This is a genomic window from Streptomyces europaeiscabiei (assembly GCF_036346855.1).
GTDB classification, from domain to species: Bacteria; Actinomycetota; Actinomycetes; order Streptomycetales; family Streptomycetaceae; genus Streptomyces; species Streptomyces europaeiscabiei.
The window spans coordinates 1,484,876-1,600,218 of record NZ_CP107841.1; the positions used below are offsets into that span (position 1 = coordinate 1,484,876).

Annotated in this window: 90 protein-coding genes and 4 pseudogenes (2 of these 94 running past the window's edge); 46 read left to right on the forward strand and 48 right to left on the reverse strand. The window is 71.3% G+C overall.

The genetic code is table 11. The features are described 5' to 3' along the window. Positions 1-378, reverse strand: partial view of a SpoIIE family protein phosphatase gene (locus OG858_RS06205; protein WP_086748959.1) — the 5' end (the start) only. Its footprint begins 2,628 nt before the window's first position; 378 of the gene's 3,006 nt are visible here — the first part of the coding sequence; the start codon lies at positions 376-378; its stop codon lies off the left edge, out of view. A gap of 100 nt (positions 379-478) precedes the next feature. After that, on the reverse strand, positions 479-652 hold the full coding sequence (locus OG858_RS06210) for a hypothetical protein (protein WP_179201046.1): 174 nt from the start codon (positions 650-652) through the stop codon (positions 479-481). A 496-nt stretch (positions 653-1,148) separates the two neighbouring features. Here OG858_RS06210 and OG858_RS06215 point away from each other — a divergent pair, with 496 nt between their 5' ends. Further along, complete coding sequence (locus OG858_RS06215) at positions 1,149-1,922, forward strand: DUF4142 domain-containing protein (RefSeq protein WP_327749233.1); 774 nt, start codon at positions 1,149-1,151, stop codon at positions 1,920-1,922. A 42-nt stretch (positions 1,923-1,964) separates the two neighbouring features. Here the strand turns inward: OG858_RS06215 and OG858_RS06220 are convergent, their stop codons facing one another. Then, on the reverse strand, positions 1,965-2,498 hold the full coding sequence (locus OG858_RS06220) for a MarR family winged helix-turn-helix transcriptional regulator (RefSeq protein WP_086750099.1): 534 nt from the start codon (positions 2,496-2,498) through the stop codon (positions 1,965-1,967). A 354-nt stretch (positions 2,499-2,852) separates the two neighbouring features. Here OG858_RS06220 and OG858_RS06225 point away from each other — a divergent pair, with 354 nt between their 5' ends. Then, the gene (locus OG858_RS06225; RefSeq protein ID WP_319317879.1) at positions 2,853-5,711 is read left to right on the forward strand and encodes a carbohydrate binding domain-containing protein; all 2,859 of its coding nucleotides are present in this window, start codon (positions 2,853-2,855) and stop codon (positions 5,709-5,711) included. 57 nt (positions 5,712-5,768) lie between these two features. Here OG858_RS06225 and OG858_RS06230 read toward each other — a convergent pair whose 3' ends face one another. From OG858_RS06230 to OG858_RS06240, 4 genes are all read right to left on the reverse strand, one after another. Further along, positions 5,769-6,296: a hypothetical protein gene (locus tag OG858_RS06230; protein WP_319265720.1), complete on the reverse strand. Its 528-nt coding sequence runs from the start codon at positions 6,294-6,296 to the stop codon at positions 5,769-5,771. Positions 6,297-6,538: 242 nt separating this feature from the next. Next, positions 6,539-6,715, reverse strand: a complete 177-nt coding sequence (locus OG858_RS48085; protein WP_107482389.1) for a peptidoglycan-binding domain-containing protein — start codon at positions 6,713-6,715, stop codon at positions 6,539-6,541. Then, on the reverse strand, positions 6,709-6,918 hold the full coding sequence (locus tag OG858_RS06235) for a TerD family protein (protein ID WP_256960643.1): 210 nt from the start codon (positions 6,916-6,918) through the stop codon (positions 6,709-6,711). Before OG858_RS06235 ends, OG858_RS48085 begins: the two co-directional genes overlap by 7 nt. A 180-nt stretch (positions 6,919-7,098) precedes the next feature. Then, the gene (locus OG858_RS06240; protein WP_086750102.1) at positions 7,099-7,569 is read right to left on the reverse strand and encodes an Lrp/AsnC family transcriptional regulator; all 471 of its coding nucleotides are present in this window, start codon (positions 7,567-7,569) and stop codon (positions 7,099-7,101) included. Between the two features lie 131 nt (positions 7,570-7,700). On the opposite strand from OG858_RS06240, the gene OG858_RS06245 reads away from it, so the two are divergent. Next, on the forward strand, positions 7,701-9,062 hold the full coding sequence (locus OG858_RS06245) for a pyridoxal phosphate-dependent decarboxylase family protein (protein ID WP_256960644.1): 1,362 nt from the start codon (positions 7,701-7,703) through the stop codon (positions 9,060-9,062). Between the two features lie 684 nt (positions 9,063-9,746). On the opposite strand, the gene OG858_RS06250 is transcribed toward OG858_RS06245, so the two are convergent. From OG858_RS06250 to OG858_RS06265, 5 genes are all read right to left on the reverse strand, one after another. Beyond that, positions 9,747-11,054, reverse strand: coding sequence for an MFS transporter (locus OG858_RS06250; RefSeq protein WP_086750104.1), 1,308 nt, complete (start codon positions 11,052-11,054; stop codon positions 9,747-9,749). Then, a complete protein-coding gene (locus tag OG858_RS06255) occupies positions 11,051-11,656 on the reverse strand; it encodes an ArsR/SmtB family transcription factor (protein ID WP_086750105.1) in 606 nt (201 codons plus the stop codon). The genes OG858_RS06250 and OG858_RS06255 overlap by 4 nt, the downstream gene beginning before the upstream one ends. Positions 11,657-12,213: 557 nt before the next feature. Continuing rightward, positions 12,214-12,354, reverse strand: a complete 141-nt coding sequence (locus OG858_RS48090; protein ID WP_373420849.1) for an RICIN domain-containing protein — start codon at positions 12,352-12,354, stop codon at positions 12,214-12,216. A 115-nt stretch (positions 12,355-12,469) separates the two neighbouring features. Next, a complete protein-coding gene (locus OG858_RS06260) occupies positions 12,470-12,631 on the reverse strand; it encodes an RICIN domain-containing protein (RefSeq protein ID WP_319068463.1) in 162 nt (53 codons plus the stop codon). A 277-nt stretch (positions 12,632-12,908) separates the two neighbouring features. After that, positions 12,909-14,177 carry a DUF418 domain-containing protein gene (locus tag OG858_RS06265; protein WP_256960415.1) on the reverse strand — a complete coding sequence of 423 codons (1,269 nt, stop codon included), beginning with the start codon at positions 14,175-14,177 and terminating at the stop codon, positions 12,909-12,911. Positions 14,178-14,391: 214 nt separating this feature from the next. Here OG858_RS06265 and OG858_RS06270 point away from each other — a divergent pair, with 214 nt between their 5' ends. The 3 genes from OG858_RS06270 (at position 14,392) to OG858_RS06280 (ending at position 17,219) form a co-directional block, all read left to right on the forward strand. Beyond that, a complete protein-coding gene (locus OG858_RS06270; RefSeq protein ID WP_086748442.1) occupies positions 14,392-14,607 on the forward strand; it encodes a hypothetical protein in 216 nt (71 codons plus the stop codon). Between the two features lie 76 nt (positions 14,608-14,683). Then, positions 14,684-16,471 carry an ABC transporter ATP-binding protein gene (locus OG858_RS06275; protein ID WP_328545066.1) on the forward strand — a complete coding sequence of 596 codons (1,788 nt, stop codon included), beginning with the start codon at positions 14,684-14,686 and terminating at the stop codon, positions 16,469-16,471. A gap of 304 nt (positions 16,472-16,775) precedes the next feature. After that, positions 16,776-17,219, forward strand: coding sequence for an RNA polymerase sigma factor (locus OG858_RS06280; RefSeq protein ID WP_319317891.1), 444 nt, complete (start codon positions 16,776-16,778; stop codon positions 17,217-17,219). Positions 17,220-17,247: 28 nt separating this feature from the next. Here OG858_RS06280 and OG858_RS06285 read toward each other — a convergent pair. After that, positions 17,248-17,517, reverse strand: a pseudogene (locus OG858_RS06285) (transposase); the annotation flags it as partial. Positions 17,518-17,630: 113 nt separating this feature from the next. Between OG858_RS06285 and OG858_RS06290 the strand changes: the two are divergent. The 3 genes from OG858_RS06290 (at position 17,631) to OG858_RS06300 (ending at position 21,892) form a co-directional block, all read left to right on the forward strand. Next, the gene (locus OG858_RS06290) at positions 17,631-18,170 is read left to right on the forward strand and encodes a GNAT family N-acetyltransferase (protein WP_319317894.1); all 540 of its coding nucleotides are present in this window, start codon (positions 17,631-17,633) and stop codon (positions 18,168-18,170) included. A gap of 166 nt (positions 18,171-18,336) precedes the next feature. Further along, positions 18,337-18,567, forward strand: coding sequence for a hypothetical protein (locus OG858_RS06295; RefSeq protein WP_319317897.1), 231 nt, complete (start codon positions 18,337-18,339; stop codon positions 18,565-18,567). A 139-nt stretch (positions 18,568-18,706) separates the two neighbouring features. Then, on the forward strand, positions 18,707-21,892 hold the full coding sequence (locus tag OG858_RS06300) for a beta-N-acetylglucosaminidase domain-containing protein (RefSeq protein WP_328545065.1): 3,186 nt from the start codon (positions 18,707-18,709) through the stop codon (positions 21,890-21,892). A gap of 14 nt (positions 21,893-21,906) precedes the next feature. Here OG858_RS06300 and OG858_RS06305 read toward each other — a convergent pair. After that, positions 21,907-22,694: pseudogene (locus OG858_RS06305) on the reverse strand (sugar isomerase domain-containing protein). Positions 22,695-22,863: 169 nt separating this feature from the next. Between OG858_RS06305 and OG858_RS06310 the strand changes: the two are divergent. After that, on the forward strand, positions 22,864-23,748 hold the full coding sequence (locus OG858_RS06310; RefSeq protein ID WP_319265730.1) for a MurR/RpiR family transcriptional regulator: 885 nt from the start codon (positions 22,864-22,866) through the stop codon (positions 23,746-23,748). 206 nt (positions 23,749-23,954) lie between these two features. Continuing rightward, positions 23,955-24,404 (forward strand): annotated as a pseudogene (locus tag OG858_RS06315) (glycosyl hydrolase); the annotation flags it as partial. A gap of 224 nt (positions 24,405-24,628) precedes the next feature. On the opposite strand, the gene OG858_RS06320 reads toward OG858_RS06315, so the two are convergent. From OG858_RS06320 to OG858_RS06330, 3 genes are all read right to left on the reverse strand, one after another. Continuing rightward, the gene (locus OG858_RS06320) at positions 24,629-26,122 is read right to left on the reverse strand and encodes a glycoside hydrolase family 3 N-terminal domain-containing protein (RefSeq protein ID WP_328545064.1); all 1,494 of its coding nucleotides are present in this window, start codon (positions 26,120-26,122) and stop codon (positions 24,629-24,631) included. Between the two features lie 178 nt (positions 26,123-26,300). Next, entirely contained in the window at positions 26,301-26,972 is a 672-nt protein-coding gene (locus OG858_RS06325) for a DUF6629 family protein (RefSeq protein WP_328545063.1), read from the reverse strand. A 212-nt stretch (positions 26,973-27,184) separates the two neighbouring features. Next, the gene (locus tag OG858_RS06330; RefSeq protein WP_328545062.1) at positions 27,185-27,820 is read right to left on the reverse strand and encodes a maleylpyruvate isomerase family mycothiol-dependent enzyme; all 636 of its coding nucleotides are present in this window, start codon (positions 27,818-27,820) and stop codon (positions 27,185-27,187) included. A gap of 433 nt (positions 27,821-28,253) precedes the next feature. On the opposite strand from OG858_RS06330, the gene OG858_RS06335 reads away from it, so the two are divergent. The 4 genes from OG858_RS06335 to OG858_RS06350 all read left to right on the forward strand — a co-directional run bounded on the left by OG858_RS06335 (position 28,254) and on the right by OG858_RS06350 (position 34,968). Further along, entirely contained in the window at positions 28,254-29,432 is a 1,179-nt protein-coding gene (locus tag OG858_RS06335; protein ID WP_319265737.1) for a phytanoyl-CoA dioxygenase family protein, read from the forward strand. Between the two features lie 170 nt (positions 29,433-29,602). Then, positions 29,603-33,310, forward strand: coding sequence for a DUF4132 domain-containing protein (locus tag OG858_RS06340; protein ID WP_328545061.1), 3,708 nt, complete (start codon positions 29,603-29,605; stop codon positions 33,308-33,310). Beyond that, a complete protein-coding gene (locus OG858_RS06345) occupies positions 33,307-33,615 on the forward strand; it encodes a hypothetical protein (protein ID WP_319265741.1) in 309 nt (102 codons plus the stop codon). The genes OG858_RS06340 and OG858_RS06345 overlap by 4 nt, the downstream gene beginning before the upstream one ends. Before the next feature lie 234 nt (positions 33,616-33,849). Continuing rightward, the gene (locus OG858_RS06350; RefSeq protein ID WP_319068482.1) at positions 33,850-34,968 is read left to right on the forward strand and encodes an SGNH/GDSL hydrolase family protein; all 1,119 of its coding nucleotides are present in this window, start codon (positions 33,850-33,852) and stop codon (positions 34,966-34,968) included. Between the two features lie 28 nt (positions 34,969-34,996). Here the strand turns inward: OG858_RS06350 and OG858_RS06355 are convergent, their stop codons facing one another. Then, positions 34,997-35,518, reverse strand: a complete 522-nt coding sequence (locus OG858_RS06355) for a hypothetical protein (protein ID WP_328545060.1) — start codon at positions 35,516-35,518, stop codon at positions 34,997-34,999. Between the two features lie 197 nt (positions 35,519-35,715). On the opposite strand from OG858_RS06355, the gene OG858_RS06360 reads away from it, so the two are divergent. After that, on the forward strand, positions 35,716-36,555 hold the full coding sequence (locus OG858_RS06360) for an SDR family oxidoreductase (RefSeq protein ID WP_319265745.1): 840 nt from the start codon (positions 35,716-35,718) through the stop codon (positions 36,553-36,555). Positions 36,556-36,578: 23 nt separating this feature from the next. Here OG858_RS06360 and OG858_RS06365 read toward each other — a convergent pair whose 3' ends face one another. After that, the gene (locus OG858_RS06365; protein ID WP_179201493.1) at positions 36,579-37,760 is read right to left on the reverse strand and encodes an aminotransferase class V-fold PLP-dependent enzyme; all 1,182 of its coding nucleotides are present in this window, start codon (positions 37,758-37,760) and stop codon (positions 36,579-36,581) included. A gap of 20 nt (positions 37,761-37,780) precedes the next feature. Continuing rightward, positions 37,781-38,005, reverse strand: coding sequence for a hypothetical protein (locus tag OG858_RS06370; RefSeq protein WP_408059379.1), 225 nt, complete (start codon positions 38,003-38,005; stop codon positions 37,781-37,783). 720 nt (positions 38,006-38,725) lie between these two features. Here OG858_RS06370 and OG858_RS06375 point away from each other — a divergent pair. The 6 genes from OG858_RS06375 (at position 38,726) to OG858_RS06400 (ending at position 49,886) form a co-directional block, all read left to right on the forward strand. Continuing rightward, entirely contained in the window at positions 38,726-40,276 is a 1,551-nt protein-coding gene (locus OG858_RS06375) for an acyl-CoA carboxylase subunit beta (protein ID WP_086748188.1), read from the forward strand. A gap of 73 nt (positions 40,277-40,349) precedes the next feature. Beyond that, complete coding sequence (locus tag OG858_RS06380; RefSeq protein WP_319265749.1) at positions 40,350-42,098, forward strand: fatty acyl-AMP ligase; 1,749 nt, start codon at positions 40,350-40,352, stop codon at positions 42,096-42,098. Next, positions 42,095-46,591, forward strand: coding sequence for an acyltransferase domain-containing protein (locus OG858_RS06385; protein ID WP_328545059.1), 4,497 nt, complete (start codon positions 42,095-42,097; stop codon positions 46,589-46,591). Before OG858_RS06380 ends, OG858_RS06385 begins: the two co-directional genes overlap by 4 nt. Before the next feature lie 127 nt (positions 46,592-46,718). Further along, positions 46,719-47,738, forward strand: coding sequence for an alpha/beta hydrolase (locus OG858_RS06390; RefSeq protein ID WP_328545354.1), 1,020 nt, complete (start codon positions 46,719-46,721; stop codon positions 47,736-47,738). 122 nt (positions 47,739-47,860) lie between these two features. Next, positions 47,861-49,093, forward strand: coding sequence for a helix-turn-helix domain-containing protein (locus OG858_RS06395; RefSeq protein ID WP_086748335.1), 1,233 nt, complete (start codon positions 47,861-47,863; stop codon positions 49,091-49,093). A 151-nt stretch (positions 49,094-49,244) separates the two neighbouring features. After that, positions 49,245-49,886, forward strand: a complete 642-nt coding sequence (locus tag OG858_RS06400) for a cutinase family protein (protein WP_319068492.1) — start codon at positions 49,245-49,247, stop codon at positions 49,884-49,886. A 68-nt stretch (positions 49,887-49,954) separates the two neighbouring features. On the opposite strand, the gene OG858_RS06405 is transcribed toward OG858_RS06400, so the two are convergent. The 3 genes from OG858_RS06405 to OG858_RS06415 all read right to left on the reverse strand — a co-directional run bounded on the left by OG858_RS06405 (position 49,955) and on the right by OG858_RS06415 (position 53,449). Continuing rightward, positions 49,955-51,685, reverse strand: a complete 1,731-nt coding sequence (locus tag OG858_RS06405) for a hypothetical protein (RefSeq protein WP_086748337.1) — start codon at positions 51,683-51,685, stop codon at positions 49,955-49,957. Positions 51,686-51,795: 110 nt separating this feature from the next. Next, positions 51,796-52,398 (reverse strand): hypothetical protein, encoded by a 603-nt coding sequence (locus tag OG858_RS06410; protein ID WP_086748338.1) that lies wholly within the window; start codon positions 52,396-52,398, stop codon positions 51,796-51,798. Positions 52,399-52,456: 58 nt separating this feature from the next. Continuing rightward, complete coding sequence (locus OG858_RS06415; protein ID WP_086748339.1) at positions 52,457-53,449, reverse strand: pectate lyase family protein; 993 nt, start codon at positions 53,447-53,449, stop codon at positions 52,457-52,459. A 219-nt stretch (positions 53,450-53,668) separates the two neighbouring features. Here OG858_RS06415 and OG858_RS06420 point away from each other — a divergent pair, with 219 nt between their 5' ends. Further along, positions 53,669-56,830 carry a glycoside hydrolase gene (locus OG858_RS06420; protein ID WP_328545353.1) on the forward strand — a complete coding sequence of 1,054 codons (3,162 nt, stop codon included), beginning with the start codon at positions 53,669-53,671 and terminating at the stop codon, positions 56,828-56,830. A gap of 52 nt (positions 56,831-56,882) precedes the next feature. Here OG858_RS06420 and OG858_RS06425 read toward each other — a convergent pair whose 3' ends face one another. The 7 genes from OG858_RS06425 to OG858_RS06455 all read right to left on the reverse strand — a co-directional run bounded on the left by OG858_RS06425 (position 56,883) and on the right by OG858_RS06455 (position 70,789). Continuing rightward, positions 56,883-58,556: a cellulase family glycosylhydrolase gene (locus OG858_RS06425; RefSeq protein ID WP_328545058.1), complete on the reverse strand. Its 1,674-nt coding sequence runs from the start codon at positions 58,554-58,556 to the stop codon at positions 56,883-56,885. A gap of 136 nt (positions 58,557-58,692) precedes the next feature. Continuing rightward, positions 58,693-60,858, reverse strand: coding sequence for a glycoside hydrolase family 127 protein (locus tag OG858_RS06430; RefSeq protein WP_319068497.1), 2,166 nt, complete (start codon positions 60,856-60,858; stop codon positions 58,693-58,695). 168 nt (positions 60,859-61,026) lie between these two features. Continuing rightward, the gene (locus OG858_RS06435; protein WP_328545057.1) at positions 61,027-65,445 is read right to left on the reverse strand and encodes an Ig-like domain-containing protein; all 4,419 of its coding nucleotides are present in this window, start codon (positions 65,443-65,445) and stop codon (positions 61,027-61,029) included. Positions 65,446-65,447: 2 nt separating this feature from the next. After that, positions 65,448-67,448, reverse strand: coding sequence for a glycoside hydrolase family 127 protein (locus OG858_RS06440; RefSeq protein WP_328545056.1), 2,001 nt, complete (start codon positions 67,446-67,448; stop codon positions 65,448-65,450). Positions 67,449-67,559: 111 nt separating this feature from the next. Beyond that, positions 67,560-68,381 (reverse strand): carbohydrate ABC transporter permease, encoded by an 822-nt coding sequence (locus OG858_RS06445; RefSeq protein WP_086746548.1) that lies wholly within the window; start codon positions 68,379-68,381, stop codon positions 67,560-67,562. Between the two features lie 14 nt (positions 68,382-68,395). Next, positions 68,396-69,358 carry a carbohydrate ABC transporter permease gene (locus OG858_RS06450; protein ID WP_328545055.1) on the reverse strand — a complete coding sequence of 321 codons (963 nt, stop codon included), beginning with the start codon at positions 69,356-69,358 and terminating at the stop codon, positions 68,396-68,398. A gap of 114 nt (positions 69,359-69,472) precedes the next feature. Beyond that, the gene (locus OG858_RS06455; protein ID WP_319265767.1) at positions 69,473-70,789 is read right to left on the reverse strand and encodes an ABC transporter substrate-binding protein; all 1,317 of its coding nucleotides are present in this window, start codon (positions 70,787-70,789) and stop codon (positions 69,473-69,475) included. A 338-nt stretch (positions 70,790-71,127) separates the two neighbouring features. On the opposite strand from OG858_RS06455, the gene OG858_RS06460 reads away from it, so the two are divergent. The 4 genes from OG858_RS06460 to OG858_RS06475 all read left to right on the forward strand — a co-directional run bounded on the left by OG858_RS06460 (position 71,128) and on the right by OG858_RS06475 (position 76,728). After that, entirely contained in the window at positions 71,128-72,156 is a 1,029-nt protein-coding gene (locus OG858_RS06460; RefSeq protein ID WP_319068506.1) for a LacI family DNA-binding transcriptional regulator, read from the forward strand. A 495-nt stretch (positions 72,157-72,651) separates the two neighbouring features. Next, positions 72,652-73,767, forward strand: coding sequence for a LacI family DNA-binding transcriptional regulator (locus OG858_RS06465; protein WP_328545054.1), 1,116 nt, complete (start codon positions 72,652-72,654; stop codon positions 73,765-73,767). Positions 73,768-74,033: 266 nt separating this feature from the next. Beyond that, the gene (locus tag OG858_RS06470) at positions 74,034-76,094 is read left to right on the forward strand and encodes a galactose-binding domain-containing protein (RefSeq protein WP_319068509.1); all 2,061 of its coding nucleotides are present in this window, start codon (positions 74,034-74,036) and stop codon (positions 76,092-76,094) included. A 28-nt stretch (positions 76,095-76,122) separates the two neighbouring features. After that, a complete protein-coding gene (locus tag OG858_RS06475) occupies positions 76,123-76,728 on the forward strand; it encodes a TetR/AcrR family transcriptional regulator (RefSeq protein ID WP_086747789.1) in 606 nt (201 codons plus the stop codon). A gap of 188 nt (positions 76,729-76,916) precedes the next feature. On the opposite strand, the gene OG858_RS06480 is transcribed toward OG858_RS06475, so the two are convergent. The 5 genes from OG858_RS06480 to OG858_RS06500 form a co-directional block, all read right to left on the reverse strand. Continuing rightward, positions 76,917-77,498, reverse strand: a complete 582-nt coding sequence (locus OG858_RS06480; protein ID WP_037704980.1) for a GTP-binding protein — start codon at positions 77,496-77,498, stop codon at positions 76,917-76,919. Continuing rightward, complete coding sequence (locus OG858_RS06485; RefSeq protein WP_086747790.1) at positions 77,485-77,841, reverse strand: DUF742 domain-containing protein; 357 nt, start codon at positions 77,839-77,841, stop codon at positions 77,485-77,487. The genes OG858_RS06480 and OG858_RS06485 overlap by 14 nt, the downstream gene beginning before the upstream one ends. Position 77,842: 1 nt before the next feature. Then, the gene (locus tag OG858_RS06490) at positions 77,843-78,274 is read right to left on the reverse strand and encodes a roadblock/LC7 domain-containing protein (RefSeq protein WP_086747791.1); all 432 of its coding nucleotides are present in this window, start codon (positions 78,272-78,274) and stop codon (positions 77,843-77,845) included. Positions 78,275-78,320: 46 nt separating this feature from the next. Next, positions 78,321-80,732 (reverse strand): sensor histidine kinase, encoded by a 2,412-nt coding sequence (locus OG858_RS06495; RefSeq protein ID WP_086747792.1) that lies wholly within the window; start codon positions 80,730-80,732, stop codon positions 78,321-78,323. A gap of 300 nt (positions 80,733-81,032) precedes the next feature. Further along, entirely contained in the window at positions 81,033-82,043 is a 1,011-nt protein-coding gene (locus tag OG858_RS06500; RefSeq protein ID WP_086747793.1) for a substrate-binding domain-containing protein, read from the reverse strand. 393 nt (positions 82,044-82,436) lie between these two features. Between OG858_RS06500 and OG858_RS06505 the strand changes: the two genes are divergently transcribed. The 4 genes from OG858_RS06505 to OG858_RS06520 all read left to right on the forward strand — a co-directional run bounded on the left by OG858_RS06505 (position 82,437) and on the right by OG858_RS06520 (position 87,872). Then, a complete protein-coding gene (locus OG858_RS06505) occupies positions 82,437-84,494 on the forward strand; it encodes a pectinesterase family protein (protein ID WP_327723469.1) in 2,058 nt (685 codons plus the stop codon). Between the two features lie 148 nt (positions 84,495-84,642). Then, a complete protein-coding gene (locus OG858_RS06510; protein ID WP_319317564.1) occupies positions 84,643-86,133 on the forward strand; it encodes an alginate lyase family protein in 1,491 nt (496 codons plus the stop codon). Positions 86,134-86,214: 81 nt separating this feature from the next. Next, positions 86,215-86,589, forward strand: coding sequence for a DUF779 domain-containing protein (locus tag OG858_RS06515; protein WP_086747796.1), 375 nt, complete (start codon positions 86,215-86,217; stop codon positions 86,587-86,589). A 113-nt stretch (positions 86,590-86,702) separates the two neighbouring features. After that, entirely contained in the window at positions 86,703-87,872 is a 1,170-nt protein-coding gene (locus OG858_RS06520) for a phosphodiester glycosidase family protein (protein WP_086747797.1), read from the forward strand. Between the two features lie 3 nt (positions 87,873-87,875). On the opposite strand, the gene OG858_RS06525 is transcribed toward OG858_RS06520, so the two are convergent. The 6 genes and pseudogenes from OG858_RS06525 to OG858_RS06550 all read right to left on the reverse strand — a co-directional run bounded on the left by OG858_RS06525 (position 87,876) and on the right by OG858_RS06550 (position 93,198). Further along, positions 87,876-88,070, reverse strand: coding sequence for a hypothetical protein (locus OG858_RS06525; RefSeq protein ID WP_086747798.1), 195 nt, complete (start codon positions 88,068-88,070; stop codon positions 87,876-87,878). A 117-nt stretch (positions 88,071-88,187) separates the two neighbouring features. Beyond that, positions 88,188-89,056 (reverse strand): annotated as a pseudogene (locus OG858_RS06530) (phosphatidylinositol-specific phospholipase C/glycerophosphodiester phosphodiesterase family protein). Positions 89,057-89,259: 203 nt separating this feature from the next. Further along, positions 89,260-90,336 carry an acyl-CoA dehydrogenase family protein gene (locus OG858_RS06535; protein ID WP_086747800.1) on the reverse strand — a complete coding sequence of 359 codons (1,077 nt, stop codon included), beginning with the start codon at positions 90,334-90,336 and terminating at the stop codon, positions 89,260-89,262. Beyond that, entirely contained in the window at positions 90,333-91,514 is a 1,182-nt protein-coding gene (locus tag OG858_RS06540) for an acyl-CoA dehydrogenase family protein (RefSeq protein ID WP_319068520.1), read from the reverse strand. Before OG858_RS06540 ends, OG858_RS06535 begins: the two co-directional genes overlap by 4 nt. Continuing rightward, entirely contained in the window at positions 91,511-92,488 is a 978-nt protein-coding gene (locus OG858_RS06545; RefSeq protein WP_319068521.1) for an NADPH:quinone oxidoreductase family protein, read from the reverse strand. The genes OG858_RS06540 and OG858_RS06545 overlap by 4 nt, the downstream gene beginning before the upstream one ends. Before the next feature lie 113 nt (positions 92,489-92,601). After that, complete coding sequence (locus OG858_RS06550) at positions 92,602-93,198, reverse strand: helix-turn-helix domain-containing protein (protein WP_086747569.1); 597 nt, start codon at positions 93,196-93,198, stop codon at positions 92,602-92,604. Between the two features lie 77 nt (positions 93,199-93,275). Here OG858_RS06550 and OG858_RS06555 point away from each other — a divergent pair, with 77 nt between their 5' ends. The 5 genes from OG858_RS06555 to OG858_RS06575 all read left to right on the forward strand — a co-directional run bounded on the left by OG858_RS06555 (position 93,276) and on the right by OG858_RS06575 (position 98,052). Then, positions 93,276-94,205, forward strand: coding sequence for an NAD(P)/FAD-dependent oxidoreductase (locus OG858_RS06555; protein WP_086747574.1), 930 nt, complete (start codon positions 93,276-93,278; stop codon positions 94,203-94,205). 131 nt (positions 94,206-94,336) lie between these two features. After that, a complete protein-coding gene (locus tag OG858_RS06560) occupies positions 94,337-95,875 on the forward strand; it encodes an ATP-dependent DNA ligase (RefSeq protein WP_319265786.1) in 1,539 nt (512 codons plus the stop codon). Then, complete coding sequence (locus OG858_RS06565) at positions 95,872-96,339, forward strand: NUDIX domain-containing protein (protein ID WP_086747571.1); 468 nt, start codon at positions 95,872-95,874, stop codon at positions 96,337-96,339. Before OG858_RS06560 ends, OG858_RS06565 begins: the two co-directional genes overlap by 4 nt. 65 nt (positions 96,340-96,404) lie before the next feature. Continuing rightward, on the forward strand, positions 96,405-97,790 hold the full coding sequence (locus OG858_RS06570) for an NADP-dependent succinic semialdehyde dehydrogenase (RefSeq protein ID WP_086747572.1): 1,386 nt from the start codon (positions 96,405-96,407) through the stop codon (positions 97,788-97,790). A 25-nt stretch (positions 97,791-97,815) separates the two neighbouring features. After that, positions 97,816-98,052, forward strand: coding sequence for a DUF6213 family protein (locus OG858_RS06575; RefSeq protein ID WP_037704958.1), 237 nt, complete (start codon positions 97,816-97,818; stop codon positions 98,050-98,052). Positions 98,053-98,150: 98 nt separating this feature from the next. On the opposite strand, the gene OG858_RS06580 is transcribed toward OG858_RS06575, so the two are convergent. After that, positions 98,151-98,813 (reverse strand): thiaminase II/PqqC family protein, encoded by a 663-nt coding sequence (locus OG858_RS06580; RefSeq protein WP_328545053.1) that lies wholly within the window; start codon positions 98,811-98,813, stop codon positions 98,151-98,153. Positions 98,814-98,934: 121 nt separating this feature from the next. Beyond that, positions 98,935-100,161, reverse strand: a complete 1,227-nt coding sequence (locus OG858_RS06585) for an acyl-CoA dehydrogenase family protein (RefSeq protein ID WP_327723471.1) — start codon at positions 100,159-100,161, stop codon at positions 98,935-98,937. A gap of 173 nt (positions 100,162-100,334) precedes the next feature. Here OG858_RS06585 and OG858_RS06590 point away from each other — a divergent pair, with 173 nt between their 5' ends. Further along, on the forward strand, positions 100,335-100,991 hold the full coding sequence (locus tag OG858_RS06590) for a TetR family transcriptional regulator (protein ID WP_037704955.1): 657 nt from the start codon (positions 100,335-100,337) through the stop codon (positions 100,989-100,991). A 91-nt stretch (positions 100,992-101,082) separates the two neighbouring features. On the opposite strand, the gene def is transcribed toward OG858_RS06590, so the two are convergent. Continuing rightward, positions 101,083-101,622 carry a peptide deformylase gene (gene def / locus OG858_RS06595; protein WP_173531538.1) on the reverse strand — a complete coding sequence of 180 codons (540 nt, stop codon included), beginning with the start codon at positions 101,620-101,622 and terminating at the stop codon, positions 101,083-101,085. 164 nt (positions 101,623-101,786) lie between these two features. Between def and OG858_RS06600 the strand changes: the two genes are divergently transcribed. The 7 genes from OG858_RS06600 to OG858_RS06630 all read left to right on the forward strand — a co-directional run bounded on the left by OG858_RS06600 (position 101,787) and on the right by OG858_RS06630 (position 110,188). Continuing rightward, on the forward strand, positions 101,787-103,025 hold the full coding sequence (locus OG858_RS06600) for a Mur ligase family protein (RefSeq protein ID WP_037704953.1): 1,239 nt from the start codon (positions 101,787-101,789) through the stop codon (positions 103,023-103,025). Between the two features lie 48 nt (positions 103,026-103,073). Next, complete coding sequence (locus OG858_RS06605; protein WP_037704952.1) at positions 103,074-103,802, forward strand: type 1 glutamine amidotransferase; 729 nt, start codon at positions 103,074-103,076, stop codon at positions 103,800-103,802. A gap of 246 nt (positions 103,803-104,048) precedes the next feature. Further along, a complete protein-coding gene (locus OG858_RS06610) occupies positions 104,049-105,074 on the forward strand; it encodes a 6-phosphofructokinase (RefSeq protein WP_086750825.1) in 1,026 nt (341 codons plus the stop codon). A 155-nt stretch (positions 105,075-105,229) separates the two neighbouring features. Continuing rightward, positions 105,230-106,174: a cytochrome c oxidase assembly protein gene (locus tag OG858_RS06615; protein ID WP_086750826.1), complete on the forward strand. Its 945-nt coding sequence runs from the start codon at positions 105,230-105,232 to the stop codon at positions 106,172-106,174. A gap of 236 nt (positions 106,175-106,410) precedes the next feature. After that, positions 106,411-108,027 (forward strand): DUF6777 domain-containing protein, encoded by a 1,617-nt coding sequence (locus OG858_RS06620; protein WP_328545052.1) that lies wholly within the window; start codon positions 106,411-106,413, stop codon positions 108,025-108,027. A 17-nt stretch (positions 108,028-108,044) separates the two neighbouring features. Beyond that, positions 108,045-110,018, forward strand: a complete 1,974-nt coding sequence (locus tag OG858_RS06625; protein WP_327723474.1) for a serine/threonine-protein kinase — start codon at positions 108,045-108,047, stop codon at positions 110,016-110,018. Positions 110,019-110,032: 14 nt separating this feature from the next. Beyond that, on the forward strand, positions 110,033-110,188 hold the full coding sequence (locus OG858_RS06630; protein ID WP_037704943.1) for a hypothetical protein: 156 nt from the start codon (positions 110,033-110,035) through the stop codon (positions 110,186-110,188). Positions 110,189-110,207: 19 nt separating this feature from the next. Here the strand turns inward: OG858_RS06630 and OG858_RS06635 are convergent, their stop codons facing one another. From OG858_RS06635 to OG858_RS06650, 4 genes are all read right to left on the reverse strand, one after another. After that, a complete protein-coding gene (locus tag OG858_RS06635; protein ID WP_086751961.1) occupies positions 110,208-111,416 on the reverse strand; it encodes a sensor histidine kinase in 1,209 nt (402 codons plus the stop codon). A 147-nt stretch (positions 111,417-111,563) separates the two neighbouring features. Continuing rightward, positions 111,564-113,309, reverse strand: a complete 1,746-nt coding sequence (locus OG858_RS06640; protein ID WP_037704942.1) for a sodium/solute symporter — start codon at positions 113,307-113,309, stop codon at positions 111,564-111,566. 46 nt (positions 113,310-113,355) lie between these two features. Further along, entirely contained in the window at positions 113,356-113,715 is a 360-nt protein-coding gene (locus OG858_RS06645) for a hypothetical protein (RefSeq protein ID WP_037704941.1), read from the reverse strand. A 9-nt stretch (positions 113,716-113,724) separates the two neighbouring features. Continuing rightward, on the reverse strand, positions 113,725-114,492 hold the full coding sequence (locus tag OG858_RS06650; RefSeq protein WP_086751955.1) for a LytR/AlgR family response regulator transcription factor: 768 nt from the start codon (positions 114,490-114,492) through the stop codon (positions 113,725-113,727). 101 nt (positions 114,493-114,593) lie between these two features. Here OG858_RS06650 and OG858_RS06655 point away from each other — a divergent pair, with 101 nt between their 5' ends. Further along, a complete protein-coding gene (locus tag OG858_RS06655; RefSeq protein ID WP_037704939.1) occupies positions 114,594-115,085 on the forward strand; it encodes an Lrp/AsnC family transcriptional regulator in 492 nt (163 codons plus the stop codon). A gap of 121 nt (positions 115,086-115,206) precedes the next feature. After that, on the forward strand, positions 115,207-115,343 hold the 5' end (the start) of the coding sequence (gene ddaH / locus OG858_RS06660) for a dimethylargininase (RefSeq protein WP_086751957.1). It continues 694 nt past the right edge of the window; 137 of the gene's 831 nt are visible here — the first part of the coding sequence; its start codon is at positions 115,207-115,209; its stop codon lies beyond the right edge, outside the window.

Genomic DNA, 115,343 nt, shown 5'->3' on the forward strand with positions numbered 1-115,343 from the left:
CGGCAGCCCCCTGGCCAGCGACGCCTCCCCGAAGCGGCGCAGGAGAACGGTGCCGTTCGCGTCGGCGACGGAGATGTTCATGGCGCTGCCGGCGAACCTGGACTCCAGCCGGTCGAGCACGGGCACGGCCGCGCGGGCCATCCGGTCGTCCCGGTCGAAGTCGTCCCGGAAAGGGAGGTCGGAGCGGTCCGGCGACAGCCCCAGGGACCGGCACCGCCGCCAGGAGCTGAGGATGGACGTACGTACGCCCGCCTCCAGCGGCTCACCCTGCAGAAACCGCTCGCGGAAACGAGTGGGGCCCCTGTCACGGAAAAGGGTGGGGCTCGTGCCGTCTGTCGCACGTCCCGTGAGTATCGACTCGCCGTCGGACCGCACCACGCTGGCCTCACTCGCGCCCTGGACAATCCGCTTATCGGAAATATCTGGCATTGACGAGGATACGGGCATCGGCAACATGAGTCACGGTTCGCCGGATTCCTCACGCGCGGTAACCGGTCGGGCGGCGTCGAGCGGCGCAGCGCAGCGGGGAGACATCGACGTGGACCGGGCGACCGTCGCAGAGCAGCCCCCGGTAGACGACGTGGCTCAGGGCGTCTGGACGCGTGACGCCTCCGCCGTGATGGTCCGCGGCGATGAGATCCGTGCGGGTCACGGCCTCCGGGCTCTCCATGTCACCGAGGACCGGTCATGATGCGGGGCGGGCTTCCCGTTGTTGCCAGGACTCGGCGATGGTGCCCCACGGCAGCACCATCGGACAGCAACGCCGGGACAGCAACGCCGTCGGGACGACCGCCCCGGTCCACCCGCCCACGCCCCACCGCACATGATCCGCCGCGATCCGCGGCCACACGGCTCCAGGCGCCACGATCGGCCGGACCCCGGCACCCCACACATGCGAACCACCCGAAGGGCGCGTCGAACTCCCGCCGGGAGACGGCGGGGCCAAGGGCTCCGGCGACGCGGGCCGCCCGGGATCCCGCGCGACACCCTTGCTGACTACGCCGCAAACCACCCTCTAGCCGCCCGAATCCCCTCCCCGACACCCACCCATTCGAGCACACTGCAAATTTTACCTAGAGCAATGATTCATTCGCCGACTCCGCCCGTACCTCCTGGCGACCCACTCCCCTGCCAGGAGGTGCCCTTCCATGCGTCGCACATGGAGCATCGGAACGATCTTCGTGAGCGGCGGTCTGCTGATGACCGTCGCCGCGCTCGCCTACCCCGCATTGGTGGGAGTCGAGAAATCGGTCGCCACCCCGGACCGGATCATCGCGAACACCCAGTACGGCCCCCTCACCGAGGCGGACCGGGACTTCGTCATCAAGGTGCGTGCCGCCGGACTGTGGGAGTACCCGCTCGGCGAGATGGCCATGGAGCGCGGTACGACGCCGGAGATGAAGGAGGCCGGCAAGCATCTGGTCGTCGGGCACGCGGGCCTCGACGAGTTGTGCCGCAAGATCGCGCCCGAGCTGGGCATCAACCTCAACAACCAGGCCAGCCCGCAACAGCAGCAGTTCGTGGCGACCGCCGACGCGGCCACCGGCAAGGAGTTCGACTCCACTGCGGTCACCATCATGCGCGTCACACACGGCCAGATCTTCCCGACCATCGCCAAGATCCGCGCCAGCACGAGGAACACCATGGTGCGACAGCTGGCCGACCTGGCCAACGACACCGTGCTCGACCACATCACCGTGCTGGAGAAGACCGGACTGGTCAACCACGACCAGGTCAACTACCAGCAGACCAACCCGCCGAAGCTGCCCTCGGAACAGGTCACCCCGCCCGTACCCCAGCCGGGGGCCCCGATGGTCGTCCTGACGCCCCGCCCGGACCTGAACGTGCGGACGACCGCCCCGACCCCCTCCCCCACGGACGGATCGGCGGTGAACACCGCGGACGGATCCGCGGCGGAGTGACGACGCTGCCGTGAGGGGTGCGACAGGGGCCGGGCGGAGGCCTCAGGCGCCTCGGCCCACCCAGGTGTCGACCCAGCCGAGCGGATACGTCTCCGTGTCGTCCGTCGCCGGGGCGGCGGGTTCCCCGCCCGCCGTGTTGAACGCGGTCAACGCGTCGATGAGCGCCGTCCGCTGGTCCGGGGCGAGGCGCTCGACGACCGTGGCGAGTTCGGTGCGCCGCCGGGCCATGACGTCCTCGACGGCGCGCCGGCCCTCGTCGGTGAGCTGCAGCAGGGTCTCGCGACGGTTGCCGGGGTTGGTCTGCCGGTCGGCGAGCCCGGCCGCGATCAGCCGGTCGACCATGCGCATCGCGGTGGACGGGGCGACCTGGAGCTGGTCGGCGAGTACGACGAGCTTCGTGGCGCCACGCATGGACAGCACCACCAGCATCCGGAACTGCGGCAGTGTCACCCGCTCCTCGACGGCGGCGAGTGACCGTGCGGAGATCGCGACCAACAGCCGCGACGCGGTGAGCACCGCGCGCGTCACCTCATCGACGTCGTCCACGTCACTTGCCAGACCATCGCGTTCAGTCATGGTCCCTTTCTATCCCGCCGCGTCGTCCCGGCAGTCAGCGGATCCGTCCAGATTTTCCCTCCCCATGACCGAACGGGCCTCCGTCGCCGCCGCGCCCGAATCACTGGCGGCTCGACGGGAGGCGTGCGGTGGTGTTCACGGGCCCTCCATTGCACCGCGAAACGTCGACCCGGAGAGTAAACGATTACTGACTTACCTCGGGATGCGCTCTCCACAGGAACAAGGAGGAAGCAAGGGCAGGCTTCCTCAAGCATCCCACGCCTCCAGGTTCAGCCGCTCACGACCATTGACCACCCGCGAGCGCCCTCACTAGCGTGGAATACGTTTACTCCCCTCAGAGAGGAACGTCCCGCCGTGGCCGAAGCCCTTCAGCGCAGATCCCTTCTCAAGATGGCCGCCGGCACCGCGGCGGCGGGTTGGCTGTGGCAGGGCGGCACCGCCCTGGCGGCCGACACCACGACTGCCGCGACCGCCACCGGGGGGACCGCCTCCCGCGCCCTCGACACGCTCGTGCTCGGGGACACCGTGTCGGAGAGCGCGCACGGCCTGACCGCCACCCTCTCCGATGTCGTGGCAGGGGGTCTCGATCAGACAGCCCGGGTGCTGACCGCCCCGCGGACCGCGGGCTTCTGGGGCGGCGTTCTCTCGGCCCGGATGGCCTGCAGGCCCAGGGGCGCCACCTACGTCACGGTCAAGCTGTGGGGCTCGGAGAGCGGCGCCGAACTCGGCCGGCTCCAGCTGTTCGCCGAGGGCAAGCAGGTCGGCCACTACCACCTGGGCGCCGTCGACCCCTTGGACATCGCGAGCGAGGACCCACGCTCCCCGGAGCGGTTCTTCTTCCACACGCTTCCGCTGCCCCTCGGCCTCACCGAGGGCAAGAAGTCGATCTCGTTGGAGATCCGGTCCATGGGCCGGATCTCGGGGTACGGGGCGACGGCCGACGCCTACTACAAGGCGATGGAGGGACCGAGCCGCACGATCTACCGCCTCTACACGCACGACGTGCCCTACTTCGATCCCGCCCACGACGACATCACCGGCACCGTGCCGGCCGCGGCCACCCGCACCTCCCCCGGCACCGCGATCATCGGCACGATCAACGACCGCATCCTCGCGAGGGCCGCGTCCGAAGCGTCCCGTACCAGCGCCCAACTCGACCTGTGGTACCTGGAGTTCCTGGCCCGCGCGTACGGCATGCCGGCGACGGCCGCGTACCGGAACATCGCCGTGCCGCCACAGATCGCCCGGAGTCTGGACGGCGTCTACTGGAAGTACCTCGCCGACCCCACCGTGATGACCGGCTCCAGCCAGCAGTGGATGGGCCTGGGCCGGGCCGGCCTGGTCGTGCTGGCGCTGGCGGACGACCTGGAACCGCTGCTCGACGAGCCGGTCCTCGGTTCGCCGTACGGACTGACCAACCCGGGCTTCGAGTTCGGTACGACCGGCTGGACGCCCTCCACCTGGTCCGGCAGGGGCACCGCCTCCCGCGACACCACCGTGCACCGCACCGGCCACGCCTCCGCGAAGGTGACGATCCCCGGCACGGGCACCATCGGCTACAGCACCTCGGCGAAGATCCCCGTCGACCGGGGGACGTACACGTACGGCGCCTGGATCAGGACCGACGGCGTCGGCACCGACAGCGCCTACCTGGACATCCTGTTCCACGACGCGAACGGCGCCCTGGTCGGCACGGACAACAAGGTCCACGCCTCGGCCGGCACCCACGACTGGGAGCAGGTGACGGCCTCACTCACCACACCCGCCACGGCCACCCAGGTGACGATCGGCGTCCGGCTGTCGGGCACGGGCACCGCCTGGTTCGACGACCTGACCATGACCGGGCCCGACGGCTCGTCGTACACGCCCGTCGTACGCCGGGACGCCTGGGCGAAGATGCTCCTCGACAGCCGTGAGTACTGGCGGCAGCACATCCCGCAGTACACCAACCAGGCCATCATCTGCGCCATCGGTCTCTACCTCGCCGACCGGGGGCTGAGCCTGCTCGGCTCCGGCAAGGCCTGGGGCGAGGAGAAGGCCCGCGACCACATCTACCAGTCGGTCGGCCTGGTCCCCTGGCTCGGCCCGGAGGACGAGGACGGCACCCCGACCAGGCCGCTGGGCGGCTCGTACCACCAGGTCACCAGGAAGGGCATCTCCAAGGAGCTGGGCTACGCGGGCAGTTACGGTGAGCTGCAGGAGTGGCTGTCGCTGGTGTACGACGCGGTGACGGGCATCGGCGGCGTCGAGGACGGCACGCTCCGCGACCACCTGGTCAAGATGGCCAAGGCCCGCATGGTCTTCCGCCACCCGTCCCTGGACCGCGACGGCTACCGGGCGATGCGTCTGGAGACCATGATCGGCTGGCGTGACACCGAGTACCCGGGCAAGGTCGCCTACGACGAGGACACCAAGTGGGACGGCCACGCCCTGAAGATGGCCGCGCTGATCAAGGACCCGGACCTCACGTCGTACGCGCGGCAGTCCCTCGCCGACGGCCAGGCGTTCCAGTCCCTCGCCGACTCCCACGCGATGACGGTCTCCGCCCGCACCAACCTCAACCTGGTGACCGCGGCCGACGACTACGCGTACGTCAGCGCAGCCACCGGCAGCGGTGCGAAGCTCCCCATGACGCCGGGAGCGCCGGACTTCGTCTTCTCCGACGAGGAGAACGGCCTGCTCGCGGTCAAGCACGGCGACGAGATCCTCTACGCGTCCCTGTACTGGCGGGCCCGCTGGGGCGTCAACCGGCTCGCCCGTGTCCATCACATCAGCGCGGCGGGCGTGGAGCGTTCGGCCACGGTCTGGCAGGACGTGAAGTACGTCGCGGACGGTCGTGCCTTCAGCGAACCCGACTGGGTCAACTGGGAGTTCACGGTCGGTGATCTCGACATCCCGGACGGGGGTTTCGACCCGCCCGGTGACACCCTGCGCCAGGCGTTCGCGGGACAGGTGCTGCCCCTGGCCAAGGCCCCGGACGACATGCCGGAGCGCGCGGTGGGCGTCGAGACCCCGTACGCCGGACGCGCCTCCTTCTACCGGTGCGAGTACGGCCCGTACCTGATCGCCATGAACACCACCGACGACCGCCACTTCACCCTCGGTACGAAGGGGTTCGGCGCTTCGACGAACCTGGTGACCGGCGCGAGGGTGGGCGGGAACGCGACGCTGCGGGTGAAGCCCGGCACGACCGTGGTGCTGCGCAGGCGTTGAACGGCCGGCCGACGGCCCGCCGCGGCGGCGGGCCTTCGGCATCCGGTCAGCTCCTGATCATTCCCCACCGGATGCCGAGAGGTCTCCCTGCACGGCCCGGTCCCACAGGTTCAGTCCCGCGCGCAGGAGTGCGCGCACCGCGGCGGTTTCCTCGACCGTCCACGCTCCGTCACCGGCGTCCGTCGCCAGCGCCTCGCCGCCGAAGATCTTCTCGTAGGCGTTGTCGTGGACCGGGCCTTGTGAGGTAAGGGCGGACTCGGCCTTCAGAGTGTGGGAGAGGTCGTCGAAGAAGTTCCACGCGTCCAGCAGCAGCCCGGCGGAGACCGAACCTTGGGGCGGGTGGAGGTGCGGGTGCTCGACCCATCCGCGTACATCGTCCAGGTCGAGGGTGCCCTCCCCCTCGCTGACGAGTCCCCAGCCGTTGTCCTCACAGTGCCGCTGAAGTCTGTCCAGGTCGGGGAATGCGAGGAGGCGGCCGACGTCGTCGACGGCGAGTGCGTCAGGTGCGTCGTCCTTCCCCGGCTGCCAGATCAGGATCAGGTCGGCTCGTCCCGAGGCGATGCGGTACGGGTAGTGGTCAGCCATGGACGGCTCCGAAGATCGTCATGGTTCCACTGTCGCGGCTCTCCTCACCCCCGGGCCAACGGACATACGGATATCCGATCCGCCCGGGGCTCATCACCGTGTTCTCCGCGCCGGCCGCCGTCGCCGTGGGTGCCGTCGAGATCGGCCCTCGGTACTGGTGGAGGTGTCGGTAAGAACGCTGTCACCGATCCTGCTGGCTTGTTCCGTGAGGCGGTCCACGGTCCAGCGCGTCCACGCCACGGTCAGCAGGAGAGACGGCGGAGGCGGGGCCAGGTCTCCTCGCCGACCACACCGTCCTCGTCCAGGCTGCCCCTGCAGGCGTCGTCGTAGATTTCCTGGAACCTCTTCGCCGCCGCCTTGGAGTTGCGGCCGAAGACGCCGTCGACCGTCCCCGGGTTGTAGCCGTGGTACTTCAGGATGCACTGCGCTTCCTGACGCGCGGGCCTGCTTCGAGTGGCTGGTTGTAGAAGACCAGGTCGTCGTCGGAGCCCACCTTGCCGTCCGCCGCCACCAGCAGAGCGCTGAGGTCGACCGTGCCGCCCACGGCGTGCGGTTCGGCGACGACGGTCCCGGGCCCCACCGCGATGTTCTCGCCCTTGCGCAGCTCAGGCGTGCCGCCCACGCCTCGAACAGTCCCCCGCGACCTCACGCCACCCTGTCACATCCGGCCGGATCGGAACCGCGTTCCCACGGACCGGACGGCCTCACGGCCACCGCCTCACCACTCAAGGGCACGATCATCGAGACCGGCCGCCTCGCCCACCGCCACCACGTCGCGTCTCAGCCGCTGTCCGGAGTGAGGTCAGGGGCCGGCGTGTCGTTGCAGCAAGGAACGGACGCTGAGCGGCTGCACCTCTTGCAGGACGATGGCGGTGTTGGAACGGACAACGCCAGGCGCTTCGAGCAGCAGGTTCGTAATGCGGTGCAGGTCGTCGGTGTCCTGGGCGACAACGCGGGCGAGGAGGTCGCTGTCGCCGGTGGTGACGAGCAGCTCGACCACCTCGGGGATGCGCAGGATCGCCTCGCGGGTGGGCTGCCCCACTCGCTGGCTGATCGACATCGTGATCAGGGCCAGCAGGGGATAGCCGAGAGCTGAGGGGTCCACGCGCCGGCTGGGCTCCCTCAGTCGGCCGTCTTCTTCAAGCCGCTTCAGACGAGCCTGCACGGTGTTGCGGGCCAGACCGAGCCGGTCGGCCAGAGCAATCGTTGTGGCCCGTGGATCCGCGTCGAGCGCCAGAAGGATTCGGGCGTCGAGGGCATCGACGTTTCGCATGATGCCCAGTATCTCACATCACCCTCGGCCAGGATTGAGCGTTCTGCTCACTATTTTCTCCACATATTGCGCAGTTCGCTGGGGCTTTCTAGGTTCTGGCCATGCAAAAAGCGCAATGCGAAAACACCTCGATGAATGAGGCCTCCCGTGTCGGCCGCCGAGTGTGGGGTGACGAGGACGAGGTCGTGGCGACTGCCATGGACTACGCGTGGCGGCGCATCATGCAGGCTCCGGATCCGGTGGCAGGCGCCCGCTCCGCCAGGGATCTGGCTGTCGCGGCCGGTGCGGCCATCACCCGCCGGGGAATCGGCAGCGCCGCAGCCCTCAAACTGTTCGACCAGGTCCTGGCACCCGCCACTCGCGCCCAGAACGGGCCGACGAACCTCGCGTACATCCCCGCGGCACCTACTCGTGCCGCACTTGCCTTCGAGGCGGTCACCGGAGCGGCGAACATCTTCGCGGGAACCTGGGAAGCGGGAGCCGGTGCCATCCACGCCGAGAACGAGGCGTTGACCTGGCTCACCCAGCTCCTCGGATGGCCCCCCGCCGCAGCAGGATGCTTCGTCAACGGCGGCACCATGGGCAATCTCTCCGCTCTCATCACGGCCCGCGCCGCTGCCGGCGCCTTGCGGGGCCGGCCGGCAGACGGCTGGAAAATCGTGTGCGCCGACAGCGCCCACTCCTCGATCGCATCCGCCGCCCGCGCGATGGATGCGGAGATCGTCACCGCGCCGGTGGACCAGCGGGGGCACCTCACCGGATCCGCCGTGAACGCGGTCCTGGAGTCCACCACAGGCGTCTTCGCCGTGGTCGCAACTGCCGGCACTACGAATGCCGGCCTGATCGACGATCTCGACGACATCGCCGACGCGTGCGAACGCCACCACGTGTGGCTGCACATCGACGGCGCCTACGGCGGAGCAGGCCTGGCGGCGCCCAGCGTGCGGCATCTCTACACCGGCATCGAACGCGCCGACAGCTTCATCGTCGATCCACACAAATGGCTCTTCGCACCCTACGACTGCTGCGCGCTGCTCTACCGGGATCCGGCCTCGGCGCGCGCCGCGCACAGTCAGTCGGCGCACTATCTCGACGCCATCGACCGCGATGTCCACAATCCGGCGGACCTGGCCCTCCACCTCAGCCGCCGTGCCCGCGGTCTGCCGTTCTGGTTCAGCCTGGCCGTCCACGGAACCGACCGGTACGCGCACGCCGTGGAACGGACACTGGCCACCAGCCGACGGGTCACCGATGCCATACGCGCCAGCGACCATCTACGCCTGACCATCGATCCCGAGTTGTCCGTCGTGCTCTTCGAACGGCCGGGGTGGGGCCCGCAGGACTACGCGTCATGGTCCGCCCGGGCTGCCGAAACGGGCACCGTCCTGTGCGTGCCGACACTATGGAACGGCTCAACGGTTCTGCGCATGGCCTTCGTCAACCCGGACACCCACGCCGACGACGTCATCCACACGCTCCACACACTCCGCTAGCCGGTGAACCCGAGCCGCCCCCTCGCGGTCTGCATTGGCTCGAATGACGTATCACGCTCATGGGCAGGCAGAAGCAACTCCCACGCGCTGGTCGGGGTTGTCGACAGAGGCTCGGCTGAGGCTGAACAGGAGCATGGCCACTCTCGTGCGAAACACGGCGAGGGGCCCCAAGTCGCCCACGGGATACGTGTGCAAGCAAGAGCGCCCCGGACCAGCAGTGGTCAGACAGGCGAAGTCACCAGGCCCGTCCGATCATCGGACGACGATGACCGCTTCTGGCGGAGGTGGCCCCGCCGTCACGGCCCGTTCTGGGTGGGCGGCAGGGGTGTTGCCTCATTCCGGCCGACTGTTGGAGGGCAAGGGCTCGCTTTCGCGTGAACGGCACCGAGGTGCAGGCATGGACGGATGTCGGGGTCGGAATCCACCTGGTGCGCCGGCTCGGACCCACGGTGCGGGTGCTGCGCGCGCTGGGCCGGCTGCGACAGCAGGAAACCCGGGCCGCCTTGCAGGGGGCGGCGATGGAACGCAAGCAGTTCTTCTGCCTGGGCGTCGGACTGGTCCTGCCGTGCTGGGCCGCCGCCCTGGCACAGCCTGGGGCCGCCGCGGACGGGCCGGTGGACTTCTACGACTGCACGGGCAAGCCCGACGGCAACTACGTCCATCCGTTCGACTGCACCAAGTTCATCAGCTGCGCTCCCGTGGGCCAGCCATTCGTCCCGGAAGTTTGGAATCACTCGTTGGCCGGCGGGACGTCGGCAGGTCTCTCGATCGCCGGATCGGGGAGAAGACCAGGATCAGCGCGGCGAGCGGGATCCCCGCTGTAGTGATGGCCATGGCGGTGCGGATGCCGAGCGCGGTTCCGAGCGCGCCGCCGAGCAGTGCTCCGAGGGGGATCGTTCCGTAGCTGAGGAACGCGGTGCTTGCGGTGAGGCGGCCGAGGAGGTTCGGCGGGCAGTAGCGTTGCTGGAAGCTCGCCTTGATGATGTTGCCGGCCACGACGCCCGCGGAGACGCTGAAACCGCCCGTCACAAAGAGCAGGATCCCGGCTCCGCCGAAGGTCAGCGGGATGAGCAGAGCGAGCATGGGAAGTCCCAGTTCGAACAGCAGTGTCGCGCGGGCCGTGCCGATCCGGTGAGCGACCCGGCGTGCGGCGAATGCCCCGGCCACGCCTCCGGCGCTAGTGGCCGCGATGAGTGCGCCGACCGTCCCTGGGGTCAGGCCGACGCTCCGGACCAGGAAGACCACCTGGATTGACTGGTATCCCATCAGGGCCAGGTTGGAGGCGGCTCCGAAGAGGGTGAGTGTGCGAAACCAGGGGTCGGCGGCGATCAACCGCAGGCCTTCGCGGACTTCGCTGACCAGTGAACTGGGGCGATGCTCGGCTCTGGTGACGCGTGGCTCGCGGTGCCGGATGCTCGCCAGGCAGAGGAGGGAGACGAGGAATGTCGCGGCGTTGGCGAACATTCCGTTCACGGCACCCGCCAGCTGTGCGATCAGGCCGCCGGAGCCGAGTCCGGCGATCTGTGCGGCGGACGCGCTGCCGTGCAGCTTGGCGTTGCCTTCGGGCTGGTCATCGGGTTCCAGAATGCTGGGGAGGTAGGCGCCGTAGGCGGTCTGGAAGAACACTGCTGCCGTGCCTGTCAGCAGTGCGACGGCCAGCAGTAGTCCGATACTCAACCAGCCAAACCATGCGGCGACCGGGACGCCGGCGAAGAGCAAGAGGGAGACCGCGGCGGAGGCCAGCATGATCGGTCTGCGCCGCAGCCGGTCCACCCAGGCACCGACAGGGAGACCGATGATCAGCCAAGGGGTCCAGGCGGCAGCGCTCACCAGACCGACCTCGAACGTGCTGGCGTGCAAGGTGGAGACGGCGACCAGCGGCATCGCCACCCCGGTGACGGACGCGCCGAATTTGCCGGCCGTCTCGCCGCACCACAACAGGCGGAAATCGCGATGGCGACGCAGTAGACCACCGCGTATGCCATGGCTCATGCGGTGCCACGCTCCTTGCGGGGGAAAGACTGGAGCTGCACGACGACAGGAAGCGCGTCCGGGGCAGGCTCGGCATCCTGGGCTGGGGTGTGGCGGGCGATGACGGCCATCAGCTCCGCGTTGAGCGCCTCCAGCTGAGTCGGGGTCATCCGCAGGTCACTCCAGTCCGAGACGGTGCCGACGCCCCGCCACGTGTCGTCCCAGTCCTCGCTGATGTAGTTCACGACCCGGCTGAAGTACTGCTGCACCAGCTCGTGCAGGTAGACCGACAGTGCGCCCCGGGTGTCGGGATCGTCGCGGAAATCGGCAGTGTTCAGCTCATTCGTGACGTCGACCCTTCTCCACCAGCGCTCGCGTTTCGTGCCCCGTCCGGTTTCCTCCTCGATGAAGCCGTGCTCGGCGAGGTGGCGCAAGTGCCAACTGATGGTGCCGGTGTTCTCCCCGAGGCGTTCGGCGAGCCTGGTGGCGGTGGCAGGGCCGTCCAGACTGAGCAGTTCGAAGATGTTCATCCGCAGCGGATGAGCCAGCCCCCGCAGGCTGCGCGCATCGAGGCGCCGGGCGGGCCCGGCCGGCTGTGGTGTGCGTTCGGGTTCGTCGGACATGCCAACAACATAGATTGCAGAGAGTTCTCTGCATAGAAGTCTCTGCAGAGAAGACTCTGTAAAACTGCGCCGCGGCTCGGCGTGACCCCGCTGCCTGCGTGGTGGCCGCCTGAGGGAACTGGAGCTGCTGAAGGACGAGCAGGCGCTCGTGTCCGGCAAGCGTGGTGCGACGTTCGGGGACGGGAACCAAGTGGTTGCGGCGGAATCGGCCGACCTCGCCCTCGACGCCACCCTTCTCGTGGGCACCCTCGATGCCCGGCTGGCAGGAGAGGACCGCGCGCACGGTCGGTGCGTACCTCGGCGGGGAGCTCAACACCCTGGCGGCGCGCTTCCCCGAGATCGGCGCCGTCTACGGGGAGGGCCTCTACCGCGGGTCGACATCGTCGTACCGGGCGGCGACAAGGAGCCGGCGCCCGCCGCCGCGACCCAGATGTGCGAACGCATGCTCGAACTCGGTGTCGTCATCCAACCCACCGGAGTCGAGCTCAACGTCCGGCACGAGCGGTGGGCATCGGTAGAGGCGACGGCCGTCGTCGGGATCGTCAGACGGCGATGATCTACCACTGCTGCCGCTTCAGTGACGGGTACGGCTGTTGCTCGATGGTGGCTCCGTCGGCGGCGCTGCCCTCGTCGACGGCGAGGCAGAGCCCGCTGTAGCGGTTGATGAGGAAGTAGTAGCCGTCACCCGTGGGCGTGATGGCCCGGTACTGCTGGCGGCGTTGGCGTCCCCCAGATGACCACGTTGCCGCCGTCGGCGCGGGAGAGACCCGCGGCCTCCAGCAGCCTGCCGCTGCCCAGACCCTTGATCTCGCACTAGCCGTCGCCGGTCTTGGAGAAGGTCCACTTCTCGTTCGCCTTCCTGAGACAGGGCCACTGCAGGACGTTGGCGCGGTTCGCCATGCCCCCGCGCTCCACGTCGGCGGCCTTGCCGCTGTGCCGCACGAAACCGACGTTCCGGGCGGGCCATTCGGCCACCTTGGGGGTCTGGTTGCCGACCCAGGTGCCGGAGGCGACCTGGGTGAAGTTCGTGCCGTCGGTGCTGGTGGAGATGCGAAGGCGTCTTGTAGGTGGCTCAGCCGCTCGGCAGTGAGATCGAGGGGCTCCATGTCGGTGCGGTGCTTTTCAGGGCCCGCAGTGCCGTCCTGTCGAGGGCCGACAGGGGCTCGGAGTCGGAGTCTGGGAAGGGATGAGGAACTGCTCGGGCATCTCGGTGCCGGGGTGGAGCGAGGGGGCGTCCCACCCCGGCCCGGTCTCATCGGATGTGCTTCGCCGGCTTGGTGGCGGCGTTGAGGAGGTATTCCAGGGGGCCTCGGCGGAAGAAGCGGGACCAGATCGCGGCGAACACGGTCGCCCCGAGGACGAACATGAGCAGCGGCACCCATGATTGCTGGGTGCCGGTCCCGGCGGGCACGGACAGCGCGGACTGGGCGAGGAAGTGGCCGACGTAGGCGGTCAGGGACATGGTGCCCACGGCGATGACCGGCTTCGCCAGGCGGCGCAGTCGCGGCAGGCGGTCCATCGCCACCGTCGCGCCCACGATCACGAGGATCGCGACGCCCACGCTGCCGATGATGTCGAACGTGGTCCCGCTGTGCGGCCCGGCCTTCAGCAGGAACGACGCGGACATCTCGGGGAACGACCCCCCGTCCGGGGGCATCGAACCGCTGGCGGGGGGCATCGAACCGGAGCTGCCGGACGACGACCCGTCTTCCGCCAGGCTCCTCAACGCGCCCGATCCGGCGAGCAGCAGGGACATGCTGTAGGCGACCGCTGTGAGGGAGGCGCCGAGCGCGGCGAGGCGCTTCTGAACGGTGCCGGAGGACAGGTCGAGGCGGCCCAGTGCCATGCCCGCGATCACGAAGGACATCCACGTGAGCGCCGGGTAGAAGCCGGTGAACAGCAGGTCGAGCACTCCCACCTCGCTGAGGCGGCGGAGCGGGTCGTAGGCGTTGATGCTCTCCTGGACCGACGAAGTCAGCAGCGAGGTCAGGACGAACGCCAACTGCGGTGTGACGAGGGCGAACGCGGCCGCGATGATCGCGAGTGTCCTGGCACGCAGTCGCACCAGGGGCAGGGCGAGGAGGAAGTAGACCCCGTAGAAGCCGAGGATGATCACTCCCCCGTACTCCATCGCCAGCACGGTGCCCAGCACCAGCAGGACCACGGCGCGGATCGCGATGCGGGCCTTCGCCTGCCGGCCCGCCAGGCCCGTCTTCGGCTCGCGGCGACCTGCGATCAGCATCAGCGAGAACCCGGCGAGAGTGGCGAACAGGACCGACGAGTGGCCGTCCGCTAGGTAGCGGATCCAGCTCGCCACGCCGGTCGTGGCGGACAGCGGGGGGCCGATGTGCACGATGTACATGCCGAACACCGCCAGCGCGCGGGCCAGGTCGACCCCGACGAGGCGTCCCATCGAGGGACCGGCCGAGGCCGGCACGGCGGACTCGGGGGAGGTTCGGGGCGGCGGAGGTGAGTTCTCCGGGAGAGCTGACGTCTCCTGCGGCGGCTGCGTCTGTGTCATACGGCAAACCTCGCGCGGAGCTCAGGGGGCGGGCCATCCGGCAGGCGTCGGTAACGCCCCCGCCGACCGGCGGGTACCGCCCTGCCGACCGGCGGAACCTCGTCCCCGACCCGGTCCGGTGCGACCGGGAGGTGGTCTTGTCCAGCCACTCGGCGGGGGTGGACCCGACGGTTGCCGGATGGATGCGGGGCGGCCGGGCTTCCAGGGTGGAGGCATGACACACCGTGCGCGGCACACGGAGCCCGACACCTCCCACGCCTCACCAGCCGACGAACCGAGGCATGACGTGGTCCCTCGCAGGGGCGACTTCCTGGAGTTCCTCGGCCTGGTGCTGGCTGCGGGCGCCCTCGTCCTGGTCGTCGTACGCCCTGAGCTCCCCGAAGCGTTGGTACGCGCCCTTTCCTCGAGCACAGCCGGACTCGTCCGCTGAGCCGGCACACCATCACTCCCGGTTCGCCCGGCACCGTCCATGCGGTGCCGGGCGAACCGCAGAAGGAAGGAATGTTGTGAACACCGCATCCGCCCCGGCGAAGGATGAGACGTCCCTGTCTGCCCGGGAGACGGTCAGGGCGCTGTACGGGTATGTCCGGCCGCATCGTTGGTTTGTGGCCCTTGGTCTGTTGTGTGCCCTGGTCGGGGCCGCCGGGGCGCTGTTGCAGCCGCTGGCCACGAAGGCGCTGGTGGACCGGATGGCCTCCGGTGGGACGATCACCGGGATCCTGATCGGGCTCACCGTGCTGGTGGTGGTGGGCACGGCGGTCGAGGCGTTCGGCGCGTATGTGCTGGAGCGGACGGCGGAGTCGGTGGTCCTGGCCGCTCGACGCACCGTGGTGGGGCGGCTGTTGCGGCTGCGACTCGCGGAGTTCGAGCGGATCCCGCCGGGTGATCTGATGTCCCGGGTCACCTCGGACACGACGCTGCTGCGGGCGGTCAGCACCCAGGCGGTCGTCTCCGCGGCCACCGGCGCGGTCGCGTTCGTCGCGGCGATCGTGATGATGGCGTTCCTCAACGCCGTGCTGCTGGGTGTGACGCTCGGCGTGGTCGTGCTGGTCGGCGGGGCCGCCGCGCTGGTGATGCCGCGGATCGCGCGGGCCACCGAACGCTCGCAGGAGGCGGTCGGGGAGATCTCCGTCGCGCTGGAGCGGGCCTTCGGGGCGTTCCGTACGGTGAAGGCGTCCGGTGCCGAGGGCCGGGAGACCGCCCGGGTGGAGGCGGCGGCACGGCGGGCGTGGCGGCACGGCGTGAAGAGCGCGAAGTGGGAGGCCGCGGCGGGCTCGGCCGACGAACTCGCCGTACAGCTGGCCTTTCTCGCGGTGCTCGCCGTCGGCGGGGCGCGCGTGGCGTCCGGGCAGATCCCGGTCTCCACCCTCATCGCCTTCCTGCTGTACCTCTTCTATCTGATGGAGCCGGTGTCCCGGCTGGTCGACGCCGCGTCCTCCTACCAGGAGGGGTCGGCCGCCATCTCCCGGATCGCGGCCGTGGAACGTCTGGCGACGGAGCCGGTCATCGGGCGGCAGGACACCCCGCCCCGGCAGGAGGCGGCGGTGCCGGGCCCGGCGTCGGTCCGCTTCGAGGACGTGTCCTTCCGCTACCTGCCCGGTCTGCCGTACGTCCACCACCAGGTCGGCTTCGAGGTGCCGGGCATTGGGACGACGGCCTTCGTCGGTCCCTCGGGCGCGGGCAAGTCGACGGTGTTCGCGCTCATCGAGCGGTTCCACGAGGTCACCGGCGGCCGGGTCCTGGTCGACGGCAGGGACGTCCAGGACTGGTCCCTGCCCGAGCTGCGGTCTGCCATCGGGTACGTGGAACAGGACGCGCCCGTCCTGGCCGGCACCCTGCGGGAGAACCTCGTCTTCGCGACGCCCGGCGCGACGGACGACGACATCCGCGACGTCCTGGCCCGGACGAAGCTCGACACCCTCGTCGAGCGCCTGCCCCACGGCCTGGACACCCCGGTCGGACACCGCGGCTCCAAGCTGTCCGGCGGCGAGCGGCAGCGCGTCGCCATCGCCCGTGCCCTGCTGCGCAGGCCCCGCCTGCTGCTCCTGGACGAGGCGACCTCGCAGCTCGACGCCGTCAACGAGCTGGCGCTGCGGGACGTCCTCGCGGAGGTGGCGCGGGAGACCACCGTGCTGGTGGTGGCCCACCGCCTGTCGACGGTGACCGGCGCCGACCGGATCGTCGTCATGGACTCCGGACGGGTCCGCGCCATCGGCACCCACGAGGAACTGGTGGATGAGGACCCGCTGTACGCACAACTGGCAGCCACCCAGCTCCTGACCCCCGCCCGATGACCCCACCACACGCGAGGTGGTCCAGTCGGCCACTGCCCCACGCCCGGCCGGACAACCACCCACACCCACACCCACACAGACCAAGACCGCGAAAGGCCCCCATGTACATGGTCATGGGTGCGTTCCCCCTGGGCTGCCCAAGTCCCCAAATCCCCACCGGTCACTGTGGGTTCGGAGCATGTCTAGCCGAAGAGAGGGGAAACCGACCAGACGGGTGCCATCGTGGCCGACATTCCACGGAGACTCTCCTGTTGCAGCTGTGGCCGTGGTGGACACGTAGGGGCAGAAGCTACGGAAGGAAGCCATGCCCATCGACACCGAGGCCGAGTTCACGGACGTGTACCGGGCCCACTACGAGGACGTGCTGAGGTTCGTACGCCGTCGCGCCCATCCCATGAACGTGGACGACGTCGTCGGCGAGACGTTCCTCGCGGCGTGGCGCAGGCGCCGCGAACTCCCCGCCGACCCGCGCCCCTGGCTGTTCGGCACCGCCCGCAAGGTGATGCTCAACGACAGCCGGGGCATGCGCCGGCACACCGCGCTCGCCGTCCGCGTCCAACGGGCCGCCGAGACCGGCGGTCGCACCCTGGCCGCCGACCCGGCCGCGCTGGTGGACGGCCGGATGGACCTCGCCGCCGCCTGGCAGGCCCTCGCACCCGCCGACCAGGAGGTCCTGGCCCTGCACGTGTGGGAGCAGCTCTCCGCCAAGGACGCTTTCTCCATCGGCCTCTCGAACTCCTCTACTTGAGGTTGAACTCGTGGTGTCGTGTCGCTGATCAGGCGGGTCCGATGGTCAGGCCGGTCTCAGCGAGGCAGCCGCCTATGAGGTGACTGCGGTACTGGATGAGGCGCAAGCCGCGTCGGATGGGCTGGTCAAGGTGTTCGGGGGTACTGAAGGCGACGTTGGAGAGACATCCGCGTCGCAGGAGAGACCAGATGCCTTCGACGGGGTTGAGGTCGGGTGCGTAGGACGGCAGGTAGTAGATGGTCAGCCACTCCCGGGCTGCCGCCCACTGCCGCAGGTCGGCGGCTTTGTGGACGTTGAGGATTCCCTATGTTGCGTCAAGCGGCAGAAGGCGGCACAGCGGGGGGGTGACGGCGGCTGAAGTTGACCGTAGATCTCAGAGGGCGGTTGCGGGCGCGCGATAGGTTGCCCGCCATGACTGAACTGGGGTCCGTCACCTGGCCACCTGCCCCGATCAGGACCGAGCAGCTCATGCTCCGTGAGCCCGCGGCCCGGGACCGTGCGGCGTTCATCGAGTTGCACACCTCGCCGGAGGTGCACACCTACCTCGGCGGTCCCCGGCCGCGTGACGAGCTTGAGCGCGAGATGCCCGAGGTGCCCGGGCTGCGGCCCGGGAGTTTCGTCGTTGATCTCGACGGGGCGATGATCGGCCAGATCCTGCTCAGGAGAGCGACGGAGCACCGTCGCCCGGCTGCCGTGGGGAAGGTCGATCTCGGCTACCTGTTCCTGCCGTCGGCGTGGGGATTCGGGTACGCCACCGAAGGGTGCGCGGCGGCGCTCGGCTGGTTCGACGGCGTTTTTCCCGGCGAGCCGGTGGTGCTCACCACTCAGACCGCCAACGTCGGGTCGATGCGCCTTGCGGCAAAGCTGGGGTTCACCGAGGTGGAGCGGTTCCAGGCCTGGGACGCCGAACAGTGGCTCGGCCTGCGCCCCCCGGTCACTCCGTCCGCTTGAGCCCGTGCTCGAAAAGGGTGGCGCGCCGACCGTCCCTGTCACCGGCCTTGTCCGCGGGGCCGGGCGGGTTCTCGACCCGCCGGTCGTCGAGCCGTGGCCCTGGGCGCGGTGGGGGCCGCCCTTTCGGGAAGCCGGCTCCTCGGGGCTCCGCCCAAAGGCGCCGCGCGTGGCCGACGCCGTGCACGCCGACGGCGGTGCTCTCGCCGCCGCCGACCTCGGTGAACTGTCCCGCACCGTGGCGCCGTTCGCCCGCGAAGCCCTGGAGACAGGCCTCGACCTCGGTATCCACGTCCGCGCCGGAGCGAGCCTCGTCACAGCGGTGATCGCCACCCTGGGGCTGCGGCCGTGTCGGCAGCGGCGCTGCGGCGACCGACACAGGCGCCTCAGGCCCTATTGAATGCTTGATTCAGCAGCCCTAGCCTCTTTCGATGGCTTCAATCACCTCTCCCCTCCCACGCCTCGCACACCCCCACAGACCCCCCACACCCCACAGAGCCGGCGGGTCCCGGCATCTGCGCCGGGCTCTGCTCCTGGCCTTGAGCCTGAGCCTCCCCTCACTTCCGTCAGCCGCCGCCGCTCCATCCGCTCCGTCCACCCTGTCCGCGCCGTCCGCTCCGAAGAGCCAGGCGATCCCCGAGGTGTGGCCGACACCCCGGCACATCGAAGGCGGCGGGCGCCAACTCACCGTCCCCGAACGGGTGGTGGAGGTCGTCGGGTCGGACACCGACCCCGCCGCCCGTCGGGTCGTCGAGACCGCGCTGCGAGCGGCCGGGGCCGACCGGATCGTCACCGTGCCGGCCGGGGAACGTCCGCCCGCCGCCGGGCTCACCGTCTTCGTCGGCGGGCCCGGCGAGAACCCGGCCACGAAGGGCGCGTTGCGGCGGCTGGGCGTCAAGTCCCCTGCCGGGCTGCCCGCGGAGGGATATGTCCTGGCCTCCGGTCGGCACGCCGGGCGCGCCCTGCTCGCCCTCTCCGGCACCGACACCACCGGCACCTTCTACGCCGCCCAGACCCTCCGCCAACTCCTCACCGGCAAACGTCTGCCCGAGGTGACGGTCCGCGACTGGCCCACGGCGAAGCTGCGCGGTGTCATCGAGGGCTTCTACGGCACGCCGTGGACCCACGCCGAGCGGCTGAGCCAACTCGACTTCTACGGCCGCACCAAGCAGAACGTGTACGTCTACTCCCCCAAGGACGCCCCCTATCTCCGGGAACGCTGGCGCGACGAGTACCCGGCCGCCCAGCTGGACCGGTTGCGCGAACTCGTCGACCGGGCCGCCGCCGACCACGTCCGCTTCACCTACGCCCTCTCGCCCGGCCTGTCGGTCTGCTACTCCTCCGCCGACGACATCACCGCGCTGGTCCGCAAGTTCGCCTCGCTGTACGACATCGGCGTGCGCTCCTTCGCGATCCCGCTGGACGACATCAGCTACACGAAGTGGAACTGCGCCGCGGACGAGGAGAGGTTCGGCAGCGGGGGCGGGGCCGCAGGTGCCGCTCAGGCCCATCTGCTGAACCGGGTGTGGGAGGAGTTCTCCGCCGACCGCGCCGGACTCGACCCGCTGGAGATGGTCCCCACCGAGTACTCCGACCTCGCCGACACCCCGTACAAGACCGCGCTGCGCGGCCAGTTGGACCCGGACGTGGTCGTCGAGTGGACCGGTGTCGGCGTGATCGCGCCGACCATCACCGCCGCGCAGGTGCGTCGGGCCCGCGAGGTCTACGGTCATCCGATCCTGGTCTGGGACAACTATCCGGTCAACGACTACGTCACCAGCCGTCTCCTGCTCGGCCCCTACACGGGCCGGGAGGCCGGCGTGGCCCGTGCGTCCGTCGGCGTCACCGCCAACCCGATGGTCCAGGCCGAGGCGAGCAAGCTCGCGCTGTTCACCTCGGCCGCCTGGCTGTGGAACCCGGACTCCTATGAACCCCGGGCCGCCTTCCTCGCCTCCGTCCGCGATCTGGCCGGGTCTGCGGAGACCGGGAAGGCGGGATCCGGGGAAGCGGGATCCGGGGAAGCGGTACCGGGGAAGCCGAAGGTCGCGAAATGGCTGCGGATCCTCGCCGAGAACAGCTACTCCTCCCAGCTCGACCCCACCGAGTCCCCGACGCTGACCCGGCTCGTCGCCGCCTTCCGGAAGGCGTACGAGGCGTACGAGGCGTACGAGGCGTACGAGGCGTACGAGGCGTACGAGGCGTACGAGGCAGATAGCGACCTCGACCTGGCGGCGGCCGCACTGCGGTCCTACTTCACCGACATGGCGGCCACACCCGCCGAGTTGCGCGCCCATCTCGCCAACCCCGGTTTCCTGAAGGAGACTTCGCCCTGGCTCGACAAGCTCGGCTCGTACGGCGGCGCCGGACTGACCGCCGTGGATCTGCTGCTGGCCGGCAAGCGCGGTGACACCGAGGCCGTGTCGACGTACTGGAACCGGCTGCGCGGTGAGCGCAAGGCGCTCGACGCGGTCCCGCAGCAGGTGTCGCCGGGGGTGATGGACCAGTTCCTGTACACGGCGATGCTCCAGCACGCCCCCGACCCCGGCGTCGACGCCTCCTTCGCCCCCGCCTCGCGCTCCTTGAAACCCGGCGCCTCCGAAACGGTGACCCTCCGCTTCTCGTCCGACGAGAAACGGACGGTCACCTGGGCGCTCGACGTGCCGGACGGGGTCACCGCCTCGCCGGCCGGGGGCACCGTGACCGTCCCGGCCGGGAGCGGCGCCTCGGCCGACGTCACCCTGACCGGTGTCACCGAGGGCGTCCGTTCCCTCGTGGTGTCCGGCTCGGGCGTCCTCGACCGGGCGATCCCGGTCCGGGTCACCGACGGGAACGGCACCCCGAGAGCGCTGACGGCCAACTTCAGTGGTGCGTCGGTCAGTTCGATCGACCTGTCCTCCGGCAGGAGCACGGACATCGCCGTGGGCGACAACCCCGGTGAAGTGGTCGTGAGCGCCGACGGCCGTACCGCCTACGGCGCGAACCAGGGCTCCGACACCGTCAGCGTCATCGACGTGGCGCGCGGCGAGGTCACCGCCACGGTCGCCGTGGGCCGTGTTCCCGCCGGGCTCGCGCTCACGCCGGACGGCGACACGCTGTGGGTCGCCAACTACACGGACGGCACGGTCCAGCCGGTGGACACCGGCACGCTGAAGGCGGGCTCGGCCGTCACGGTCGGATCGGGGCCGGAGAACATGGCGATCACTCCGGACGGCCGGACCCTGTACGTGGCGAACATCCACGACAACACCGTCACCCCGGTCGGCCTCGCCACCCGCGAGGCCGGTCCGGCGATCCCCGTCGGCCCGCGCCCTTTCAACGTCGTCGCCGCGCCGGACGGGAAGCGGGTGTACGTGTCCAACTCCGGTGGATCGACGGTGACCCCGATCGACACGGCGACCGACGACACCGAGCCGACGCTGCTGGTCTCCGGCCAGGCGTACGGCCTCGGTCTGTCACCGGACGGTCGGACGCTGTGGGTGAGCCCCAGTACCGGGGACTCCGTCACGCCCGTCGACACGGTGACCGGGGCTCCCGGCGCGAAGGTCACCGTCGGCAGGTCCGCCTTCGACGTGGCCCTGGACTGGGACGGCGGCACGGCCTATGTCACGACGGCCGACGGGAACCGGCTGGTGCCGGTCGACACCGCGTCCGGCACCGCCGGGGCGCCGCTGACGACGGGCGCCCATCCGCTGGCGGTCGCGCTGACGCCCGTACCGGTGTCCTAGACATCCGGGGGTGATCAGCCGGCGGTACGCCGGATCCGTCCGGCGTACCGCTCTTCCAGTGCCAGGTTGCGCTCGAACTCGCCAGGCACGTTGGCGGAGACGTAGACCGGGGGCGATCGCCCGAGGCGAGGAGTTGGGCGGCCGCCTCGGCGACCGTCATCTGCACGAGCATGACGCCGGTCAGTGTGGACAGCGCGCACACGGCACCGCCGGTCGGCAGCTCCAGCAGCGCGTCGCCGCGCGGGGCCGCGTTGTCGAGGACGACGTCGGCGAGGTCGGCGAGCTTCTTGCCGCTCGGGTGGGTGGCGGGGACGGACGCGGTGTGGGCGAGGGAGGTGAGGGCGAGGACGCGGTGGCCGCGCTCCTTGGCGTGCAGGGCCATCTCGACGATGACGCTGTTGACGCCGGAGTTGGAGATGACGACGAAGAGGTCCTGGGGGCGGGGGTCGGCCAGCTCGTAGAGGCGGACCGCTATGCCGGGCTCGCGCTCCAGGAGCGGATCGTCGAGGCCGCTGGGGTGGTCGCCGCCGAAGAGGACGAGGTCGGCCATCTGGATCCGGTTGGTGGGCACGAAGCCACCGGCGCGGCCGGCGAGTTCGAGGACCATGGCCTGGGAGTGGCCGGTGCCGAAGGCCTGGACGACGCCGTCCGCGCGGACGCAGTCGGCGATCAGTGCGGCAGCGGCGTGCACGTCGGCGCGCGCGGACTCGGTGAGGCGGTGCAGGACGGCCAGGCCCTCGCGCGCGAAACGGTCGGCGCTCACCGGCTCGGTCACGGACCCGTTGGCGGACTCGACGGACACCTGGGACTCCCCACTGGTGGATTGAACCACCCCCTACACACCTATTAGTGAATCACTGAATCACGGCTCGGCATCGAGGGCAATGGCGCAGTTCACCCCCGGATGCCGACCCCAAGCCCGGTCCTGGTATTCAGCCGCTACGCCAACGGGTGGCTGGTACCTTCTGTCCATGCCCTCGACCGATGTCACCACCCTGATCCGCACCGAGTTGCCCCGGCTGGCCGGCTCCCTGCGGAAGGTCGGCGAGCTGATCCTGGAGGATCCGGCCGCCGTCACCCACTGCTCGGCCGCGGAGCTGGGCCGCCGCACCGGCACCTCCCAGGCCACCGTCACCCGGTTCTGCCGGGCCATCGGCCTCGACTCGTACCAGCACCTGCTGATCGAGCTGGCCCAGGAGCGGGGCCGGGGCGAGTCCTCCGAGTGGGGCAGCGCCGAGATCGGCCCGGACATCTCGCCCGACGACAGCCTGGAGCGGGTCGTCCAGGTCGTCGGCACCGCCGACCTGCGGGCCGTCCAGCAGACCATCGACCGTATCGACCTCGACTCGGTCGAGCGTGCGGCCCAGGCCGTGGCCCGCGCCCGGCGCGTGGACGTGTACGGCGTCGGCGGCAGCGGCGCGGTCGCGCAGGAGACGGAGACCCGGCTGTTCCGCATCGGCTGCGCGGTGCGCGGCTGGACCGAGGTGCACGCGGCGACCACCTCCGCCGCCCTGCTCACCCCGGCGGACGTGGCGATCGGCATCTCCCACTCGGGTGCCACCCGGGAGACGATCGAGCCGTTCGAGCTGGCCAAGGAGCGCGGCGCCACCACCGTCGCGCTCACCGCCGACCCGCGCTCGCCGCTGGCCCGCGCCGCCGACATCCGGCTGATCTCCTCCTCCTCGGAGACCAGCTTCCGCACCGGCAGCATCGGTGCCCGCCACTCCGTGCTGATGCTCATCGACTGCCTGTACGTCCGCGTCGGCCAGCTCTCCTACCAGCGGGCGAGCGCCTCCCTGGCACTGACCGACCACATCGCGGGAGCACACGCGGTGAAGTCCCGGCGCCCTCGCTGACCGGGCGGGGCACCGGCCGCCGGGCCGACACCGGACCACCACCACCCCTGCATGGATGAATCAACCAACACTCCATCGCATGGTTGATTGAACCACCCCACGCTGCCAGGATGGGGCTCCGCCGAGCACTCGTAGGAGCCCCTCGGCTTTCCCCTGCCCCGCCACGCGGCAACGGGCATACACCCCGGCCCTGAACGACCGCCCACGGCGCCCCCGAGCCGCACATCCCGGCGGCCGACGCCCCCGACTTCGCGCGTGCGACCCTCCTGAACGCGGCCGGCTGCGCCCGCCTGTGGGGCGTCACCTGGTGGTGTTCCCACGACGTCGACCGCTCCCTGGCCGACTTTCCGGAACTGGAGTACACGCTCGGCCTGTTCGACTGCACGGGCCGTCCCAAGCCGATCGCGGACGCCCTGTCCGCGACGGTCGCGGAGATCCGCACCGCGGCCGTCCCGCCCGCTCCCCGTACGACGGCCCTGGTCCTGGACTGCACCCCGTCCACGCGCTCGGTCTCCGGTCCTGGCGGCGCCTTCTTCGACGCCTGGATGCGGCTGCGGCAGGAGGGCGTCCGTCCGGCGGTCGTCCTGGCGGAGCACGCGCGGGACACGGCGTACCTCGGGGCGAGGGGGATCACGGAACTGATCACCGGAGAGTGAGGCGGGCGGGGCGGTGGCGGTGGCGGAGGCGCCGATCGGAGGGACTCCGGCTCCGGCCTCAGCCACCTCCTCCGCCACCACCACGCCACCGCCACCGCCACCGCCACCGCCACCGCCACCGCCACCGCCACCGCCACCGCCAGGATGGCGCTCGTACGAAAGCCCGCCCCGTGGGGGTGTTCGCCCGCGTGAGGGCCTCCGCCCGGCGGGAGCGCCCCCGGCGGTCAGGCCATGCGTCCCGCCAGGACCTCGGCCACCGCCCGCAGATTCACCCGTCCCCTCCCGTGCGCGGCCACCCCACCAGCCGCCTCCGGCAACCCGGTCGAGACCACCAGCGCGTCCGGTCGAGCCGCCAGCAGCGCGTCCCGCAGACGGCCCTGCCAGGGGTACAGCTCCGCATCGCACACGGCGACGACCAGCGGACGCCCCTCGGCGGCCCGCAGCACCTCCCCCACGACGGCCCAGAGGCCGTCCGGCTCCCCGGCGACCGCCGTCCCCGTGGCCGTCGGATCGAGGGCGCGGATCTCGGTCAGCAGGTCCTCGCCGCCCCAGTTGAGGGCGGGGTGCGGGAGCGGGAAGCAGTCGACGACATGGGCGCCCGGCACCGGTTCCGGCAGCGGCCCCCCGCTCCGTACTGCCCGTCGCGCCGCAGCCGGGTCGGCGTCCGCGTCCCACGCGGCCACGGCACCCGGCCGGTACGGCACCGCGTACCGCAGCGCGAGCCGGCGGACCCGTTCCGCCGCCTCGGCCACGCGCCCCTCGGCGAGGTCGCCCGTCCGCAGGGCGTCGAGCACGGCGTCGCGGCAGGCGAGCGTGACCTCCAGGTCCGGTACGGCGACGATGACCTGGTCCGCTCCGGCGGCGAGGGCGAGCCGGGCGCCGACCGCCTCGCCGTAGCGGTCGGCGATGGCCTTCATCTCCAGCGCGTCGCTGACGAGGACGCCGTCGAAGCCGAGTCCGCCGCGCAGCAGCTCGGAGAGGATGCGCGGGCTGAGGGTGGCGGGCAGGTCGGGGTCGAGGGCCGGGAAGACGACGTGGGCGCTCATCAGCATGGGCACGCCCGCGTCGACGGCGGCCCGGAAGGGCGCGAGGTCGAGTCGGTCGTAGGGCCGTGGGTCGACCGCCAGGTCGTGGTGGCTGTCGGTGACGGTGCCGCCGTGGCCGGGGAAGTGCTTGGCGCAGGAGGCCACGCCGCGTGCCTCGGTGGCCTCGATCCAGGCGCGCAGATGCCGGGAGACCAACTCGGGGTCGGCGCCGAAGGCGCGGGTGCGCACGATCGGGTTCTCGGGCCGGCTCTGGACGTCGGCGACGGGGGCGTAGGAGGCGGTGATGCCGAGCGAGAGCAGGTGCCCGGCGAGAGCGTCGGCGCACGCGGCGGTAAGCGTCGGGTCGTCGGCGACGCCGAGTGCCCACGATCCGGGCACCTTGGGGGCGCCCGCGGCGACCAGGTGGCCGATGCCGCCGCCCTCGTTGTCGATGCCGACCAGCAGGTCCGGCCGCAACGCCCTCAGGGTGCCGGTGAGTTCGCGGACCTGGTCGGCGTCGCGGATGTTGCGGGTGAACAGGATGACTCCGCCCAGCCCGCGGTCGATGAGCCGCTTGAGGGCGTCGGGGACGGTCGTCGTACCGTCGAAGCCCGCGACGAGGCAGCGGTGGGCTGCCTCGTCGAGGACCGCGGGGAGGACCGGGCCGACAGGCCCGGCGGCGGTGGGTTTCACCTCTCGAATCCTCTGGCTGGTCAAGCCTAAAGTCAACATCTCGGTGGATGAATGATTCACCAAGCCTGGCGGTGGCCCGAGGCCGGCCCGTCCCGGTGACGGTTGTGGCGCCGCCTCCGCCGCCAGTCGCTTCGGCGCACACCGATGGCCGAGGTCTCCCGTGCACGCACCTGCCCTGTCAGTCGCCTCTCGCTTGCTCCCGATGCCGTGCGGCCGGGTGACGGGGCGGCTGCGAGGAGGCCCTCGGCCGTGCGCGCACCCAGTCGAGCAGCACCACCGAGCACAGGGCGGCGAAGGCGCACCAGGTCGAGACGAACTCCATCTGCCACAGGGTCCAGCAGATCGAGGCGCCGACGGCGGCCAGGATCCCGAGCACCACGAGTCGCCGGTCGCCCGAGAGGAGGAGGGAACCGACGGTGGCGAGGAGGTAGCCGGCGACGAGGAGCACCGGGTGGGGGAGACCGATCGTGTAGCCGACGGTACGGCCGCGGATCTCGGCCGTCACCGGGCTGGCGGCGAGACCGTGCGCGAGCAACGCGGCGGTCGCGGCTCCGATGACGAGGAACACGACGAGCCTGGCCCGGGCGGACGGCGGGGCCGCGCACCACACGCCCGCGGGCACCCACACGGCCAGCAACGGCAGCGCGACGACGGCCCAGGCCATGGTGGCCGGTCCACTTCCTCCGCCCGAGGACCAGACCACCGACTCCACGATCTGATGGGCCCCCAGCAGCAGCGGCAGCGCGGCGAGCGGCACATCCCGCCCGCTGCGCACCAGCGCCACACAGGCCACCCCGACTGCCGCGACAGCGCTGCCCGCCACAAGATCGGCCGTCGCACTCCAGCACATCACGCCACCATGGGGTCGCCCGTCATCAGCGCGGGCCACGCTACGTCGCACCCGGCGGACGTTCGCGGGGCGACACGGGGGCAACGAGCCACGGGAGCCATTGGCACCACATGGCTGCCCAGGGCGCGGCGGGGGTTACGGGCCCTCGGGCTCTTGGACCCCGGGCTCTCGGGCTCTCGGCTACTCGGCTACTCGGCTACTCGGCTACTCGGCTACGACAGCGTGGCCACGAGCTTCTCCACTCCCGGGCCGGAGACGCCCGTGAGCCCCGCAGGCCGCCCCGTCGCCAGGAGGAGCAGGTCGGCCAGCGGTCCGCGCACCTCGTCGGGGCCGGTGCCGGTCGTCCAGGTCGCGTCGGTCGCCACCAGCCGCACCGCCCGGAGCCGTTTACGTGCCCCGTAGAACGGGCTGGCCACGACGTGGGCGAGCGCGGCGGTGGCCTGTTCCGTGGGCATCGGGCGGTCGCGTCCGAGGGGGCGCGCGATGTCCTGGCCGTGGACGAGGAAGTCGACGAGCGGGTCCAGGGGCGCGGCCAGGGGTGCGCGGCGGGGCGAGCCCGCCGTCTCACGGATCTGCGCGACGAGTTCGGCCGGCCCGAACCGGCCCGCCCGTTCCCGGGCGAAGTCGAACTCCATCCGGTTCCAGTCGCCCCGCGCCCGGATCGCGCCCTTGATCGTGCCGAGGAGCGTGGTGCGCGTCGACAGCGTCAGGTGAGCCGCCACGTCGTGCACCGTCCAGCCCGCGCAGAGCGAGGCCTCGCTCCAGTCGGGGCCGGCGAGGCCGTCGAGAAAGTCGGCGAGGCTCAGCCGCTCCGCCTCGGTCCATCGGAGAATCCGCTCACGGTCCATGTCGTCCGTCACTCCTTCGCGTGGGTCACGGATGGATGCCGGCGCTCGCATCGGCCCGTCGCCGCCCCACCGCTGTACTGCACTGCCGTACCGCTGTCGCCCCTCTTGACCGCTGCCGGCGGCCGAACTGATCGACACCCCGACGTGACCCACGTCACCGACGTCACCCACCCGCCGCACCTCGCGGACCGTGCTCTCCCGCACATGGCCCCCACTGTTGAGGCCACGGCCGACCGTGGCCGTGCCCAGCCCCGGCCCCGGCCCCGGCCCCGGCCCCGGCCCCGGCCGACGGGCGATCTCACTGATCGTGTACGGGCGTCGCGTCGCGCTTTTCCCACGTCGCGTGATGGCTTTTTGATGTGTTTCACCAGATTGAATGATGGGTTCGAGGTCCTCAGACTGGCAGAAACGCAAGGCTGCGAAAGGAGCCGCGATGTCCTCCATCGCTGCGGTGTCACGGACCTGGCTGACCGAGGCGGACTGCGATCTCGACACGTTCCGCGCGCTCGTCGAGCAGAGCACCGACCCCGCCGACCATCCCTCGGCCGAGCGGGTCGAGCTGAACGTGCCGCTTTACGACAGCGACCGGCTCCGCTCCCTGACGGCCGCTCCGGAGGGCCGCCGGGACGTGCAGGCCGAGCTGGTCCGGGCCCTTATGGAGGGCCCCGGGATCGTCGTGTTCAAGGGCGCGTTCACCGACCCGGCCGTCGTGGACCGGGCGTCAGCGGCCTTCCGGGAGCTGATCGAGGAGGAGCGGGCCGCGGGTACGGCACGGGGCGACCACTTCGCGAAGCCCGGCGCCAACGACCGTGTCTGGAACGCTTTGGACAAGATGGCCGTGCGCGCGCCGGACGTCTTCGCCGACTACTACGCCAACGACATGCTGGGCCTGATCGCCGAAGCCTGGCTCGGCCCCGCCTACCAGGTCACGTCACAGGTCAACGTGGTCAACCCCGGTGGCGCCGCCCAGAGCCCCCACCGCGACTACCACCTGGGGTTCCTGTCGCAGCGGCAGGCCGCTTCCTACCCCGCGCACGTCCACCGCCTCTCCCCCGTCCTCACCCTCCAGGGCGCGGTCGCCCACTGCGACATGCCAGTCGAGTCCGGCCCCACGCTCTACCTGCCCCACTCTCAGAAGTACGAGCCCGGCTATCTCGCCTGGCGGCTCCCGGAGTTCGTCGAGTACTTCGACGCCCACCATGTCCAACTCCCCCTCGACAAGGGCGATGCGGCGTTCTTCAACCCCGCGCTCTTCCACGCCGCCGGGCACAACCGCTCGTCGGACGTCCGGCGCATGGCCAACCTGCTCCAGATCTCCTCAGCCTTCGGCCGCGCCATGGAGACCGTGGACCGCGAGGCGATGGCCAACGCACTCTTCCCGGTCCTGTCGCACCGCAGGTCCGAGGGGGCCACCGAGGACTGGCTGCGCCGCGTCGTCGCCGCCACCGCCGAGGGCTACGCCTTCCCCACCCACCTCGACCTCGACCCGCCCGTCGACGGCCTGGCCCCGCCCTCCCAGGCCGACCTGCTCTGGCAGGCCGTCAGCGAGAACTGGGCCCCGGAGCGGCTGCGCCGCGAACTGGAGGCGGCCGGCAGGCGCCGAGGACGCTGAACCGGCCGGTGACGCCCCGTCGACCGGCCCCTGCGATCGACCGCCCGACGGCGTTGTCAGTGGCTCCCCCTAATGTGGTGACCGTCGCTGAAGTGGCGTGTGTCCGCCGGTCAGCGGCTCGATCCGCGTGAGGTGGGCCGGGGGCCGGCACGGTCGGAAGGGGTGGGGGCGTGCGCCGCTGGGAGTATGTCGAAGGGAACTCTTCGAAGTTCTGGGAGGCCGAGGCGGACGGTGCCACGGTGACCGTCCGGTACGGACGTTGCGGTACGGAGGGCCGGATCCAGGTCAAGGAGTGCGCCTCCTCGGAGGAGGCCGCCGAGTACCTGCGGAAGACCGTCGCGGCCAAGGAGCGCAAGGGATATCGGGAGGCCGGCGCGGCTCCCGTCCACGCGGCTGCCGTCGAACCAGCTGCCGCCGACGGGGGCGGCGCGCCGACTCCGATCGCCGGCGACGACACCACCGCGTCCGCATCGGCTACGGCTACGGCTACGGCTACGGCTACGGCTACGGCTACGGCTACGGCTACGGCTACGGCGGATGGTGGTTCTGAGATGCCGGTCGTCGATGAGGACACCTTCGTACTGCCGGCCGCCTGGCATCGTCACCTCCATCCGCGGCGGGGCGGTATCCGCCGCAGGCCCGCGCCTCCACGCAAGGGCGCGGCGAGCGAAGCCGAGCAGCGGCTGCGCACGGGGGCCACCTGGGTACGGCTGTACCTGGACAGCCCGCGCAGTGACGTGGACCTGGTACGGGCCGCCGAGGCTCACCTCGCCGGTACGGCCGACCCGTTGGGCGCGGCCGTGCTGGCCGTCGCCTCCGACATGGCCTGGTCGGGCTCGGTCTGTGCCGATGCCTGGGTGGAGGCCCACGGACCGGTGTTCGCCGCCCGCGCGACCGTCGAGCTCTTCGACATCGAGGCGCACTGCACCCAGCACGGCACCCGCCGCTTCGATCCGTACGTCGAGCGCGTCCCGAACAAGCCCTTCGCGGGCCAGGCCGAACGGGTGCGGGGCGTCGCGGACCGTATCCGCGCGCTGCTCGCCGCCGCCGACGAGGACACGTATCGCGCGGTGGTCGCGGCGCTCGGCGGAATGCGGAGCAGCGCCCGCAGACGAGTGGTCGTCTCGTACCTCGTCCCCACCGAGACCGAATGGCTCGACGAGTGCGCGGGCGGCCCCGAGGCGAACCGGCCACGCGGCAACGCCCTGCGCTCGATGCTGTTCTGTTCGTTCGACGACCCCGAGCAGGTCCGGCAGTTGGGCGGTGTGGCCGACCTGAGCTACGGCGCCTGGCCGATGCCGACGGTCGCCACCGTCGCCGAGGGCATCGGCACGGCGGTGGCACCCCTCGTGGCGGAGTCGTTGAGGGGCTCGTACGTCGAGTCGGACACCGTCAGGAAGGTCAACTCGATCCTGGTCGCGATTCCGTCCGACGAGGCGTTCGCCCTGCTGATGGGGCAGCTCGGCGACAAGCGGACACAGCCCTTCGTGACGAAGGCGGCCCGCCGCTACCCGAGGCGCGCCCTGCGCATGCTCGCCGAGGCCGTGGCGGCGGGCGGACCGAACACCGACGCCGTTCGGTCCGCGTTGCTGGTGCACGTGTCCGCCCACCCAGACGTGGCCCACGAGGCCCTCGCCTCCCTCTCACCGGAGGCGGCCCACGCCGTGGAAGCGCTGCTGAGTCCGCGGGACCGGGTGCCGGACGCCCCGGCCGCGTCCCTTCCCGACCTGCTCACGAGCCCTCCGTGGACCCGGCCGCGCGAGGTCGTGAAGGTCCGCACGGTCACCGTTCCGGTCGCCGAGGACGCCCCCGGGATCGTCTGGCTGCCCGGTGAACGGCAGGAGTGGGCGGACACCCCGTCCCGGGAGCGGGACTGGGCCTCGCGTTCCGAGTGGCCGGACGATCCGGACGCCCTGCTGGACGCGGTCCGCTCGGACAGGCTCGGCTCCATGGGGATCTTCCTCGACAAGCCCGAGGAGCTGGTCCGGCCACTGCTGGACGAGTGGACGCCGACGAGCCTGGACAGCGATGCCACGCTCAAGCCGATCGTCGCCCGGTTCGGCACGGACGCGCTGGGGGTGGTGCTGCGGGTGGCCCCCAAGTGGCCCGCGTCGCTCGCTCCGCTGCTGCTGCCCTATGTGAGCGTGGGTGCGGCCCGGCTGATCGCGGAGTGGGCCGTGCGGGTGAAGTCGGCGCGGGGGACGGCCCGTTCCTGGTTCCGGCGGCACGGGGAGGCCGCCGCCCCGCTGCTTGTGCCCGACGCCCTGGGCAAGGCGGGACCCGCGCGCCGACATGCCCAGCAGGCGCTGCACACCATCATGGCCCTGCACGGGGAGCAGGTCGTACGGTCCGCCGCCGAGCGTTACGGCGCCGAGGCCGTGGCGGGGATCGGGGAGCTGCTGTCCGCCGATCCGCTGCGGACGGCGCTGCCGGCGAAGCTGCCCGAGCCCGTCGAGTGGGCCGAGCCGGTGCTGCTGCCGCAGATCCTGGTGCGCTCCGGTGGCGCCCTGCCCGCCGAAGCCACCCGGCATGTGGTGACGATGCTCGCGATGTCCCGGCCGGGCGAGCCGTATCCGGGGCTGGCCGTGGTCCGGGAGTTGTGCGCGCCGGAGTCGCTCGCCGAGTTCGCCTGGGCCCTGTTCGAGCAGTGGCGGCTCGCCGGAATGCCGAGCCAGGAGAGCTGGGCGCTGACGGCGCTGGGGCTGCTCGGTGACGACGGCACGGCACGCCGGCTCACACCGCTGGTGCGCGCCTGGCCCGGCGAGGGTGCGCACCAGCGGGCGGTGGACGGGCTCGGTGCACTGGCCGCGATCGGCACCGATGTGGCGCTGATGCATCTGCACGGCGTGGCACAGCGCGTGAAGTTCAAGGCTCTCAAGTCCCGTGCCCAGGAGAAGATCGCCGAGCTCGCGGAGGCCCTCGGGCTGACCGGTGAGCAGCTCGCCGACCGGCTGGTGCCCGACTTCGGCCTGGACGCGCGGGGCACCACGGTCATCGACTACGGCAGCCGTACGTTCACCGTCGGTTTCGACGAACAGCTGCGACCCTTCGTCCAGGACCCCGGCGGCGGGCGTCGCAAGGATCTGCCCCAGCCGGGCGCACGGGACGACGCGGAGCTGGCCCCTGCCGAGCGCAAGCGGTTCATGGCGTTGAAGAAGGACGTACGGACCGTCGCCGCCGACCAGGTGCGGCGGCTGGAGTCGGCCATGGTGCAGGGCCGTTCGTGGTCGGCGGCCGAGTTCCGTGAGCTGTTCGTGGGGCATCCGCTGCTGGGGCATCTCGTCCGGCGGCTGGTGTGGCTGAGCGACACGGACGGCACGACGACCGCCTTCCGGGTGGCGGAGGACCGTACGTTCGCGGATGTCGAGGACAGCGCGTTCACCCTGCCCGACGCGGCGGCCGTACGGATCCCGCACCCGCTGCACCTGGCGGGCGAACTCGACGTCTGGGCGGAGCTGTTCGCGGACCACGGGATCCTCCAGCCGTTCCCGCAGCTGGAGCGGCGGGTGTTCGAGCTGAGTGCGGGGGACGCCGCCGGCCCGCTCCTGGAGCGCTTCGAGGGCCTCACGGTGACGACCGGCCGGCTCGTCGGTCTGGAGCGGCGCGGGTGGCGGCGCGGCCGGCCGCTGGACGCGGGTGTCGAGCGCTGGATCTCCAAGGAGCTCGCCCCGAACCGCTTCGCGGTGCTCACCCCGGACCGCGGCATCGCCGTCGGCTTCTTCGATCCCGCCGAGCAGCAGAAGGTGGAGCACATCTGGCTCGCCACCCGGCCGGGCGACTACTGGCCCAGTGACACCCACAGCATCCGCTTCGACGAGATCGACCCGGTCGCGGTGTCCGAACTGCTGGCCGATCTGGCGGAGTTGACGGCCCCATGACGGCGAAGAAGACGCCATGGGCGGCGGACGCGCTGCAGCGGCCACCCGCCGAGGTGCGCCACGCCGACGAACCGACCGCGCCGCGCGCCGCAGACAGCGGACCTCGTCCGCCCGGCTGGGAGTCGGGCCTGCGGGCGGCGCGCCGTTTCGCCGTCGGCGACGAAGGGGCGGGCATCAGAGGGAAGTTCGCGGGGAACCCCTCGCTGGTCGAGCGTTCCCCGGTGACGCCGGCGCCCCGTCGCGGGCTGAGGCTCATCGGAGAGCCGGGCACGTCACCACGGCCGGCCCCGGCCAGCGACTCTTGACCGGCTCGGCCGAGAGCGATGCCACGCAGGCCGGAAAGGCCCCCGGAAAACACCCCCGCCGCCTCGGCGGACCACGTGAAGCGGCCCTCATGACCGGCTGCCCGGGTCTCCATGAGTCGCGGGGGCGCGTGGCGGATGTCGTCGCGAGGGGTTGACGGCGCCGTGTGTGACGGCCACCTTCGATAGCGCGCACCTTGGGAGCGCTCCCACACTCCGTGTGTCGAAGGGACGGCCATGCAGATGCCTCGCCAGTTATCCCGACGGACGGTGGTCGCGGCCACCGCCGCAGGCCTCGTCGCCACCGTCGTGTCCCCCGCACGGGCCGCCGAAGCGCGGGCGGCCCGGTTCCACACGGTCGGCCGGGTCAGGAAGGCTGCCGACGGGACCGTGCAGTACAGCTGGCCCGGGATCTCCTTCGAGGGGCGGTTCCACGGGACCGGCGTCGGGGTGGTCCTCGACGACTCCGACAACGACTACGACGTCCAGGTCGACGGGACGACCGTCGCCACCCTCGTCACCCCGGGCCGGACCGTCTCCTGGATCGACGGCCTCCCCGACGGCGGACACCGCGTGCGGGTCGTGAAGCGGACGGAGAGCCCGTGGGCGGCCGGCCGGTTCGGCGGTTTCGTCGCGGCTCCCGGTGGCGCGATTCTCGCGAGACCCCGGGCGCGGAGCAGGCAGATCGAGTTCATCGGCGACTCGTACACCGCCGGTTACGGCAATGTCTCCGGCACCCAGGACTGTTCCGGCAACGGCGGGGTCAACCGGAACAGCAACGCGGATCTCGCTTTCGGCGCACTCACCGCCCGGAAGCTGGACGCCGACCACCAGATCAACGCCTTCTCCGGCCGGGGAATGGTCCGCAACTACAACGGCGGCGATCCCGGAACCGACTTCCGGACGTACTACGACCGGGCCCTGCTGAACGTCGAGGGCGATGTCTGGCGGAAGCCGGACAGCTGGCGTCCGCAGGTCGTCGTGGTCGGGCTCGGTATCAACGACTTCTCGACGCCCCTCAACCCCGGGGAGCGCTGGAGCACGACGGCCGAGCTGGTCGCCGCCTACGAGAGCGCCTTTCACGGGTTCCTCGACAAGCTGCGCGCCCGGTACGGGCGCAGGACGTTCCTCGTGGTCGCCGCGGCCCGCCTCTGGAACACCACCGCGCTCGCGGAGGCCACCCTGCGGATCGTCGAGGAGCGGGGCCGGCGGGGCGACGGCAGGGTCAGTCACTGGTACTACGACGACCCCGGCCTCGATCACCTGGGCTGCGACTGGCATCCCTCGCTCCACGACCACCGGATCATCTCCGGGCTGCTGGACGACCACCTCGCCGGGCTGTCCCTGCGCTGGTAGCGGGGCTACGGGGGTGGGCCGGGCGGGCTCAGGCCGTCAGGGCCTGCCCCGGCTGCAGCGCGGCGAGCAGGCCGGCGTGGTGCAGCGTGGCGACGGGGGCGAGGAGGTCGGGGTGGCGGAGCAGCGCGGCCGCCCGGCGGTCGAATTCGCCGGGGGTGAGGAGGCGGCGGAACTCGGCGGGTGAACCGGCCGTGCGGGGGGAACCGGTGAGGGCGGCCACGGCGGCGTGGGCCATCCCGGGGTCGGCGAGCAGGCAGGCCGCCCAGCTGGCCACGACCTCGTCCACCCAGGTCCGCCAGGCGTACTCGTCGGGTGTCAGGTCCTCGTCGAAGCCGGTGATCCAGTCGAGCCGGGCGGTGCCGCCCGGTCCCGCCACGCCGACGAGCGCGGCGTCCATCGGCGTCGGATAGCGGAGCCGGGCGGCCACGGTGACGGCCTGCCGGGCCTGCGCCTCGGCGAGGGCGCCGTCCACGGCGCCGCCGCCCGCCGGGTAGGCGCGCGTCAGCCATTGGGTGGTCGCCGCTATGAGCGGGGAGAGGTCTGCGAGCACACCGGGCCGTCCTTGGGTACTGGGGGAACGCCTGGCACAACGTAGCCGTGCGTCGTCGCGGCCGGAAATGGCGCAGGCCACGGAACGGACGTGCCCTGGGCCACATCCCCTCTTCGACGGCGTCGCACCGCCGACCACTCTCAGCCGGAAACCGTCCCGCGGACCGTGGGCGTACGAAACCCCCTACCTTTCCCACCATGAAGCTCCTGATCATCGGCGGCAGCGGGTTCCTCGGCGACGCGCTGCTGCGCCGGGCCCCGGCGGCGGGGTTCGCGACGGCCGCGACCTACTCCACCCGGCCGCCGGACACCGCGGGGGACGTCTCCTGGCACCGGCTCGACGTCCGTGATCCCGCGCAGGTGACCGGGGTGCTGGACGAGGTGGCTCCGTCGGTGGTCGTCAACGCGTCCAGCGGCGGCGCCGACTGGGCGGTCACCGCCGAGGGCGCGGTCCGGGTGGCGATGGCCGCGGCCGAGCGGGGCCGCCGCCTGGTCCATGTGTCCAGCGACGCCGTGTTCTCGGGCGATCGGGGTGGCTACGACGAGACCTGCCTGCCCGATCCCGTCACGCCGTACGGTGCCGCGAAGGCCGCGGCGGAGACCGGTGTCCGGCTGGTGGCGCCGCACGCGGTCGTGGCACGGACCTCGCTGATCCTCGGGGACGGGAGCCCCCTGTCCGTGCATGAAAGGCATGTGCACGACCTGGTGGCCGGCACCCGCGACGGTGTGCTGTTCACCGACGTCGTGCGCTGCCCGGTGCAGGTGGCGGACCTGGCCGCCGCGCTGCTGGAACTGGCCGCTTCCGACGAAGCGGGCGTCCGGCACATCGCCGGGCCGGACGCCCTCACCCGGCACGAACTGGGTGTCCTCATCGCCGGCCGCGACGGCCTGGACGCGTCGCGGCTGCCGGCCGGACGCCTGGGCGGCACCTCCCTGCGGGGAGCGCTCGACGTCCGGCTGGACAGCCGGGCGACCCGGCGAGGTCTGCGCACCCGGTTGCGTGGCGCCCGGGAGTTCCTCGCGGAACGGCGGGGTTGAAGGACGGGTGCCGGACGGTGTTCTCAGGGTGCGGTGCGCGCGAGGCCCGCCATGACCTCGACCGTGCGGTCGAGTTCGGCCTCGGTGTTGTAGTAGTGCGGGGAGAGCCGGACCAGGGGGTGGACGCCTCGGCGTTCGGTGTCGAACTGGGTGTGTTCGGGGACGGTAGTGGTGACGTTGATCCCCTGCCCGGCGAGGGCGGCGGCGACCTCGGAGGTGGGCATGCCCTGGATCTTGGCGGTCACGATGGCGCAGCGGTGCTCGCCGAGGTCGTGGGTGGTGACGCCGGGGAGGGCGTCCAGCCGGTCGCGAAGGTACGCGCCCAGGACGACGGCTCGTTCGCCGATGCGGTCCAGGCCCAGGTCGAGGGCCTGGCGTACGGCCGCGTCGAGGCCCAGGACGTTGGCGTAGCTCACCTCCCAGGTCTCGAACCGGCGGGCGCCGGGCCGCCAGGTGAAGCCTCGTCCGCCGTCCCAGTCGGCCGCCTGGATCTCGGTGACGTACGGGTCGAGGTACGCCAGCGCCTCGGAGCGCACCCAGAGGAAGCCCGTGCCGCGCGGGCCGCGCAGGAACTTGCGGCCGGTGGCGGTGAGCATGTCGCAGCCGATGGCCTCGACGTCCACGGGGAACTGGCCCACGGACTGGGTGGCGTCGAGGAGGAACGGGACACCTGCGGCCCGTGTGATCCGCCCGATCTCGGCCGCCGGGTTGACCAGGCCGCCGCTGGTGGGGACGTGACTGACCCCGACCAGTCGGGTGCGCTCGTCGATCAGATCGGCGAGGGCGGCGGTGTCGAGCTGTCCGGACGCGTCGTCGGGGACGACCACGATCTCCGCGCCGGTGCGCCGGGCGACCTGGAGGTAGGCGAGCACGTTGCTGCCGTACTCGGCCCGGCCGGTGAGGATGCGGTCGCCCGGCTTGAAGGTCAGCGCGTAGAACGCCGCGTTCCAGGCCCGGGTGGAGTTGTCGAACAGCGCGATCTCGTCGGGCCGACCGCCGACCAGCCGGGCGAGGTTCGTGTAGGTGGCGTCGATCCGGTCCCGCTCCTGCCCGGCCGCCTCGTATCCGCCGATGGCCGCTTCGAGTTCCAGGTGGGAGGTGATGGCCGCCAGGGTACGCCGGGAGAGCAGGGCCGCTCCGGCGTTGTTGAGGTGCACTCGGTTGGCGGTGCCGGGGGTGTCCCGGCGCAGTGCGTCGATGTCCATGCCCACACCCTTCCCACGCGTCAGCGCTTCGCGAACTGGGCGCGGCCCGGCTGATCGGTGTTCGGGGTGAGGGTGATGCCGCTGTCGGTGAGGGTCTGGCCGTGGATGTCGGTGACGCGGATGTCGGAGCCGCAGCCGGTGCCGTCCGCCGAGACGAAGAAGTTGTATTCCTGACGCGGCAGTTGACGCCAGGTCGTACCGGTGCGGACCTCCAGGGTGGCGACGGGGTTGCGGTGGTTGCGCACCTGGATCCCGCACCACCACTGTGTGGACCCCTCCTTTTGACATCCTCGCCTGCGTGAACGCAGGCGATTCCGGTCAGCACCGCTACGCGGTGCTCCCTCGGGTTCCTGCTTCATCGGCCCCTGCCACCCGAGGGTGGTCTGACAAGGTCTCCACAGGCTTGACGTCCCGCCAGTCCGGCGGTAGGTCCGCCAACCACGTTGTCGGACAAGGCGAATTTAGCAGTGTCGCTGCGGCCCTCCGGGCCGCTGGGTTCAGGATGCCCTACACCTCCACCCTGAAGGGTGGATCCCTGGGCAAGTGTTCGGTAGAAGGTGCCCTCGCCGGAGTAGGTGACGCCGGGCCGGACGCCGGCGTACGCCGGTGCCGTGGAGGTGGTCAGGAAGGCCGTGACGGCGGCCAGGAGAACGATTCGGCTGCGCATGTCGATGCCTTTCGAGGACGGTGGGGCGTGCTCGGGCGCCGAGATCCTGGCATCGTTGAAAGCTCAAGTGAAGCCTGGTTACGGCCATACGTCCAGAAACGCCCCGGTCGCACCCGGACTCTTGTCACCCACGGACGAACTCCGGCCCCTCGGGACTCATCTCCCGCACACAGAACGCCGATCGGCCCGGTCCGCCCCTGAGCCGCTGCCATATTCGGAAGCCACTTCGGAGGTGGCTGTGACACTAGAGGTGACGACATCCCGGGCGGGGCGGTTGGCGGAGCGGGCGGCCGGCCGTCTGCCCGACCCGGTCACTGAACGATCCGTCGACCGGACCGCCGACCGCGTCGCCGACCTGGAGGCCCGCCGGGTCCGGGCGGTCGCGCCGGCCGGACCCAGGAGACGTGGGGAGTACGGCGCCCGGGAGCGGATCGATCTGCTGCTGGACGCGGGTTCGTTCACGGAGACCGGCCTGTTCGTGCGGGCCCGCCCCACCGGGGAGGCCGCCGGGCGCCCGTACGGCGACGGGGTGGTCACCGGGCACGGCACCATCGACGGCCGGCCCGTGTGTGTCTTCGCCCAGGACTCCACGGTGTTCGGCGGCAGCATGGGCGAGGCCTTCGGTGAGAAGACCATCGCGCTGATGGACCTCGCCCTGAAGACGGGCTGTCCGGTCATCGGCCTCAACGACGGCGGCGGCGCCCGCATCCAGGAGGGCGTCACCTCGCTCGCCCTCTACGCCGAGCTGGTGCGCCGCAACGTGCGGGCGTCCGGGGTGATCCCGCAGATCTCGGTCGTCCTGGGCCCGTGCGCCGGCGGGGCCGCGTACTCGCCCGCCATCACCGACTTCACCGTGATGGTGGACGGCGCCTCGCACATGTTCGTCACCGGGCCCGACGTCATCGAGGCGGTCACCGGCGAGCGCACCGGCGCCGAGGAACTGGGCGGCGCCCGCACCAGCAACACCGTCAACGGCAACGCCCACTTCCTCGCCGCCGACGAGGTGGACGCCCTCGACACGGTGCGCGACCTGCTGTCGTACCTGCCCGCCAACAACCTGGAGCGGCCCCCGCAGTACGCGCCGGGGGCCGCGCCCGCCGGGCCGGGGCTCGACGCGGTCGTGCCGGACCGGCTCGGGCAGGCCTACGACATGCGGGACATCCTGCGCGCGGTCGTCGACGACGGCGAACTCCTGGAGATCCAGGAGCTGTTCGCGCCGAACATCATCTGCGCGCTGGCCCTGGTCGAGGGCGCCGCGGTCGGCGTCGTCGCCAACCAGCCGCTGCACGCCGCCGGTGTCCTCGACATCGACGCCTCCGAGAAGGCCGCGCGGTTCGTACGGTTCTGCGACGCGTTCGGCATCCCGCTGCTGACCTTCGTCGACGTCCCCGGCTATCTCTCCGGCGTCCGCCAGGAGCAGGCCGGCATCATCCGGCGCGGCGCGAAACTCCTGTACGCGTACGCCGAGGCGACCGTCCCCAAGGTCACGGTGGTGGTGCGCAAGGCGTACGGCGGCGGATACGCGGTGATGGGCTCCAAACACCTGGGCGCCGACATCAACCTGGCCTGGCCCACCGCCCGGATCGCCGTCATGGGCGCCGAGGGCGCGGTGGGGGTCCTGCACCGCCGCGAACTCGCCGCCGCGGCCGACCCCGAGGCCCTGCGCGCCCGCCTCGTCACGGCGTACGAAAGCACGTACGGCACCCCGTACCTCGCCGCCGAGCGCGGCTACGTCGACGCCGTCATCGCACCGCGCGACACCCGCGCCCACATCTGCCGCGCCCTACGAGCCCTGCGTGGCAAGCGCGCCCCGATGCCGGAACGCCGCCACGGCAACATCCCGCTCTGAGCACGCCGACCCCACCGTGTCCCGTCACCGCTCTGACCGCAAGCCGTCCCCGCGACGTGAGGAGCCATGCCCGATGGACAACCGCCGCCCCCCGCTCGCGCCCGTGTTCCGCAGTCTGCCGGAGTATGTGCGGCACTGGGCCGAGACCACCCCCGACCGCCGGGCGTTCACCTTCGTCGACCATCCCGCGCCGCACTCGCGGGGCGTCCACCGCACCCTGACCTGGCGCAGGCTGGACCTGCGGATGCGGGCCGTGGCCGCCCGGCTCGCGGCGGAGGCCGAGCCCGGGGCGCGGGTCGCGGTGCTGTGCCCGCAGGGGACGGAGTACGTCACCGCCTTCCTCGGGGCGCTCGCCGCCGGCCTGGTCGCCGTACCGCTGTACCCGCCCGGTCTGCCCGGGCAGGGCGACCGGCTGTCGGCGGTCCTGACGGACGCGTGCCCGGCGGTCGTCGTCACTACGGGCCACACCCTCGCCGAGGTACGGGAGGTGTGCGAGGGCCGGGCGGTGAAGGTCGTAGCCGTGGACCACGTGCCGGACGCCGCCGCCGACGACCGGGGGCAGTCCACGCCCGACGACACCGCCGTCGCCTACCTCCAGTACACCTCCGGCTCGACCCGCACCCCGGCGGGCGTGGAGATCACCCATGCCAACGTCGTCGCCAACGCCCGCCAGGCCCTGTCCGCCTACGGTGCCGACGCCCATCCGGTGACCTGTGTGGGCTGGCTGCCGCTGTACCACGACATGGGGCTCGTGCTGAGTGTCGCGGCGCCGGTGGTGCGGGGGCTGCTGTCGGTGCTCATGGACCCGGTGGCCTTCCTGCACGAGCCCGTGCGCTGGCTGCGGCTGCTGGCCGCGCACCCGCGCGCGCTGAGCGCGGCGCCCAACTTCGCCTACGACTACTGTGCTTCGACGGTCACCGAGGCGCAGAAGTCCGGGCTGCGGCTGGACGGCGTCGCCGCGCTGATCAACGGCAGCGAGCCGGTCCGCCCCGGCACGGCCGACCGTTTCCACGCCGCGTTCGCCGCGCAGGGCCTCGTCCCGGAGACGCACTGCCCGTCGTACGGGCTGGCCGAGGCGACCGTCTTCGTCAGTGCCGCCCGCCCCGGGGAGCAGCTGCGCGGGTTCGCGCTCGACCGGGACGCCCTGGCCGCCGGGAAGGCCCTGCCCGCGCGGCCCGACGATCCGAGGGCGGTGCTGCTGGCCGGCTGCGGCGCACCGGCCGGCCAGCGGGTGCGGATCGCCGACCCGGTGTCGCGGGCCGCCCTGTCCGAGGGGGAGGTCGGCGAGATCTGGGTGCAGGGCCCCAACGTGGGGCGGGGCTACCGGAACCAGGACCGGCAGACGCGGCGTGTCTTCGGCGCCGTACTCGCCGATGCGACGGCGGGTCCGGGCGAGTGGCTGCGGACCGGCGACCTGGGGACGGTCCTGGACGGGCAGTTGATCGTCACCGGGCGGCTGAAGGACCTCATCGTCGTCGACGGGCGCAACCACTACCCGCAGGACGTGGAGGCCACGGCCCAGGACGCGCATCAGGCCGTACGGCGGGACCGGCTCGCCGCGTTCGGTGTGCCGGGCGGCTCCGGGGAGCGGGTGGTCGTCGTCGCGGAGCACGCGCGGACCGTGCCGCTCGCCGACATCGACGTACCGGCCTTCGTGCGGACCGTACGCGCGGCCGTCTCCGCCCGGCACGGGCTGCGGCTCTCCGCCGTCGTCCTCGTCCCACCGGGCACGGTGCCCCGTACGTCCAGCGGGAAGGTCTCGCGGGCACTGACCCGTGAACGCTATCTGGCGGGTGCCTACGCGGTGGGGGGCGCGGAATGAGAGTAGTGCGGGACGACCGGGACGACCTGCGGCGGCCGGCCACCGGTGGTGAGGAGGGCACGGTGCGACGGCTGATCGCCGAGCAGGTGGCCGCCTGGAGCGGTGGGTCCGCCGAGGACGTGCCGATGGACCGGCCGCTCGCGGATCTCGGGATGTCCTCGCGGGACGCGGTCGTCCTGGCCGGGGAGCTGTCCCGGGCGACCGGCCGTGAACTGCCGGCGACGCTGGTGTGGGAGGCGGCCACGGGGGACGCACTGGTGGCACGCCTGTGCCGTACGGCGGCGGACATCGCCCCGGTGGCGGCCCCGCTCCGTGAGGCACCCGCGCCCGGTGAGCCCGTCGCGGTCGTCGGGATCGGCTGCCGGCTGCCCGGGGGCGTGCACGGCCCGGCGGAGTACTGGCGGTCGCTCTGCGCGGGTGCCGACGCGATCCGGCGGGTCCCCGAGGACCGGTGGCGGGACTTCACGCCGTACCCGCCCGCCGACGCACTGCCGTACGGCGGCTACCTGGACGACATCGCCGGGTTCGACGCGGACTTCTTCCGCATCACCCCGCGCGAGGCGGCCGTCATGGACCCGCAGCAGCGGATCCTTCTGGAGGTCGTCCAGGAGGCCCTCGACCACGCCGCCGTCCCGGCCGCGTCCCTCGCGGGCAGCGCCACCGGTGTCTTCGTCGGCGTCTCCGCGCCCGAATACGGACAGCTCACCGGCGCCGACCCGGCCGCCGTCGACCCGTGGGCGCCTGCCGGCGGGGCGCTGAGCGTGGCGGCGGGCCGACTGGCGTACGTCCTGGACACGCGGGGGCCGAGCATGGCCGTCGACACCGCGTGTTCGTCGTCGCTGGTGGCCGTGCACCACGCGTGTGTCAGCCTGCGCACGGGCGAGAGCGATCTCGCGATCGCCGCCGGGGTCAACCTGCTGCTCTCCCCGGCCGTCACGGTCGCTTTCCGGCGGGCGGGCGCCCTCGCGCCGGACGGGCGGTGCAAGCCGTTCTCGGCGGCGGCCGACGGCATCGGCCGGGGCGAGGGCTGCGCGGCCGTGCTCCTGAAGCGGCTGTCCGACGCCGAGCGGGACGGCGACCGCGTCCTCGCCGTCGTCCGCGCCACCGCCGTCAACTCCGACGGCCGCTCCAACGGCCTCCTGGCACCCAACCCCGCCGCCCAGCAGGCCCTGCTGACCACCGCCTACGCGCGGGCCGGTCTCTCCCCCGCGCACATCGACCACGTCGAGGCGCACGGCACGGGCACCCCGCTGGGCGACCCGATCGAGGCGGGCGCGCTCGGCGCGGTGCTCGGGACGGGCCGTGACCCCGACCAGCCGCTGCTCCTCGGCTCCGTCAAGGGCAACCTGGGCCACCTGGAGTCCGCCGCGGGCATCGCCGGCCTGGTGAAGACGGTGCTCGCACTGCACCACGACCTGATTCCGCCCTCGCTGCACTGCGCCGAGGGCAGCGCCCTGAAGGACGACACACGGCTGCGGGTCGTGACGGAGGCCGAGCCGTGGCCCCGGTACGGCGGTACGGCCACCGCCGGGGTCTCCGGGTTCGGGTTCGGCGGCACCAACGCCCACGCGGTCCTGGAGGAATGGCGGCCCGGCGCCCTGCTTCCGCCCCCGGCCGAGGAACCCCCGGCCCGCCTCCACCTCCTGTCCGACACCGACGCCACCCGCGTCCGCGACACCGCCGACCGGCTGGCGGACTGGCTCGCCACGCCCGAGGGCAGCGCCGCGCACCCCGCCGACGTGGCGCGCACGCTCGCCGGACGCGCGGGGAGAGGTTCCGTGCGGGCCGCGATCGTGGCGGGAAGCCGCGCCGAACTGGCGGACGGACTCGACGCGTTGGCCGACGGGCGACCCCACGCGCGGGTCATGGTGGGCGACCGGGATCTCGCAGGACGCGGCCCGGTGTGGGTCTTCTCCGGGTACGGCAGCCAGTGGTCCGGCATGGGACGCCGGCTGCTCGCCGAGGAACCCGCCTTCGCCGCGGCCGTGGAGAAGCTCGACGCGCAACTGGCCCCCGAGTGCGGGCTCTCCCTCTACGACCACCTGGCCACGGGTGGCGGCCTCGACCGTCTGGAGGTCGCCCAACCCGTCCTCTTCGGACTCCAGTTGGCGCTGGCCGAGCTGTGGCGGGCACACGGGGTCGAGCCCGCCGCCGTCATCGGCCACTCCCTGGGCGAGGTGGCGGCCGCGGTGTGCGCGGGCGCGCTGGAGGTGTCGGACGCGGCCCGGGTCGTCGCGCTACGGGCCCGGCTGCTCAGCGGGCTGCGGGGCGGGGCGATGGCGGTGGTGGACCTCGCGGACGACGAACTCGCCCTTCTGGAAAGGGACTTCCCGGGCGTGCATGTCGCCGTGCACTCCTCGCCCGGCCAGAAGGTGGTCACCGGGGAGGAGGAGGCGGTGGCCCGGCTGGTGCGCCGACTGGAGGAGGAGGGGCGGGCCGCGCGTGCGATGCGCGTGGTCGGGGCGGGCCACTCCCCCCAAGTGGATCCGCTTCTGCCGGAGTTGACGGCAGGGCTCGCGGACATCCGGGCCGGGCTCCCCCAGGTCCCCGTCTACTCCACCGTGCTGGACGACCCGCGTGGCGACTGTGTGTTCGACGCCGCGCACTGGGCCGCCAACCTGCGGCGACCCGTGCGCCTCGACCGGGCCGTCGCCGCTGCCGCCGCCGACGGCCACACCGCGTTCGTCGAACTCTCCCCCCACCCGGTCCTGACCCTCGCGATCACGGACACCGCCCCCGGAACGCTCGCCCTCGGCACCCTCCACCGCGACGCCGACACCCCTGCCGACTTCCTCACCCAGGTGGGCACCCTGCACACCGCCGGGTACCGGCTCCCCCTGCCGCCGGGCCGCGTCATCGACCTGCCCGGGCCACGCTGGCGGCATGTGCGGCATTGGTGGACGGACGGGAGGCCGGGGGTCACGGCGGCGGGCTGGGCGACGGCGGGCGGGGGGGAGAGGCACCACGAGCCCGGCGGGATCCACGTGAGGACCGGGGGCCCCGAACCGGGCCGGGTCACCGTGACGACCGAAGGCCGCGTGACGCCCGACGGCCACGAACCAGGCCGGGTCACCATGACGCCCGACGGCCACGAACCAGGCCGGGTCACCATGACGACCGACGGCCGCGTGGCGCCCGGACGGCACATGCCGCAGGCGGACCGTCCGGCGGCAGGAGGCCACGTCGCGGAAAGGGGCCACGTCGTGGCAGGGGGCCCCGGACCGGATGGCAGCCGGCAACCGGACGGGCGTCGTGGACCGGATGGCAGCTGCGGGCCACAAGGGCGGCGCGTCGCGGAAGACATATCCCTCTCCGTCTCCGCCCGCCTCTGTCACCACATCGCCGCCGTCACCGGGCATTCCCCGACCCGCATCACCCCGGCCACCGCCTTCGCCGAGCTGGGCCTGGACTCCCTGATGGCGGTGCGCATCCGCGCCGCGCTGCAACGTGAGTTCAGCATCGAACTCCCCCTGCGCGACCTGCTGGGCGCCGCCACGGTCGAGGACGCGGCGGCCCACATCATGCGGGCGTTGCCGGGGGAGACGGCGCCGCCCCGAGACGTCGAGCGGCCGGTGTCACCGACCGGGCCCGAGGGGGCGTCGCGTGAGAACGCCCCGCCCCTCCCCCTTCACACCGCCGACTCCCACCCCTGGCTTCGGCGCTTCGACACGCCCGGCCCCCACCCCTCACTCCAGCCCTCGAACACCCCCGGCCCCCACCCCCCGCTCTTCCTCGTCCACGCCGCCGGCGGCACCACCGACGTGTACCGGTCCCTCGTGGAACGGCTCGGCGGGGAGCGGCCGGTGTACGGGCTGGAGCGGGTCGAGGAGGCCCGTACGGTCGTGGAGAAGGCGCGTCGTTACGCCGAGACGGTTGCCGCCGTGCACCCCGACGGGCCCTGCCTGTTGGGCGGTTGGTCGTTCGGCGGCTTCGTCGCCCAGGAGGTGGCGCGGCAGCTCACGGCCGCCGGGCGGGACGTACGGCTGGTGGTGCTCCTGGATTCCGTACGGCCGCTCCCCCACCCCGAGGGCACGCCGGCCGAGCGGATCCGCGCCCACTTCACCGGCTTCGCCCGCCATGCCGCCGACACCTACGGAGCCGAACTGGCACTGCCGTACGACGAGTTGGCCGCGACGGAGGACGACGGCGAGCGCGTCGACACGGTGCTGCGGGCCCTGCGGGAGGCGGCCGACGTGCCGCAGGCAGCCCTCGATCACCAGCGGGCCTCCTATCTGGACCTGCGGATCGGCGAGGCACACCGGCCGGGCTGCCACGACGGGCGGGTGGTGCTGTACCGGGCCACCGAGCCGGCCCCGCACACCGTGCGCGACCCGGCGTACGAGCGGGACGACGAGGCGCTCGGGTGGGACGAGGTGTGCCCGCGTCTGACCGTCGTCCGGGTCACGGGCCACCATCTGTCGCTGCTCGACCCGCCGCACATCGACGAGATCGCCGCCCATCTGCGGCGGGAGCTCGCCGGGGAGACCCGCTGAACCCGATCCGAGGAGAGCCGCCGTGCCCGACCACACCGACCGTCACACCGACCGTACCGACCACAACGACCTCACTGCCCCCGCCGACCACACCGACCTCACCGACCGCCTTGGCCGTACCACCGGAGTGTCCCGACGCTCCGTCACCAGGGCGGCCGCCACCACCGCCGTGGCCGCCCTCTTCGGCGCCGCGACCACCGGCACGGCCGGGGCAACCACCCGCCGGACCACCTCCAGCCGGACCACCAGCCGCGCCGGCGCAGGCCGGGCCGCCGCCGCAGCCACCACCCCGACCATCCCCACCGCCCGGTCCGTCACCCGCCTCGGCCCCCGTACCGTCGACGTCTCCCTCCCCTCCGCCGCCCTGGGCCGGAACGCCACGGTCCGGCTGATCCTCCCCTCCTCGTTCGACGCGCGGCCCGCCCGGACGTACCCCGTGCTGTATCTGCTCCACGGCGCCCACGACGACTACACGTCATGGACCCGGGAGACGGACATCGAGGCGTTCACGGCGGGCCGGGAGCTGATCGTGGCGATGCCGGACGCGGGCCCGACCGGCATCCCCACCGCCTGGCGGGGCGGCCCGGACTACGAGACGTTCCAGGTGGGCGAGGTCCCGGCGCTGCTCGCCCGCGACTACCGGGCGTCCGGGGTCCGGGCGGTCGCCGGGGTCTCCACCGGCGGCTACGGGGCGATGGCGCACGCGGCACGTCACCCGGGGACGTTCAGGGCGGCGGCCTCGTACAGCGGCATCCTCGACACGACGGCACCCGGGGTGCCGACCCTGATGGACGCCATCGTGGCCCGCGAGAACCTGGCGCCCCTGTCACTGTGGGGCAACCCGATCCTGAACCTGCTCACCTGGCGGGACTTCAACCCGCGCTCCCGGGCGGCGGGGCTGCGCGGCACCTCCCTGTACGTGTCGAGCGGCAGCGGAGTTGTCGGCGGCATCGGCGACTGGCTTCCCGAGGCGCTGGAGAGCGTGCTGTGGCCGTCCGCCCACGCGTTCACGGACACGCTAGCCCTGTTGCGGGTCCCGGTGACCACACACTTCTACGCCGGCGGAGGGCACGGCTGGGCCTACTGGAAGCGGGAGTTCGCGGCGTCGTGGCCGGTGCTCGCCGGTGCGCTGGGGGTGCCGGCGTGAGGCCGGTGCCGTCGGGGCACGGAACGGAGCGCAGGGGACGTCCGTCCAACCCAGGACTGACCCCTCGCCCCACGGGCACCGGCCCGCGGGTGAGCCGCTTCCGGGTGAAAGGAGGGTCCGCCTTGGCTGCCCCCACCCCGCCGCACGGTGTACCGGACGGCCCCGACGCCGCCCCGGTACCGCCCGAACTGGCCAAACTGCTGCGCGACCAGTTGGAGGAGGTCGCCGACCAGGTGGAGGAGGAGGTGTGCAGACAGGTCCCGGAATACGCCTCCCGGTCGGTTGACGGAGCGAGCCGCGCACTGCTCAGATCGGGGGTCGTGCAGGCGCTCACCCTGTTCGTCGACCACATCGCCGATCCACGCGGCCGGGGAGACTCGATCACCGCGATCTACCACGAGCTGGGGCGTGGCGAGGCGCTGGAGGGCCACAGCCTCGAAACGCTGCAGTCCGCGCTGCGGGTCGGGGGGCTGCACGCCTGGCGGCTGCTGGGCCGCACGACGGAGGAACTCGGGTTGGACTCCTCGGTCATGGCCGGGCTGGGTGAACTGGCGTTCCGGACGGTGCACGAGGTGGCCGAAGCCGCGGCGGCGGGGTACGCGGAGGGCCGGCTGCGCAGCACGGACGAGCTGGAACGGCGCCGGGGGCGGCTGCTCGCCCTGTTGCTGGGCGAAAGGCCGGTGTTGCCGGAGGCGGTGCGTGACCTGGCGCACGGCGCCCAGTGGTCCGTGCCGACGCACGTCGCGGTCGTCGTCCTCGCGGCCTCGCCCGACCGGCGGGAGGAGCGGCCGTTGGCCGCCGCCGGGGCGCTGGTGGATATGGAGTCCCGGCCACCACGGATGCTCGTGCCCGACCCGGACGGCTCGGGCGGCTTCGGCGGCCGGGCGTTCACGCTCGCGCTGCGGGGGCGGCCGGCGGCGATCGGGCCTTCGGTTCCGCTCACGGAGGCCGCCAGTTCGCTGCGCTGGGCCACCCGTGCGCTCGGGCTGATGGGGCGCGGCATCCTGCCCCGGCAGGGCGTGGTGCGCTGCGCCGACCATCTGTCGACGCTGCTGCTGCACAGCGACGAACCGATGCTCGCCCAGCTCCGGACACAAGTGCTGGCCCCGCTGGACACGGTCGCGGAGGGGCCGCGCGGCCGGCTCGCCGAAACCCTCCTGGCGTGGCTGCTCGGCGGCAGCAACGTGCCCGAGGTCGCCGCCCGCCTCCACATCCACCCGCAGACGGTCCGCTACCGCCTGCGCCAGCTGGAGAAGCTCTTCGGCGACGCCCTGCACGACCCCGGCGCGCGTCTGGACCTCATCCTCGCCCTGCGCGCGGAGGCATTGCGGGACGATGACACGTTCACCTCATAAGAATACCGACTCGCCTCGGGCGGACTCACTTCGGAACAAAAACGAGGGTGAATTCTGAATTCCCGTCCATAACACTGGGTCCGGCCAAGCGAATACCTTCGGGACGTCCTTTCCACAGGCGCACTCCGCGCCCCACCCTCAAAGGATCCCCATGCGTATCCGCTTGTGCCTCGCCGCCCTCTCGCTGGCCGGCGGGGCCGGACTGGCCACCGTCTCGGCACCCACGGCCACGGCCGCGGCCTGCACGGACATCGACGTCGTCGCGGCTCGCGGCACGTTCGAGCCGGGCACGCTCGGCTTCATCGTCGGCGACCCCGTGTATTCCGCGCTGCAGAAGAAAATCGCGGGCAAATCCCTGTCCAGCTACAAGGTGAACTACCCCGCGGACCTTTCTCTCACCTCGGCCGCACAGGGCAACACGGATCTGGTGAACCATGTCAGGAGCCAGGCCGCCTCCTGTCCGAACCAGCGTTTCATTCTCGTCGGCTATTCACAGGGCGCGAACGTCGTCGACAACTCCATCGGCATCAGCAGTGCCGGCGCGGTGGTCGGCAGCCCCATCGTGGCCACCATCCCCGCCGCGCTCGAACCCCGGGTCTTTGCGGTGCTGCTGTTCGGCAACCCCATCCGGGCCATCGGCAAGAGCGTCACCGGCACCTATCAGAGCCGCACCATCGACTTCTGCGCGGCCGGTGACCCCGTCTGCGAGAACGGCGGCGGGGACGTGGGCGCCCACCTCGGCTACCGCGCGAACGCCGATGCGGCGGCTGCCTTCGCCGCGACCAAGGTCTGACCCCACGCACGCACCAGGGCGAAGGGCCCGGGAGATCCTCCCGGGCCCTTCTTCCATGGGGGCGATGGCTACTCGGGGTCCCGCGCGAACCCGGTCAGGCTCGTGGAGACCGGCTCGGGACGGCCGTTGTTCTGGGTGGGCGCGGCGGTCAGTACGTCCAGGTGCTGGTAGCCGTCGGCGACCACGGGGTCGAGATCGGCCGGGACCCGGCCCGCCAGCAGCCCGTCGCCCGCGAGCACGGTGAGCGTCGGGTTGGCGGTGAGCCCCGCCGGGTGGACGACGAGCCGCTTCACCTGGGGTGACGTGGCCAGTTGGAGGTCGGTGACCAGCTTGGTCGGGAAATACTGCTCGGTGAAGTCCAGCGGCTGCTGGGCCATGCTGCGGGCCAGCTCCTGGATGTCGGTGACCTCCTTGCCCGCGTCGGTGAACGGGGTCCCGTCGGCCGACCGGTACCCGGGGTCGTCGGCATCGCCCACGCGGTCGTAGTTCCGCCAGGTGTAGAGCGGGCCGCCCGGCCGGTCGGGGATGGCCTTGTACTCACTGCCGAACAGCGCCGGTTGCTCCTCGCCCCCGTTGGCGACGGGGAAGTTCTTGTCGACGACCGGCCCGCCATCGAAGAAGCCCACGCTGCTCTGCAGAAACGCAAGCGGTACGGAGTGGTCGTCCATCAGCGCGCCGAGGATCGCCTCGTTGGTGAGCCGGAAGTCCCTCACCGCCGGTGAGCCGGACAGGAAGGTGGCAGTGTCCTCGGAGAACAGGAAGCGGTTGCTGACCTCGATGTTGGTGTTGCGGGGCAGATGGTCCGGCAGGGTGGCCTCGCCGTCCGGGTCCTGCAGCGCGCCCAGGCCGGCGATGGCCAGCAGAGTCATCATCTCGGGGTTGAGGAGCACCGGCGCGGACAGCGAGCGCGGCAGCAGTCCGCTGTCGAGCCCGGCCTGCACGGCGCCGTGACCGAGGCCCACGTCGGGCAGGTTGGTGTCGTCCGGGATGCTGCCGCTCAGATCGGCGAGCGAGGTGGAGACGGTGGTGTCGAGGGCGAAGTGGCCGGCGCACTGGTTGTACCCGGCGTCCGCCGTGGTGGACCGGTCGCCGTCGAAGTCGGCGGTCGCGAAGTACCCGGTGATGACACCGCCCAGGGAGTGCCCGCCGCACAGCACCTTCTCCTTGCGCACCCGCTGGTCGGGCAGCTCGGCGGTGAGCAGGTCGTACTGGTCGCGGACGGTTCGCTCGATGCCGAGCCTCGCCATCCAGCCCAGGTCCGCGTTGCCGACGAACCCGTCGAAGGTGCGGCCCGCGACCTGCTTGTCACGGTAGTAGTAGTCGACGGCCGTGTGCTGGTCGCCGGAGGCCACCCCGGTGCGGTCCTCCAGGCAGTTGGAGCGCCGGTCCAGGGCCCAGAACTCGATGTGCCGGCCCTGTGCGGCGGCGCGGGCGACGGTGTTGCGGGCAACGCTGTCGAAGGCTCCGGCGCCTTCGAGGATGCCCGGCTGGGCGACGAGGATCCGGTCGGCGTCGGCCGAGGCCGCCGGCCCGTCGGCGGACCGGTAGCGCAGGTACGACAGCCAGTCGCACGCCGCCGGCCGCGCCCCGAAGGACGCCGGCAGTGGCGCCCTCACCCGCACCACCGTCTCGGTCACCCCGCCGACCGGGCTCGTCGACGCCACGGCGGTCTCGGTCCGCGCCTCCCCGCCCCGGGCGTCCGGGGCGGCCCCGGCCAGCGCCCCGACGGTCAGCAGCACCGCCGGCGCGACACCTCTCAGCGCCCTGAGGGTCTTCCCTTTCCTGCGACTCGTGTTCATGTGGGGACGGTAGGACCGCGACAACGGCCCCACCGCCCCATGCTCACAACAACGCAGCTACCGTCGGCACCTTTGTCACCAGGCTCCAACTCACTGTTCCACAGCCATGGTTACAGCCCGTCGCTCACCATCGCGGCGACGATCCGGACGTGCCGGTCGGCCGCCGTGCCGGAGAACTCGTTGTCGTAGTTCAGTCCGTACGGCCAGAAGTGGCCACCGCCGGTGGAGATCTTCGCGCTCGACCCGTCGTACTGCCGGACGAGCGCCGTGGCCCGCGCACCGGTCCACGTACCGCTGCCGCCCAGTCGCGACCAGCCCGAACTGGTGCCCACGCCTATGGTGTGCGCGATCTCGTGCAGCGCGGTCCGCTCGTTCATGTAGCTGCGGTTGCTGCCGAAGCGGATGGTCCCGTTGATGTTCCCGTCGGCGGTGGGGACGCCGGGCTCGTAGCGGACGGTGATGTTCTTCCCCAGGTCGCTGAGGTTGTTGTACCGGGCGATCGCGGCGTTCATGGCCGATGTGATGAGGTTGTACGCCGTCTGCTGGTCCTGCGTCGGGTTGCTCGCCCGTACGAGGGTCCACGTGATGGTGGCCGCCGCGGCCTGCTCCCGGGGTACGGGCGCGGCCTGCGGTGCGGCGTGCGCGACACCGGGTCCGGCGAGCAACGCGGCCGCCAGCGCGGCCACGACCACCTTCTTGCGCGGTGAGTTCATCGGGGTCTCTCCTGCGTTTCGTGGGGGGTGTGGGGGGTGTGGGGGGTGTGGGGGATGCTCAGGCACCGATCCTTCCGGTGCCTGCCCCGGCCCGTACGAGGGCCGGGACGTTCGCGGCGGGGTCCAGCGTGTAGGAGTAGTAGGTGCGCGGCTCGGTCACCGTGCCGTTGGTCTCGCAGGTGCCGGACCCTGCGAAGTGGTTGTTCCGCTGGACCAGCCGGCCCGGCCCGGAGGCGTCGTAACCACTCGCGGAGTAGCACGGGTTGGGGACCCCCTCGAAGTGGTTGCCCTCGACCACGACGCCCGCGTTCATGGTCGAGGCGACGCCGTAGACGGCGTTCCCCTTGTAGTAGTTGTTGTAGACGTGCACCGGTTCGCCGAAGCGGACCCGAGGGTGCCGTTGCCGTGAGCCGTCGAAGAAGTTGTGGTGGATCGAGACCTTCAACTTCCCCGCGTCCTGGCTGCCGTTGCCGTCGGAGTGGCCGAGCAGCATGCTCTTGTCGGTCTTGTTGAACCAGTTCCAGGACACGGTGACGTACTCGGCGCCGCGCACGACGTCGACGGCCCCGTCGAGGGGCGCCACGAACTCGTTGTGGTCGATCCAGATGTGGTGGGACCCCTGGCCGACGTTGACGGCGTCGTCCTCGGCGCCCGTGAACCTGATGTTCCGCACGATGACGTTGTACGAGCGGTAGAAGTCCAGCCCGCCGCCGTTGACGACGGCCGAGGAGCCGACGCCGACGATCGTCTTGTGGGGCCGGACGCCCTGCTTGCTGGTGATGTCGACGGTGCCCTGCACCCGGATGACGAGCGGGCCCACCGTGTCGATGTACTCCAGGAACTGCTCGGTGGTGGTGGCGGTCACGGTCGCGCCACCCGCTCCCCCGGTGGTGCCGTTCTGCCCGAGCGCGTCGACGGCGGCGAAACCGGTGGGGGACGTCTCCGCCCGGGGTGCCGCTTCCGTGCCGGCGACGGTATCCGCCTCGACGGGCGCGGTCGCGCCGAGCAGCAGGGCGAGCGTGAGCGCGGGGACTGTACGTAACGACCTCATGTGGTCTCTCCCGGGACGAGTGGGGGACGTTCCTGGGCCGTGCCGATCGGTCGTGCGAATCCGTCGTGCGAATCCATGCGCACAAGGACTAGAAAGCGCTTTCAGTTTCCTGAATGCTAAGCACGTGTTTTGGCCATGTCAACGGAATCGCGTTCGTCTCGTGTTGTGGAAGGGAGTGTCGTGACCCCACGACATCGCATCGTCAGGGCATTGGCGCCCATGGTCCCCCTGGTGCTCGGCGCCGGCCTGATGTCCGCCCCGCCGGCAACCGCGGACGCGACGGTCTCGGCGGCGCAGAACGCCGTCACCGTACGGATCGACCCGTCGTACCAGCAGCAGGAGTTCGAGGGTTGGGGCACGAGCCTCGTCTGGTTCGCCAACGCCACGGGCAACTACCCGGAGCCCATCCGAAGACGGCTCGTCGACATGCTGTTCGGTGAGGACGGGCTCAATCTCAATATCGCGCGCTACAACATCGGCGGCGGCAACGCCCCGGACGTCCGCAAGGACTACATGAAGGCCGGCGCGACGATGGACGGCTTCTGGAAGGCCCCCGAGGGCACCACCCGGCAGGACATGGAGTGGTGGGACCCCGAGAACCCGGACCACTGGGACTGGGACGCCGACTCCGGCCAACGCTGGTGGGTGGACCAGGTCAAGGACAAGATCACCAAGTGGGAGGCGTTCAGCAACTCACCGCCCTGGTTCCAGACCGTCAACGGCTATGTCTCCGGCGGTTTCGACGCGAACACCGACCAGATCCGAGCGGACCGCGTCGACGAGTTCGCCGCCTATCTGGTGCGTGTGACCGAGGAGATGGAGAAGCGGCACGGCATCGACTTCGACACCATCGCCCCGCTGAACGAGCCCAACACCAACTACTGGGGCACCCAGATCGGTGCCAACGGCCAGCCCACCGGCGGCCGTCAGGAAGGCGCGCACGCGGGCCCGGCGCTCCAGCAGAAGGTTCTTCTCGCGCTCGACAAGGCGCTCCAGGGAGCCGCGACCGACGCCGAGATCTCGGCGATGGACGAGACCAACCCCACGATCTTCACCCAGAACTGGAACGCGTACGACGCCGCCGCGCGGGCGGCCGTCCCCCAGCTGAACGTGCACACCTACGGCACCGGCATGCGCACCAGCGCGCGTGACATCGCCAAGGGCGCGGACAAGAAGCTCTGGATGAGCGAGGTCGAGGGCACCTGGGGCACCGGCAGCGACTTCACGAGCATGGAGCCGGGCCTCGGCATCGCCACCCGCATGGTGGACGACATGCGTGAACTGGAGCCCTCCGCCTGGGTGTTCTGGCAGCCCGTCGAGGACTCCATTCCGCAGGCCGCGGCGGGCAAGAACTGGGGCAGCATCCACGTCCCGTTCAACTGCACGGCCACGGACACCCTGGAGACCTGCCCGATCCGGGCCAACTCCAAGTTCCACACCATCCGGAACTTCACCCACCACATCCGCCCCGGCGACCACTTCGTGAAGGTCGACGACCCGTCCAGCGTCGCCGCCGTCAGGAAGTCCGGCCGTTCGGCCACCGTGGTCCATGTGAACAGCGGTACCACCGCCCGTTCCGTCACCCTCGACCTCTCGCGCTTTCGCAAGGTCGCCTCCGACGCCACCGTCACCCCCGTCGTGACGAGCGCCGACGGCGCCCTCGTCAAGGGCACCCCGGTCCCGGTGACCGACCTCTCGGCCACCCTCGACGTCCCCGCCAAGTCCGTCACCACGTTCCTGGTCGAGGGCGTCCGCGGTGCGGCGAAGGACGCCTCCCTCGTCCAGCCCGACCACGTCTACCGCCTCCAGGGCACGCAGAGCGGCAAGTCGCTCACCCCGTCGGAGGACGGCACCGGCGTCGTCCTGCGCACGAACGACGCCGCGAGCGTGCGGCAGTTGTGGGCGGTGAAGCAGCTGACCCCCGGCACCGACAACCGCGAGCGCTACGCCCTGACCAACGCGGGCACCGGCAAGCGGCTCGCCGTGCGCGACAACCAGGCCGTCCTCGACGACCCGGCCGACGGCGAGGTCCCGGCGGCCGCGCAGTGGGTCATGTCGACCACCGGCGACGGCAGTTGGACGTTCGTGAACGCCGCCACCGGCCGTCTCCTCGACGTCACCGGGCAGTCGTCGGCGGACGGCGCCAAGGTGTCGACGTACACCCCGACCTCGGCGAACAACCAGCTCTGGGCGGTGCGGGACGAGACCGTGCAGAGCACCGAGCCGGCCGAGGCGTTCACCGTCCCGGATGTGCGGCCGAAGCTTCCGGAGACGGTGACTCCGGTGTTCCCGGACGGTGCCCGTGGCTCCCTGCCCGTGGAATGGAACCTGCCGGCGGACCGTAAGTGGCGCAAGCCCGGGACCGTACGCGTCAAGGGTGAGGCGACCGATGTCCTCGGCCGGAAGATCCCCGCGGAGGCCCTCGTCACCGTCGACACGATCACCTCGACCGCCCCGGGCCGCGCCAAGACCTACGAGGGCGGCGAGCCCGCACTCCCGACGACGGTGGTCGGCATCGGCCGGCACGGCGGCCGGACCAGCCTCCCGGTGACCTGGGACGCGGCACCCGACGGGGCGTTCGACAAGACCGGCGTCGTGACCCTGTCCGGTACGGCGGAGGTGGTCGACGGCTCCACGGTCGACGCGACCGTACGCGTCCAGGTCACCGAAGCCGCGGAGACCAACATCGCGCCCGACACGGGCGTCTCCGTCGCCGCCACCTTCACCGAGAGCGGTTACTCCGCCGAGCGGCTGCGCAACGGCAACACCGCCGAGAAGGCCTGGTCCAACTGGAAGTCGGGCACCAAGAACCCGTCCGACACGATCACCTTCGGCCTCCCGAAGGCCCGCGACCTCAACCGGATCGTCGCCCACTTCCACCGGGACGGGACCAACGTCTCCTTCCCCCAGAGCCTGAAGGTGCAGGTCCAGGCCACCGCGAACGGTCCGTGGACCGACGCGGGCGGTTCCGTCGCGGTCGGCACGGAGGGCACACCGGTGATCGACGTCCCGCTCGACGCGGGCCCGGTGACCGGAGTGCGCGTGGTCATGACCGCGCGTCAGGGCGGCTACATCACCATGGGTGAGATCGAGGTGTACGCCAAGACACCGGGCGTCTCCTCGGACGCCGCCGCCTCCTCCGTCGAGGTGGCCGGCAAGCCGATCGGCTCCTTCGACCCCGACACCACCGCCTACCGGGTCGTCACCGACGACCCGGCCCGAGCGGAGGTCACGGCGACGGCGCGCGACCCGTACGCGACCGTCACCGTGGACCGTGACGACGAGGCCGACGGTTCCGGCCGGATCTCGGCCGTCGTCACCGTGCGCAGCGAGGACGGTTCGCAGACCCGGAAGTACCGGATCGAGCTGGTGCGAGGCTGAAGCGACCGGCGGGGACCGGTGACGGTCCCCGCCGGCCGGCGCGCGTCCCGGGTCAGGTGCTCGTGCAGGCCGCCCCGTTGAGCGTGAAGCTCGTCGGTGCGGTGTTCGTGGCGCCCTTGCTGCCGATGAACCCGGCCGTCACGGAGCCCGCGGCCGGGATGGTGGAGGTGTAGGAGACGGGCTTCACGCTCACCGCGCCACCGCTCTGCGTGGCGGTCCCGCCCCACATGTTGGTGATCGTCTGACCGTTGGCGAAGGTGAAGGCCAGCGTCCAGCCGCTGACGGCGGTGGCGCCGGTGTTGCGGATGACGATCTCGCCCTGGAAGCCGCCGGGCCACTCGTTGGTGGCCCGGTACGTCACGGAGCAGTTCCCGGCGGGTGTGCCGCCGCCCTCGTCCGTCGTCACGTTCACCGTGCCCGACCGGTTCGACCGGTTCCCGGCGGCGTCACGGGCGTAGACGGCCAAGGTGTACGCCGTGTCGGCGGTGAGGCCGGTCAGGGTGACGGAGTGGGTGGTGGAGGCGGCGAGCTTGGTCTCGGTGGAGCCGCTCACCCGGACGATGTCGTAGCCGGTGACGCCGACGTTGTCCGTGGCGGCGGTCCAGGAGAGCGTGGCGGAGGTCGCCGTCACCGCGGAGGCGGTCGGGGTGCCCGGGGTGGTCGGCGCCTGGGTGTCGCCCGGGGTGCCGCCGCCGAAGACCGTGGCTTCCTTCGCCGTCTGCGCGATGCCGTCGGCGCCGTTGAAGATGCGCTGGCCCCAGGCGCTGAGCTGCGTGGGGTCGAAGCCGATCGACAGGTCGAGCACCGGGTCGGTGTTGCCGCTCCAGGACCAGGCCAGGTAGCCGAGGTCCAGCTCCTCGGCGGTGGCCATCATGGTGTCCTCGTCCGGATCGCCCCACTGGTCGGCGGGCCCGCCGAACTCGCCGATGAGGAGGGGCAGTCCGGCGTCCACGAAGGCGCCCAGGTAGTCGGTGATCTCGGCGGCGGTGTCGAAGACGCTGTACATGTGGATCGAGAAGATCAGGTTGCCGGTGGTGTCGGCGTCGTACACGGACTGGGCGTTGGCGCGCATGACGCCCTGCCAGTCCTGGCCCCAGTTGGGCGCGTCCACCATGATCGTGTGCTCGAAGCCGGCGGCCCGCAGTTTCTGCACGGCGGCGATGGTGGGGGCGGTCCAGCCCGCCGGGTTGGTGTTGCCCCAGGGCTCGTTGCCGATGTTGACGATGACGTAGTTCTCCTCGCCGGCGAGGACGCCCTTGAGGCTGATCCAGTAGTCGGCCGCGTGGTCGAGCGTGCCGGCCGCGGCCTCCTCGCCGTATCCGGTGGTGTCGTGCACCTCCAGGACGCAGATGAGCCGGTTGGCCTTGCACTGGGCGACGACGTTCGCCACGTCGGCGGGGCTGTTCCTGGTCCAGCGGTGTCCGTCGGACAGGACGACGCGGACGGTGTTGGCGCCCAGCGCCTTGATGTCGGCCAGCGACTGCGTCTCGCCCGGGTACCAGGTGTGGGCGTGGTTGACGCCGCGCATCACGAAATCGTTGCCGTTGCCCTCCAGCAACCGGCCGTCGCTGATGTGCAGGCCGGTGGCCCGGACGTCGGGCGCCGACTGGGCCAGGGCGACGGCCGGGGCGAGCACTCCGAGGAGCGTGAGGCCGATCAGGCCCGCGAGTCCGGCCAGAAGGGCGCTCAGGGGGTTTCTTCGCTGCGTGCTTCTTCCAGTTCTCATTGCGACTCCAGGTGGGGGTGGGCGCCGAGAATTTCAGGCATCAAAGGTCCGGGGATGGCTTGGGAGGTCCGGGGATGGCATGGGAGCGCTCCCATGAACCCATCTCGTCCGGTGCACGTCAACCCTTCGGGCGTGCTCAGCCCCTCAGGCCCGCCCGGACCGCCGCGGCGACGACCGCTTCCCGCTCCGCGCCGGTGAGCCGGCCCTCTGACACCCACCCGTCGGCGAGGGCACGCACCGCACGCACGAACGCCTCGGAGGTGGGGAACGGCGCCTGTGCCCAGAGCACGTCGAGGAAGGTCAGACCGTCGCCACGCGTACGGTTCGGGACGCCCGAGTGCGCCGTGCCGAACACGACGACGGGCTCGGAGCGCCTGAAGTAGGCGTGGTAGCGGACGTCGTCGCCGACGAAGAACGGTGCGAGGGTCAGCCCGTGCGTGGTGAAGTGCAGCGGCCTGCCCCCGGGGCGGACCGCGTCCGCGAGATCGCCGCGCAGGGTGAAGTCCTTGTAGAAGGAGAAGCTCCGGAACCCGGCCTCCTGGCTCCGCGCGACCAGCAGCAGCGGACCGAAGAACACCGACTGGACCGTGGGATCGTCCAGGGCCCGCTCCACCCGCAGCCGGTACGGCGCGGAGATTCCGACCCGGTCGCCGCGCCGCCAGTTCCGGCTCAGCGTGAGATACGACCCGGGCACGGCCTCGACCCGTTGCCGGACCCCGTTGACCGTGACGGTGAAGCCGCCCGTGGCCCAGGACGGCACCCGCAGCCTCAGGTCGAACGTGCCCCCGCCCTCCCGGAACGTCAGGGTGCGGACCCCCTCGGCCGGATAGGCGCTCGCCTGTTCGATGACAAGACCCCGCTCCGGCCACCGCAGGGTCGAGGCGAGATACAGGTTCACATACAGCGCGTCGCCGTCGGCGGAGCGGAAGTACACCGAGTCCTGGTACTTGGTGTGGTTCTCCATACCGGTGCCGCCGCAGCAGGTGCCGGTGTTGCCGTACTCGCGCACAACCCCCGGGCCCATCCCGACGAAGTAGGTGACCTCCGGGCTGCCCGTGCTCGCCGCGTCCCGGCGGGAGGCAAGGATGTGGTTGGTCAGACCCCGCTCGTAGTAGTCCATACGGGCCGCGTCGGGCTCCCGGAAGAACAGCTGCCGGCTGAGCTTCAGCATGTTGTACGTCGCGCAGGTCTCGGCGTTCTTGTCGTCCAGCGTGGCCGCGATGGCGCCCCGCGCCTTGAACATCTCGCCCTGCCCCGTACCGCCCAGACTGTACGTCCGGGGCCCGGCGACCATGCCCCAGAAGTTCCGCGCGGCCTCGGCGTACCGCTCCTCCCCCGTCTCGTCGAACAGTCGCAGATATCCGGTGAACTGCGGGATGTGCTGGTTGGCGTGCCGCCCGTCGAGGATGTCCCGGTCCTGGGCACAGGCGTCCAGCAGCGCGGTGTTGTCGAAGCAGCGGGCGGCGGCGAGGTGTTCCGCCTTGCCGGTGAGGGCGTGGAGATCGGCCATCACCTCGTTCATGCCGCCGTACTCACCGGCGATGTAGATGGACCACATGCGCTCCAGCTGCGCCTTGGGCAGCCCGCCGAGTCTGCTGTGCACCCAGTCGCCCATCTTCGAGGCGATGGCCAGGGCCTGCGCGTTCCCGGCCAGGGTGTGCGCGTCGAGGAGTCCCCGCATGATCTTGTGGCAGGTGTAGTACGGCGCCCAGATGGTCGGGTACGTCGTGTAGCTCTCCAGCAGGATGAACTGCGTCTCCGGGTAAGCCGCCAGAAAGCCGGGGTGACTCGGCCGCGGCGTACCGCGCTCCGCCAGCGCCGTCTGGCACTCCCCCAGTGCGCCGACCATGTGGTCCAGCTTGGTCTTGAGGGCCGCCTCCCTGGTGTCCGCGTACGCCTGGGCGATGAGGGTGAGGAAGTGGCCGCCGTAGTGGCCGCGCAGATTGCCGTCGGAGGTCTCCCAGCCGCCGGGCGGCAGGGCGCCCCGCGTGTCGAGACCGGCGTTGGCGCGGAAGACGGCCAGGACGCGGTCGGCCGGGTAGGACCGGGCATAGCCCAGCATCAGGTCGCGCTTGGCCTTGAACACCCCGTCTCCGAGGGTGACCTGGTCCAGGGGGAAGGGGCGTACGGACCAGGTGGAGGGGACGGGCTGCGGGGCGGCGGGGGCCTGGGCAGCGGGGGCCTGCGCGGCTTGCTCGGCCGTGGCGGCGTGCGCGAGCGAGGTCGCCTGCAGGAGCGGGGTGGTGGCCGCCGCTCCGGCCGCCAGGGTCAGCAGCCTTCGGCGGGTGGGGGGTTGGGACATGCTTCTCGACTCCGATCGTCGGTCGTACGGCGGGGGTTGGAACTGTTCGCCAAGGAGTGCGCACAAGGTCGAGTTGGCTCGGTCGTGTGATCGTCCGCTTGCGGGCTCGCGGTGCCCTGGGCGGATCGGGCTAACGTGATCGTGCGACCTGGGACACCGGGTGCGGCGTCAGCGTGCGGGCCCCTGCTCCACCAGAGGATGGTTCAGGGCCTCCCGTCGCCCTCTGGCCGTGACCAATTGGCCAGGTCGCGCAGGGAACTGGCCTCCCGGGCCCGGACCACGCACAGGATGCGTGTCGCCGCCCCGGGGTCGAGTACACCGGGGACCAGCTCGCCCAGGACCGTTCGGGGCGCGCGGCTGAGCGGACCCACCCCCGCTCAGTCCACAGGAACGGTGAGGGCTGGACGGGTGACCGCCCGCTCGACGAGGCAGGCGGTCACCCGGCAGTCCTGGAGGGCCCGTCACGGTGACGGTGGCCGTGGCGCGGTACGTGGTGCCCGCCACGGTTCCCTTCACCTCGAAGGTGCCGGGTTCGGCGTACTGTCCCGGCTCGACCGGGTCCCAGGTGACGCCGGTCCGGCTGTCCTTGGAGCCGTCGTTGTAGGTGGCGACGACGGTCGCCGGGAGCGTGGGCGCCCGGCCGGCGCGGGTGGTGACGTGCTCCTCGCCGAGGCTGGTGATCTCGACCGCGTCGGTCCGGCGTACCCACACGGTCGCGGTGACGGGCCGCGCGGCCCGGTCGGCGATGCCGGTGATCCGTACGCTCGTGCCACCCTCGGCGACCTGCTCCTCGGTCAGGGCGGGCCAGACGACGGGCGAGCGGGCCGTGGAGCCGTCCCCGTACACCAGCGTCACCTCGCCGGGCAGTTCCGGGATCGTGCCGCGCGGGGTGGGAACGTGGACCTCACCCACGGAGTCCGGCGTCTCGGCGTACACCTTCCACTCCTGGACGCCGAGGGCCAGGTTCGGATGCCCCGTGAGCCGGGCACGCAGGGCCGTCGTCGTGACAGGAGTGAAGGTGGTCCGGTTGTAGCCGTCCTCGGCTGTGCCGTAGCCGCTGGGTGCGGAGACCTCGCGCCAGGTGTCGCCGTCCCGGTACTCGATGACCCAGGACGCCGGAACCCCGACCCCGTCGCCCGCACCAGGCTGGGCGTCACGGAAGAAGTACAGGTCGGAGCCGTCCACGCGGACCGGATCCTCCCAGGTGTACTGGACCCACTGGGTGCCCTTCTCCGGCCAGCTGCCCCAGCGCGGGGCGTCGGAGGACGAGGCGGGTTCCCGGCCGTCGTTGATCGCGGCCACGGACTCCCAGCCGGAGGTGTAGGAAGCCGTCGCGGTCGCGGAGGGCGCCACGTTCACCTGCCCGTCGGACAGTCCCTCCGCCTTGACCACGACCTTCTTCGACGTCTCCGAGGAGCCGTCGGTGGCGGCGAGTTCGAGGGTGTAGGTGCCGGCCGCGGTGAAGCGGGCGACGGTCGTCACGGCACCCGGGTCGTCGAGGATGGCGGTTCCGCCGTCCGGGCCGTCCGTCACCTTCCACCCGGCGGAGAGCTTCCGCTCCGGGAGGCCGTCGTCCTCGACGATGCCCGTGAGCCGGACCTGACCGGGACGGCTGTACGCGGTGTCCCGCCATGCCTCGACGTAGGGGGCATGGTTGCGGGCGGCCGGGGGCCGGACGCCGGTGTGGAACGCCTGGATCTCCTTCAGGCCACTGGTGTGCCCGTCCCGGTGGCGCATCAGCACCCGCAGCTTCTGCGTCGTCACCTTCTTGAAGCGCACCTGGTTGAGATTGGCCCTCGGGTGGACCGGTGTCCTGGCGGGCCGGGCCACGTCCTGCCACCGCCCCTCACCGTCCTGGAACTGCACGGTGTAGAGCGCGGGCTCGGCGTATCCGCCCGGCCTTTTGTCGCTGTAGAAGTGGAGCCGGACGTCATCGACGTCCCGTGCGCGCCCGAAGTCGATCTCGTACCAGTCCTCGGCGTTGCCCGAGCCGCGCGCGCCCCAGTGCGGCTCGTTGACGGTGAACCCGTCGACGGCTCCGGCCACGCCCCTCCCCTGGGCCTCGTGCGAGGCGCGGGCCGTGGCACCGGCGGCGAGGTTGTCCACAGCCGTGCCGGTCAGGTCCCGCCCGGCCTTGGCGAACAGGTCGGTGACCCGGTCCTCACGGCCGTACTCGACGTCCTGCGGTGCCGCCACGGCCGTACGCAGCCCGGTGGTTCTCGCCTTGGCGCCGCCACCGTCCGGGAAGGTCACCTTGCGGGTGACGGGGTCGTAGACGAGGCGGGTGAGACGGTCGGCGGTGAGGGCGAGTCTGCCGTCGAGGTAGAGGGAGTAGCCCTCGGGGACCTGCCGTCCGTACGGCCGTTTCCCGTCCCCGGGTTCGTCCCACAGCACCGCCACGTCGGTACCCCGGTAGTTGATGTCCGTGACGGCGAAGTGCGGCCAGTCGACGTCGATCGGTGACAGCTCGATCCTCCGGTCGTCGCGCGGGCGGAAGCCCATCGCGTCCTCGATCACGGTCCAGTTCGTGGTGCCGAGGATGGTGTGGTGGATCCAGGAGCGGTAGCCGACCTTCTGCGGGTCGGCGCTGCCGTCGGCCCAGAACTCGTTCTGGTCGGGCCACCGGTTGTCACCGTCGACGTACTGGGCCCAGGCGTTCCAGGAGAGCAGCTTCTTGTACCAGGTGCGGTCGATGTACCGGTTGGGGTACTTCCGCAACACGGAGGAGAGGAAGCGGAAGGTGACCGTGGAGTTGATGACGGAGAAGTTGTTGCTCCCCGGATGCCCCTGCTCCGCCGCCTCGGCCTTGTCGGCCTGGTTGGCCGTGAAGAACGGGAAGACCGGGTACTGCTTCGCGTCCGCCCACAGCCGCAGGGCTTCGAGGTACTGCGGGTCCTCGTCCGGCGTGGGCATCAGGCCCACGCTGTACGGGTAGTAGTTGTTGATCTCCTTCCAGGGCACCAGGCTGTCACTGGCCACGTGCCGGTGCTTGAGCAGCTTGTCCTCGGGGTCCCAGAGATGTTCGAGGACCGCGTCCTTCACGCGCTCGGCGATGCCGCGCATCTCCTTGGCCTTGGTGTCCTCGCCGAGCAGGTCGTACGCGCGGGCGGAGGCCGTGGCGTTGCTGTACACGTACGCCGACTCGGCCCGGTCCAGGTTCCCCGGCTTCCAGTCGAACGACACCGCGTCGGCGTCGTTGCCGGTCATGGCGCCCCAGTCGTACTCGATCAGTCCGTTGCCGTCGTGGTCGTAGGCCGCGAGCTGGCCCTTGACGTCCTTCTCCGCGTACCGGGCAAGGTTGCGCGGGATGCCGTCCGGCCCGCCGTGCACCTGGTAGGAGCGCCAGGCGGCCTCGGAGATGTACTGGGTGTAGCTGTTGGACCAGTTCTCCGGGTCGCCCGGGTTGTCGGAGTACTTGCCGTTCTTCGAGACTTCTCCGGCCGACACCCAGGGGCCGTACGAGTAGCTCGGGTCTCTCAGGTACTTGAGGTCGTCGACGAACATGCCGACGGTCAGCGCGATGGCGTTGTTGTAGCCGAGCACGCCCTCCATGGAGGTGGGGAACTGGTAGTCGTTGCCCGGGATGTCGGCGTCGAGGTAGTTGTAACGCAGCAGCCACCAGCGGTAGTAGAGCGTCTTCTCGATGTTGTCGTCCGGGAGGTCCATGAACGGCAGGTTCTCGGCCCACCAGCGGTTGTAGGCCTGCACATGCCCGCGGAAGGCGGCGGCCGGAGCCGCCCGGCGCACGGAGTCGTACGCCGGCCGGGACTCGGTGATCTCCTCGGTGACGAAACCCAGTTGGACCTTGGTGGTGAGGGTGCGGCCCTCCGGGACGGTGAGGGTACGCGTCAGGGCCTCGCCCTCGGGCGCGAAGCCGTCACCGCTCAGCCGGGGGAAGACCGTGGTGAGGTTGTTCTTCGCGGCCACCGTGCCGGTGAGTTCACGGCCCTCCGGAGTGCCCGTGTACGGGGACGAGGCGCGCAGGGTGATCTCGCGGCTCGCGGACCCGGCGTTGGTGAGGGCCAGGTTCGTCACGGCGACATCGGCGTCGGTGATGAACTTCGTCTGCGTGACCGTCAGCCCGGTCGCCTCGTGTGTGAACTCGCTGCGCCAGTAACTGGGCTTCTGAACACGGGAGTCGGTGTTCTCCCTGAGCGTGAGCCGCTCGCCGTCCACGGCCACGTCGACCGTGTACGCGGCCCGGTTGTCGAGGCTCTCCCAGTACGCGACCTTGCCGCCGAAGCCGAGCCGCGCGGGATCGTGCTCCTTCATGAACACCGCCCGGCCCCGGGTGAACAGCCAGTCACCCGCCGGGTCGTCGCCCTTGCGGGCCAGCATCCGGTCCATCCAGAAATCGGTGCCGTTCCCTGCTCTCCGATCGGCGTCGTACTGGGCGCGCATCGTGCGACGAACCGTGAACCCGGCGGGTAACTCCGGTACGGGCTCCGCCGATCCGGAGTACACGGGGTAGCCGATCGCCGAGTTGTCGGCCCGCGCCGGAGCGGCGGCGGCGAGCGGGACGAGCAGCCCTACGGCCAGCGCTCCGGCCAGGGCTGCGCGCCGGTGCCGTCTTCGTGGTCCGCGCACGGCTACCGCCCCCTCCCGGTGTCGCTGTCGCTGTCCGGACTCTCGGACCGGCCCTCCTCGGCCGTCGTCGGCAGCCACACCCGCATCGTCGAGGGGCCCCTGTCCGCCCAGGAGTGGTAGGGCACGAGGACGATCCCGGTGGGGCGGGCGGACCGCTGTCCGGTGGGGTGCTCCAGCGGCTCGTACGGCCAGGCCGCCTCGCTCCGCCCTGCCTGTACGGCGACCTCCCCGGCGACGACGACCGTGCCGCCCGTCCCCTCCGTACCGTCACCGCCCGGCCCGTCCTCGGGGTCGGCGGACGTGTCCACCCGGATCGCGTCGACCTCGTGGCCGTCCGGGAGGTCCACGGACTCGGCGCAGTACACCAGCGGACCGCGCTGGACGGCCACCGTGCCGCGTACGGCGTCGATGCGGGGGTCGGCGTGGATCCAGCGCGGGGCGACGGGCAGTTCGAGCCGTATCTCGTCGCCGGGCCGGAAAATTCGGGTGACCGCCGTCGCGCCCGGGGTGACCGGGCGGCGTACGCCGTCGGGGCCGACCAGCCACGCCGGTGCGCCCGCCGCCCACGCGGGCACCCGCAGCGACAGGGTCCATGGGTGGGCGGGGGAACGGCCGATCCGGACGGTGACGGTCCCGCCGGACGGGTAGTCGGTGCGGACCCGCAGGGCGATGCTCCGGCCGCCCTTGAGCGAGGTGACGATCTCGGCGTCGGCGTACTGGTGCAGTTGCACCCCCTCGTCGTCCGCCGTCGCCAGGTAGGCCGGCAGGTGGGCCAGGGTCCGCGCCACGTTGGTCGGGCAGCACGACACCGCGAACCAGGGGGCGCGCAGTCCCGAGTCCGCCCGGGGGCTGTCGACGTCCGCCCGCGGTGCGACACCCCGGTGCCGCCGGTGCAGGGTGTTGGCGTAGAAGAAGGACCGGCCGTCCCCGGACGGCGAGGTCGCGACCACGTTGAACAGGGTCCGTTCGACGAGGTCGGCGAAGCGGGGTTCGCCCGTGGCGAGCAGCAGCCGCCAGCCGAGCATCACGGAGGCGACGCCGGCGCAGGTCTCCGAGTAGGCGCGGTCCGGGGGCAGGACGAAGTCGGCGCCGAAGGACTCGTCGCGGTGGTGGGAGCCCATGCCGCCGGTGAGGTAGGTACGGCGGGCGACCGCGGCCTCCCACTGGCGTACGACGGCGGCGAGCAGTTCGTCGTCGCCCCTCTCCACGGCCACGTCGACGGCTCCGGCGGCGAGGTAGAGGGCGCGGACGGCGTGACCGCGCAGGACCGTGGCACGGCGGACCGGGACGTCGTCCTGGAAGTAGGCGCGGCCGAACTCGCCCTCGGCGAGGGAGCCGTGGCCGCGCCGGTCGACGAACAGCGCGGCCTGGTCGAGGTAGCGCTGCCGGCCGGTGAGCCGGGCCAGTTCGACGAGGGCCGACTCGATCTGCGGATGACCGCAGACGGCCTCGGTGCCGCCCGGCCCGAAGGTGGCGCAGACGTGGTCGGCGGCCCGCTGGGCGATCTTCGAGAGTTCGCCCGCGCCCCGGGCGCGGGCCTGGGCCACACCGGCCTGGACCAAATGCCCCTGGCAGTACAGCTCGTGGCCCTCTTCGAGGTCGCTGTACCGGGCGGTCTGTCCCGGGCGGCCGAAGGCGGTGCTCAGATAGCCGTCCGGGTCCTGGGCGGGGGCGACGAGGTCGGTGAGGGCGGTGATCTCGGCGTCCAGCGGGGCGCCGTCGCCGTTCGCGGCCTCCCAGGCCATGGCTTCGAGCAGCTTGTAGACCTCGGAGTCGGCGAACTCCCGGCCACGCCGGTCCCGCTCGATCCTGCCCTCGACCGCGGCCCGGAAGTTGCCGGTCCAGCCGACGCGGTCCATCCAGTCACGGCAGTGGCCGAGCGTGGCGGTCGTGTTGGTGTGCCGTCGCCGGGCCCAGAACCCCCCGGTGATCCTGACCTCGTCGAGGCCGAGCGGCCGCAGCCGGCCACGGGTCGGCGCCACGGGCAGGACGGTCGACGTCACCGCGTTCTCCCTCACCTGTTCATGCCTTCGGATCGTCCCTTCGGTCGTCGGTGGGCGGTCCACGTCGTCGTGTCGCGCGGATGCGTCGGCGCGGCGGGTCGCGTGTGCGCGTCAGCCCTTGAGCGCGCCGGACATGAAGCCCCGGATGTAGTGCCGTTGCAGCAGCAGGAAGAGGAGCAGACAGGGCACGGCGAGGACCACCACGCCCGCCTCGGTCGCGCCGTAGTCGACGGCGCCCATGCTCTGCTGCCGCAGATTGGCGACGGCCAGCGGCAGGGGTGCCTTCTCGCTGTCGGAGATGAGGATCAGGGGTGCGATGAAGTCGTTCCAGGCGGCGAGGAACGCGAAGAGCCCCACGGTGATCAGCCCCGGCCGCACCGCCGGGAGGAGCACCCGGCGCAGCGCGCCCGCCGTGCCGCAGCCGTCGACGAGCGCCGACTCCTCCAGTTCGCGCGGCACCGCCTCGAAGGAGATCCGCATCATGAAGGTGGCGAACGGCAGCTGGAACATGGCCAGGACGAGACTCAGCCCGACCAGCGAGTTCTGCAGGTGCAGCCTGCCGAGCAGGACGTAGAGCGGGATCAGGAGGGTGGCGTACGGAACCATGAGGATGGCCAGGGTCAGCAGGAACAGCAGGTTCTTGCCGGGGAAGTCGAAGCGGGCGAAGGCGTAGCCGCCGAGCAGGGAGACGCCGAGGGTGAGGGCGACGGTCAGCGCCGAGACGACCGTGCTGTTCAGCAGGTACTGCCACAGTCCGGCGTCGTAGTCGAGCAGCGTCCGGTAGTTGCCGAGGCCGTGGCCCTCGTCCTGTGCGGTGCCGGGCTGGGGGCTGACCGACGCCCAGGTGTTCCACAGCAGGGGGAAGAGGAAGATGACGGCCAGCCCTCCGGCTACGACGTAGTACGGCGTACGGCCGAGGGTGCGGGCAGGCACGGTCGGGGTTCCTCTCATGACTCGTCGGCGCGGCGCAGGCCGCGGAACTGGAGGGCGTTGAGCAGGAGCAGCACGGCCAGCACGATGATCGACAGGGCCGCCGCGGTGCCGAGGTCCAGCCGCTGGAAGGCCTCGCGGTAGATCAACTGCACGACGGTGACGGTGCTGTTGTCGGGGCCGCCCTTGGTGAGGATGAAGAACTGGTCGAAGGCGAGCAGTGATCCGGTGACACACAGCAGCAGGGTCAGCGCGAGGGACGGGCGCAGCAGGGGCAGCGTGATGGAGCGGAAGATCTGGGCGCGGCTCGCGCCGTCCACCCGCGCCGCCTCGTACACCTCGTGCGGGATGCGTTGCAGGCCCACGAGCAGGATCAGCATGTAGAAGCCGGCGAACTTCCAGACGATGAGGAACACCGTCGACAGCAGGGCGGCCGTCGGTGTGCCGAGGAAGGACACCTCTTCGTCGACGAGGCCGAGCCCTTGCAGGATGTCGCTGAGCGGGCCGGTGGTCGGGCTGTACAGCCCCCAGAAGAGCAGGGACGCGGAGGCCAGGCCGAGGGCGCCGGGCAGGAAGTAGACCGTTCGGAAGAAGCCGGCACCCGGGCGGGACTCCTGCACGAGCAGGGCGAGGAGCAGCGCCAGGCCGAGCAGGACGACGGTGACGACCCCGGTGTAGAGGAGGGTGAAGCGGACTGCGGGCCAGAACAGTGGGGCGTCGGTGATGTCGGTGTAGTTCTCGGGGGCGTTGACGCCCCGGTCCCCGGCGAGCAGCGGCCAGTCGCTGAGGGACATCTGCCCGACGAGCAGGAGGGGCAGCAGGAAGAACACCCCGACGAACACGGCCGTGGGGGCCGCGTAGGCGAGGCCCTGGACCTTGCGGGACCGCCACCGCGGCGCCGGCGCGCGCGGCGGACAGCCCCGGTGTTCCGGCCGGGACCGGTGCGCGGTCGGCACGGACTCGGCCACCTTCACCTGCATGCCTCTCCTCTGTTGACGGTCGCAGGGGGCGTGGGAGTTGACGGTCGCAGGGGGCGTGGGAGGGGTGGTGCCGTGTGTCTCACCCGGCCGTGGCGCCGGTCCGGGTGCCGTGCCTCAGTCGGCGAGCGACTTGCTGACGGCCTCGTTGTCCTTGTCCACGGACGCCCCGTCGCCGAAGACGGCGTCGCGCATCAGCGTCAGCCAGGGCCCGTTGGGGTCGTTGAAGGTCTGGCCGAAGTTCAGCGCGTACGGGGTCTGCCCGTCGGCGACGAGTTCGTTGATGGCGACGAGGCGGGGATCGGCGTCGGAGTGCTTGTTGGAGGCCAGATCGGTGCGGGCCACGACGTCCTTGTGCGCGGCGACGACGTCGACCTGTGCCTTGTCGCCGAGGGTCCAGGCGAGGAAGTTCCAGGCCTGGTCGGTCTTCTCGCTGGTCGCGGCGATACCGATGGCGTCACCGCCGACGAACGTGGACCTGCCGCCGTCGGGGCCGGGGATGGGTGCCACACCGAGGTCCAGATCCTTGGGCATCAGCCCGAGCGTGGTCGACGGCATGGGCATCACCCCGACCTTGCCCTTCGGGAAGATCCCGGTCCAGGTCGTGCCCGTCTCGTCCTTCGCGCCGGGCGCCACGATGTCGTCGTCCACCCAGCCCCGGTAGGTGTCGTAGACCTTCTTGGCGGTGGCGGAGGCGAGTCGCGCCTCGGTGCCGTCCTCGTTCAGCACCTCCTCGCCGCCGGCCCAGATCGACGGCCACCACGTGAACACGCCGCAGCCACCGCAGTTGCCGCCGAAGAAGGTCCCGTTGACGTCTCCGCCGAGGGCGTCCACCGCGCGCGCCTGCTCGTCCCACTCACCCAGGGTCGTGGGCGGCTTCTCGGGGTCGAGCTTCGCCTTCCGGTAGAGGTCCTTGTTGTAGAAGAGCACCGAGAGATCCAGGGTGTGCGGCACCACGTACTTCTTGTCCTCGTACGTGCCGGCCCTGATGTGCGACTGGGCCAGGTTCTCGGCGAAGGGCAGGGCGTCGACGCGTCCGGTGAGGTCGGCGAAGAGGCCGCTGGAGGTGTAGTTCGGGACGAAGACCACGTCGGAGGCGAACAGGTCGGGCAGATCCCGGGAGCCGGCGGCGGCACCGACTTTCGCCTGGTAGTCGTCGGTGGGGACGACGGTCAGCTCGACCTTGTTCTTGTGGCTCGCGTTGTACGCCTTGACCAGGGCCTCGCTCTGCGGCCTGGTCGCCGCGCGCGTCCACATCGTCAGCGTGGCGCCGTCGTCGACGCCCCCGGCCTTCGCCGTCCCGCCCCCTGCGTCGCCGTCCGAGCCGCCGCCCCCCGACCCGCAGGCCGTGACCAGGGTCGCGGCGGCGAGAGTTGCGACGGCGTTGGTGACGAGGCGGCTCGCGCGGCCACGCGGTCCGACCGTGCTCCCCATGTTCGATCCCCCTTGTTTCGCGGCGGGCCGTGCGGGGCCCGCCGGTCGGGACGATGGCTGTGGTGGCACTGAACCGAGTGGCGGACGGCGGACGAACGAAGACCGCACGAGTACCGCACCAGTGGGGCGGACGAGTGGCGGAAACGAAAGGAACCGAAAAGGCTTTCTGAGACGCTAGGCCGCACCCGAATACTCGTCAATCCCCTTGCAGGGAGCGGTTGTCGAAGGCTCACAGAAACGCAAGGCAGCATCCTGACCGAAACGTTTCCCGTACGCTTCCGGGTGGGGCGTGTCATCCTCGGCGAGGTCGGCACGCGTGGCGAGACAGGAGATCACCCATGGCACAGGCCACCGGCCCCTCTCGTTCGCAGCCCGCCACGCTCGGCGACGTCGCCCGGCTGGCGGGCGTCTCGATCGCCACGGCGTCCAAGGCGCTCAACGGCCGCAGCCAGGTCCGGGCGGAGACCAGACAGCGGGTCGTCGAGGCCGCCGAGCGACTGTCGTTCCGCCCCAACCAGGTGGCGCGTGGTCTGCTCGCCGGACGCACCGGGACCGTCGGCCTGCTCACCAGCGACCTGGAGGGCAGATTCGGCATACCGATCCTGATGGGCGCGGAGGACGCGTTCGGCGCGGGCGAGGTCGCGGTCTTCCTGTGCGACGCGCGCGGCGACGCGATCCGCGAACAGCACCATCTGCGCGCCCTGTTGGGCCGTCGCGTCGACGGCCTCATCGTGGTCGGCAGCCGCACCGACCCCCGGCCCTCCCTGGGCCGAGAGCTACCCGTCCCGGTCGTCTACGCCTACGCCCCCTCCGACGATCCGGAGGACTTCTCCGTCGTCCCGGACAGCGTCGGCGCCGGCCGGATCGCCGTGGAGCACCTCCTCGCCTGCGGCCGCACGCGGATCGCCCACATCACCGGCGATCCCGGCTATCTCGCCGCGCAGGACCGGGCCGCGGGGGCGCGGGCCGCGCTCGATGACGCCGGCCTCGCCCTGATCGGCGAACCGCGGTTCGGGGCCTGGTCGGAGGGCTGGGGACGTGCCGCCACCGCCATGCTCCTGGACCGCCACCCCGACGTCGACGCGGTCCTGTGCGGCAGCGACCAGATCGCCCGGGGCGTCATGGAGGTCCTGCGCGAGCGCGGCCACCGCGTCCCCGACGACATCGCCGTCATGGGCTTCGACAACTGGCAGATCATGACCGCCGGTTCCCGACCGCCCCTGACCAGCGTCGACATGAACCTCGAACAGGTCGGACGGGTGGCCGCCCACGCCCTCTTCACCGCGATCGCCGGCACCCCGAGCGCCGGGATCGACACCCTCCCCTGCAGGGTGGTGATCAGGGGGTCGACGGCACCGCTGTCCTGACGGGCACGCCCCCGGCGGTACGGCCGTGTCCGGGCAGGACAGCGCCCCAGCGGGAGTCGTCCGGGCAACCGCGCCGACGGGACTCGTCCGGATAACCGCGCCGGCTCCCCCGCGCGCGTGAACCAGTCGACGAGCAGAGCCAGTTCGTCCCCCGAGTACCAGCCGAAGCGCTCGGCGAGGCGGGCGTGGAACGGGCCGTGGACGGCGGCGACCCGCTCGCGGCATCCGGGACCGCGACCGCTCCGCTCGCGGCGGTCACGTGGACCGCGTCGGCTGCCGCCCGGCCGGCCGCCGCCGCACCCCGCCCCCACGCGCGGCCGTACCCGGGCCCGCCACCAGCCCCGAAGGCACCGGCACCGGGTCGACCGCCACGGTCCCGGCCGGCGACTCGCACTCCTGATCCGGCACTGCGACAGTAAACGCTTACCGCCCTCTGAGGCCCTGGTTCACGGAAGCGCGGCCCGCGAACCCCCTCCCATGCAGTAACGTCGAACCGTGACGGTCAATGAAAACGGTCGCCGGAGCAGCCCCGAACCCAGCGGGAGCAGGCGTCGACGGAGCAACACCTCGGGCGGCGAGCGGCCCAGCACGATTCGGGATGTCGCCGCACAGGCCGGGGTGTCCGTAGCAACCGTTTCCCGCACACTCGCCGGCAACTACCCGGTGTCCACGGAGACCAGGGCCCGGGTCATGGCGGCGGTCGAGTCACTGCACTACGTGGTGAACGTGCACGCGAAGGCGCTCTCCGGCCGGGTCGCGGGCCCCGTCGCCCTGGTCATCAAGGACATCACCGGCCCGTCCCTCGCCCATGTCGCGGCGGGGGTGGAGCAGGCGGCCGCCGACCGGGGCCGGCTGAGCCTGGTGTGTGCCACGCACGACGACTCGGCGCGCGAGGACGACCTGGTCCAGCTCATGCGCGAGCAGCACGCGGCCGCGGTCCTCCTCGTCGGCGGAGCCCATCAGGACGAGGCGTACCGGCGGCGGATGGCCGGGTACGCGACGGCACTGGACGCGGTCGGCTCCCGGCTGGTGCTGGTGGGCCGCCCGCCGCTGCACGGCGATCTGCCGGTGACGGTGGTGCAGTACGACAACCGGGGCGGAGCCTTCCAGGCCACCGACCATCTGCTGACCGCCGGGCACCGGCGCGTCCTCTTCCTGGGCGGGGTCCCCGGGCTCAGCACCGCCGACCAGCGCCGGGACGGCTTCCTGCACGCCCTGCGCGCGCACGGGGTGGCGCCCTCCGAGGAGTTGGAGCTGCCCGGCCCGTACACCCGCGTCTCGGGCTATCAGCGCACCCGGGAGGCGTTGGCGGCCGGGCTGGGGTTCACGGCGGTCTTCGCGGGCACCGACGTGGTCGCCACCGGGGCGCTGGCCGCGCTGCGCGAGGCCGGTCTCGACGTCCCGGGCGATGTCTCCCTGGTCGGCTTCGACGACGTCCCGTTCGCAGCCGACCTCTCCCCCGCGTTGACCACGGTGCGGGTGCCGTACGAGGATCTGGGGCGCACGGCGGTCCGGCTGGCACTGGAGCGCGAGGAAGGCCTCGGGGGCGACGACCACGTGGTGCTGGGCACGCAGTTGGTGATCCGCCAGTCGGTTCGCGCGCTTTCCTGAACGTACACGCCGGTCGGCGAGGGCGGAGAGTTCGGGACAACCCCCGTATTTTCACAAGAATTTGACGAGGCGTCCTCCCGCCGTAGGGCCATGGGTGGCATCAGGTCAACCGTCCCGGACTATTGACTCGGATCACCACAGTAGCGATTCTCGTCACATCGCTTGTGCCAGCCATGACAATCGGGCTATGGCGTCGTGGGTGTTCACCGCGTCCCGGAACGGTCTGGCCGATCGACCGTGCATCCCCCCGACCGAGGACGTGAGTGATGACCAGGACTCCACGCGCCCATCGCAGACGCAGACCCCTCATGGTGCTGGCGCTGTTCCTCACCACGATGGGCATGCTGCTCAGCCCGTCGTCCAGTTCGGCCGCCACCGGCGACTGGTGGCTGCCCACCTCCCGGCCCTCGCCCGACTCCCAGATCAACGTGACGGGCGAGCCGTTCAAGGGGACGAACTCGGCGGGCGACGTGCGCGGTTTCGTCGACGCGCACAACCACCTGTTCTCCAACGAGGCGTTCGGCGGCCGGCTCATCTGCGGCAAGGTGTTCTCGTCGTCCGGCATAGCCGACGCGCTGAAGGACTGTCCCGAGCACTACCCGGACGGCAGCCTCGCGCTGTTCGACTACATCACCCACGGCGGCGACGGCAAGCACGACCCGGTCGGCTACCCGACGTTCAAGGACTGGCCGGCGTACGACTCGATGACGCACCAGGCCAACTACTACGCCTGGATCGAGCGCGCCTGGCGCGGCGGCCAGCGGGTGCTGGTCAACGACCTGGTCACCAACGGCATGATCTGCTCGATCTACCCGTTCAAGGACCGCAGCTGCGACGAGATGACCTCGATCCGGCTGCAGGCGAAGCTGACGTACGACCTGCAGGACTACATCGACGCGCAGTACGGCGGCACCGGCAAGGGCTGGTTCCGGATCGTCACCGACAGCGCGCAGGCCCGCTCCGTGATCGCGCAGGGCAAGCTCGCCGTGGTGCTGGGCGTGGAGACGTCCGAGCCGTTCGGCTGCAAGCAGATCCTCGACATCCCGCAGTGCAGCAAGGCGGACATCGACAAGGGCCTCGACGAGCTGTACGGCCTGGGTGTGCGCAGCATGTTCCTGTGCCACAAGTTCGACAACGCGCTGTGCGGTGTCCGCTTCGACGAGCACGGTCTCGGTACGGCCATCAACGTCGGCCAGTTCCTGTCGACGGGCACCTTCTGGCAGACGGAGAAGTGCAAGGGCCCGCAGAAGGACAACCCGATCGGCGATGCGGCCACGGAGGCCGAGGAGGACCTGCCGGCGGGCACCGAGGTGCCGGAGTACGACGAGAACGCGCAGTGCAACGTCCGGGGGCTCACCGATCTCGGTGAGTACGCCGTGCAGGGCATGATGAAGCGCAAGATGATGCTCGAGATCGACCACATGAGCGTCAAGGCCACCGGCCAGGCCCTGGACATGTTCGAGGCCGCGTCCTACCCGGGCGTCCTGTCCTCGCACAGCTGGATGGACCTGAACTGGACCGAGCGGGTCTACTCCCTCGGCGGTTTCGTCGCCCAGTACATGCACGGCTCCGAGGAGTTCAGCGAGGAGGCCGAGCGCACCGACGCGCTGCGGACCAAGTACAACGTGGGCTACGGCTACGGCACCGACTTCAACGGCATCGGCGACCACCCCGCCCCGCGCGGCGCGAGCACCTCCAACCCGGTGACGTACCCCTTCAAGAGCGTCGACGGCGGCTCCACCATCGCCAAGCAGACCACCGGTACGCGCACCTTCGACTACAACACCGACGGTGCCGCCCATGTCGGGATGATCCCGGACTGGATCGAGGACATCCGGCTCGTCGGCGGCCAGGGCGTCGTGGACGACCTCTTCAAGGGCGCCGAGTCCTACCTCGACACCTGGGGCTCCTCCGAGGGCCACCAGGCCGGGGTGAACCTCGCCAAGGGCAGGACGGCGACGGCCAGCGCGTCCGAGTCGAACCCCGTCACCAGCTACCAGCCCGGCCGGGCCGTGGACGGCGACAGCGGCACCCGCTGGGCGAGCGACTGGAGCGACTCCCAGTGGTGGAAGGTGGACCTGGGCACCTCGCACACGATCAGGAAGGTCACCCTCGACTGGGAGCGGGCCTACGGCAAGGCGTACCAGATCGACGTCTCCACCGACGGCTCGACCTGGAAGACCGTCTGGTCCACGACCTCGGGTGACGGCGGTCTGGACACGGCCACGTTCTCCGGCGTGACGGCCAGATATGTTCGGATGCTGGGGACCGACCGCGGTACGGACTGGGGTTACTCCCTCTACGAGGTGGGCGTCTACAGCAGCTGACCGCGCACGACGGGGGAAAGGGATCCGCATGGCACGCTTGCCGTCGGCCGAGCGACGCAGACAACTCACGGAGGCTGCGATCCGCGCGATGACCCGGGACGGCGTCCCCAGGACGACGACCCGGTCCATCGCGGCCGAGGCGGGCGTGTCACTGAGCGTCTTCCACTACTGCTTCGAGTCGAAGCAGGAGCTGCTCGAATCCGTCATCACCACCATCACCGGGCACTACGTGACCCTGGTGCGGGACGCGATCCGGCCCCGGGAGACGCTCAGGGAGACCGTCCGGGCCGGATTCCAGGCGTACTGGGACCATGTGTCCGCCCATCCGGGCGAGCACATGCTCACCTACGAGCTGACCCAGTACGCCCTGCGCGAGCCCGGGTTCGAGCATCTGGCGCGGCGGCAGTACGAGATGTACTGCGACACCTACGCCGATCTGATCGCGCAGCTGCGGGTGTCCATGGGGTTCGAACTGACGGTGCCCGTCCCCGTGCTGGCCCGCTACCTGGCCGCCATGACGGACGGCCTCACCCTGAACTTCCTGGTCCTCGGCGACGACACGACCTGGACGGACATCCTCGACACCATCACCGACCACGTCGCCGGCCTGGTGCGCGAGGAGGTCCGTCCCTAGGCCGTTTCTGACGGCTCTCGAGCCGTTGGTGAGCGGTTGCGGACGTGTCCGGTGAGGCGGCCGGCGCCTCACGAGTCATCTCACGCGGCGCCGACCCGGCCGGAGGATCTCCGGCCAAGAGCCATCAGAAGCGCCCTGGACGCTCCGGCGGCAGCCGCGTCGGCCTCGACTCCTCCGACGCCCGGCCCTCAGCGGGCCGAGGCCGCGATCAGCTGGTCCAGGAGGGCGATCAGCACGTCGCGGCACGAGGTGCGTTCGCGGGCGTCGAACAGGAGCACCGGGGTGTTCTCGGGGAGGGCCAGCGACTCGCGGATCACGTCGGGCTCGTAGGGGTGCTCGCCGTGGAAGCCGTTGACGCCGATGACGAAGGGGATCCTGCGGCGTTCGAAGAAGTCGATGGCGGCGAAGCTGGAGTCGGGTCGGCGCACGTCGACGAGGACGACGGCGCCGAGGGCGCCGATCGCGAGGTCGTTCCACATGAACCAGAACCGCTGCTGTCCGGGCGTGCCGAACAGATAGAGCACGAGGTCCTGGCCGATGCTGATCCGGCCGAAGTCGAGGGCCACCGTGGTGGCGTGCTTCTCGGGGATGCCGTCGAGGTCGTCGACGCCGAGACCGGCGGTGGTGAGGGGTTCCTCGGTACGCAGCGGGACGATCTCGCTGACCGATCCGACCATGGTCGTCTTTCCGACGCCGAATCCGCCGGCGATGAGTATCTTCACCGTGTCGGGAGCCGAAATCCCCTGGGGGGTGGGGTCAGAGCCGGCCAAGACCGTCCCTCACTTTCTTCAGCAGGTCCAGGTCGGGTGCGCGGGAGATCAGCCGTGGCTGGCGCACGCTGATCCGGCCCGCTTCCAGCAGGTCGCAGAGCATGATGGCGACCACGCTGACCGGGAGGTCGAGCTTGCTCGCCAGCTCCGCCACCACGATCGGCCTCGCGCACAGCTTGAGGATCCGGGCGTGCTCCGGCTGCGGCCGGGTGCCCCCGGCCGGCTGCGGGTCCACGGCCGTCACCATGGTGATGAGGGTGAAGTCGCCACGGGCGGGCCGGGTCCGGCCGCCCGTCAGGGTGAACGGGCGAACCAGCCGGCCCGCCGCGTCGCCTCCGTTCACCTCACTCGCCGCTGTCGGCCGCGACGGCACCGGCGGCGCGGGGGGCGGCGCTGAGGTGCTCGCCGATCTTCTTCACCAGCATGTTCATCTGGTAGGCCACGACGCCGACGTCCGCGCCCTGCCGGGTGAGCACGGCGAGGTTGGCGCCGGGTCCGGCGTTGGTGAGGATCAGGAAGGCGTTGCCCATCTCGATGAGCAACTGGCGTACGGGACCGCCGCGGAAGTCCATGCTGACGCCCTTGCTGAGGCTCATCAGACCGGACGCGGTGGCCGCCAGCCGCTCGGCGTCGTCGCGCAGGAACGCGGTGGATTTACTGACGACCAGTCCGTCCTCGGAGAGCACGACGGCGTGGTCGACCTCGGCGACCCGGTCCACCAGTCCGGTGAGCAGCTGGTCGAGCTGACTGTGCGTGGCGGGGATGGGGCGTGTCATCTGTGTGTCCTTCAAAGAGCGGTCTGCGTGGGGAGTCGATGGGACGTCAGGTTCCGGAGGCGGGGATCCGGTCTCCTGGGTCTTGGGACGCGGATGCCTCCCCTGATGCGTACTCGGGTTCCTCGTCGTCGTCACGTGCCTGGAGGGTTCCGCGCTGGAAGCCGGCCAGCGAGGAGGCAGCACGCTCGGCCGTGAAGTCGTCGGCGTCGCCGTCGGGGCAGGGTCCGGCCTCCTCCTTCAGCTCGGCGGCGAGGCTGGTCTGCGGGACCCGGCGGGGCAACGGCATCAGGCCGCCCTTCTTACCGGCCTGCGACTTCCGCGCGGCGGCCGGCCGTGTCCCGTTCGCGTCCTTGACAGGTTCGGCGGCTCTCCCGTTCGCGGCGGGCCTCTCCTGCGGCACACGGTCCGGTTCCTCCCGTACGGGTTCGGGCTCCGGGTGCGGGTCCGCCGCGGCGACCCGGGCGGCCACGAGCGAGGTGCGTACGGGCGGTTCGGCCGCGTCGCCGGCGTCCTCGTCGGGGGCGGGGGCCTCGCGGACCACGATCTCGTCCGGGATCAGCACGATCGCGGTGGTGCCGCCGTACGGCGAGGCGCGCAGGGTCACGGTGATGCCGTGCCGGGTGGCGAGCCGGGCGATGACGAACATGCCGAGCCGGAGGTCGTCGGCGAGCGCGACCACGTCGAACTGCGGGGGCACCGCCAGCTGGGCGTTGAACGCGGTGTAGTCCTCCTCGGACATGCCGAGCCCCCGGTCCTCCACTTCGAGGGCGAGCCCCTTGGCGACGATCGCGGCGCGGACGCTGACCGGGCTGGGGGCGGGCGAGTACGTGGTCGCGTTGTCGATGAGCTCGGCGAGGAGGTGGATCACGTCGGCCACGGCGGGCGGGGCGATCCACACCTCGTCGTCGGCGTGCACCTCGACCCGCTGGTACTGGGCGACCTCGCCGACGGCGCTGCGCAGGATGTCGATCAGCGCGACCGGTTCGGTCCAGCTGCGGCCGGGCCGCTCGCCGCTGATGATGACCAGGTTCTCCTCGTAGCGGCGCAGCTGGCTCGCGGTGGAGTCCAGCTCGTACAGGCCCTTGAGGATCTCCGGGTCCTGGTGCTGGCGCTCCAGGCTGTCGAGCTTGGTGAGCTGGAGGTTGACGAGGTTCTGGCTCTGCCGGGCGATACCGAGGATGACGCGCTGGAAGCCGCGCCGGGTGTCGGCGAGTTCCACGGCGGTGTGCACGGCGGTGCGCTGGGCGGCGTTGAACGCCTTGGCGACCTGGCCGAGTTCGTCGGTGCCGTAGTCGAGCGGGGCCGCGGCGGCGTCCACGTCGACCTTCTCGCCCCGGTCGAGGCGGGCGACGATGTCGGGCAGCCGCTCCTCGGCGAGGCTGAGGGTGGCCGTGCGGAGGCCGGTGAGCCGGCGGGACAGGGAGCGGGTGATGCGCCAGGACATCACGACGCACAGCAGCAGCGCGGCGAGACCGCCGGCGCTCAGCGAGCCGGCCGTGATCAGCAGACTGCGCGCCTCCTCGCTGCTGCGGTCCAGCAGGCCCGTGGTCTGCTCACGGATCAACTGCTCGTACTGGGTGGACAGCTTCGTCATCGCGGCGTCCCAGCGCGCCTGGGCCTGCGGCAGCTTGATCCTGCGGGACTCGCCGGTGCCCGTCGAGTGGGCCGAGAGGACCTGGTCCTCCACGGCCTGCAGCGTCTGCCAGTCCTCGCCCTGGACGATCCGCTCGATCTTGGTCTTCACCTCGCCCTCCACCGTGTGGATGAGCTGGTCGTCGACGAGCCAGCGCCGGGCGTTGACCACCTGGGCGAAGCGGTTGCGACTCGGCTCGTCGAGCTCTCCCGAGGGCCAGTTGAGAGTGAGGATCGCATCGCCCTGGGAGACCAGCTCAGCGGCCTGTTCGAGGGTGATGAGCGGGCCGGCCTGCGAGGTGAGGTCGCCGTCATCGACCTGGGAGAGCGCCTGGAAGGCGTGGATCTGGCCGTCGATGATCTCGGTGTACTGGTCGAGGATCTGTTCGGGGGTGATGTCGGTGGGGCTGTCCACCTGGCCCCGGTAGTACTCCAGGCTGCCGGAGCCGGCCATCACCGAGTACAGCCGCTCACCTATGCGGTCGGGGGCCTCCTCGATGGCACCCGCGTGTGCGGCGAGCTTCGCGACCGCCTTGTCGGTCTCCTGGCGCTGCTGTTCCAGGATGTCCATGGAGCTGCCGGGGGCGGCCATGTAGGCGGCCGACAGGGCGCGTTCGCGCTGCAGGGCGAGGGTCGCCTCGGTTCCCATGGCGCCGGTGGACTTGCTCAGTCCGGTCTGCGTCCGCAGCCGCAGTCCCTCCGAGAACATCTGGGTCGTCGTCACACCCCAACTCACGGCCAGCGTGACGCTGGGGATCAGAGCCAGGAGGATCAGCGAGAGACGTATGGAGCCGAGACGGCGCCGGGCGCCGGTCCGTGGGGGCATCGTCGTCCTTGGGGCGGTTGGCGGGGAGCGGAACGGATCTGGGGGTGGGCGACAAGGGTCCGGGATCGGTGGGTGGACACCTGTCAGTAGGGCGCACAGGGGATGCGCAGGATGTTATCCGCACAAGTGAGTGCACGTCGCAGGGGTGGTCCGAAGTTTGGGGTCGCCGTTACACGACCGTTCCGGATGCTTGGGTTCCGTAGCGCGGTCATGCCCGAACGGAAGGTTCCGTTTGTCCGGGCGCGGCGGCCCCGAGACCGCCGACGGCCGGAGGTCCGGCCGGGGTCCGGGCGCCTCACGTCAACGGGTCCCGTTCGCCGCGAACTCGGCGATTCCGGCGATGTTCTTCCTCGTCACGAACGCGGGACCGGTGAGCACGGGTTCGACTCCTCCACCGCTGATGTTGCCGTTGGTCCTGTAGAGCCACAGCGCGTCGACCGCGAGGTAGCCCTGCAGGTACGGCTGTTGGTCCACCGCGAACTGGACGTCGCCGCTCTTCACGGCCTTGACCAGGTCCTTGTTGAGGTCGAAGGTGGCGACCTGGGCCTTGCTGTCCGCTTCGTCCACGGAGTCCACGGCTGCGAGCGCGAACTGCGCCCCGAGCGTGACGACCTCGTCGATGGTCGGGTCCTGGCGGAGCTTCGCGGCGATCGAGCCGGTCACCGCGTCCATGTCGGTGCCGTCCACGTAGAGGTTGTCGGTCTGGCCGCCGAAGGCCTTACGCACGCCGGCACAGCGGGCCTCGACGGCGACGTTGCCCCGCTCGTGGATGACGCACAGGGCGTGCTTGGCGGCGCGGGCGTCGAGTTCGTTGCCGAGCGCCCGGCCGGCGACACTCTCGTCCTGTCCGAAGAAGCCCAGCAGACCCTGTGACTGCCAGGCGTCGATGCCGGAGTTGAGGCCAACCACGGGTATGCCCGCCGCGCGGGCCTCGGCGACCGCGCCCCGCATCGCCTGCGGCTTGGCGAGGGTCACCGCGATGCCGTCGACCTTGTCGGCGATCGCGTCCCGCACCAGCTTCGCCTGCCCCGCGGCGTCGGGGTCGCTGACGAAGGTCAGGTCGATGCCGTCCTTCGCGGCCGCGACCTCCGCGCCCTTGCGGACCAGGTCCCAGAAGGCGTCCCCCTCGGCGCTGTGCGTGATCAGCGCGACCTTCATCTCCCCACCCGAGGTGCCCGACCCGTCCCTGTCCGAATCGGCCTCCGACCCGCCGAACACCGAGCAGCCGGCGACGGTGAGGCAGACGGCGGCGGCGAGCGCCGCCGAACGGAAGGCTGTGAAGATCCTGTGGGACGCGGACGGTGGGTTCATGGGGGCGCGGCACCTCGCTGTGCGACCGGGTGGGAGGTCTGGGAGAGCGAGGTCGCCGTCATCACCGCGATGACGTGCGGCGACTGGCTGACTTTCGCTGGGCGGAGCCAATCGCGTGTGACGCCCGGTAGTCAAGTGAACAACGGAATCGATGTGTTGCTGTGACGGCCCGGTCCTGACCTGCACGCACGTGTCAACGACCGCCTCGGGCCCGGACCCGGGGACATGGACCGTTCCAGTCCGCGCCCGGGGGTCCGTTCTCGGCCATCCCCGGCCCCTGCCCGAGCTTCCGCTCTCCTGGCCGAAATTCATACCGAAAGGCGGCAACCTCTTCACATCCGGCGGCGACTGCTCGGCTGACGACCATCCCCCCGCACGGAACGGAAGCGACTCGTGAGCGAGAACCACGGCAAGGCCCGCCACCGCAGAAGGAAGACCGCTCTCGTGGCCGGTGTCCCCCTGACCCTGGCCGCCGCCGGGACCCTGGCCTACGGCACGGTCTTCGGCGTGTTCGGTGAGGGCGCCCAGCCCCGGGCCGCGGCGGCCGCCCTCACCTGGGCCACCGAGGCCGCCGACGGCTTCGCCTCGGTGAACGCGCTCGGCCAGAACGGGACCTACGGGGGCCGGGACGGAAAGACGGTCACCGTGAAGACCCTGGCCGACCTGGAGAAGTACGCGACCGCCGCCGAGCCCTACGTCATCGTCGTGGCCGCGACGATCAACATGAACCCGGTGGGCAAGGAGATCAAGGTCGCCTCCGACAAGACGATCGTCGGCTCCGGCACCTCGGGCCACATCGTGGGCGGCGGCTTCTTCCTCGGCTCCGGCGTCCACAACGTCATCATCCGCAACCTGACGATCCGTGACGCCTACCAGGGGACCTGGAACGACAAGGACCACGACTTCGACGCCGTCCAGATGGACGGCGCCCACCACGTCTGGATCGACCACAACGACCTGCGGCACATGGCGGACGGCCTCATCGACAGCCGCAAGGACACCACCTACGTCACGGTGTCCTGGAACAAGCTGAGCCAGAACAACAAGACCTTCGGCATCGGCTGGACCACCAACACCACCGCCGACCTGACGATCCACCACAACTGGTTCCGCGAGACCGAGCAGCGCAACCCCTCCACCGACAACGTGGCCCACGCGCACCTGTACAACAACTTCCTGGAGGACGTGTCCGGCACGGACATCACCTCGTCGTACGGCAACTACGCGCGCGGCAACACGAAGATGGTCCTGGAGAACAGCTACTTCCAGGGCATGCGGAACCCGGTCACCAAGGACTCCACGGCCGCCCTGGTCCAGCGCGGCAACGTCTTCTCCGGCACCTCCGGCCGCAACGAGAGCGGCGGCACGGCCTTCGACCCGAAGTCGTACTACAGCTACACCCTCGACAAGACGGCCGACGTGCCCGCCCTGCTCAAGGCCAAGGCGGGGCCGCGCAGCTCGATCGGCACGACGGCCGGCACCAAGGCCGCCGCGGCCACCACGCTCACCGTCGCCAAGGACGGCAGCGGCCAGTACACGAGCGTACAGAAGGCCGTCGACGCCGTGCCCGCGAACAACGCCTCACGGGTCGTCATCTCGGTCAAGCCGGGCGTCTACCGTGAGGTCGTCAAGGTCCCCGCCAACAAGCCGCACGTCACCATCCAGGGCGCGGGCGGCAGCCGCAAGGACACCACGATCGTGTACGGCAACGCGGCCGGGATGCAGAAGCCGGGCGGCTCGGGCACCTACGGCACCCCGGGCAGCGCCACCATGTCCATCCAGTCGGACGACTCCCAGGTCCGCAACCTGACCGTCACCAACGACTTCGACGAGGCCGCGAACCAGTCCCTCAACGGGCACCAGGCGGTCGCGCTGCTGACCCAGGCCGACCGGATCGTCCTCGACGGGGTCATCGTCAACGGCGATCAGGACACCCTGGAGATGGAGACCGCCGCCAAGGACAGGCTCGGCCGGGTCTATGTCACCAACTCCTACATCACGGGCAACGTGGACTTCATCTTCGGCCGGGCCACGGCGGTCGTCGACAAGTCGGTCATCACCCTGAAGAAGCGCTGGAACGGTACCTCCGCCGGGTACATCGTCGCGCCCAGCACGGCCGCGAACCACAAGGGCATCCTGATCAACCAGTCCACCGTCAACGGTGACGTGACCGCCGGCAGCTTCTTCCTCGGCCGCAACTGGCACCCCGGCGGCGACACCACCGTCGACCCGCAGGCCACGGTCCGCAACTCCACCCTCAGCGCCGCTGTCAAGTCCACGCCCTGGTCCGACATGGGCGGCTTCTCCTGGAAGGAAGACCGCTTCGCCGAGTACGCGAACAAGGGTGCGGGGGCGGGCAGCGCGAGCGTCAACCGCCCGATGCTGACGGACGCGCAGGCCGCCGGCCAGGAGGTCTCGGACTGGCTGGGCGGCTGGACGCCCGGCGTCTGACAGCACCGCGCACCACGGGAAAGCACGACGGACGCACCGCCCCGGTTTTTTGTTATCGCCGCCGGGGCCGGTGCGTCTCCTGTTCGTGGCTCCCCGCGCCGACGCGCGCACGAGTCACAACACGTACCCGAGACCCGAGGACCCCCACGTGACAGCAGAGATCAGCCGTCGGAGCACGCTGAAGATCGCCGGTATCGCCGCGGGTGCGGCGGGCCTGGGCGTCGGGACGGGCGTGGCGGCGACGCCCGCCTCCGCGGCGGGCGGCGCCCTCGCGCACCCCGGTCTGCTCCACACCGGGGCGGACCTGGCCCGGATGGCGGCCAAGGTCAAGGCGGGCGCCCAGCCCTGCACCGCGGGCTTCGCCAGGCTGACCGCCAACCGGCACGCGCAGAGCGGCTGGAAGGCCAACCCGCAGGCGACCGTGGTCCGGGGCGGCACCGGCCAGAACTACGTGATCCTCTACAACGACATCCACGCCGCCTACCAGAACGGCCTGCGCCACCACGTCACCGGCGAGCCCGCGTACGCCGACACGGCCGTGGCGATCCTCAACGACTGGTCGGCGAAGCTCACTTCGCTGGCGGGCAACGCCGACCGCTTCCTGGCCGCCGGGCTGTACGGCTACCAGATCGCCAACGCCGCCGAACTCGTCCGCGACCACCCCGACTTCGAGCTCGACCGCTTCCAGGAGATGCTGAGCGGCGTCTTCGCCCCGCTCAGCGACGACTTCCTGGTCAGGCACAACGGCGCCGTCGTCACGAACTACTGGCCCAACTGGGACCTCGCCAACATGGCGTGCGTCCTGGCCACCGGCATCTTCTGCGACGACAGGGCCCAGGTCGCCCGCGCCGTCGACTACTTCAAGAACGGTGAGGGTCTGGGCGCCGTACGGAAGGCCATCCCGGTCGTGCACGACGACGGTCTCGCCGAATGGCTGGAGGCCGGCCGCGACCAGGGCCACGCGCTGCTCGGCGTCGGTCTGATGGGTACCTTCTGCGAGATGGCCTGGAACCAGGGCATCGACCTGTACGGCTACGACGACAACCGCTTCCTCAAGGGCGCCCAGTACGTGGCCAGGTGGAGCATGGGCGGCGAGGTGGCCTACACGGCGAACACCCGCGCGAAAGGTGCGATCAACGGCTGGTCCGGCAGGGAGACCGCGTCCACCGCGGCCGGCGTCGACCCGAACATGACGCGCCCCATCTGGGCCATGATCGCCAACCACTACACCAAGCGCCGGGGCCTCGACGCCTCCTACCTCACCCGCGCCGCGGCCAAGGCGGCCCCCGAGGGCGGTGGCGGCGACTACGGCCCCAACAGCGGCGGCTACGACCAGTTGGGCTTCGGCACCCTGGCGTTCACCCGGGACAGGGCCACGGCCGCCGAGGCGAGCGCGCCGCCGTCGGCGTCCACGGCCGCGTCCGGCTCCGGGTCCGGCGCCACCTCGAAGAAGGAGGCGTCGAAGAAGGGCGCGTCGTCCGCCTCCGCGAGCGCCCAGGGCGGCCGGGGCGAGGACCTGGCCGCGACCGGCACCTCCGACTTCCCTGCCTGGACCGCCGCGGGCGGAGTCGCGGCCCTCGCGGGCGGCCTGCTCCTGCTGCGCCGCCGCAACCGCGCCGACGGCCGCCCGGAGAGCTGACCGCTCGCTGCGGAGCACGTCCAGAAGCACGCCCCGGGGCACGCAACGTCCTCGCAACCTGTCGAGGCGTTGACTGCGGTCATGGATGCTGTCCCGCGCGTAGAGCTGACCCCCGCGGCCGCCGATCTCCTTCGGCGGCTGCGGGCGGCCCACGGCCCGTTGATGTTCCACCAGTCGGGCGGCTGCTGCGACGGCAGCGCCCCCATGTGCTACCCGGACGGCGAGTTCCGTACGGGAGACTCGGACGTCCTCCTCGCGGAGCTGACCGTCGACGGGGTCGACGAGGCGATCGGGTTCTGGATGTCCCGCAGCCAGTACGAGGTGTGGAGCCACACCCGGCTGACCGTCGACGTCGTACCGGGCAGGGGCAGTGGATTCTCCCTGGAAGCACCCGAAGGGGTGCGTTTTCTCATCCGTTCCCGCGTCGTCGGGGCCGAGCCGCCGCCCGACCGGTAGTCGTCTGGTGCACTTCCCCTGAGTCCTGGGACAGTTGACGAGACATCGGGGGCGCCGTGACGCGTCGTGCTGGACGATTCAGAACGGTACTGACGGTTCTGTCGGCGTGGAGTGTGCTGGCCGGCGTGGCCCTCGTGGGGGCGGCACCGGCCAGTGGCGCGCCCAGGGCCGTCGCCGTCGCGCCGGGCGTCGAGTACACCCACTTCGACATCCGGGCGGGCAGGGGCCTGACGCACGCCCATGTGCTGAGCGTCGACCTGCGCAACCGCCAGGTGGGCGTCGGGCTGCTGTACCCGGGGAAGGTGGCCGCGCGGGCGACCGTGTCCCGGCTGGCCACGTCGGCGGGTGCCGTGGCCGGGGTCAACGGCGACTTCTTCAACAACACCGAGACCCAGCACCCCGGTGTCGCGGCCACCGGGGCGCCGGTCGGGCCGGCCGTCGCCGGCGGGCACGCGCTCAAGGCCGCCGTACCGAAGGGCCAGCGCTTCGGCCCGGCCCTGCCGCCCGGCACGAGCACCAGGGACGTGCTGGGCGTCACCACCGACGGCACGGCCCGCCTGGACAGCCTCGCCCTGGACGGTTCCGTCACCACCCCCGAGGGCGATCTCCCGCTCCGCGGCCTCAACCAGTACGCCCTGCCCGTCGGTTCCGTGGGGGCGTTCACCCCGGACTGGGGCAGCGTCTCCCGGATGCGCGCCGTCTGCGGCACGGACACCGACCGGGCGGCGCCGTGCAGCACCGACACCCACGAGGTGCTGGTCGAGGACGGCCGCGTGGTCGGCTCGGCCGGTACCCCCGGCAGCGGCGCCATCGCGGCCGGCGCCACCGTCCTCGTCGGGCGCGAGGCGGGCGCCCAGCGGCTGCGCAGGCTCGCCCCCGGAGACTCGGTGGAGGTGCAGCACGTCCTCGTCGCCTCGACCGGAACCCCGTACGCCTTCGCGCTCGGCGGCTACCCGGTCCTGCGGGGCGGCCGGCCGCTCCCCGGCCTCGACGACACGACCTCGGCGGTACGCACCGCCGCGGGCATCGCCGACGGCGGCCACCGCCTCCTGCTCCTCGCCCTGGACGGCGCCGCGGCCTACCGGACCGGTCTCACCATCGCCGAAGTCGCTGACACGATGAAGGATTTGGGGTCCGCCGAGGCTTTCAACCTCGACGGCGGCGGCTCCTCCGCACTGGTCGCCCGCGCGCCCGGCGCGAGCGCGGTCACCGTCCGCAACCATCCGAGCGACGGGGCGGAACGGGCCGTGCCGAACGGCATCGGAGTCTTCACGAAAGCCTGAGCCTCACGGCTTCAGACTGCTCACGATGTCCGCCGTGGTCGTCAGGCCGTTGTGGATGGTCGGCGCCAGGCTCGTGCTGGCCATGTAGAAACCCAGCAGTACACAGACCGCGGCGTGCGAGAACTTCAGCGCGCCGTTGCGCATGAAGACCACCGTCAGGATCACGAGCAGCACCACCACAGAGATGGAAATGGCCATCGTCAACCTCCTCCGCCACGCCCACTTCGCGGCATTCGGCCGTAAGTGTGGCGTAACGGAGGGTTCGTCCGTGCGGCTGACATGGCCGCCGAACGAGTGGTGTCGGCCATGTCGCGCCTACACCGACCGGTGGGCGTCCAGAAACGCTGCGAGACCCGCGAGGTCGTCCGTGTTGAGGTGGTCGACGTCGGCCGCGATCAACTCTCCCCACAGCGCGTCCCGCGCCGGGCCCGCCGGATCGGGCGTCGCCCAGAACCGCACCGCCTGCCCGCGCCCGTGGGCCGTCGAGACGGTCGTGCGCAGCTTGGCGCGCTCGGCCCGGGGGATCGGACCGACGCCCTGCCAGGTGAAGTTGAGCGTCCAGTTGTCGGAGATCAGCGGGATGAAGGAGGCGGGCGCGGGCTTCGCGCTCGCGAGGTCGGTGAGCCGTCCGTCGTAGAAGGCGCGCCGCACGGTCTGCGCCTCCATGGGTACCCGGGCGGCCCGGTCCCCGGAGATCACGGCCGTGACCGCGCCCGGGTACACGCGGCCGTGCGCGTAGGTCGTGAACAGGTGCCGGTGGCGCCGCAGATGACGGTCGAGTGCGAGGTACGTCGACGCACCCTCGGTCTTGATGTCGATGAGCAGCCGGAGCGGTTGGCGGTAGCCCCGGTACACCGAGCCGTGGTGAGCGCGGACGCGGCGGCGAGCGGGTCGAGGTAGAGGGATTCCAGGGTGCGGGTGGGGTCGAGACCCGCCGGGTCGTGGGCGACGAGGAGTTGGTCGCCGACGAGGAAGACGTCCGCCTCGACGCTGCCGAAGCGGTGGTCGAGGGCGTCGAGGAGGGGGCGGGGGTGCTCGTAGTCGTTGTGCGCGTGGGCCCGCCACAACGGGCGCGGGCGGTGCTTCCGTTCGCCGGCCGCCGCGCTGGTGGCGGGCAGGGCGACCGCACCCGCGAGGACGGCGCCGAGGGTGGTGAGGGCTCTGCGACGGGTGGTGAGGGCCATGCTCTGCCTCCCGGGTGGGGCCGGTAGCGGACCCTGCGAGTATGCGAGCCGGAAGGGGCCGATGAGCAGGGCCGTGCGGGGAGTTGGCCGGACCGCCGTCGTACGTTCACCCGTGCTCACCTGGACCGCACTGCGCACACGGGAAAGCCCGCCCCAGGTGGGGCGGGCTGTCTCGGCTGTTCGTCGGGTGTGCCTGCGGTACGTCAGGGGGCCTGGAGGCCGACCAGTTCGGCCAGCGCCGCCCGGTGGGCGCCCGCCGTGCCGTACGCGATGGAGTCGGCCTTCGCCCGCTTCAGGTACAGGTGGACCGGGTGCTCCCAGGTCATGCCGATCCCACCGTGCAGTTGCAGCGCCTCCTCGGCCGCGTGGACGGCCACGGGCGCCGCGAAGGCCTGGGCGACGGCCACCGCGAGGTCGGCGTCGTCGCTGCCCGTGGCGAGCTGGTCGGCCGCGTTCCGGGCGGCCGCCCGCAGGTTGACGACCTCCAGCCACAGCTGTGCGAGGCGGTGCTTGAGCGCCTGGAAGCCGCCGACGGGCCGGTTGAACTGCTTGCGTTCCTTGAGGTAGCGGACCGTCTCGGTCAACGTCCACTCCGCGAGGCCGAGTTGCTCGGACGCCAGCAGCCCGGCCCCGGCACGCAGGGCCCGGCGTACGGCGGGTTCGGCGTCGCCGAGGAGCCGGCCCGGCGCCCCGTCGAGGACCACCTTCGCCAACGGCCGGGTCAGGTCCAGGGACACCTGCGGAGTGACGGTCACGGCGGAGGCGTCGACCGCGTACAGGCCCCCGTCGTCGGCGGGCACCAGCAGCACATCGGCGACGGCGGCGTCCGCGATGCCGGTCAACTCCCCGTGCAGGGCGCCGCCTTCGTACCGTACGACCTTGTAGGCGCTGCCTGCGGGAACGCTCAGCGAGACCGCCAGGGCGCCGATCGTCGTCGCGGACGCGAGCTGGGAGAGGAGGTCGTCGGCCCCGCACTCCAGCAGAGCCTCGGTGGCGACGACCGCGCTGGTCAGATAGGGGACCGGTGCGACCGCACGCCCCAACTCCTCCAGCACTACGGCCACTTCGCGATGGGTGGCGCCCTGACCTTCCAGCTCCTCCGGCACGAGCAGGCCTGCGAGGCCCATTCCTCCTGCGAGGGCCTTCCACGTCGCGATGTCGTGCGGGGCGTCCGACTCTGCGCGTGCGATCACGCCCGCCGCGTCGCAGTGGTCGGCCAGCAGGTCGCGGACGGCCTCGCGGAGGGCTTCCTCCTCCTCCGAGTACAGCAGGTCGGTCATCGGGCGAGGTCCTTCCAGGCGACGTCCTTGTCGGTGCGCGGCTCGCTGGGCAGGCCCAGGACGCGCTCGGCGACGATGTTCAGCAGGACCTCGGTGGTCCCGCCCTCGATGCTGTTGCCCTTGGAGCGGAGGTAGCGGTAGCCGGCGTCACGACCGACGAAGTCGACCAGCTCGGGGCGCCGCATGGTCCAGTCGTCGTACAACAGACCTTCCTCGCCCCGGAGTTCGACCTCAAGGCCGCTGATCTCCTGGTTGAGGCGGGCGAAGGCGAGCTTCATGCCGGCGCCCTCGGGGCCGGGCTGTCCGGCGACGAGCTGCTGACGCAGCCGCTCGGCGGTGAGCCGAGCGGCCTCGGCCTCGACCCAGAGCTTCAGCAGCCGCTGGTGGAGGTCGTGGGTACGCAGTTCGGGGCGCTCGCGCCAGGTCCTGGCGACCGGGCCGATCATGCCGCCCTCACGCGGCAGCCGCATACCGCCGATGGCGACGCGCTCGTTGTTCAGCGTGGTCTGCGCGACCTTCCAGCCGTCGCCGACCTCGCCGAGGCGGCGCGCGTCCGGGATGCGGACGTCGGTGATGAACACCTCGTTGAACTCGGCCTCGCCGGTGACCTGGCGCAGCGGCCGGACCTCGACGCCGGGGTCGGTCATGTCGCAGATGAAGTACGTGATGCCCCGGTGCTTGGGCACGTCCGGGTCGGTGCGGGCGATGAGGATGGCCCAGCGGGCGACGTGCGCGCTGGACGTCCACACCTTCTGCCCGTTGACCACCCACTCGTCGCCCTCCCGGACCGCTCGGGTCCCGAGCGCGGCGAGGTCGGAGCCGGCGCCGGGCTCGCTGAAGAGCTGGCACCAGACCTCCTCGCCCGTCCACAGCGGCCGCAGGTACTGCCGCTTCTGCTCCTGGGTGCCGTAGGCGAGGATCGTCGGCGCGGCCATGCCCAGGCCGATGCCGATGCGTCGCGGATCGTTGTCTGGGGCGCCTTCCGCCTCCAGGTCCGCGTCCACCACGGCCTGGAGGGAGCGCGGGGCGCCGAGCCCGCCGAGGCCCTCGGGGTAGTGCACCCAGGCGAGCCCGGCGTCGAAGCGGGCGCGCAGGAAGTCCAGGCGGTCGGTGGTGGCGGGCGGGTACGCGGCCAGCAACTCGGCCGTGCGGCGCCTGAGGTCGGCTGCGTCGGTCATGCGGCGGCTCCGTTCTCCAGCGAGGGCACCACGACGACCCGGCCGGTGGTGACGCCGTCCGCGACGCGCTGCACGGCGGCCGCGGCCCCGCCGAGCGGCGTGCGCTCGCTCACCAGCGGCTTGACGACGCCCCGGGCCGCCAGCTCGGTGAGCTGCTCGTGGCAGTGCTGGACCAGCTTCGGGTTCTTGGTGTTGTACAGACCCCAGTGCAGGCCGAGGATCGAGTAGTTCTTGACGAGGGCGTGGTTGAGGCCGGGGCTGGGGATCGTCCCGCCGGCGAAGCCGACGACCACGATGCGTCCCTCGAAGGCGACGACCTTGGTCGACTGCGTGTAGGCCTCGCCGCCCACGGGGTCGTAGATCACGTCCGCGCCCCGGCCTCCGGTGGCTTCCTTCACGGCGGAGACGACGTCCTCGCTCCGCCGGTCGACCACCACGTCACAGCCCAGCTCCCGGGCCACGACGGCCTTCTCGGCGCCGCCGACGACGCCGATGACCGTCGCCCCGGCCGCCTTGCCGAGCTGCACGGCCGCGCTGCCGACCCCTCCCGCGGCGGCGTGGACGAGCAGGGTCTCCCCCGCTTCGAGGCGGGCCCGGCGGTGGAGGCCGAACCAGCCCGTCTGGTAACCGATGTGCAGGGCCGCGACCTCGGCGTCGTCCAGCGCCTCGGGCGCGGGCAGCAGCGCGGCGGCGTCCGCGACCGCGTACTCGGCGAGGCCGCCGTACGGCAGCGCCGGGTTGGCGATGACCCGGCGGCCGTCCTCGGTCTCACCGCAGATCTCCACGCCCGGGGTGAACGGGAGCGGAGGCCTGACCTGGTAGTGGCCCCGGCACATCAGGACATCGGGGAAGTTGATGTTCGCGGCGCGCACCTTCAGCAGGACCTGGCCGTCACCGGGCGTGGGCCGCTCCACGTCCTGGAGCCGCATCACCTCGCTCGGCTCGCCGTTCTCGTGCACTTGCCATGCCTGCATGCGGTGCCTCCACGGACTGCTTCGGACTGCTTCGTCTGACCGGGGTCGACTGTCGCATGCATACTAAGCGGTCGCTTGCCCTCCGAGGAACAGCCCGGGCGCAGTAGCGTGCGTCACGAACGCGCGGGCCTGGCCCGTACGTGCATCCGCTCCCCCTGCGGCCCGAACAGGCTGAGGAACTCCACCGGCCCCTCCCCCGTCGAGCCGAACCAGTGCGGGACCCGGGTGTCGAACTCGGCGGCCTCCCCGGCGACCATCACCACATCGTGTTCGCCGAGCACGACACGCAGTTTCCCGGACATGACATACAGCCATTCGTAGCCCTCGTGGGTGCGCGGCTCCGGCTCCTGCCGCGACTGGGGCACGAGGACCTTGAAGGCCTGGAGGCCGCCCGGCTGCCGGGTGAGCGGCCAGTACGTCCGGCCGTGCCGCTGGATCGGCTTCGACCGCACCCGCGGGTCGCCGACCGGCGGCTCCCCGATCAGCTCGTCCAACGGCACCTGGTGGGCCCGCGCGATCGGCAGCAGCAGCTCCAGGCTGGGCTTGCGCAGCCCCGACTCCAGCCGTGACAGCGTGCTCACCGAGATACCGGTCGCCTCCGACAGCCCGGCGAGCGTCGCCTCGCGCTCCTTCCGGATCCGTCGCAATCGCGGCCCGACTCCGGCGAGGACCTCGTCCGTGCCGCTCGCCCTCTCACTCGTGTCACTCATCCCACTATTGCAGTTTCGGCAAAGGCGTTTGTCAATGCGGCCGTGTTCGGGCGACCGTCGTCGTGGAGGTGGTCACCATGACCGAGCAGTACGAAGTGATCGTCATCGGCGGCGGCGCGGCGGGGCTCTCCGCAGCCCTGGTCCTGGGCCGGGCCCGGCGGCGCACACTGGTCGTCGACGCCGGCGAACCCCGCAACGCGCCCGCCGCGCACATGCAGGGCTTTCTCTCCCGGGACGGGATGCCGCCGGCGGAGTTCCTGGCCGTGGGCCGGGAGGAGATCGCCCGCTACGGCGTCGACCTGGTCCGGGGCAGGGCGGTGGACGTGACCCGGGGCGATGACGGCCGGAGCTTCACCGTGACGCTCGCCGACGGCCGGTCCCCGCGGGCCCGGCGCCTCGTCGTCGCCACCGGCCTGAAGGACGAGCTCCCGACCGTCCCCGGCGTGGCCGAGCGCTTCGGCCGGGATGTCCTGCACTGCCCCTACTGCCACGGCTGGGAGGTCCGCGACCAGCCCTTCGGCGTCCTCGCCACGACTCCGATGAGCGTCCACCAGGCCCTGATGGTCTCCCAGTGGTCCAAGGACGTGACCCTCTTCCTCCACGAGGTCCCCGAGACCGACCTCTCCGACGACGACCTGCGCCGCCTGGCCGCCGCCGGGGTCTCGGTGGTCCCCGGCGAGGTCGAGAGCCTGGTCGTCACCGAGGACCGCCTCACCGGGGTCCGGCTCACCGACGGCACGGTCTGCGACCGCTCGGTCCTGTTCACGGCCCCCCGCCCGATCCCGCGGACCAGCCTGCTGGAGAAGCTGGGCGCCGACCTGAACGAGACGCCGTTCGGCGCGTACCCCACGGTCGACCCGACCGGCCTGACCTCGGTTCCCGGCGTCTGGGCCGTCGGCAACGCGATGGGCTTCTCGGAGCAGGTGGTCAACGCGGCGTCGTCCGGCTACCGGGCGGGCGCCACGATCAATGGGGAACTGCTGATGACGGACTTGGACACAGCGTGATCGCTCGGCCCGCAGGGCCGTCCGGGGGCACGGGGAACCGCGCGACAGGCCACGACGCACCCGCACCCGCCCGTCCAGCCGCATCCCCGACCCAATAGGCGCCCGGCAGAACTCCGTAGGACCATGGCTGCATGCTCTTCGCCCGGCTCGCCCGCGTGTCGCAAGAGGTCGCCGCCACCTCGGCCCGGTCCCGGAAGACCGCCCTGCTCGCCGAACTGTTCGCCGACGCCGACGCCGGCGACGTACCGATCGTCATCCCCTATCTCGCGGGCCGGCTGCCCCAGGGCCGCCTGGGCGTCGGCTGGAAGGTCCTCGACCAGCACATCCCGCCGGCCACCACTCCCACCCTCACCGTCCGCGAGGTGGACGCCCGCCTCACGGCGATCGGTACTGCCACCGGCCCCGGTTCGCAGGCCGAACGCAGGCGCCTGGTCGGCGAGTTGCTGGCGGCGGCCACCGAGGACGAACAGCGGTACCTGTTCGGGCTGCTCACCGGTGAGGTCCGGCAGGGCGCGCTGGACGCGGTGGCCATCGACGGGCTGGCCGGGGCCACCGGGGCGCCCGCCGCCGAGGTACGGCGGGCCGTGATGCTCGCCGGCTCGCTCCGGACGGTGGCGCAGGCGCTGCTGACTGAGGGGCCGTCGGCTCTCGCGGGGTTCCGGCTCACCGTCGGGCAGCCCGTCCTGCCGATGCTGGCGCACAGCGCGTCCTCCGTCGCCCAGGCCGTGGCGAAGCTGAGCGTGTGCGCGGTGGAGGAGAAGCTGGACGGCATCCGTGTCCAGGTCCACCGCGACGGCGGCGACGTACGGCTGTACACCCGCACCCTGGACGACATGACCGACCGGTTGCCCGAACTCACCACTGCCGCACTGGAGTTGAAGGGCGAGCGGTTCATCCTGGACGGGGAGGTGATCGCGTTCGACGAGACCGGGCGGCCACGTTCCTTCCAGGAGACGGCGGGGCGGGTCGGCTCGCGGCTGGACGTGGCGACGGCGGCCCGGCAGGTGCCCGTCGCGCCGGTCTTCTTCGACGCGCTGTCCGTGGACGGCCAGGACCTCCTCGACCTGCCCCTCACCGACCGCCACGCCGTACTGGCCCGCCTCGTCCCGGAGCCCATGCGGGTACGGCGCACCCTCGTGGCCGGTCCCGGCGACCTGCCCGAGGCGGAGCGCTTCCTCGCCGACACCCTGGAACGCGGCCACGAAGGTGTCGTGCTGAAGGCCCTCGACGCCCCCTACAGCGCGGGCCGGCGCGGGGCGTCCTGGCTGAAGGTCAAGCCGGTGCACACCCTCGATCTGGTGGTCCTGGCCGCCGAGTGGGGCCACGGCCGCCGCACGGGCAGGCTCTCCAACCTCCATCTCGGAGCCCGCACCGCCGACGGCTCCTTCGCCATGCTCGGCAAGACCTTCAAGGGCATGACCGACGCGCTGCTGGCCTGGCAGACAGAACGGCTGACGGGCCTGGCCGTGGAGGAGCACGGCTGGGGCGTCACCGTACGCCCCGAACTCGTCGTCGAGATCGCCTACGACGGCCTGCAGCGCTCGACCCGTTACCCGGCCGGCGTCACCCTCCGTTTCGCCCGTGTGATCCGCTATCGCGAGGACAAGACCCCGGCGGAAGCCGATACGGTCGAGACCCTGCTCGCCGCACACCCCGAGGTGACTCGTTGACCACACCCAAGCGCAGCGCCGGCCTCCTGCTGCACCGCCGCACCGAGCACGGCGTCGAGGTCCTGCTCGGCCATATGGGCGGCCCGCTCTTCGCGCACAAGGACGCGGGGGCCTGGAGCGTGCCCAAGGGCGAGTACCAACCGGACGAGCCCGCCTGGGACGCGGCCCGCCGGGAGTTCCAGGAGGAACTGGGGCTGGCGCCGCCGGACGGCGAGGCCGTACCGCTGGGCGAGGTGCGGCAGAGGAACGGCAAGATCGTCACGGCCTGGGCGATCGAGGCGGACCTCGACCCGGCGACCGTCGTGCCGGGGACCTTTCGCATGGAGTGGCCGCCGAGGTCGGGGCGGATCCAGGAGTTCCCGGAGCTGGACCGCGTGGAGTGGCTCACCGTCGAACGGGCCCGTGCCGTGCTCGTACCGGCGCAGGCGATGTTTCTCGACCGTCTTCTGGAGCACTCGGACTGAGTCCGCGTTGCGGCGTAGCCAATCGCGCGGGAAGGTCGAAGGACAGCCCACGCAGGAGGCCGGCCATGCCCATCGCCACGGTCAACCCGGCGAACGGCGAGACGCTCAAGACCTACGACGCCCTGGGCGAGGAGGAGATCGAGCGTCGCCTCGCCACCGCCGACACCACGTTCCGCACGTACCGGACGACGTCTTTCGCGGAACGCGCCCGGCTGATGCGCAGGGCCGCCGAGCTCCTCGACGAGGACACCGAGGACGTCGCCCGGGTGATGACCACCGAGATGGGCAAGCCGGTCAGGCAGGCCCGCGCCGAGGCCGCCAAGTGCGCGAAGGCGATGCGGTGGTACGCCGACCACGCCGAGGTGCTGCTCACCGACGTGGAGCCGTCAGACGCGGATGTGAAGGACTCGGGCGCGTCCCGCGTCCTGGTCCGCTACCGGCCGCTCGGCCCGGTGCTCGCCGTGATGCCGTGGAACTTCCCGCTCTGGCAGGTGATCCGCTTCGCCGCGCCCGCCCTGATGGCCGGCAACGTGGGCCTGCTCAAGCACGCCTCCAACGTCCCGCAGACCGCGCTCTACCTGGAAGATCTCTTCCACCGGGCGGGATTCCCCGAGGGCTGCTTCCAGACGCTGCTGGTCGGTTCCGGCGCCGTCGAGGACATCCTGCGCGACCCGCGGGTGAAGGCCGCCACCCTCACCGGCAGCGAGCCCGCCGGCCGGGCCGTCGCCTCGGTCGCCGGGGACGAGGTCAAGAAGACGGTCCTGGAGCTGGGCGGCAGCGACCCGTACGTCGTGCTGCCGTCCGCCGACATCGACCGGGCCGCCGAGATCGCCGTCACCGCCCGGGTGCAGAACGCCGGGCAGTCGTGCATCGCCGCCAAGCGGTTCATCGTGCACGCCGACGTGTACGACGCCTTCACCGAGCGGTTCGTCGAGGCCATGAAGGCGCTGAAGGTCGGAGACCCGCTCGACGAGGACACCGACGTCGGCCCGCTCTCCGGCGAGCGGGGCCGCGAGGACCTGGAGGAGCTGGTCGACGAGGCCGTGGAGAGCGGCGCCACCGTCCTGTGCGGCGCCGAACGCCCCGACGGGCCGGGCTGGTTCTACCCGCCGACCGTCCTCGCCGACATCACCCCCGAGATGCGCGTCCACCAGGAGGAGACCTTCGGCCCGGTCGCCACGCTGTACCGGGTCGCCGACCTCGACGAAGCGATCGCGATCGCCAACGACACGCCCTTCGGACTCAGCTCCAACGTGTGGACACGGGACGCCGCCGAGGTCGAACGCCTCGTCCGGGACCTCGACGCCGGCGCCGTCTACGTCAACGGGATGACGGCCTCCCACCCGGCGTTCCCGTTCGGCGGGGTCAAGCGCTCCGGATACGGGCGTGAGCTGTCCGGACACGGAATCCGGGAGTTCTGCAACATCACCACCGTGTGGCACGGGGCGTGAGCGTTCCGCGGCTACCATCCCCGTTGTGAACCGCGAAGTGACTCTGCCTCTGATCGTCGACGACCGCGGGACCCTGCAGGTGTCTGCGGCCGATGTGAGCAAGCTGCTGCGGACGGTGGGCGGCCGGTGGCTGCACCTGGTCGAGGCGGGTGAGGAACTCGACGAGGACACGGTGGCGGCGCTCACGATCGAGCTGGCGAAGCTGGCGGACCGGATCGACGTGGCGTGCATCGCCCACAGCAGTGGGGCGGCCTCCGGCTAGGGCGCCGCTCCCGGGCCGGTCGTAGGTCGGCTGCGGGTCGTCCGTGGCTGATCGCGCCCACGCGGAGGTAGCCGCATGTCCAACAGTGCCCCGCGCCCCTAACGGGGCGCGAGTGTGTGCCAGAACATCGATTCGTAGCTCTGCAGCAGGCGGCCGTGTCGGGCGACGAGGTGCTCGTCGATCCGGCCCGCGTCCCATCCCGTCTGCACCGCCGTCCTCGCCCTCTCCTCCAGCTCCGGCGACGGCTCGGCGAAGAGGTCGAAGAACGCGCAGGCCTCGTCGGTGAAGGCGTAGTGATGGCGGAGGGCCTTCGCGATCGCCGCGCAATAGCCGCCCCAGGAGGCGAAGTTGGCGCTCAGGGCGAGTACCACATCGGCCGGGGACGCGGTCAGGGCGAGACGGGCGACGTAGGACGGGTAGGCCTGGCAGCCGGGTAGGGGCTCGTACGCCGCGGCCCGCCCGCCGTCCACGCCGCATGCCTCGGCGTACGCCCCGAGCCGCTCCGCCGCCACCGCCTCCCCCTCCGCGAGCATCTCGAAGAAGGGGGCGCCGGCCGGTTCCTCGGTCGCCGCCCGCTCGGCCAGATGGCGGAAGGAACGCAGGTCGGCGGCGATGACGAGACGCTGTTCCAAGGCCAGCGCGGCGAGGGTGTCGAGGCCGACCGCACCGGAGGCGATCAAGGGCAGCAGAGGGTTGGCGTCGGGGGCCGGGGCGAGTTTCGCCGTGGTGCTCTCCAGCAGTCGTACGGCCGTGCGCGTCATCGGGGGCTCCCGTCGGTTCACTGGTGTCGCCGCTGATCAGGCGCCCCCGGCAGGGGCGCGAGGAACTGCGCGAGCAACCGTGACGCTCCCGCAGTCCGGATCGCACGACACCCCCACGGCGCTACCGAATGGGCATCCCCGACAAGGTCCGCGCGATCACGAGTCGCTGAACCTCACTCGTACCCTCGAAGATGGTGTAGATAGCGGCATCCCGGTGCATTCGCTCCACGGGGTACTCACGGGTGTACCCGTTGCCGCCCAGTATCTGAATGGCCTGAGCCGTGACCTTCTTCGCCGTCTCGCTCGCGAAGAGCTTCGACTGGGACCCCTCGGCCGCCGTGAACGGCCTGCCGTTGATCGCCATCCAGGACGCCCGCCACACCAGCAGCCGCGCCGCGTCCACGGACGTCCGCATGTCCGCGAGCTGGAAGGCGACGCCCTGGTTGTCGATGATGGGCCGGCCGAACTGCTCGCGGGTCTTGGCGTAGTCGAGGGCGACCTCGTACGCGGCGCGGGCGGTGCCCACCGCCATGGCGCCCACGGCCGGGCGGGACGCCTCGAACGTGGCCATCGCCGCGTTCTTCACCCGCTCACCGCCGGCCTTCGCCCGCTCGCGGGCCCGCGCCAGACGCTCGTCGAGCTTCTCCTTGCCGCCGAGGAGGCAGGAACCGGGGATGCGTACGTCCTCCAGGACGACCTCGGCGGTGTGGGAGGCGCGGATGCCGTGCTTCTTGAACTTCTGGCCCTGGGACAGGCCGGGCGTCTTCGGCGGGACGATGAAGGACGCGTGGCCCTTGGAGCCCAGCTCGGGGTCGACCACGGCGACGACGACGTGGACGTTGGCGATGCCGCCGTTGGTCGCCCAGGTCTTCGTGCCGTTGAGGACCCACTCGTCCTTGGCCTCGTCGTACACGGCACGGGTGCGCATGGAGGCCACGTCGGAACCGGCGTCGGGCTCGGAGGAGCAGAACGCGGCGACCTTGACATCGTTGGCGTCGCCGTACATCTGGGGGATCCAGGTGCCGATCTGCTCCTCGGTGCCGTTGGCGAGGACGCCCACGGCGGCGAGGCCGGTGCCGACGATGGAGAGGGCGATGCCCGCGTCACCCCAGAACAGCTCCTCCATCGCCATGGGAATACCGAGGCCGGTGGGGTCGAAGTACTGCTGGGCGTAGAAGTCGAGGGAGTAGATGCCGACCTTGGCGGCCTCCTGGATCACCGGCCAGGGGGTCTCCTCGCGCTCGTCCCACTCGGCGGCCGCGGGGCGGATCACATCGGCGGCGAATCCGTGGAGCCAGTCGCGAACCTCTCGCTGTTCCTCGTTGAGTTCCATGGTGAACTCGGCCATGACGCGCCTCCAGCACTGCACTAAGATGTTACCTGCGGTAACGCGAGTCTGTTACCGGTCGGTAGGAAAAGTCAACTCCCGCGTCGGGCTCGGTAGCCCGTTCGATCGGGCCGTGCCCATCAGTGCTAGTTTGCGCAAGGCGTCACTGTCATCAGCATTTGGGGGAGAGACTCATGGACACCACGCAGCGGAGCGACCAGGAGCGGTCCGCCGATCGCCGTCGGCGCGAGCTGCTGGAGGCCGCTGACAGGGTGGTGCTCCGTGACGGCCCCGGAGCGTCGATGAACGCCATCGCCGCCGAGGCCGGCATCACGAAGCCGATTCTCTACCGCCACTTCGGCGACAAGGGCGGACTCTACGCCGCTCTCGCCCAGCGGCACACCGACGCACTCCTCGACTCCCTGCGGGCCGCGTTGGACGCCCCGGCGGAGCGGCGTGAACGCGTCGAGGCGACCCTCGACACCTATCTGACGGCCATCGAGGCCCGTCCCCAGGTGTACCGCTTCCTCATGCACCCCGCCGAGGTCGGCCAGCCCGGCGAGCAGCCCGGCGACCAGGGCTTCGACGTCGGCAAGCACTCGGCCCCCCTCCTGCGCCGCATGGGCGAGGAACTCGGCAAGGTCATAGAGGACCGCCTCGACCTCGGCCCCGACAGCCACCGGCTCGCCCGCGTCTGGGGCCACGGCATCGTAGGCATGATGCACGCGGCGGGAGACTGGTGGCTGGGCGAACGCCCCTGCACACGAGCAGAGTTGGTCCACTGCCTGGCAGACCTGCTGTGGGGCCGCCTGGCAGCGGCGGGCGACAAGGTGGGCGGCCCGGGTTTCTGAGGGTTCCTTTTCGGTCGATTCGGGGATCAGCGCCCCGCCAAGGGGCGCGGACCCGCGCGAACGGCCGGGCGAACCGCACCCGCCCACGACCTCACCGCCCCCACGCCGCCTTCGCGGCCTTCCGCATCACCCGGGAACGACGCCACCCCGAAAGCCGGTCCACATACACCCGGCCCTCCAGGTGGTCACACTCGTGCTGAAGGCACCGCGCGAAGAACCCGCTCCCCCACACCCGCACCCGGTCCCCGTCCACCGTGAACCCCTCCACCACGGCCTCGTCGTACCGCTCCACCCCCGCCTCCAGCCCGGGCAGCGACAGACACCCCTCTGGCCCACGGAGTACGATCCCCTCCGTCGAGACGAGCCGGGGATTCACCACATGGCCGAGATGCCGCACATCCTCGTCGTCGGGACAGTCGTACACGAACACCCGAAGCCCCCGACCCACCTGGTTCGCCGCGAGCCCCACCCCCCGCGCCTCGTACATCGTCGCGAACATGTCCTCCACGAGTCGCGCCAGTTCGGGCCCGAACTCCGTCACCTCTTCACAGGGTGCCTGCAATACGGGGTCCCCGAGCAGTGTCATGGGGAGAACGCGCCCTCGGGCGCCGGGAATCGAGCCGCTTCGCATGGCCGCAAGAGTACGTTCAGACCCGATATCGCCGGTCCCGCCAAGGCTATGTCTCGCGCAACGGCCCGGTCGAGATTCGGGCGTGTGAGTGGATCTCGATAGGCTTCGGTCCACACGTTGCCGAGACAGGGCGCGGCGCTGTACGCAAGGAGGATCGAGAACTGATGGCAGGCAACTCGGACCCGCTCACGCCGCGGGCCAAGCTGGCCGTGACGGCGGGCAAGGCGGTCGCGGCGGCATCGCGTGCCGCGGGGCGCGGTAGCGGATCTGTGATCGGCGGCCGGGTGGCACTCAAACTCGACCCCGACCTCCTCGCCCGGCTCGCACAGAGCCTGGACGTCATCCTGGTCTCCGCCACCAACGGCAAGACCACCACGACGCGGCTGATCGCCGAGGCACTGCGGGCCGCGGGCCCCGTCGTCTCGAACGCGCTCGGCGCCAACATGCCCGCGGGCATCACCTCGGCGCTCGCCGGGAACTCGGACTCCAAGTTCGCGGTCATCGAGGTCGACGAGAAGTACCTCGCCGGTGTCGCGCGGGACACCGACCCCAAGTGCATCGCGCTGCTCAACCTCTCCCGCGACCAGCTCGACCGCGCCGCCGAGACCCGCATGATGGCGGAGGCGTGGCGGGAGGGCCTGGCCGGCACCAAGGCCGTCGTCGTGGCCAACTGCGACGACCCGCTGATCGTCTGGGCGGCCTCGTCCTCCCCGAACGTGATCTGGGTCGCGGTCGGCCAGATGTGGAAGGACGACGCCTGGTCCTGCCCGTCCTGCGGCGGTGTGATGCAGCGGCCCGGCGACGACTGGTTCTGCGGCGAGTGCGGTTTCCGCCGCCCCACGCCGAGCTGGGCACTCTCCGGCGACCACGTCCTCGACCCGCACGGCTCGGCCTGGCCGATCCATCTGCAGCTGCCGGGCCGTGCCAACAAGGCCAACGCCGCCTCGTCGGCTGCCACCGCCGCCGTCTTCGGTGTGCCCCCGCAGGTCGCCCTGGAGCGCATGTACCAGGTACAGGCGGTGGCCGGACGGTACGACGTGGTGCAGTTCATGCAGCGTGATCTGCGGCTGCTGCTCGCCAAGAACCCGGCGGGCTGGCTGGAGACGTTCTCGCTCATCGACCCGCCGCCGACGCCGGTGATCCTGTCGGTGAACGCGCGCGGCGCCGACGGCACCGACACCTCCTGGCTGTGGGACGTCGACTACACCCGGCTGACCGGCCACCCGATCTTCGTGCTCGGTGACCGCAAGCTCGACCTGGCGGTGCGACTGGAGGTCGCCAACCAGCACTTCCAGGTCTGTGACACCCTCGACCAGGCGGTGCAGATGTGCCCGCCGGGCCGGATCGAGGTCATCGCGAACTACACCGCCTTCCAGGACCTGCGCCGTCGCGTGGGCAACTGAGCACGCTACGACGAACGACGCCAACGACTCCGAGGGGCACTGACTTTCATGAGCGACAACAGTCTGCGGGTCGTCTGGGTCTACCCGGACCTGCTCAGCACCTACGGCGACCAGGGCAACGTCCTCGTCGTCGAGCGCCGGGCGCGGCAGCGCGGCCTGGACGTGGCCCGGCTGGACGTGCGCAGCGACCAGCCGATCCCCACCTCCGGCGACATCTACCTGATCGGCGGCGGCGAGGACCGTCCGCAGCGGCTCGCCGCCGAGCGGCTGCGCCGGGACCGGCATCTGTACCAGGCGGTGAACAACGGCGCGATCGTCTTCGCGGTCTGCGCCGGCTACCAGATCCTCGGCCACGAGTTCGTCAACGACCTCGGCCAGCGCGAGCCGGGCCTCGGCCTGCTCGACGTGACCACGACCCGCGGCGAGGGCGAGCGGTGCGTGGGCGATGTCCTCGGGGACATCGACCCGCGTCTCGGGCTGCCGCAGCTGACCGGGTTCGAGAACCACCAGGGCGTCACCCACCTCGGCCCCACCGCCCGCGCGCTCGCACAGGTGCGGCTCGGCAAGGGCAACGGCACGGGCGACGGCACGGAGGGCGCGTACAACGACACCGTGTTCGGCACGTACATGCACGGGCCGGTGCTGGCGCGGAACCCGCAGATCGCGGACCTGCTGCTGAAGCTGGCACTGGACGTGAACGCGCTGCCGCCGACCGACGACCGCTGGTTCGAGGCACTGCGCGACGAGCGCATCTCCTCGGCCCAGCAGCCCGCGTAGGACATCCGGCAGGAACCCGGGGCGCGCCTGAGAAACGGTTCCTCAGTGCCCGTACGAAAGCCCGTCCGACACCACCCCCGCTCATCTGTGAAAGCCCGTCTGACCAGGGCCGCGCTCACCTGTGCGGGGGCGTCCAGCAGGCGGACGCCCGCTACGGCCCCGCCCCCTGCCGCCGGTAGGGTGGCGGGGATTCCAGCCGGACAGCGAGGTCCGGTACCCGGCCCACGTCGAGAAGGTATTCGGGCTATGCGTATTGGTGTCCTCACGTCCGGCGGCGACTGTCCCGGGCTGAACGCCGTCATCAGGTCCGTCGTGCACCGCGCCGTCGTCGACCACGGCGACGAGGTCATCGGCTTCCGGGACGGCTGGAAAGGTCTGCTGGACTGCGACTACCTCAAGCTCGACCTGGACGCCGTGGCCGGCATCCTGGCCCGCGGCGGCACGATCCTCGGCTCCTCCCGGGTCCAGCCCTCGCATCTGCGGGACGGTGTGGAGCGGGCGAAGGGCCATGTCGAGGAACTCGGCCTCGACGCGATCATCCCCATCGGCGGTGAGGGCACCCTCAAGGCGGCCCGGCTGATGTCGGACAACGGTCTGCCGGTCGTGGGCGTGCCGAAGACCATCGACAACGACATCGCGGTCACGGACGTCACGTTCGGCTTCGACACGGCCGTGGGGGTCGCCACGGAGGCGCTGGACCGGCTGAAGACCACCGCCGAGTCCCACCAGCGGGTACTGGTCGTGGAGGTCATGGGCCGCCACACCGGCTGGATCGCGCTCCACTCCGGCATGGCGGCCGGCGCGCACGCCATCGTCGTACCGGAACGGCCCTTCGACATCGAGGAGTTGGCCACGAAGGTCGCCGCTCGGTTCTCGGCGGGCAAGCGGTTCGCGATCGTCGTCGCGGCGGAGGGGGCCAAGCCGAGGGCCGGGTCCATGGAGTTCGACGAGGGCGGCAAGGACATCTACGGGCACGAGCGCTTCGCCGGGATCGCTCGGCAGCTCTCGATCGAGCTGGAGCAGCGTCTCGGCAAGGAGGCCCGGCCGGTGATCCTCGGGCATGTGCAGCGGGGTGGTACGCCGACCGCGTACGACCGGGTGCTGGCCACGCGGTTCGGGTGGCACGCGGTGGAGGCCGTGCACCGGGGGGAGTTCGGGAACATGACGGCGCTTCGGGGGACGGACATCGTGATGGTGCCGCTCGCCGAGGCCGTCGAGACGTTGAAGACCGTTCCCGAGGAGCGGTACGCCGAGGCGGAGTGCGTGCTCTAGCCGTCCGGCGGGTGCGGGTGGTCTGCGGCTGGTCGCGCATTTCCCCGCACTCCTGGGTCGACTGTCCCGCCCCCGGTCGCGAACGCGACCGGGGGCGGTTCTAGTCTTGGGGCCGGACAGACAGCTCTCAACCCCCACGAAACAGGAGCCGGCGGATGGATCACAGCGGGCACGGCACGGGTCTTCTGCCCTTCACCCTGGGGCGGGGACTCGCGTGGTCGGCCGACCCGTTCTTCCTCGTCGCCTGCCTGGTGGGGCTGGCCCTGTACGGCTGGGGCGTCGTGCGGCTGGTGCGGCGGGGGGACAAGTGGCCCGTCGGGCGGACGGTCGCGTTCGTCGTGGGTGTGCTGTTCGTGATGCTGGTGACGTGTACCGGGCTGAACGACTACGGCATGGTCATGTTCAGCGTGCACATGGTCCAGCACATGGTGATCAGCATGCTGGCGCCGATCATGCTGCTGCTCGGGGCACCGGTCACACTGGCGTTGCGGGCGCTGCCGGTGGCGGGGAAGGGCCACAAGGGGCCGCGTGAGCTGCTGCTGATGTTCCTGCACAGCTGGTACATGAAGATCGTCACGCACCCGGCGTTCACGATCCCGATGTTCATCGCGAGCCTGTACGCGCTGTACTTCACGCCGATGTTCGACTTCCTGATGGGGTCGACGCTCGGGCACATCGTGATGATGACCCACTTCCTCCTGGTGGGCCTGTTCTTCTTCTGGCCGATCATGGGCGTGGACCCGGGCCCGCACCGGCCGGGTTATCTGATGCGGATGCTGGAGCTGTTCGCCGGCATGCCGTTCCACGCGTTCTTCGGCATCGCGTTGATGATGGCGTCCACACCGATGGTGAAGACGTACGAGAATCCGCCCGCCTCCCTCGGCATCGACGCGCTCGCCGACCAGAACGCGGCCGGCGGCATCGCCTGGGCGTTCAGCGAGATCCCCTCGGTGCTCGTGCTGCTCGCGCTTCTCTTCCAGTGGCACGGCTCCGAGCAGCGGCAGGCCCGGCGCACGGACCGCGCGGCCGACCGGGACGGCAACAAGGAACTCGAGGCGTACAACGCCTATCTCGCCTCACTCGACGCACGTGGTCGCTGAGCCACATTTCTGTGTCGGGCCCCGATTATCCTGTCCGGCCGCACAACCGCACTCCTCTCTTTTCTCTTGACCGAAAGGCTTTGCCCTTCAGTAGCATGATGCGTGAGTCCCGCCTCTGCTCTGCGAAGTGACGGGGAAAACCGCCGGGGGGAGCGGTCATGACAATTCACGCATGCTTGCGAACATGTTTACGAAGGGCGGGGAAATCGGCTGCCCGGAGGATCGCTGCCCTGCTGGTGGGCGCGGTGGTCCTCAGCGGTTGCGGTGACTCGGCCCCGTCGCTGCTGGCGGTGAAGGCGGTGGCCGCGGGGGTGGCATCCCTCGCACCCTTCTTCGACGAGGGCGAACAGCTGGGCCGGGACCGGCCCGACCTCACGTCCCTGGAGCCGCACAGCGGTCTGCAGCAGGGCAACACCCCAGGCCTGTACGGGGGCACGCAGAAGCCGAAGGTCTGCGACGTGCGCAAGCTGGAGGAATTCCTCACCGCTCCCGAGAACAAGAAAAAGGCTCAGGAATGGGCGCGGATCGCCGGTGTCGATGTCGACGGCATCGGACATTATCTCGATGAACTCACACCCGTTCTCCTGCGCCACGACACCCTCGTGAAGAACCACGACTACAAGAAGGACAAAGCCGTCCCCTTCGACGCACTGCTGGAAGCCGGCATCGCGGTACTTGTCGACGATCAGGGTTTACCCGCCGTGAAGTGCAGCTGCGGAAATCCGCTACGGGCGTTCGACGAGAACCCCGAGCGCATCGAGGTGGAGTTCACCGGCGGCAACAAGGAGTGGAAGGGCTACGACACGTCCGCTGTGGTCGTCGTCAAGCCCGCTCCCGAGCGGCTGAAGGAGATCAAGCTGGTCGATGTCGAGGACCCGGACCGGGGCATCAGCCGGGACATCGGCACCACGGGCGAGTCCGACACTACGTTCGACACGCGGGCGCGGCAGGCCGTGCCGCGAGTGCGGGGGATGACCTTCGGCGAGGCGAGCGCGGCCATGGCGGACAAGGGGCTGGCGGTGACCGTCGCCGGGGACGGAATGCCGCCGGGGGACGCGCCGGTGACCGGTTCGAGCCCCGGGCCGGGCGTCGAGCTGGAGTTCGGCGCCGCGGTGACCCTGAGTGTGGACTGGCCGGGCCGGACCTCCGAGGGGGGCACCGACGACTCGGAGCCCGGGTCAGGGTCGGAATCCGGGTCGGAATCCGGGTCGGAATCCGGGTCGGAATCCGGGTCGGAATCCGGGTCAGGCTCGGGTTCCACGGGGACGGGTCAGGGGCCGAAGGAGCCCTCGGAGACGGGCGGGTCGGAGACGGGCGGGTCGGAGACGGGCGGGTCAGATCCGGGCGGGTCAGATCCGGGCGGGTCGGATCCGGGCGGGTCGGATCCGGGCGGGTCGGATCCGGGCGGGTCGCCGACGGGGAGCGGCTCGACGCCGACGGACCGGAACACGACATCGTCGGGCGGGGGTTCCTCGCCGACGGACGGCGGATCGTCGCCCGCTGAGTCGACCGCTCCCCCGCCGACGGGCGGCACGTCGCCGCCGTCGCCGTCGAAGTCCTCCGAGAAGCCCTCGCAGGACCCCGCGCCCAAACCCGCCCCGTCCGTTCCCTCGACGACGCCCGGTCCGTCCAGGGCGAGCAGGGCGCCGACGACTCCCGAGCCCGAGCCCACCCCGCCGGAGGACAGTGGCCCGCCCACCGACAGGCCGACGACGAGTGCTCCAGAACCGACCGGTGGTCCGCCGTCCGACGTCCCGGGAGGTACAGGAGATCCGGGGGATCCGGGGGATCCGCGCGATCCGGACCACCGGGGCGCCCCCGTCAAGGACCCGGCCCGGCCCGTATGGATCTGAACCCTGGGGAGTGTCCGATGCAGTCAGGAGCACCGCAGTCGGGAGTCGGCCGGGTCATCGCCGACCGCTACCACCTGCTGAACCGGCTGGGCAGCGGCGGCATGGGCCATGTCTGGCTGGCGCACGACCGTCAGCTGGACTGCGAGGTGGCGCTCAAGGAGATCGTGTTCCGCAGCCCGGGCGAGGCCGAGCGGGAGCGCACGGCCAGGGTGGCCCGCGCCCGCGCCGAGGCCCGGCACGCCGCCGGGCTACGCGCCCACCCGAACGTGGTCACCGTGCACGACGTGCTGGAGCACGACGAACTGCCGTGGATCGTCATGGAGTACGTGCCGGGCGCCCTCGACCTGAAGGCCCTCGTCGCCGTGCGCGGCTCCCTCGCCCCCGCCGAGTGCGCCCGGATCGGGCTCGCCGTGCTGGACGCGCTGACCGCCGGGCACGAGCGCGGCATCATGCACCGGGACGTCAAGCCGGCCAACATCCTGCTCGCCCCGGACCGCACCGGATCGCCGTATGCGCGCGTCCTCCTCACCGACTACGGCATCTCCGTCCAGCCCGACACCCAGGAGACCCGGCACACACGGACACACGTCCTGGTCGGGACCGCCGGGTACCTCGCGCCCGAGCGGGCCCAGGACGGGCCGCCGACCGCCGCGTCCGACCTGTTCTCGCTGGGCTGCACGCTCTACCACGCCGTCGAGGGGTACGGGCCGTTCGACCGCGACTCGGAGATCGCGGCGCTGACCGCGGTCGTCCTGGACGAGCCGCGTCCGATGCTGCGAGCGGGTGCGCTGGAGCCGGTGCTGGGCGCCATGCTCGCCAAGGACCCGGTGCGCCGGATCACCGCCGCCGAGACCGAGGCGGCGCTCTCCGCGATCGTCACACCCCAGGCCCACCCCCGCACCGAGCCCGACCTGGGTTCACAACCGCAGTGGGCGAACGAGCCCACGCACACGGCGGAGCCGGAGAGCCCCGTCGTCCCCGCGGGCCCGCACGGGACACCGTGGTACGCGCCGTCGGGCGGGCACGGCGGGCAGCGGGACGTCTGGTCCCCGGCCCAGCACCCCTCACACGGCGGCCAGGGCTTCGGCACTCCCCCGCAGAGCGGTGGTTCCGGCGCCGGAACCGGCGGGCGGCCCCGTCGGCACCGCGGCCGGGCCCTCCTCGCGGGCATGGCCACCACCCTCGGTCTGGCCCTGGTGGTCGGTGGGACCTGGTACGCCCTGGAGAACATGAAGGGCCTGCCGGGTGGGCTGGGCGGCAGCGGTGACACCCGGAGCGCGGAGCTGCCGTACGGGAAGACCGTGGGGCTGGTGAAGCCGTTGCGGGACGGCGACTGCGTGGACGTCACCTGGACCGGCGCTCCGTTCACGGACGCGGCCAGGCTGCGGATCGTGCCCGAGTGCACGGGGCACTCGATGGACGGCCAGGTGATGGCCTCCTACGAGGCGTCGTCGGCCGAGGACGCCAGGACGGGCGGGGCCGCCCGGTGCGAGCAGCTCACGGTGGAGGACCGCGCGAAGCTCGTGGACGTCCGAACCCACGCCGTCATCCCGACCGACGGCGGCTTCGACGCCGCCGGGCATCGGGTCGTCTGTCTGCTGCTGGGCGAGCGCAGGCCGGTGTACGGACCGATCGGCGAGTACCGGACGGTGGGTGAGACGGTGCTCGCCGACGTGGCAACCCTGCAGAAGCAGGACTGTCTCGACCCGATCTCCGACAACAGGATCCGGCTGGTCTCCTGCCAGGAACGCCACCGGCAGAAGGTGCTCGGCTTCTACGAGATGAGCCCCGGGACCACGTACGAGAGCGCACAGGACCTGGCGCTCGCCGGATGCCGGAACAACCTGCCGCCGAAGCAGTACGGCCATGAGCCCGGTATCACCGGTTCCGGTTTCTGGATCAGCGAGGACGGCTGGAAAAAGGGCGCGCATTACGTCGTCTGCACTGTCATTTCCGGTAGTGGGGGCACCATGGAGGGAGAAGAAGCCTGAGGAAGGGTGTTGCGATGCCCGGTTCGACGAAGACCATGGGGGTGCTCACCGTCGGTGGGCTGGTCGTGGTGACGGCCTACTCGGTGGCGCTAGGCAGCAATGGCTGGCTGTGGTTCGGATGGGTCGTCCTGGGCCTGCTGACGCTGGGGATGGTGGCGTCGCGCACCTGAGGCTCACGCCCTGTGATCCTCAGGCCCGGGGGATTCCCCCGTCCGGGTGTACGCCCGGCTGGTATTTGGGCAGCCGGGCGGTGATCTTCATGCCCGCGCCGACCGCGGTCTCGATGACGAGGCCGTGGTCGTCGCCGTACACCTGGCGCAGCCGCTCGTCGACGTTGCTGAGGCCGATGCCGCCCGAGGGGCTGCTCTCGCCCGCCAGGATGCGGCGGAGCACCTCGGGTTCCATGCCGACGCCGTCGTCCTCGATGACGACGAGCGCCTCGGCGCCCGCGTCCTGCGCGGTGATGCTGATGTGGCTCTTGTCGGTCCTGCCTTCGAGGCCGTGCTTCACCGCGTTCTCGACAAGGGGCTGGAGGCAGAGGAAGGGCAGGGTGACCGGCAGGACCTCGGGGGCTATCTGGAGTGTGACCGAGAGCCGGTCGCCGAAGCGGGCCCGGACCAGCGCCAGGTAGTGGTCGATGGCGTGGAGTTCGTCGGCGAGGGTGGTGAAGTCGCCGTGTCTGCGGAACGAGTAGCGGGTGAAGTCGGCGAACTCCAGGAGGAGTTCACGGGCGCGCTCGGGGTCGGTGCGGACGAACGAGGCGATCACCGCCAGCGAGTTGAAGATGAAGTGCGGGGAGATCTGGGCGCGCAGGGCCTTGATCTCGGCCTCTATCAGCCGGGTGCGGGACTGGTCGAGGTCGGCCAGTTCCAGTTGGACGGAGACCCAGCGGGCGACCTCGCCGGCCGCTCGGACCAGGACGGCGGACTCGCGGGGTGCGCAGGCGACGAGCGCCCCGTGGACGCGGTCGTCGACGGTGAGGGGGGCGACGACCGCCCAGCGCACCGGGCAGTCGAGGATGTCGCAGGTCAGCCGGAAGGCCTCGCCGCGGCCGGTCTCCAGGGGGCCCGCCAGCCGTCCCATGATCTCGGCGCGGTGGTGCTCCGCCACACCCTCCCAGGCGAGGACCGACTCGTGGTCGGTGAGGCACAGCGCGTCCGTGCCGAGCAGGGTGCGCAGCCGCTTGGCGGATCTTCGGGCCGTCTCCTCGGTGAGGCCGGCGCGCAGCGGGGGCGCGGCGAGGGTGGCTGTGTGCAGGGTCTGGAAGGTGGCGTGCTCGACGGGTGTGCCGAGTCCGCCGAGGCTGTTGCGCGGCCGGGCCGTACGCCGGCCCAGCCAGAACCCGCCCGCGAGCAGCGGGAGCACGGCCACGCAGAACCCCGCCAGGAACCCGGTCACTTCACCGCTCATCGTTCACCTCCTGCAAGGGGTACACCGCTCGCCGCTCGTGGGTTCCCTTCCGCCCGCCCTCGCGCCGCCCCGGTTCGATGGGTCTGCGACGGGTCCTCGTGCGCATGCCGCCCCTGTGCGGCCGGTCCCTCGTGCTCATCGTCGCCACAGTTCGATCTCCTTGGTCGCCGCGCGGGTGCGGCCGCCGACCAGTTCCTCCGGAAGGTGGAAGCGGGCCAGGATCGCCGATGTCCCGGGCGGGACCTTGCCGGGGGTGGCCAGGGACACCAGGACCATCGTGAGGAAGCCGAGCGGTACGGACCAGAGTGCGGGCCAGGCCAACAGGGCGTGGAGGGTGCCGGTGCCGGGGTATCCGGCCATGGTCGCGGCGACCGCGAGAAGGGCCGCGCCACCGCCGACGAGCATGCCCGCCGCGGCGCCAGGCGGGGTGAGGCGCCGCCACCAGATGCCGAGGACGAGCAGCGGGCAGAAGGAGGAGGCGGAGACGGCGAAGGCGAGGCCTACCGCGTCGGCGACGGGCAGCCCGCCCACCAGGCCGCTCGCCGCGAGCGGCACGGCCATGGCGAGGACCGTGCCGAGCCGGAAGTGCTGTACGCCGCGAGCGGGCAGGACGTCCTGGGTGAGCACCCCGGCGACCGCCATGGTCAGGCCCGAGGCGGTGGACAGGAACGCGGCGAAGGCACCGCCCGCGACCAGAGCGCCGAGCAGGTCGCCGCCGAGGCCGCCGATCATGCGGTCCGGCAGGAGGAGGACGGCCGCGTCGGCGTCGCCGGTGAGGGTGAGGTCGGGGGCGTAGAGCCTGCCGAGCGCCCCGTAGAGCGGCGGCAGGAGGTAGAAGAAGCCGATCATGCCGAGGACGACGACCGTGGTGCGGCGGGCGGCGACTCCGTGCGGGCTGGTGTAGAAGCGGACGACGACGTGGGGCAGGCCCATGGTGCCGAGGAAGGTGGCGAGGATCAGCCCGTAGGTGGCGTACAGGGGGCGTTCCTCGCGGCCCGCGGCGAGGGACGTGGACATGCCGCCGTTGGTGCCGCGGTCGGCGACGGGAACGGTGTCGCCCTTGGTGAAGGTCAGGCGGGTGCCCCGGTCGATGCGGTGGGTGCCGGTGGGCAGGTCGACGCGTTCGTCGTCGTGGCGGCGGCCGTCGATCGTGCCGGAGGCGGTGACGGTCAGTGGGCTCGTGAGCTTCAGGTCGAGGGTCTCGTCGATGCGGACGACACGCTGTTCACGGAACTCGGCGGGCTCGTCGAAGGCGTGGCGCGGGGCGCCGTCGCCCTGCCAGGCGAGGACGAGGAAGAGCGCGGGGACGAGGAGGGCGGTGAGCTTGAGCCAGTACTGGAAGGCCTGGACGAAGGTGATGCTGCGCATGCCGCCGGCGGCGACCGTGGCGGAGACGACGACGGCGACGATGACGCCACCGAGCCACTCGGGCGCGTCGGTGAGCACATTCAACGTCAGTCCGGCGCCCTGGAGTTGGGGCAGCAGGTAGAGCCAGCCGACACCGACGACGAAGGCCCCCGCGAGCCGTCGTACGGTCTTGGAGGCGAGGCGGGCCTCGGCGAAGTCCGGCAGGGTGTACGCACCGGAGCGGCGCAGCGGGGCGGCGACGAACAGCAGCAGGACGAGGTAGCCGGCGGTGTAGCCGACCGGGTACCAGAGCATGTCGGGGCCCTGGACGAGGACGAGGCCGGCGATGCCGAGGAAGGAGGCGGCGGAGAGGTATTCGCCGCTGATGGCGGCCGCGTTGAGGCGGGGGCCGACGGTGCGGGAGGCGACGTAGAAGTCGGAGGTGGTCCGGGAGATGCGCAGGCCGAAGGCGCCGACGAAGACGGTCGCCACGACGACGAGGGCGACCGCGGGGACGGCGTAGTTCTCGTTCATGCCTTGCTCTCGGTCTCCTCGTTCACGGGTTCCCTGCTTGCGTCGCTCAGCGGTCCTCGACGAGCCGGACGAGGTCCTGCTCGTTGCGTTCGGCGCGGCGTACGTGCCAGTGGGCGAGCAGGACCAGGGGCGGGTAGATGCCGAAGCCGAGGACGGCCCACTCCAGGCCGGCGCCGTCCGGCATCGCGGCGAAGACCAGGGGCAGTGGGGCGACCAGCAGGACGAGGACCGCGAACACGGCGAGGGCTGCGCGGAGTTGGCTGCGCATGAGGGAGCTGACGTAGGTGTGGCCGAGGGTGGTCTGTTCGTCGATCTCGGTACGGGGGCGGTGGTGGCCGGTGCCGCGGCGGGTGCGGCGGGGCACTCCGGTGACGACGACGCGGCGTTCGGTGGGGTCGTTCGGCATGGCGGCTCCTCAGCCCGTGGTCCGGCGCATTAGCAGATCGCGCAGTTCGCGTGCGTGGCGGCGGCTGACCTGGAGCTCCACCGGGCCGACGAGGACGCTGACGGTGCCCGCGTCCAGGCGGAGTTCACCGACGTGCCGCAGGGCGACGAGATGGCGGCGGTGGATGCGGACGAACCCGCGTGCGCGCCAGCGCTCTTCGAGGGTGGACAGGGGGATGCGGACGAGGTGGCTGCCCTGGGGGGTGTGGAGTCGGGCGTAGTCGCCCTGGGCCTCGACGTGGGTGATGTCGTCGACGGCGACGAAGCGGGTGACACCGCCGAGCTCGACGGGTATCTGGTCGGGGTCGGGTTCGTGGACCGGGATCGGCGGGGCCGCCGCCGTTGCCGTGTCGCGGAGCTGGGCGGCCCGGCGTATCGCCTCGGCGAGACGTTCCCGGCGGACGGGTTTGAGGACGTAGTCGACGGCCTTGAGGTCGAAGGCCTGGACGGCGAAGCCCTCGTGCGCGGTGACGAAGACGACGAGCGGGGGCCGGGCGAACCCGGTGAGGAGGCGGGCGAGGTCGAGGCCGTCGAGTCCGGCCATGTGGATGTCGAGGAAGACGACGTCGATCGCCTCGGGTCCGTCGGGTCCGGACTCCAGGGCGCGGTTGATCCTCCGCAGTGCCTCGGTGGCGTCGCCCGCGCCCTCGGCGCTGCCGATCCGTGGATCGGCGTTCAGCAGGTACAGCAGTTCCTCCAGGGAGGGTTTCTCGTCATCGACGGCGAGCGCGCGCAGCATGAACGTGGAGTGTAGGAGTAATTCGTACGCATGCACACGGGCGCGCGCCGGAGGGCTTCGCACCGGGGGCCGTGGGCCCCCTCGCTGGATACAGTGCCCGCATGAACAGCAAGTCCGCGGCGTTCGACGAGCTCGACCGCAAGATCATCACGGCGTTGATGGCGAACGCGAGGACCAGCTTCGCCGAGATCGGCTCGGACATCGGCCTTTCGGCCACCGCGGTGAAGCGGCGGGTGGACCGGCTGCGCGAGACCGGGGTGATCACCGGGTTCACGGCGACGGTGCAGCCGGCGGCGCTCGGGTGGCGCACGGAGGCGTACGTGGAGGTGTATTGCGAGGGCGCGGCGCCGCCCCGGCGGCTCGCGGAGGTCGTGCGCAACCATCCGGAGATCACCGCGGCGATGACGGTGACCGGTGGCGCGGACGCGCTGCTGCACGTACGGGCCATCGACGTGGAGCACTTCGAGGAGGTGCTGGAGCGGATCCGCACCGAGCCGTTCATCCGGAAGACGATCAGTTACATGGTGCTGTCGCACCTGCTGCCGGAGGCTCCGGAGGCCGGGGCGACCCAGGACGCAGCAAACATGCGTTGAGCTCGATCAATACGCAGCATTACTGCGTGAACACGCAACGTTTGTTCCTTGTCGTGCGCCGGTCCCGATTCCTACCTTGGTGATATCCCAGCCGACACCGCAGGAAGCGGAGAAACCCTCTGTGCCCGACAGCCGTGTGCCGCGCCTTCGGCGCTTTCTCGTCTGTGAACCCAGACACTTCGCCGTGCAGTACTCGATCAATCCCTGGATGCATCCGGACACCCCCGTGGACGTCGACCTCGCCCGGGATCAGTGGCA

Excerpts from the sequence above, each read along its gene's own strand:
- OG858_RS06215 (WP_327749233.1), top strand. The coding sequence starts at position 1,149 with ATGCGTCGCACATGGAGCATCGGAACGATCTTCGTGAGCGGCGGTCTG.
- OG858_RS06220 (WP_086750099.1), bottom strand. The coding sequence starts at position 2,498 with ATGACTGAACGCGATGGTCTGGCAAGTGACGTGGACGACGTCGATGAG.
- OG858_RS06230 (WP_319265720.1), bottom strand. The coding sequence starts at position 6,296 with ATGGCTGACCACTACCCGTACCGCATCGCCTCGGGACGAGCCGACCTG.
- OG858_RS06240 (WP_086750102.1), bottom strand. The coding sequence starts at position 7,569 with ATGCGAAACGTCGATGCCCTCGACGCCCGAATCCTTCTGGCGCTCGAC.
- OG858_RS06245 (WP_256960644.1), top strand. The coding sequence starts at position 7,701 with ATGAATGAGGCCTCCCGTGTCGGCCGCCGAGTGTGGGGTGACGAGGAC.
- OG858_RS06250 (WP_086750104.1), bottom strand. The coding sequence starts at position 11,054 with ATGAGCCATGGCATACGCGGTGGTCTACTGCGTCGCCATCGCGATTTC.
- OG858_RS06255 (WP_086750105.1), bottom strand. The coding sequence starts at position 11,656 with ATGTCCGACGAACCCGAACGCACACCACAGCCGGCCGGGCCCGCCCGG.
- OG858_RS06265 (WP_256960415.1), bottom strand. The coding sequence starts at position 14,177 with ATGACACAGACGCAGCCGCCGCAGGAGACGTCAGCTCTCCCGGAGAAC.
- OG858_RS06270 (WP_086748442.1), top strand. The coding sequence starts at position 14,392 with ATGACACACCGTGCGCGGCACACGGAGCCCGACACCTCCCACGCCTCA.
- OG858_RS06280 (WP_319317891.1), top strand. The coding sequence starts at position 16,776 with ATGCCCATCGACACCGAGGCCGAGTTCACGGACGTGTACCGGGCCCAC.
- OG858_RS06290 (WP_319317894.1), top strand. The coding sequence starts at position 17,631 with ATGACTGAACTGGGGTCCGTCACCTGGCCACCTGCCCCGATCAGGACC.
- OG858_RS06310 (WP_319265730.1), top strand. The coding sequence starts at position 22,864 with ATGCCCTCGACCGATGTCACCACCCTGATCCGCACCGAGTTGCCCCGG.
- OG858_RS06325 (WP_328545063.1), bottom strand. The coding sequence starts at position 26,972 with ATGTGCTGGAGTGCGACGGCCGATCTTGTGGCGGGCAGCGCTGTCGCG.
- OG858_RS06330 (WP_328545062.1), bottom strand. The coding sequence starts at position 27,820 with ATGGACCGTGAGCGGATTCTCCGATGGACCGAGGCGGAGCGGCTGAGC.
- OG858_RS06335 (WP_319265737.1), top strand. The coding sequence starts at position 28,254 with ATGTCCTCCATCGCTGCGGTGTCACGGACCTGGCTGACCGAGGCGGAC.
- OG858_RS06345 (WP_319265741.1), top strand. The coding sequence starts at position 33,307 with ATGACGGCGAAGAAGACGCCATGGGCGGCGGACGCGCTGCAGCGGCCA.
- OG858_RS06350 (WP_319068482.1), top strand. The coding sequence starts at position 33,850 with ATGCAGATGCCTCGCCAGTTATCCCGACGGACGGTGGTCGCGGCCACC.
- OG858_RS06360 (WP_319265745.1), top strand. The coding sequence starts at position 35,716 with ATGAAGCTCCTGATCATCGGCGGCAGCGGGTTCCTCGGCGACGCGCTG.
- OG858_RS06365 (WP_179201493.1), bottom strand. The coding sequence starts at position 37,760 with ATGGACATCGACGCACTGCGCCGGGACACCCCCGGCACCGCCAACCGA.
- OG858_RS06380 (WP_319265749.1), top strand. The coding sequence starts at position 40,350 with ATGGACAACCGCCGCCCCCCGCTCGCGCCCGTGTTCCGCAGTCTGCCG.
- OG858_RS06385 (WP_328545059.1), top strand. The coding sequence starts at position 42,095 with ATGAGAGTAGTGCGGGACGACCGGGACGACCTGCGGCGGCCGGCCACC.
- OG858_RS06400 (WP_319068492.1), top strand. The coding sequence starts at position 49,245 with ATGCGTATCCGCTTGTGCCTCGCCGCCCTCTCGCTGGCCGGCGGGGCC.
- OG858_RS06405 (WP_086748337.1), bottom strand. The coding sequence starts at position 51,685 with ATGAACACGAGTCGCAGGAAAGGGAAGACCCTCAGGGCGCTGAGAGGT.
- OG858_RS06410 (WP_086748338.1), bottom strand. The coding sequence starts at position 52,398 with ATGAACTCACCGCGCAAGAAGGTGGTCGTGGCCGCGCTGGCGGCCGCG.
- OG858_RS06415 (WP_086748339.1), bottom strand. The coding sequence starts at position 53,449 with ATGAGGTCGTTACGTACAGTCCCCGCGCTCACGCTCGCCCTGCTGCTC.
- OG858_RS06420 (WP_328545353.1), top strand. The coding sequence starts at position 53,669 with ATGGTCCCCCTGGTGCTCGGCGCCGGCCTGATGTCCGCCCCGCCGGCA.
- OG858_RS06425 (WP_328545058.1), bottom strand. The coding sequence starts at position 58,556 with ATGAGAACTGGAAGAAGCACGCAGCGAAGAAACCCCCTGAGCGCCCTT.
- OG858_RS06430 (WP_319068497.1), bottom strand. The coding sequence starts at position 60,858 with ATGTCCCAACCCCCCACCCGCCGAAGGCTGCTGACCCTGGCGGCCGGA.
- OG858_RS06450 (WP_328545055.1), bottom strand. The coding sequence starts at position 69,358 with ATGCAGGTGAAGGTGGCCGAGTCCGTGCCGACCGCGCACCGGTCCCGG.
- OG858_RS06455 (WP_319265767.1), bottom strand. The coding sequence starts at position 70,789 with ATGGGGAGCACGGTCGGACCGCGTGGCCGCGCGAGCCGCCTCGTCACC.
- OG858_RS06460 (WP_319068506.1), top strand. The coding sequence starts at position 71,128 with ATGGCACAGGCCACCGGCCCCTCTCGTTCGCAGCCCGCCACGCTCGGC.
- OG858_RS06470 (WP_319068509.1), top strand. The coding sequence starts at position 74,034 with ATGACCAGGACTCCACGCGCCCATCGCAGACGCAGACCCCTCATGGTG.
- OG858_RS06475 (WP_086747789.1), top strand. The coding sequence starts at position 76,123 with ATGGCACGCTTGCCGTCGGCCGAGCGACGCAGACAACTCACGGAGGCT.
- OG858_RS06490 (WP_086747791.1), bottom strand. The coding sequence starts at position 78,274 with ATGACACGCCCCATCCCCGCCACGCACAGTCAGCTCGACCAGCTGCTC.
- OG858_RS06495 (WP_086747792.1), bottom strand. The coding sequence starts at position 80,732 with ATGCCCCCACGGACCGGCGCCCGGCGCCGTCTCGGCTCCATACGTCTC.
- OG858_RS06500 (WP_086747793.1), bottom strand. The coding sequence starts at position 82,043 with ATGAACCCACCGTCCGCGTCCCACAGGATCTTCACAGCCTTCCGTTCG.
- OG858_RS06515 (WP_086747796.1), top strand. The coding sequence starts at position 86,215 with ATGGATGCTGTCCCGCGCGTAGAGCTGACCCCCGCGGCCGCCGATCTC.
- OG858_RS06525 (WP_086747798.1), bottom strand. The coding sequence starts at position 88,070 with ATGGCCATTTCCATCTCTGTGGTGGTGCTGCTCGTGATCCTGACGGTG.
- OG858_RS06535 (WP_086747800.1), bottom strand. The coding sequence starts at position 90,336 with ATGACCGACCTGCTGTACTCGGAGGAGGAGGAAGCCCTCCGCGAGGCC.
- OG858_RS06540 (WP_319068520.1), bottom strand. The coding sequence starts at position 91,514 with ATGACCGACGCAGCCGACCTCAGGCGCCGCACGGCCGAGTTGCTGGCC.
- OG858_RS06545 (WP_319068521.1), bottom strand. The coding sequence starts at position 92,488 with ATGCAGGCATGGCAAGTGCACGAGAACGGCGAGCCGAGCGAGGTGATG.
- OG858_RS06550 (WP_086747569.1), bottom strand. The coding sequence starts at position 93,198 with ATGAGTGACACGAGTGAGAGGGCGAGCGGCACGGACGAGGTCCTCGCC.
- OG858_RS06555 (WP_086747574.1), top strand. The coding sequence starts at position 93,276 with ATGACCGAGCAGTACGAAGTGATCGTCATCGGCGGCGGCGCGGCGGGG.
- OG858_RS06560 (WP_319265786.1), top strand. The coding sequence starts at position 94,337 with ATGCTCTTCGCCCGGCTCGCCCGCGTGTCGCAAGAGGTCGCCGCCACC.
- OG858_RS06570 (WP_086747572.1), top strand. The coding sequence starts at position 96,405 with ATGCCCATCGCCACGGTCAACCCGGCGAACGGCGAGACGCTCAAGACC.
- OG858_RS06580 (WP_328545053.1), bottom strand. The coding sequence starts at position 98,813 with ATGACGCGCACGGCCGTACGACTGCTGGAGAGCACCACGGCGAAACTC.
- OG858_RS06585 (WP_327723471.1), bottom strand. The coding sequence starts at position 100,161 with ATGGCCGAGTTCACCATGGAACTCAACGAGGAACAGCGAGAGGTTCGC.
- OG858_RS06590 (WP_037704955.1), top strand. The coding sequence starts at position 100,335 with ATGGACACCACGCAGCGGAGCGACCAGGAGCGGTCCGCCGATCGCCGT.
- def (WP_173531538.1), bottom strand. The coding sequence starts at position 101,622 with ATGCGAAGCGGCTCGATTCCCGGCGCCCGAGGGCGCGTTCTCCCCATG.
- OG858_RS06600 (WP_037704953.1), top strand. The coding sequence starts at position 101,787 with ATGGCAGGCAACTCGGACCCGCTCACGCCGCGGGCCAAGCTGGCCGTG.
- OG858_RS06605 (WP_037704952.1), top strand. The coding sequence starts at position 103,074 with ATGAGCGACAACAGTCTGCGGGTCGTCTGGGTCTACCCGGACCTGCTC.
- OG858_RS06610 (WP_086750825.1), top strand. The coding sequence starts at position 104,049 with ATGCGTATTGGTGTCCTCACGTCCGGCGGCGACTGTCCCGGGCTGAAC.
- OG858_RS06615 (WP_086750826.1), top strand. The coding sequence starts at position 105,230 with ATGGATCACAGCGGGCACGGCACGGGTCTTCTGCCCTTCACCCTGGGG.
- OG858_RS06625 (WP_327723474.1), top strand. The coding sequence starts at position 108,045 with ATGCAGTCAGGAGCACCGCAGTCGGGAGTCGGCCGGGTCATCGCCGAC.
- OG858_RS06630 (WP_037704943.1), top strand. The coding sequence starts at position 110,033 with ATGCCCGGTTCGACGAAGACCATGGGGGTGCTCACCGTCGGTGGGCTG.
- OG858_RS06640 (WP_037704942.1), bottom strand. The coding sequence starts at position 113,309 with ATGAACGAGAACTACGCCGTCCCCGCGGTCGCCCTCGTCGTCGTGGCG.
- OG858_RS06645 (WP_037704941.1), bottom strand. The coding sequence starts at position 113,715 with ATGCCGAACGACCCCACCGAACGCCGCGTCGTCGTCACCGGAGTGCCC.
- OG858_RS06650 (WP_086751955.1), bottom strand. The coding sequence starts at position 114,492 with ATGCTGCGCGCGCTCGCCGTCGATGACGAGAAACCCTCCCTGGAGGAA.
- OG858_RS06655 (WP_037704939.1), top strand. The coding sequence starts at position 114,594 with ATGAACAGCAAGTCCGCGGCGTTCGACGAGCTCGACCGCAAGATCATC.